Genomic DNA, 115,343 nt, shown 5'->3' with positions numbered 1-115,343 from the left:
GCGAGCCTGGTAGGCGTTCACACGGAACCGCCCGACCCCCGGCAGCGAGTAGGCGAAGTCGGCCTCGTGGGTCGCGGTGAAGCTCCCGTGCAGGTTCGACGGGAGGACCTCGTCGAGCATGCGCTCGGTGTCCTCCGGGGTGAGCGCCGGCACCTGCAGGCGCCGCAGGCGGCCGTCCACGCGCAACCGCGGGGGGGACCCGACCTTGCAGTGCAGGTCCGACGCGTTGGACCCGCCGAGCGCGTGCAGCAGGGGGATCACGGACTGGCTTTTGGTGGTCACACCCCCTTATCGGTCGGCGGCCGCGCCGACCTGAGCGATCCGCGCCATGCGCGCTGCGCCGTCCGGGTGGCGTCGGGACCCGCGCGGCTCGATGCGCACCGCGCCGTGCGGGTGTGGGACGATGTCCGCTTGTGTGCCCGGCCCGTCCGGGAGGCCCCACCCACGAGGAGTCACGATGAGCAAGCGCGGACGCAAGCGCCGGTCCCGCAAGGGCAGCGCCGCCAACCACGGCAACCGACCCAACGCGTGAGACGAGGGCGGCCGGTCCGGACGGACCCGCCGCCCTCTCTCGTCCTCGCCCCGGTCGACCCGTCCCCGCGCGGGCGTGCCGGCGGGCGTCGTGTCAGCGCTCGCGGACCTGGGTCCGGAGCACCGTGAGCTGCTGGCGGATCCGCACGTGCAGCTCCGACGGCGCCGCCTCGGTGCACGAGCGCCGGATGAGCTTCTTGAGGTGGTCCTCGACGTCGTACTCCGCCAGGCAGGGCTCGCAGTCCGCCAGGTGCTGACGGATCCTGTCGCCCTGCGACTCGTCGACCTCCTGGTCCAGGAACTCGAACAGCCGCGACAGCGCCTCCGCGCAGTCCACCGGACCGTCCTCGCCGCCGCCCGCGGTGCCGTGCGGCACGTGGTCCTCGATCACTGGTCCGCCCCTTCCGTGGACGCCGGGACGAGTCCGCGCTCTCGCGCGTAGTCCGTGAGGAGCTCGCGCAGCTGGCGCCGCCCCCGGTGCAGCCGCGACATCACGGTCCCGATCGGCGTGCCCATGATCTCGGCGATCTCCTTGTACGCGAAGCCCTCGACGTCGGCGAGGTAGACCGCGATGCGGAACTCCTCGCCGATGGACTGCAGGGCCTCCTTGACGTCGGAGTCCGGCAGGTGGTCCAGCGCCTCGGCCTCGGCGGAGCGCAGGCCCGCGGACGTGTGCGACGCCGCACGGGCGATCTGCCAGTCCTCGATCTCGTCCGAGCCCGACTGCAGCGGCTCACGCTGCTTCTTGCGGTAGCTGTTGATGAACGTGTTCGTGAGGATCCGGTACAGCCACGCCTTGAGGTTCGTCCCCGGCCGGTACTGGTGGAACGCTGCGAACGCCTTCGCGACCGTCTCCTGGACGAGGTCCTCGGCGTCGGCCGGGTTCCGGGTCATCCGCAGCGCCGCGGAGTACAGCTGGTCGACGTAGACCAGCGCCTCGGTCTCGAAACGCTCGGCGCGTGCGCCGTCGTCCTCCTCGGCCGGTGCCCGGTGCGTGTCCTCGCTCATCGGGATGGAGCCTAGCCGTCCGACGACGACGACGGTGGTCGCGGGTGCACCCGTCGGCGGCGCGGTGTCCACCGCCAGCGTGGAGCAGGCAGTCATGCCAGTCGGAACGCCCGTCGCCCGCCGACGCATTCCCGGCCCGCACGCCGGGCGACCCCGAGCGGGAGCGGCTAGCGTGATCAGCGCACGTCCGTCGCGGAGAAGGAGACGTCCATGCTGGTCCGGCGTATCGCTCGCCCCCTGCTCGCCACCGCGTTCGTCGCCGACGGCGTCGACGCCCTGCGCCACCCGGAGGCGCACGTCGACCGCGCCGAGGAGACCTACCGCCGGCTCTCCGCACGCCTCGACCTCCCGCCCGTCGAGCGCCGGCGCATGACCACCGCGGTCCGGCTGCACGGGGCGACCGTCACCCTCGCCGGCGCCGCGCTCGCCGTCGGACGCGCGCCGCGCACCGCCGCCCTCGCGCTCGCCCTGCTGACGGTGCCCGTGGCAGCCGCGCACGCTCCCTGGCCCCAGCCGGGCTCCACGACGTCGGGGGACCGTCCGGTCGGCCGGCTGTCCCGCCTCACCGCCGCGGGCTCAGGCACCAGTGGCCTCGACCGCTTCCTCCGGGACCTGTCGATGATCGGCGCCACCCTCATCGCGGCCGTGGACCTCGAGGGCCGGCCGGGGCTGGCGTGGCGGGCCGGGCACGCGCGTGTCGACCGGGCGACCACCAAGGAGGCGCGGACCGCGGTCGCCGAGGCCCGGCGCGAGGTGCGCGCCGCGCTCAAGGACGCGCGACGCGCGACGTCCTGATCGGCGGCGCGTCCTGGACGCGCCACGGACGCCAGGGGACACGACCACCTGCGGACGGTCCGCGGGTGGTCCGGGACGCGCGGGTAGCCTCGACCTCATGAGCTCGACGGCCACCGCGTCCCCCGACGGGACCTCGTTCCCGCGATCCGCGCCGGGCACCGTGCAGGCCGACGGCAGCTTCGTGGCGCCGACCGCCGACGTCCCGCTGGACGCCACGGTCGAGGTCCCGGGGTCGAAGTCGCTGACGAACCGCTACCTCGTCCTCGCCGCGCTGGCCGAGGCGCCCGGGGTCGTGCGCGGCGCGCTGACCTCCAGCGACACCCGGCGCATGGCGGAGGCGCTCACGACCCTGGGCGCGCCGGTCGACCCTGACGGCTCCGACTGGTCCGTGACACCCCTGCCGGCGGGCCCCGCCGTCCGGGACGCCGCCGACCGCCCCGCGCTCGAGGTGCACTGCGGGCTGGCCGGCACCGTCATGAGGTTCCTGCCGTCGGTCGCAGCGCTCCTGGCGCGCCCGGTCCGCTTCGACGGCGACCCGCCCGCCCGCTCGCGACCCATGGGTCCGGTCCTGCGGGCGCTTCAGGCGCTGGGCGTCGACGTCGACGACGACGGCCGCGGCACGCTGCCCTTCACCCTCACCGGCACGGGCCGGGTCCGTGGGGGGCACGTGGACGTCGACGCGAGCGGTTCCTCGCAGTTCGTGTCCGGCCTGCTGCTCGCGGCGCCCCGGTTCCAGGACGGTCTCGAGCTGCGCCACACCGGCCGCACGCTCCCGAGCCTGCCGCACATCGAGATGACCGTGGCGGTGCTGCGGGAGGCCGGCGTGGACGTCGACGACTCGCGGCCCGGCATCTGGCGCGTGGCCCCCGGTGCCGTCCGGGCCCGTGACCTGAGGGTCGAGCCGGACCTGTCCAACGCGGCCCCGTTCCTCTGCGCCGCCCTCGTCGCGGGCGGGACCGTCCGCGTCCCCGGCTGGCCGGAGCACAGCACGCAGCCCGGCATGCTCCTGCCGCAGCTGCTCACCGCGATGGGCGGCGTCGTCGAGCGCCGCGGCGACGTGCTGGAGGTGACCGGCACCGGCGCCGTCCACGGCGTCGACGTGGACCTGCACGAGGCCGGCGAGCTGGCCCCGACCGTCGCCGCGCTCGCCACGCTCGCCGACTCCCCCACCCGGCTGCGCGGGATCGCGCACATCCGGGGCCACGAGACGGACCGGCTGCACGCCCTGGCCACGGAGATCACCCGCCTGGGTGGACGTGCCGAGCAGACGTCGGACGGGCTCGTCATCACTCCGGCCCCGATGCGCGGTGCGCGTGTCGAGACGTACCACGACCACCGGATGGCCACGGCCGCCGCGCTCATCGGTCTGCGCGTCCCGGGCGTGGAGGTCGTCGACGTCGCGACGACCGGCAAGACGCTGCCGGACTTCGTCGGGATGTGGCGGGGCATGCTCGGCAGCCAGGACGGCGCCGACGGACACGGCGCGGAGCGCTGAGCAGCGTGGGACGACGGTGACGGCAGGGGCGGACGGCGCGGCGCCCCGCGGCGGGCAGCGGTGAGCCGTCTCGCGGGGCGGTACGACGAGAGCCACGTCCGCAACCGCCCGAACCCCCGGGGCTCGCGTCCGCGGACCAAGCAGCGCCCGAGCCACGAGGACGCCGTCCCGGCGCTGGTCACCGCTGTGGACCGCGGGCGTTACACCCTCCTCGTGGGCGAGGGAGAGCCGACGGAGCGGACCATCACCTCGATGCGGGCGCGCGAGCTCGGCCGGGAGCGCGTGGTCTGCGGCGACCGGGTGGACGTCGTCGGGGACACGTCCGGCGACCCCGGGACGCTGGCCCGCATCGTCCGCGTGGCCGAGCGCGCCACCGTCCTGCGACGGACCGCCGACGACACCGACCCGGTGGAGCGCGTCATCGTCGCCAACGCCGACCAGCTCGTCGTGGTGACGGCGCTGGCGGACCCGGAGCCGCGCACGCGCATGATCGACCGGTGCGTCGCCGCCGCGTACGTCGCCGGCATGGACGTCCTGCTGTGCCTGACCAAGGCCGACCTGGCGTCGCCCGACGAGCTCGTCGCCCTCTACGTGCCGATCGGCGTGGAGGTCGTCGTCACGTCGTTCACGCAGGAGGCCGACGACGCGGACGCCGACCCTGCTCCCTCCGGCAGCACCGGCGGCCGCGAGCGCGGGATCCGCGGGCTCGAGGAGGTGCGGCGGCGGCTCGCCGGCCGCACGTCCGTCCTCGTCGGCCACTCGGGTGTCGGGAAGTCGACCCTCGTCAACGCGCTCGTGCCGGACGCCGCCCGCGCGACGGGCGGCGTCAACGACGTGACCGGGCGCGGCCGGCACACGTCGTCCTCCGCGGTGGTGCTGCGCCTCCCGGGCAGGGACGGCTGGGTCATCGACACGCCCGGCGTGCGCTCCTTCGGCCTCGCCCACGTCAGCCCCGACGACCTGCTGCGGGCGTTCGCCGACCTGTCCGACGTCGCGACCGACCGGTGCCCTCGCGGCTGCTCGCACGCCGCCGACGCGCCGGACTGCGCGCTCGACGAGTGGGTCCAGGAGGGTGCGGAGGACGGGACGCCCCTGGCCCCGGGCAGGACCGAACGGGCGGCGCGCGTGGACTCGTTCCGGAGGCTGCTCGCCGCCCGCACCTCGGCCGCTACGGTGCAGCCATGACGATCCGCTCCGGCTACGACGACGACCTGCGCCTGGCCCACGTGATCGCGGACCAGGTGGACGGGCTGACGACCGGCCGCTTCAAGGCGCTCGACCTCCGGGTGGAGACGAAGCCGGACACCACACCCGTCACCGACGCGGACCGCCAGGCGGAGGAGATCGTCCGGTCCCAGCTGGCGCGGACCCGACCCCGTGACGCCGTCGTCGGCGAGGAGATGCCGGACACCGGTCACGGGCCGCGGCAGTGGGTGATCGACCCCATCGACGGCACGAAGAACTTCGTGCGAGGCGTCCCGGTGTGGGCGACGCTCATCGCGCTCGTCGACGCCGGCCGCCCCGTGCTGGGCGTCGTCAGCGCACCGGCGCTCGGACGGCGGTGGTGGGCCGCCGAGGGCAGCGGCGCGTGGACGGGACGGTCTCTCGCCTCCGCGAGCCGGCTGCACGTCTCGCAGGTCACCCGGCTGGAGGACGCGTCCCTGTCGTACTCGAGCCTGTCCGGCTGGGAGGAGCAGGGGCGACTCGAGGGGTTCCTCGACCTCACGCGGGCGGTGTGGCGGACCCGCGCCTACGGCGACTTCTGGTCCTACGTGCTGGTGGCCGAGGGGGCGGTGGACATCGCCGCCGAGCCGGAGCTCGCGCTGCACGACATGGCGGCGCTCGTGCCGATCGTCACGGAGGCCGGCGGCACGTTCACCTCGCTCACGGGCACGCCGGGCCCGTTCGGCGGCTCGGCCCTGGCGACGAACGGGGCTCTGCACGACCAGGCCCGGGCGTTCCTCGACCCCTTCGGCGAGTAGCCCCGTCAGCGGGCCGTGCCGCCGAGCGTGGCGAGCTCGCTGACGTCGTACCAGAGCAGGTCCCGCTCGGCGAGACGGTCCGCCGCGTCGTCGTCGCCCGCGAGCGTCGCCGTCACGTCGCGCTCCGCTGCGGCCTCGTCGACGTGCGCGCACGCGACGTCGGACCACCCGACACCGCCGACCAGCCGCACCACGCTCGGGGCGTGGGCCTCGCCCTCGACCGGCTCCACGAGGCTCTCGGGCACGTCGGCGGCGACGACGACCCGTCGGCGTGCCGCGGGCGGCAGGGCGTCGAGGAGGTCGAGGCTGTCGTCGGCGGCCAGCAGCTGCGCGGCGTACTCCAGGCCCTCCTCGTCCTCGTCCGGCAGCGCGGACCGCAGCGCCGGCGTCACGGCGTGGACGAGCCGGGCCGACAGCCCGGAGGACGACGCCAGCTCGGGCAGGCTGGCGGGGAGGTAGATGCGCACCGGCTCAGTGTGCCCCCACGGGTGCGACGACGGCGAGCACGTCGTCGGCGAGGCGGGCGACGGCCCGGCGCAGGCTCGAGCCGGGGGCGTGCTCCACGATGCTGCGCCCGGACAGCAGGGCCGCGTCGCAGACCGCCGGTTCGTCCGGCAGGACGTGCACGTCCTCCACGCCGGCGTACCGCCGGAGGGCGTCCCGGACCGCCTCGGCGGGCCGCGGCCCCGCCGTGCCGGGGCGCACGCGGTTGACGACGACGACGCGCCGGCAGGCCGAGGTGGCCGGCGCCTCGGCGAGGTCGGCCAGGCCGCGGACCAGGCGCTGGAGGCCGAGGGGGTCACCGGCACCCACGACCATGACGACGTCCGCAGCGGTCAGGGCCGACAGCGTCGCGGCGTTGCGGCGCGGCGCACGGGTGTCGTAGCTGAGCACCTCGTCCTCCTCGAGGCAGAAGCCGGTGTCGACGACGGTGGTGCGGGCGAGGCGGCGGCAAGCGGGCCACAGGACCTCCAGGCCGGCGTCCGAGATCTCGGGCCAGCGCGCCGCCCGGCTGATGCCGGTGAGCACCCGCAGCCCGTCGTGCACCAGCGGCGTGAGGCCGGCGAGCGTGACCACGTCGAGGTGCCCACCGGTCGCCGCGCGGACCGCCGCGGCGAGCCCGGGGGCCTCGTCGAGCAGGCCGAGGACGGCGCCGACGGCGCCGCCGTAGGTGTCGGCGTCGACGAGCAGCACCTCCTCGCCGGGCACCGGCGACCGCGAGGCGAGCTCCGCGGCGAGCGAGACGGCCGTCGTGGTGCGACCGGGCGCACCGGCCGGGCCCCACACCGCGACGACGGCGCCTGCCGGCAGCAGCGTCGTGGACGCGGCCCCTGGTGCGCCGGGGACCGGGCCGTCGGCGCCGCCGGGACGCGCCTGAGCCGTCACGGGCGCCGTGGAGCCCGTCCCGGCGGGGCCGGTCGCGACGGCAGCCGCGAGGCGGGCGGACCCGGCGACCTCGCCCGGCCGCCGGCCCGTGCGCTCGCCGTCCGCCAGCAGCGCCCGCAGCTGCCCGACGAGGTCGTCGAGCGCGTCGGTGCCCAGCACGAGGTCGGCGCCGAGGGCTGCGGCGTCCGGCTCACCCGGCAACGAGCCGAGGTCGACGAGCACCACGTGCACCTGCGAGCCCTGAAGGTGGCGCACGACCTCCCGGTCGAGACCGGCCAGCGAGGAGGCGACGACGGCGACGCCGCCCACGCCGGCCGCACCGGAGGCCAGCAGCTCGGCGAGGTCCGCGCACCGCCGCGTCACCTCGAGGCCGACGGCGCCGTCGAGATGACGGACCACCGCCGTCTCGACGTCCCCGCGCAGGGCGCACAGGACCCCGACCGTCACGGCGCCCCGCCGGGGACGGGGACGAGCTCGACCGTGCCGGGCCCCCGCACCGCGGACAGCACGGCGGCGAGGTCGGGCAGCGGCACGAGCACGTGCACCGTGACGCCGGAGCCGACGGAGAACGCGGAGCCGCTCTCGTCGACCTCGGCCACCACGAGCGAGCGGGCGAGCTCGCGCGGTGGGGCGGCGTCGTCGTCGGCGGCGCCGGTGACCGGCTCCGGGACGAACCACAGGTCCACGAGGGAGCCCTCGACGACATCGCCGGACAGTCGCCCGCCGGTCGTGACCGCGACCGCCCGGGAGCCCGTGTCGCTCTCCGTGGCGACGGCGGAGGCCGGGACCAGCTCGCCCGCCCTGACGACGCGGGTCACGACGAGGCCCTCCAGGTCCGTGCCGGCCCTCAGGTAGGCGGTCGCCTCGTCCGGGACGCGGACGTCCACCACCCGCAGCGCCTCCGCGCGCACCGGGTCACCCGGCACGAGCGCCTCCACGGCGGCGAGCACGGGCACCGTCCTGGCTGCGCTCGCGACCGCCCAGGACCCGAGCAGCACCGAGAGCCCGACGAGCGCAACCCCGAGCAGCAGCCGCGGGTCGCGCCAGCCGGGGCGGCGCAGTCGTGCTGCACGCGGGGCGGGCAGGGCGCCGGCGGCTCCGTCCGGTCGATCGGGCCGACCCCCCGGGCGCCCCTCCCCGACCCTGCCCGTCAGCTGTCCCATGGTCGTGCTCACGACGCCCCCCTCGCCCGGTCCTGCCCTGCTCGTCCTGCCTGCTCGTCCTGCCTGCTCGTGCTGCATGCCCGCGCCGGCCGTGCCCGGCGCCGGGCAGCATCATGCCGTGAGCACGCGGCGCCGTGCGCGAGTGACGCGGGTCTGTGGACGGCGGCCGCGCCGTCCGGCCCCGTGCCAGACTGCTGCCATGCCCCCTCGGTTCCTCACGCTCGCGGACGTCCAGGAGGTCCTGAACATCTCCGCCGCGCAGGCGTACTCGCTGGTCCGCAGCGGGGAGCTGCCGGCGCTGCAGGTCGGCGGGCGCGGCATCTGGCGGGTCGAGTCGACCGAGCTGGAGGCGTACATCGCGCGAATGTACGAGCAGACCCGGGCCCGCATCACGGCGGGGGACGTGGAGCACGAGGCCTCACCGGCGGCCGCGGAGCACACGACCTCCTGAGCGTGACGGGAATGAGGCGCGCACGCGCGCGGCACGGCGCGCATCCGGCGCTCACCACCGGCTGACGACGCCCACCGCCGGCAGCAGCACCGCCGACCGGGCACCGGTCGGGCGCTGGTCCGCGACGTCCACGAGCCCGACGTCGACGTGGTCCGCCCCCACCGCGTCCAGCCGCCCGACGACCGTGCCGCCCGCCGTGTCCACCCGGACGACGCAGCGGTCGCGGGCCAGGGCACGCAACGCGTGGCCGAGGCCGAGACGTCGCAGGGGCGAGGAGGTCGCCGCCGCCGCGACCGCCGGGATGCCGCCGACCGTGACCAGCGCCGCCGTGGGCACCAGGTGCTCCCGGCGACCGTCCTGGAGCAGCAGCCACGTCCCGCCGACGTCGAGGAGGTCTCCGCCGAGCCGCGCGCCGGTCCGGACCAGCACCTCGACCGGCGAGCCGACGCCTGCCCGGAGCCGGTCGACGAGGTGGACCGACGAGCGCTCGGCACGGGTCAGCTCGGCCACCTGCGCCGTGCGCGCCTCGGCGTCGAGGGCGTCGACCTGCAGCTCCATGTCGGCGAACAACGCGTCCCATCGCACGGCGGCACGCTAACGCAGCAGCCGCCGCCCGAGGCGGGCGTCCTCGCCCGTTGAGGGAGCGATCCCCGTCGGCGTACGGTCGGTGGGGCGGCCGGCCCGTCGTGGTCGCGCGGTCCGCACGGGAGGCACCATGGACGTCGAGCCGTCCCGCCGCAGCACGGCCGCGTGAAGGCCCGCGAGGCCCGCCCCACCGGTGCGGCACGGCGCGTCGAGCGCACCTACCTCGTGCTCGTGCTCGGCAACACCCTCGCGGCCTCGTTCATCTGGGGCATCAACACGCTGTTCCTCCTCGACGCGGGGTTGTCCAACCTCGAGGCGTTCTCCGCCAACGCGTTCTTCACCGTGGGGATCGTCCTCTTCGAGATCCCCACCGGCGTGGTCGCGGACACCTGGGGTCGACGAGCCTCCTACCTCATGGGCACCGTCACGCTGGCTGCCACGACGCTGCTCTACGTCGCCCTGTGGCAGGTCGGTGGGGCGCCGTTCTGGCAGTGGGCCGTCAGCTCGGTCCTGCTCGGGCTCGGCTTCACATTCTTCTCCGGCGCGCTCGAGGCCTGGGTGGTGGACGCCCTCCGGCACGAAGGCTGGCTCGGGGGGCTCGAGGGTGTCTTCTCCCGGGCCCAGGTCGTCACCGGGGCTGCGATGCTGACCGGTTCGGTCGCCGGTGGCCTCGTCGCGCAGGTCACCACCCTCGGCGTCCCCTACGTGCTCCGGGTCGGGATGCTGCTGGTCATGACGGTGGTCGCGTCGGTCTTCATGCGCGACCTCGGTTTCACCCCGGACCGCTCGAGGCCTGCGCGCGCCGTCGTCCGCGACGTCGCGGGGGTCTCCTGGCGCGCAGCCGCCGCGAACCCGCCGGTGCGCCACCTCATGGCCGCGGGTGCCTTCACCTCCGGCGTGCTCTTCTACGCCTTCTACGCCATGCAGCCGTTCCTGCTGGAGCTCTACGGCGAGGGCGGCGCCTACGCCGTCGCGGGGTTGGCAGCGGCCGTCGTCGCGGGCTCCCAGATCGTGGGCGGCCTCGCCGCCCCCCGTCTGCGCCGGGTGGTCCGGCGGCGCACGACGGCGATCCTGGTCGCCGTCGTGCTCGGCGCCGTCGTGCTCGCCCTGCTCGGTCTGACCCGGTCCTTCGCCGTCGCTCTCGTGCTGCTGGTGGTCTTCGGGCTGGCGCAGGCAGCCGTCACACCGATCCGCCAGGCGCTGCTCAACGACCTCGTCCCGTCGGCGCAGCGCGCGACCCTGCTCTCCGCCGACTCCCTGGTGGCCGGCGTCGGCGGGGTCGCCGTCCAGCCCGCTCTCGGCCGCGTCGCGGACGGGTGGGGGTACGGAGGGTCCTACGTCGTGGGGGCAGCCGTGCAGCTGCTCGCCGTGCCGCTCGTGCACCGGGCACGGCGGGGGGCCGGAGCCGCGGACCACCGGTCCGACGGGCCTGTTCCGAGCGCGTGAGGAGCCCGTCGGGCTGAGCACCACGCCGCTCGGACGGTGGTCGCCGGCGGGTCGGCCGACCGGCGGTGCGACGTGTGCCGACGTGCCGGACGTGCGTCGAGTCCTGCATCGCTGTCCACACCCCGCCCGACGGGTTGACAGCATCACCCTCGGTCCAACAGTGTCTTCCTGCATCAAACGACATCAAACCTCGCCGACGCACGACGTCGGAGGGACGGGTCAGGGGGGCTCCATGGGACAGCAGTCACGTCGGGAAGCAGGACGCGCGCTCGGCGCCGCAGCACTGAGCTGCACGATCGCGGTCACCCTCGGCCGCTCCGTACCCGACGTGGTCGGGGCGGCGCTGGCACCGCGCGCCGGGGTCGACACCGTCGTCCTCGCCGGCGTCCTCACGGTCGCCACGCTCGCCGCCGGCATGCTGGCGACGGGGTGCTCCGCTCTCGCGCTCGCCGCGCTCGCCAGGGCCACGGGGCGGCGCGCCGCGGCGCTCGACCGGACCGCGCGGGTCCTGACCCCCGCCGCGCTGCGCCGCGTCGTGGCGGCCGGCCTCGGGGTGGGTCTCGGTCTCGGCGGCGCCCTGACGGCGACAGCGACCGAGGCGGACCTCGGATGGCAGCCGACGGCGGCGAGCACCTCGACCACGGCCGCGGCACCCGGAGCGGCGAGCACCTCGACCGCAGCCGCGGCACCCGTGGCGGCGACACCGCCGGCCCCGCCCGTGGAGCGACCAGCGGGCGACCCCTCGACGACGTCCCCACCCACCACCTCTGCCGCCACCACGGCGGAGTCCGCCGCCGCACCCGTGGCCACGGCGACGACGACACCGGCGGACGCGGCGGTCACCGCCGGCGCGACCGCCACCGTGCGTCCGGGTGACACGTTGTGGAGCCTCGCGGCGGCCCGACTGGTCGAGCCGACGGACGCCGAGATCGCCGCAGCGTGGCCTCGGTGGCACGAGGCGAACCGGGAGGTCGTCGGAGCGGACCCGGACGTCCTCGTGCCCGGCCAGGTCCTCACCGTGCCCGGCGCCGCGGCCGACACCCACGCGACGGGCCACGACACGAACGCGGCTGCCGGGGGCACCCGGTGAGCGCGGCGGCTGCCACGGTGCGATCCGCCGCTGCGGTCCGCGGGGCCGGGCGCGTGCCGCCTGCCCCGCGCCGCGGGGGTCCGGGGGTCGCCGGGCGTGCGCCCGCCCCTGCCTTCCGGCCGCGCCTGCTCCTGCCCCCACCGGTGGACCCGCCGGCACGAGGACCCGAAGGGCTGGGGACCGCCGGGGCGCCGCAGGCCTGGTCCGTCCGATCTCCCCTGACGGAGGTGGCGTGGGCACCGCGTCCCGTCGCCACCGCGGCGCCGGAGCCGTTGACCGATCCGGGCGACCTCGCACGGGCGATCGTGGTGACGGCGGTCGAGGTCCTCGCCGGCGCTCGACCGCTCGGGCAGCTCGTGCGCTGGCTCACCCCCGAGCTGCACGAGCACCTCGCCGACAGGCGGGCGGCGATCGGCCCCGTGGCGGGCACCGTGCGACGCGCGTCGGCGCGACGGGCGACGGTGTGCCGCGTCTCCGACGACGTGGCAGAGGTCACCGTGGTCGTGCACGACGGCCGCGCGGTGCGCGCTGCGGCGGTGCGCCTCGAGGTGCACCGCAGGCGGTGGCGGGCGTCCGTGCTGGAGATCTACTGACCGGCCCCTCGGACTGGTCGACGGGGTGGTCGGACCCTCACGCGGTCATACGGTCGGGACCGCGCTGCTGGTCCGTTCACGTGGGGACGGGCTCGTACGAGACCGCCCCCACGTGGTGGCACGGACGCTCAGGCCTCGTTCTGGCCGTGGCAGACCTTGTACTTCTTGCCCGACCCGCACGGGCACTGCGCGTTGCGAGGGGTGCCCGGGTATGTCTCGCCGTCCTTGTCGGCGGACACCGCCTGCTCGACCCGGCGCACGACGCCCGCGTCACCGTCCACGCTGGGTGCCGAGTACTGCAGGGGAACCCGGCGCTCCGGGCCGTCGAGGCCCTTCGCGAGGATCACCGGCCCCGCCGCAGCAGCCTTCGGCGCAGCCGCCTTCGGCGCAGCGGCCCTCGGCGCAGCGGCCCTCGGCGCAGCGGACGTCGGAGCAGCGGCCGCGGGCGCACCCGGCACGGCCGGGGTGCCCGACGCGACCGGTGCCGACGCGCCGCCCACCGGGGCCGTCCCGGACCGGCCGACAGGCTCACCGTCCGTCGCCTCCGGTGTCGCCCCGGGCGCCGCGGCGCCGTCGGCCGTAGCGGCCTCGGGCGTCTCGGCGACCTTGACCTCGAGGTTGAACAGGAAGGTGACGGACTCCTCCTTGATCGCCTCGGTCATGGCGGCGAAGAGCTGGAAGCCCTCGCGCTGGTACTCGACCAGCGGGTCGCGCTGGGCCATCGCGCGCAGCCCGATGCCCTCCTTGAGGTAGTCCATCTCGTAGAGGTGCTCGCGCCACTTGCGGTCCAGGACCGACAGGACGACCCGACGCTCGAGCTGCCGCATCGTGTCCGCTCCGAGCTGCTCCTCGCGTGCCGCGTACGCGGCCCGGGCGTCCTCGAGCACCGCGTCCAGGACGTCCTGCCGGGACACCCGGGCCTCGCCGCCCGCGGCCTCCACGACCGCGTCCGCCTCGACGGACACGGGGAACACCGCCTTGAGCGAGGTCCACAGGCCGTCGAGGTCCCACGTCTCGGGCGTGCCGGCCGTGGCCGTGTCCACGTAGGCGGTCACGACGTCGGTGAGGAAGTGCTGGATCTGCTCGTGCAGGTCCTCCCCCTCCAGGACGCGACGGCGCTCCGCGTAGATGACGGAGCGCTGCCGCGACAGCACGTCGTCGTACTTGAGGACGTTCTTGCGGATCTCGAAGTTGCGCGCCTCGACCTGGGCCTGCGCGCTCTGGATGCCCCGGGTGACCATCTTGCTCTCGAGGGGCATGTCGTCGGGGAACCCGGCGCGGCTCATCATCGACTCGGCCAGGCCCGCGTTGAACAGGCGCATGAGGTCGTCGGTCATGGACAGGTAAAAACGCGACTCCCCCGGGTCGCCCTGGCGGCCGGATCGTCCGCGGAGCTGGTTGTCGATGCGGCGGGACTCGTGCCGCTCCGTCCCGAGGACGTACAGGCCGCCGAGGGCCACGACCTCCTCGTGCTCCGACGCGACCGCGGACTTCGCCTTCTCCAGCGCGTCCGGCCAGGCGGCCTCGTACTCCTCCGGCTGCTCCGCCGGGTCCAGACCACGCCCCGCGAGGTCGGCGACGGCCATGAACTCGGCGTTGCCGCCGAGCATGATGTCCGTGCCGCGACCGGCCATGTTCGTCGCGACGGTGACGGAGCCCTTGCGCCCGGCCTGCGCGACGATCGCCGCCTCGCGTGCGTGCTGCTTGGCGTTGAGCACCTCGTGCGGGACGCCCTGCTTCTTGAGCATCCGGGAGAGCAGCTCGCTCTTCTCCACGCTCGTGGTACCGACCAGCACGGGCTGCCCCGCGGCGTGCCGCTCGACGATGTCGGCGACGACCGCGGTGAACTTCCCCTCCTCGTTCTTGTAGACGAGGTCCTTCTGATCCATGCGCTGCATCGGCCGGTTCGTCGGGATCGGCACGACGCCCAGGCCGTACGTCGACTGGAACTCCGCGGCCTCCGTCGTGGCGGTGCCCGTCATCCCGCTGATCTTTTCGTAGAGGCGGAAGAAGTTCTGGAGCGTGATCGTGGCGAGCGTCTGGTTCTCCGCCTTGATCGCGACGCCCTCCTTCGCCTCGATCGCCTGGTGCATGCCCTCGTTGTACCGACGGCCCGGCAGCATGCGGCCGGTGTGCTCGTCGACGATGAGCACCTCGCCGTTGATGACGACGTAGTCCTTGTCCCGCTTGAACAGCTCCTTGGCCTTGATGGCGTTGTTGAGGAAGCCGATCAGCGGGGTGTTGAGGGACTCGTAGAGGTTCTCGATGCCGAGGTAGTCCTCCACCTGGGCGATGCCCGGCTCGAGCACGCCGACGGTCCGCTTCTTCTCGTCGACCTCGTAGTCGACCTCGGACCTCAGGCGCAGGGCGAGCTTGGAGAACTCCGCGTACCACTTGTTCGCGTCGCCGGAGGCGGGCCCGGAGATGATGAGCGGCGTCCGCGCCTCGTCGATGAGGATGGAGTCGACCTCGTCGACGATCGCGAAGTGGTGGCCGCGCTGGACGAGCTCCTCCGGGCGCCACGCCATGTTGTCGCGCAGGTAGTCGAAGCCGAACTCGTTGTTCGTGCCGTAGGTGATGTCGGCGGCGTACTGCGCCCGCCGCTCCTCGGGCCGCAGGCCCGACAGGATGCAGCCGGTCGTCATGCCGAGGAAGCGGAACACCCGGCCCATGAGGTCGCTCTGGTAGCCGGCGAGGTAGTCGTTGACCGTGACGACGTGCACGCCCTTGCCCGCGAGCGCGTTGAGGTACGCGGGGGCCGTCGCGACGAGCGTCTTGCCCTCACCGGTCTTCATCTCGGCGATGTTCCCCAGGTGCAGCGCGGCACCGCCCATGAGCTGGACGTCGAAGTGGCGCATGCCCAGGGTGCGGCCGGCCGCCTCACGGACCGAGGCGAAGGCCTCGGGCAGGAGCCGGTCGAGCGCCTCGCCGTCCTCCAGCCGCGCCTTGAAGCGGTCGGTCTCCTCGCGCAGCTCGGCGTCGCTGAGCTGGCGGAACGGCTCCTCCAGGGCGTTCACCTGGTCGGCAACGCCCTCGAGCTTCTTGAGGGTGCGGCCCTCGCCGATGCGCAGGACCTTGTCGAGGATCGACGGCACGCGTTCTCCAGACTCGTCGGCGGCCCCGCGGACGCGGGTTCGCGTGTGGCGCGGCCCCGCCGGCCGTATGCCCCCGGCACAGCGGGACACGCTCGGCGACGAGGTCGACACAGACCAGCGACCATCGTAGGCGAGGTGGCCGCGAGGCGGTCACACCACCACCCGACCGCGGCGCCGCGGCGCGACGACCACCGTCGCCGCCGCGAGGAGCAGACCGCCGACGGCGCCACCGAGCCCCAGCCGCTCCCCGAGGAGCGCGGCTGCCAGCAGCGCGGCGGTGAGCGGCTCGAGCAGGGCGACCAGGGACGCCGTCGTCGCCGGGACCGTACGCAGGCCCGTGAAGTACGCGGCGTAGGCGAGGGCCGTCGGCACGACGCCCAGGTACAGCACCAGCCACCACCCCGTCGGCCCGGTGGGCACGAGCGGCCCGCCGGCGAGCAGCGCCACCGGCACGAGCAGCAGGCCGCCCCCGGTGAAGCCCAGGGCGGTGAGCAGCACGGGGTCGAGTCCGGTGACGGGCGTCCGGTTGACGACCGTGAGCGCCGCGAACGCCGCGGCGGCACCGAGGGCGAGCGCCGCCCCCGCCGCGGGTTCGGCGCCCGCACCGGACAGCCCGACGAGCAGGACCAGTCCGACGACGGCCAGCGCGACGGCCAGCACCGTGCGAGCCGACGGCGCCCGCCGCGCCAGCACCGCGGTCGCGGCCGCCACGAGGACCGGGGCGGCGCCGAGCGCGACGACCGTCGCGAGACTCACCGAGGACCGGCCCACGGCGACGAAGTACGACCCCTGGTACAGCGCCGCGAGGACCGCGGTGACGAGGACGCGGCGCACGAGTACGCGGTGCCACCGCACGTCGCGCAGGCGGCCGAGCGCCAGGAGCGCCAGCACGAGCACCCCGCCGCCGACGAGCAGCCGGGAGGCCGCGACGGTCGCCATCGGCGTGCCCTGAGCCGCGAGGGCGCTGCCGGCCAGCCCACCGGTCCCCCACAGCACGGCTCCCGCCACGACGGCGAGGAAGCCTCGGCGTCCGGACGTGGCGTCGTCCCCGGGCGCGGGTGCGCCCTGCTCGGTGACACCCGGTCGGGGGACCGTCACGGCGCCGTCCCGAGCACGGGGCGCAGGACGCCGGCCAGGTCGCCGCGCGCGCCGTCCGGCACGACCACCGAGTCCAGTCCGAGCCAGCCCGCGAGGAGCCGCAGCTCGGCGACCAGCTCGGCCGGTGCGTGCCCAGGTGCACCGGGCTCCAGGTAGGCACCGGGCACCTCCAGGACGCCCGCCCGGCGGTCCGCCCGGAGGTCGACCCGGGCGGCGATCGCGTCGCCCAGGAGGAGGGGGAGGACGTAGTAGCCGTGGACGCGCTGCGCCGCGGGCACGTAGATCTCGATCCGGTACCGCGTGCCGAACAGCTCCTCCAGTCGCCTCCGCTCGAAGATCAGCGGGTCGAACGGGCTCAGCAGGGCCCGCCCCGTCGCCGCCCGCGGGACGGACGCGTCGCGGTGCAGGTAGACCCGCCGGTCCCATGACCGCACCTGAACGGGCAGCAGCACTCCGTCCTCGACGAGCTCCGCGACCGCCTGCCCGACGCGGGGCCCCCGGAGACGGAAGTAGTCGGCGAAGCACCGGACGGTGCCGATCCCGTGGGCGCGGGCACCGATCTCGACGAGCGCACGGAAGCACTCGGCGTCGTCCGGTTCCGGCCGGGCCAGGACCGGCGCGGGCACGACGCGCTCCGTGAGGTCGTACAACCGCTCGAAGGCACCGTTGCGCGCGGCGACAGCCACCTCTCCGGTGAAGAACAACAGCTCCAGCGCGCGCTTGGTGACGCTCCAGTTCCATCCCCAGTCGTCCCGCGGGCGCGGGTGGTCGTGGGCGAGGGCCGCCTGCGCCTCCCGGGCGCTGACCGGCCCGGCGTCCCTGACGAGGGCACGCACCTCGTCGACGACCTCCGGGTGCTGCCGCGCGACGGACCGGATCGAGCCCCAGGCCTGCTGCGCGTGCTCCCGGCGGCGCCACGCGAGGAACCGGTACGTCTCGGGCGGCACGAAGGACGCCTCGTGGGCCCAGGTCTCGACGAGCCGGCGCGGCGCCCGCGACGTCGCACGGTCCAGGAGGCCGGTGTCGTACGGACCGAGTCGGGAGAAGAGCGGGACCAGGTGCGCCCGCGCGAGCACGTTCACCGAGTCGATCTGCAGGAGTCCCAGGCGGTCGACGACCCGGTGGAGGTCGCCGAGGTGCGGGCGCCCCGCGGGCCAGGCGGGCCGTGGCCGGTCCAGCCCCTGCGCCCGCAGGGCGACGCGCCGCGCCTGGGCGAGGGTCAGCTCGGCGGCCGGAGCAGGGTGCATGCGGGGACGTGCGACGGGGCGCGAGGAGGGCACCGGCCCATCCTCGCGCCCCGCACCGACACCCGTCCTCATCGCCGTGGCACGGGCGCGGGGCGGGCCCTGGTCCCGCCCCAGGACGCGCCCCGGGTCAGACGGCCGCGACCGTCGACCGGACCGGCGCGTCGAGCCGGATGACGCCGTAGCTCCAGCCGCGGCGCCGGTAGGCCACCGACGGCAGGGCCGTCTCGGCGTCGATGAAGAGGTAGAAGTCGTGACCGACCATCTCCATCTCGTACAGGGCGTCGTCGAGCGTCATCGGCTCGGCGCGGTGCAGCTTCTCCCGGATGACCACCGGCGAGTCGCCCCACGGTGCCTCCACCGCGTCGCCGTCGACGGTGGGGACGGGCGCCGGGGCGGTGGGCTCGGACGGCGCCCCGCCGTCGGCGACGGCCTCGGCGGACCGGGGGTCGGGGACGCTCACGCCGTTGTTCTTCCGGTGGTCCTTGTGCCGGTCGCGCGTCCGCCTCAGCCGCTCCATGAGCTTCGTGGCGGCCATGTCCAGGGCGGCGTACTGGTCGTCGGCACTGGCCTCGGCCCGGACGACCGGGCCCTTCCCCCGCACCGTGAGCTCGATCCGCTCCGACACGTCGGACTGCCGGGGGTTGCGCTCGTGCGTCAGCTCGACGTCCACGCGCTGCGCGCGCGGGGAGAGCTGCTGCACCTTCGCGAGCTTGTCCTCGACGTGACGGCGGAAGCGGTCGGGCACATCGGTGTGACGGCCGATGACGACGATCTCCATGGTGACCTCCTGGGATGGGACGGCTCGGACGCCGCCCGACGAAACTGCGGTGCACGCCCTCACGGGGCGATCGGCGGGCACCACCCCCTCCCGGGGAGGTCCGGCTGCTCCGGTGTCGCGCGGTCCGCTCGGGCCCACGTCCCCCTCGACCGGAGGTGGTCGACGACGGGGAACAGCTCCATGCAACGACGTTAGTCCTCCCGGACGGAACGAGGAAGTCACGCGCCGGTGGACAAGATCACCTCGTGACCGGACCGTCCCGGCGTCGGGGTGGCGGCCAGGAGGAGCGCGCCCGCGACGAGGGCGCCCGCTGCGGACAGCACGCCGGCGCAGGCGGACACCGTGCTCCCCGTCGTGATGACGTCGTCCACCAGCAGGCACCACCGCCCGCCCGGCGCGGCGGGAGCCACGCGGAGGCCGAACGTCGCCGCGGTGTTCCGGCCGCGGGCCCGCGCGCCCAGCCCGACCTGGTCCCGGACACCGTGCCGCCGGTGCGCGAGGGCGTGGTCGACACGGGCACGCTGGCCCCCGGCCCGCAGCCCGTCGGCCGCGGCGGACGCGAGGTCGCCGACGAGGTCGGCACCGCGCCGGCGACGCGCAGCGGCCGTGGAGGGGACGGGGACGACGAGCAGCTCCGCTCCCCCGGTGACCTCCTTCAGCGTGGGGACCAGCGCTGCGGCCGCCCTGCGGACCTCGGCGCCGAGGATCGGGCCGAGGTCGGCGCGGCCGCGGTCCTTCCACGCCACGACGGCGGCGCGCACGGGGCCCGTGTACGACGCGACGGCCCAGGCCGGCAGCGCACCGTGCCGGACGTCGTCGAGCCGCGCCGCCGCCTCCTCCACGCGACGTACCTGTCCCTGCAGGTGCCGCAGGCACGGGCCGCAGAGCGCGACGTCCCACGCGCCGCAGCCGGGGCACTGCTCCGGCACGATCACGCGACCGAGCTCGACGAGCGCCTCCCGGACCGGTGACCGCCGCCACGGCGGTCGGCCGGGGCGGTCGCGGACGCCGCGCTGATCCGTCACCCGCCCAGCATCACCCCCCGCACGCGGCCGGACGGCGCCGTCCACAGCCCGGGCGCCGGCCCTCAGCCGGGGAAGGTGACGCCGTCGATGCCCTCGGCGACGACCGCCCAGCTCTGCCCCTGCCGCGCGTGCAGGGCCCCGTCGGCCGACAGGACGTACAGGCCACGCTCGCCGCGACCCGCCGCGAGACCGACGGCGTCGTCCACCAGGGGCAGCGCCGAGGTCCTCCCGCCGACCTCGAGCAGGTGCACGGTCGCCGCCGCCTGGCTCGTCGTCCGGCCGAGCACGCCCAGCGTGACCTCGTCCACCCACGCGACCGCGCCGACCTCGACGAGCGCGGGGGCGAGCGGGAGCGGCTCACCGGACTGCCGGGGCGTGCCGTCCTCCATGCGCGCGATGCCGGCGACGTCGACCGCCGCCCCCTCGGCCCCGGTCGAGGTGATCGCCACGCGTGCCCCGTCGGCCGCGACGTCCAGCGCCACCACGGTACGGCCGGCCAGCCACGGCAGCTCCACGTCCACCGTCGTGCCGTCGGCACGCGCGGCGCGCAGCAGTCCCGCCGAGCTCCGTTCGGCCGTCCACGCCCAGCCGAACCGGTCGACCGAGGGCGCCACGAGCGACGTGCCGGTGAGGAGCGGCACGGGCGCCGTCCCGTCCGAGGGGACCGCGGCGACCTGCGACGATCCGAGCCGGACGACGACGAGACCGTCGCCCGATTGCACGGCGGGGCTGTTCGCCTCGGGTGGCAGCGGCGCGACGCCCTCGGCCGGGACGAGCGTGCCGCGCTCGAGCAGCCCCAGGACGCCGTCGACGAGCACGTACGGGCCTGCACCCGGCGGCGGGTCGACGGCGAGGTCGGGCACCGCCGGCGGGTCGACCGGAACACCCGCGATGAGCATCTGGACGTCGTTGACCAGCACGCCCTGCTGGCGCATCAGGGTCGCGTCCAGCTGCGCCTGCAGGAGGGCGCGCTCCGGCGCCGACGCCAGCCGGGCCTCCACGCTGAGGTCCACGAGGGCGGTCCCGCGCTCGACGGTCACCGCCGTGGTGCTCAGGCGCGCGCCGTCCGGGACGCCCGTGACGACGGCGTCGCGCAGCCACGGCGACGGCCCGGCCAGCAGTGCCTCGACCGCCGCCGTGGCCTGGTTGCGCGTCGGGAACCAGCGCACGTCCGGGACGAGGTACTCCAGGTCGGTGGTCGCGAAGTAGACGGGGGTGCGACGGTAGAACTGCTCGAAGGTCGGTGACGACAGCAGCACGCCGTCCTCCAGGGCGGAGATGCGCCACTGACCCTCCGCGCCCTGCGTCAGCTCGAACGCGACCTCCTCCCGCGTCGACGGGGGCGCCTCCGCGAGCCGGCCGCCGCCGTCGATCGTCGCCGCGACGGGCACGGTGACGAGCACGGTGTCCTCGTCCTGCCGGACGATGTCGGGCCCGCCGCCCTGGTAGACGACCGCCCGCGCCCGCGGGTCCCACCCCGCCGACGCCTGGAACGTGAGGAACTGCCGAGCCGTGGCGAACTCGTCGAAGATCCCCGCGTCGACGGCGCGCAGGAAGCCACCGATGATCTGCTCGGGCGTGGCGTCCGGCTCGGGCTCGATGGCCAGGGGCACCGGCGCGCCGGGCTGCCGCACGACCACCTCCCCGGTGCCGATCGGGCCGTCGGTCGGGATCGCGGCGCAGCCGGCGAGGGCCGTGACCACCGCGAGCAGGACGGCGACGACGACCGACCTGTGCCGGCACGGCGGCGCATCAGCACGCAGGACGGACGGACCGCGCATCACGCCTCCAACCGGTCGAGGTCGGGCAGGGCGGCAGGGTCGAGCTCCCGGGGACGTTCCTCCCGCGGGGCCGGCGGCTGCGCCTGGCGCGACGGCACCGCGGGGTCCGGGACGAGGGGCAGCGGCGAGGAGGTGAGGGTGATGCCGGCACGCCGCGGCACGGTGAGCCGGAAGCACGCGCCGCGCGCGGGTCGCCCCCAGGCCTCGAGCCAGCCGCCGTGCAGGTGCGCGTCCTCGATGGAGATCGCCAGGCCGAGCCCGGTGCCGCCGGTCGTCCGGGCCCGGGCCGGGTCGGCACGCCAGAAGCGGTCGAACACGTGGTCGACCTCCTCCGGCGTCATCCCCACCCCGTGGTCCCGCACGGTGACGGCCACGGCCTGGGCGTCCCCGGCGAGTCGGACCTCCACCGGGTGGCCGTCGGCGTGCTCGACGGCGTTGACGAGGAGGTTCCGCAGGACCCGCTCGATGCGCCGCGGGTCGACGTCGGCCACGGTGGCCTCCTCGGGCAGGTCCACGCTGAGCCAGACGCCGCGGCGCTCCGCCAGCCCCACCACGTGCTCGACGGCGGCCGTGACGACGTCGCGAAGGTCCCGGCGCTCGGCGTCGAGGGTGGCGGCGCCGGCGTCGAACCGGCTGATCTCCAGCAGGTCGGCCAGCAGCGCCTCGAAGCGGTCCAGCTGGGTCGTGAGGAGCTCGGCGGAGCGCCGCGCGGCGGGGTCCAGCTCGTCGCGCGACGCGTGGATCACCTCGGCGGCCATGCGGACCGTGGTCAGCGGCGTGCGGAGCTCGTGGGAGACGTCGGAGACGAAGCGGCGCTGCAGGTGCGAGAGCTCCTCCATACGGACGATCTGGTCCTGCAGGCTCTCGGCCATCTCGTTGAAGGACCGGCCCAGGGTCGCCATCTCGTCGACGCCCTTGACCCGCATGCGCTCCGTGAGGTGCCCGTCGGCGAGCCGCTCGGCGACGCGGGCCGCCGTGCGCACCGGGCGGACCGCCTGGCGCGTCACCAGCCAGGTCATGCCACCGAGCAGCGCCACGAGGCCGACACCCGCGACGCCGAGGACCTGCTGCACGAAGTCGAGCGTCTGCTGCTCGGCCGAGACGTCGTAGAGGTAGTACAGCTCGTAGCGACCGGCGGCCGGCACCTCCACGACGGAGCCCACCAGCACGCCCGGCACGACGCCACCGGTCTCGTCGACCGGGATGGCGACCGGCATCCACTGCTGCGCCTGGGCGTCACGGACGGCCCGGCGCAGCTCCTCGGTGATGAGGTCGCCGAGGTCCGCGCGGCTGACCTCGTTCGTGGTGGAGACGTCGTTCACGAGCAGGGGCGGGATGTCACCGGGTGACCGCCGCAGGAACACCTCGCGCTCGCCCGAGCCACCGAGGGCCAGGGCAGGGACCAGGTCGTAGAAGAGCGTCTGCAGCTCCGGGCCCGTGGACGCCGTCGAGGCGCTGAACGTGGCCTGCGCGGCCTCGGTCGACCGCGCCGTCTCCTCGAGGATCTGCGCCACGCGCTGCTCGTACAGACCGTCCCGGATGCGGTCGGACAGGAACCCGCCGAGGACGGCCACGGCGAGGATGCCGACGACCAGTGTCGAGGTGATCACCCGCACCTGGAGGGACGCCCGGAAGCGGTGCACCACCTCCCGCGCACCCCGACGCACCCGCAGGGCGAGGAGGCGCGACGACCGCCCGCGACGGGCCGTCGGACCGGTCTCCGTCGCCGGTCCGGTCACCGGACCCACCCCGACAGCACCACCGTCACTGACCGCCGGTGCCCGCCTTGTACCCGACACCCCGCACCGTCACGACGATCTCGGGGCGCTCCGGGTCGTGCTCGATCTTGGACCGCAGCCGCTGGACGTGGACGTTCACCAGGCGCGTGTCGGCGGCGTGGCGGTAGCCCCACACGCGCTCCAGCAGGACCTCGCGGGTGAAGACCTGCCACGGCTTGCGCGCGAGGGCCACCAGCAGGTCGAACTCCAGCGGCGTGAGCGGGATGACGACGCCGTCCCGCGTGACACGGTGGCCGGTGACGTCGATCTCGAGGTCGCCGATGCTGAGGTGCTCCGGGGTCGGCTCGTCCGTCCGGCGCAGCCGCGCCCGGACCCGTGCGATGAGCTCCTTGGGCTTGAAGGGCTTGGGGATGTAGTCGTCCGCACCGGACTCCAGGCCCAGGACGACGTCCACCGTGTCGCTCTTGGCGGTCAGCATGACGATCGGCACGCCGGACTCCGCCCGGATGAGGCGGCAGATCTCCGTGCCGTCCTTGCCCGGCAGCATGAGGTCCAGCAGCACGAGGTCCGGCTGCCCGGCACGGAACGCCGCGAGCGCCTCGTCGCCGTGGTCGCAGAACAGCGGCTCGAACCCCTCCGAGCGCAGGACGATGCCGATCATCTCGGCGAGCGCGACGTCGTCGTCGACCACGAGGATGCGTCCCTTCATGCGCCCATCGTGTCACCCCCGCCCGACAGGGCCGTCCCGCGGGCCTCGCGGCGCGCCGCCGCCCCCGTCACGTCCCGGCCCGGTCCACCCGTGCGGAGCAGCGGCGCACCGCCGAACGATGCCGCCGGGCAGCCGTCGGTCGCGGTCGGGCTCGTGCGCCGGAGTCCCAGGTGAGAGGCGGGTGGGGACGCACCCGCTGGTCGGGGCGGTCGTGGCACGATGGGCGCCGCGGCACGAGCGGCCGCCACCGACGAGCAGGGGCACCAGGGGAGGAACCGTGACCGGGACCGGCGACGCCGAGCGGCGCGAGGACGTCCGGCCGGACGACGGCGCCGCCCCACCGCCCCCAGCGCCTCCGACCGGGTGGGGGGAGCCGACGTGGCCGTCGTCGGGAGCCGTCGGCTACGGCCGGACCTCCTGGGTCCCCGAGGAGGGGCAGTCCCCCGGCACGGACCCGGCCGGGGAGCCCGGCACCGGTCCGACGCCGTACGGCTCGGCGCCGCAGTACGGGGCGCCGCAGTACAGGGCGCCGCAGTACGGCAACCCGCAGCACGGGGCCCAGCAGTACGGAGCACCGCAGTACGGAGCGCCCCAGTACGGAGGCCAGCAGTACGGAGCGCCCCAGTACGGAGGCCAGCAGTACGGCGGGCCGTTCCGTCCGCCGCCGGTCCAGCCCGGCATCGTCCCGCTGCGCCCGCTCAACCTCACCGAGATCTACGACGGCGCGTTCCGGGCCATCCGGGTGAACCCGCGCGTCATGTTCGGGTTCTCAGCCGTCGTCGTCCTCGTCATGAGCGTGCTCGGCGGGCTGACCCAGTGGGCGCTGATCCCCTGGGTCGCGCGCGGCGTCGCCGGGACGACCACGGACATCGACCCCACCGGGCAGCTCGGCCTCACGGACTCGTTCGCCGCCTCCCTGGCGACCGTCGGTCTCGTGCCGTGGCTGCTCGTCGGCAACGCCGTGCTCACCGGACTGCTCACCGGCTCGGTCAGCCGGTCGGTCATCGGCCAGCGCGTCACCGTCGCGGAGCTGTGGCACCGGCACTGGCGGCGCACGATGCTGCTCCTCGTCCTGGCGATCCTCCAGGTGGTCGCCCTCGGCATCCTCATCGCCCTCGTCCTCGGCGCGATCACCGGTCTCGCGGTCGCGGACCAGCCCGGTCTCGCGGTCGCCGCCGGCCTCCTGCTGGTGCCCGCCGGCGTGGTCGTGGCCGTCTGGGTGGGCGTGCGGCTGCTGCTGCTCCCGCCCGCTCTCGTGCTCGAGGGCAACGGCGTCGTCGCGACCGTGAAGAGGGCCTGGCGGCTGACCCGAGGCAGCTTCTGGCGCGTCCTCGGCATCTACCTGCTCGCGTCGGTCATCGTGGGACTCGTCGGCCAGGTCCTGTCCGTCCCGGTCAGCGTCATCGCGGCCATCGCCCAGCCGGACGTGACCTCCCCGGGGTTCATCTTCCTCACGACGCTGCTCACCGGCCTCGTCCAGGCCATCTCGACGGTGTTCCTCGCCGCCGTCGTCGCCCTGCTCTACATCGACCTGCGCATCCGGCGGGAGGGCCTGGACGTCGAGCTGGCCCGGGCCGCGGAGGTCGCCGCAGGAGCCGCCGGCGGGACGGGGGCCGGTCGGTCGTGACCGTCCCGACCGTCGCGGGCGTGCTGCGTGACGTCCCGGTCGAGCCCGACGCGGACACGGCCCGCCGCTGGGCGGAGATCGAGCTGAGCGACCCCGTGTACCAGGAGCGGCCCAACCTGCTGCAGACGGTGCTGACCTGGCTCGGTGAGCGGTTCGCGGACCTCCAGGGCACCGCGACCGACGTCGACCCGCGCATCGCGGGGCTGGTCGTCACGGTGGGCGTCGTCGTCGCGCTCGTCGTCGCGCTCGTCGTCGCCGGCCCCGTGCGCGCCGCGCGGCGGGACCGGCGGGCGTCGGTGGACGTCTTCGGTGACGACACCCGCACGGCCGCCGAGCTGCGGGCCGCCGCCGACGGGCTCGCGGCGGCGGGTGACTGGTCCGGCGCCGTCCTGGACCGCTTCCGCGCGATCCTGCGTGCGCTCGAGGAACGGGTCGTGCTCGACGAGCGGCCCGGGCGCACCGCGCACGAGGCCGCCCAGCAGGCCGGCGACCTGCTGCCGGGCTGCGCCGCCGACCTCGTCGCCGCAGGCCGGCTCTTCGACGACGTCTGCTACGGCGACGCCGAGGCCGACGCCGCCGACGACGCGCGCCTGCGCGACCTCGACCGGCGGGTCGCCGCCGAGCGTCCGGTCCGACCGCCGCAGGTGGAGGCGGCGGCATGAGCACGGTCCTCCCCGCGGCACCCGTCCCGCCGGCACGCGGCTCCGGCACGGTCGCGACCGCTCCGTCGTCCACCGGGCCCGGCGGCGTCATGGGCGACGGGACGACGGCGCGCGGCCGGGCGCTCTCACGCTGGAGTCGCGCGCGGTGGCCGCTCGCCGTGCTCGGCCTCACCGCCGGCGCCGCGGGCATCGCGTCCCTGCTGGAGCCCACGTCGGACACGGCACCGTTCTCCCCCGGCAACGCCGGGGACAACGGCTCGCGGGCGGTCGCCCGCATCCTCGAGGACCAGGGCGTCCGCATCGAGACGGCGGAGACCACGGCCGACGTCGCCGCGCTCGCCGGCCCCGGGTCGACCGTGCTGGTCGTCGGGACGCTGCTGCTCACGGACAGCCAGCTCGCGGAGCTCGTCGGCACCGGCGCCGACCTCGTCGTCATCGAGCCGGACGTCTCGTGGCACGTCGAGGAGCTCACCGACGGCGCGCTCACGACCTCCGCGGTCCCGGACGCACCCGACACCCGGCCCCCCGGCTGCGACGACCCCACGGCGCTCGCCGCCGGCCCGCTGGACGTGCAGGGGGACGACGGGGTCGTCGCGCAGGACGACCGCGCCGTCGTCTGCTGGCTCGGTCCGGGGGGCACGGGCGCGTGGGGGACGGCGCCCGCGGCGGACGGCCGGGGCCGCGTCACCGTGCTGGGCGACTCCTCGACGATGACGAACGACCGGCTGGACGAGGGGGGGAACGCCGCGCTCGTGCTGCGGACCCTCGGTGCGGACGAGACGCTCGTCTGGTACACGCCGAGCATCACGGACACCGGTGAGACGGGTCCGGGTACCGGGACCCCGCCGTCCCTGTCGGAGCTGCTGCCCGCCTGGGCCGGTCCGGTCGGCCTCCAGCTGCTCGTGGTGCTGCTCGCCGTCGCCGTGTGGCGTGGGCGCTCCCTCGGGCCGGTGGTCACCGAGCCGCTGCCCGTCGTCGTCCGCGCCGCCGAGACGACCGTCGGACGCGGCCGCCTCTACCGCCGGGCGCGCTCGCGCGGGCACGCCGCCGCGGCCCTGCGCGCGGGTGCGGCACGCCGCTGCGCCGCGCGGCTCGGCCTGCCCCGGTCCGCCGGGGCGCCGCCCCTCGTGGACGCCGTCGCGCGCGCCACCGGACGCCCCGCCCAGCACGTCGCCGACCTGTTGTACGGACCGCCACCGACCGACGACGACGGGCTCCTGCGGCTCGCGCGTCAGCTGGACGAGCTCGAGAGCGAGGTTCACCGCACGTGACCGACCCCACCTGGAACCAGACCCGGCCCGACGGGCGGCCGTCCGAGCACAGGCCCGACGGGCGGCCGTCCGAGCACAGGCCCGACGGGCCGCCGGCGCACCAGCAGACCTCGTACGGGGCGCCGTCCGGCGACCGCCCGGCCGAGCACGCGTCGGGCGCGCACGGCAGCGCCGTCCACTCCCCCGCTCACGGCTTCACGCCGTCCCGGGAGCTGAGGGACGGCCTCGCGGCGCTGCGCACGGAGGTCGCCAAGGCGGTCGTCGGGCAGGACGCGGCCGTCACCGGCCTCGTGATCGCGCTGCTGTGCCGGGGTCACGTGCTCCTCGAGGGCGTGCCCGGCGTGGCGAAGACCCTCCTCGTCCGGACGCTCAGCGCAGCGCTGCAGCTCGACACGAAGCGCGTGCAGTTCACGCCCGATCTCATGCCCGGTGACGTGACGGGCTCGCTCGTGTACGACGCACGCACGGCGCAGTTCTCGTTCCGCGAGGGCCCGGTGTTCACGAACCTCCTCCTCGCGGACGAGATCAACCGCACGCCGCCCAAGACGCAGGCCTCGCTGCTGGAGGCCATGGAGGAGCGGCAGGTGTCGGTCGACGGCCAGCCGCGGCCGCTGCCGGACCCGTTCCTCGTCATCGCCACGCAGAACCCCGTCGAGTACGAGGGCACGTACCCGCTGCCGGAGGCGCAGCTCGACCGCTTCCTGCTCAAGCTCACCCTCCCGCTCCCCGAGCGCGACCAGGAGATCGAGGTGCTGCGCCGGCACGCCGGCGGGTTCGACCCGCGCGACCTGGCCGGCGCCGGCGTGCGGCCGGTGACCGACTCGGCACAGCTGGATCGCGCCCGGGCCGAGGTCGCCCGGGTCCAGGTGGCGCCGGAGGTGCTCGGCTACGCCGTGGACCTCGTGCGCGCGACGCGGCAGTCGCCCTCGCTGTCGCTCGGTGTCTCCCCCCGTGGCGCGACCGCGCTCCTCACGACGGCGCGCGCGTGGGCGTGGCTGTCGGGGCGCGGGTACGTCACGCCCGACGACATCAAGGCGCTCGCCCACCCGACGCTGCGCCACCGGGTGCAGCTCCGCGCGGAGGCGGAGCTGGAGGGCGTCACCGCGGAGAGCGTGCTCGACACGGTGCTCGCGGCCGTCCCGGTCCCGCGCTGACGCATGGCCCTCACCTGGCGCGCGGTCGCCCTGGCCGCCCTCGGCCTCGTCCCGGTCGCCCTCGTCCCGGCGACGGCGACGGCGCTGCTGTGGGCGCTGCTGGTCGTGGTCGTGTGCGTCGTGGACCTGGCGCTGGCCGCCTCGCCGCGCGAGGTGGCGCTCTCCCGCTCCGTCCCGCGGTCCGTGCGCCTCACCGAGGCCACCCGGTCGACCCTGGTGCTGACCAACCGGTCGCGCCGCCGCCTGCGTGCGACGGTCCGTGACGCGTGGCAGCCGTCGGCAGGGGCCGAGGCGAACCGCCACGACGTGGCCGTGCCGCCCGGCGAGTCGCGTCGGGTCGTCACGCCGCTGCGACCGACCCGGCGCGGTGACCGGCTGGCGGACCGGGTCACGGTGCGGTCCTTCGGGCCGCTGCGCGTGGCCGCCCGTCAGGCCTCGATCCCCGTACCGGGCCGGCTCCGCGTCCTGCCCGAGTTCGCGTCCCGCCGTCACCTGCCGAGCCGCCTGGCGCGCCTGCGCGAGATGGACGGGCGCACGGCGGTCCAGGTGCGCGGGGGCGGGACCGAGTTCGACTCGCTGCGCGAGTACGTCATCGGCGACGACGTGCGCTCCATCGACTGGCGCGCCACGGCACGCCGCTCCGAGGTCGTGGTGCGGACGTGGCGCCCCGAGCGGGACCGCCGGGTGCTCATCGTCCTGGACACCTCCCGGACGTCGGCCGCGCGCATCGGGGACCTCCCCCGCATCGACGCCTCGATGGAGGCGGCGCTGCTGCTGTCCGCGCTGGCCTCGCGCGCCGGGGACCGCGTCGACCTCGTCGCGTACGACCGGCGGGTCCGGGCGCAGGTCGCCGGGGCCCACGGCCCGCGCCTGCTGCCGGCGCTGGCGGAGGCGCTCGCGCCGCTCGACCCGTCCCTGGTGGAGGCTGACTGGCCCGGGGTCGTCGGCACCGTGCGGCAGCGCCTGTCGCAGCGGGCCCTCGTGGTCCTGCTGACGTCGCTGGAGCCGGCCGCGGTGGAGAGCGGTGTCCTGCCCGTCGTCGGGCCCCTCGCCCAGGACCACACCGTCGTGCTGGCATCCGTCGCGGACCCGGAGGTCGCCGCGCTGCGCTCCCGCCGCGGGCGGTCGGACGAGGTCTACGACGCGGCGGCCGCGGAACGGACGGAGCTGGAGCGCGCCGCCGTCAGCGTGCGGCTGCGCCAGCGCGGTGTGGAGGTCGTCGACGCCCTGCCCGACGACCTCGCCCCGCGCCTGGCGGACACGTACCTGGCGCTCAAGGCCGCGGGACGGCTCTGACCGACGTGCCGCTCGGCTGTGGCACCCTCGACGCCATGGCAGCACCGCCCCGTCGTCTATCCCCCGCCGAGCGCCGACGTCGGCGCACCCGGACCCTCGCGCTCGTCGTCGCCATCGCGCTGGTCGCGACGCTCGCCGTCCCGCTCGCGGCGCTCGCCGCGCCCGGGCAGACGGCGTCCCAGAGCACGCCGTCGCAGGGGCCGGCGTCGCAGGCCCCTGCTGGGTCCGCACCCCGGACCGCACCGGAGGCGGAGGAGGTGCGCGACGCCCTCGGGACCACGGACGCCCACGAGGTGTGGATGTGGACCACCGCGTTCCTGCGCGGTGAGGCGTCCGCGCTGGACGACCCCCTGGAGAGCGCGGACCAGTGGGTCGCCGCCACCGAGGGCGGCACGCGCACCGCCTGGCGCGACCCCGACGAGGGCCGGGTCGTGCTCGCCGGCTGGGACGACGACGCCGAGCTCGGGCAGGCCCTCCGCGAGCTGGCACCGGAGGACCGCCTCGTCACCGACGAGGGCGAGTGGCTCGTCCTGCGTCCCGACGGGACCGTCAGCGCGGTCCTCCCGGAGCGCGTGGGCGACGCGCCCACGGGACCCGTGACCCTCGAGGAGTTCCAGTCTGAACGGAGCGCCCGCTGGGAGGCCGTGCTGGCTGACGCGCAGGACGGCGACGGGGAGGGCATGGCCGGCGGCGGTGCGGGCGCGTCCGCGGACGAGGACGGCCGGCCCGGCACCCTGCGATCGGTCGTGCCGTGGGCCGTGGGTGCAGCACTCCTGCTCACCGGGACGGCCCTGGCGGTGCGGGCGCGCCGTGAGCACCGGGAGCCCCCGGTCGGCGCCGCCCCGCGGACCGTGCGCCGCTGACGGGCCCGGGTCAGGCCGCCGTCGGCAGCACGTCGCCGCGATCCCCCAGCCCCAGGTCCCCGGTCTCGCCGGCGCGGGCCGCTCGTCGGCCGAGCGTGAGGACGTAGACCCAGAACGCTGCCAGCACGAGGGCACCGATGACGATCTTCAACCACCACGGCAGGACGGTCGACGGCGTCACGAAGCCCTCGACGAGGCCTGAGACCCCCAGGACGACGACGAGACCGAGGGCGACCGTGATGAGCGAGCGCCCCTCCTCGGCGATCGCCCGGGTCCGCGGCCGACCGCCGGGGTCGACGAGCGTCCAGAAGAGCTTCAGCCCCGCCCCGCCGGCGACGAAGATCGCGGTGAGCTCCATGAGGCCGTGCGGGAGGATGAGCTGGAAGAAGACGTCGAGGCCGCCGTGCAGCGCCATGACCCCGCCCGCCGCCCCGACGTTCGCCGCGTTCGCGAGGAGGACGTAGGCCGGCCAGATCCCCGAGATGCCGAAGGCGACGCACTGCGCGGCGATCCACGCGTTGTTCGTCCAGACCTGTGCCGCGAAGCTGCTGCCGTCGTACTGGGTGTAGTACGAGGCGAACTGCTGCTCGGCGTACAGACGCAGCTCGGCCGGTGTCCCGAAGGCCGCCTGCGCCCCGGGGTCGTTGTACATCGTGAACCCCGCCACGGTCGCCACGACGCAGCAGGCCGCCGTCACGGCGAGGGTCCACCAGCGCACCCGGTACAGGGCGGCGGGGAGGGTCACGACGAAGAACCGGGCGACGTCGCTCCAGGACGGGTCGTGCGCACCGGCGATCGCGGCCCGGGACCGGGCGAGCAGGTCCGACAGGTGGGAGACCACGGCCGGGTCCGGTGCGGCCGACCGCACCGCGGACAGGTGCGTCGCGACCTGCTGGTAGAGCGCGACGAGCTCGTCGCTCTCCGCCCCGCTGAGCCGCCGCTGCTTGCTGAGCCGGTCCAGGCGCTGCCAGGACGCCGCATGCACGGCGGAGAAGGCGTCCAGGTCCACGCCCGGTAGCCTGCCACAGTCGCGCGGCGGCCCGGCCGGGCGCACAGGTCCGCCGGAGAGCGGAGGGGTGCGGGGTGTCGGAGGAGATCCTCATCGGCGAGGGCGTCGTGCTCGACGCCCGGCCGGCGTCGTTCGCCACGCGCGCTCTCGGTGCTCTCATCGACGTGGCGGTGCAGGCTCTCGTCGCCCTGGTGCTGGCGCTCGTGGTGCCGGCCGTCGCCGGCGACCTCGACCCCGCGATGCTGGCGGCACTGGGGATCGCGCTCGTCGTCGTCGTGCTCGTGGCGCTGCCGACGGCGGTGGAGACCCTGACGCGCGGGCGCTCCGTCGGCAAGCTGGTGGTCGGCATCCGGATCGTGCGCGACGACGGCGGACCCGTCAGGTTCCGCCACGCCGTCCTCCGGGCGCTCGTCGGCGTCGGGGAGATCTGGCTGACCGCCGGGTCGGTGGCGCTCCTCACCTCGCTGGTCCACCCGCAGGGCAAGCGCGTGGGAGACCTGCTGGCCGGGACGTACGCCGTCCGGGTGCGCGGTGGTCAGCGGGCGCTCCCGCCGGTGCAGATGCCGCCCGAGCTGGCGGCGTGGGCGGCGGGCACGGACATCCGCCGCCTGCCGGACGGTCTGGCGCTGTCGACGCGCCAGTTCCTGGGCCGCGCGATGACGCTCAACCCCGGCTCACGGTCCGCCCTCGGGCTCCGCCTGGCCGCCGAGGTGGAGGGCTACGTCGCGCCCGGCCCGCCTCCCGGCACCCACCCGGAGCGCTTCATCGCCGCGGTGCTCGCCGAGCGTCGTGACCGGGAGTACGCCCGCGCCGTGCAGGCGGCCGAGGCGGCGCGGACCGAGGCGGCGTTGCTGCACCGGTTGCCGCACGCCGTTCCGGACCCGCGCGACTAGGCAGCAGACCGAGCGTGACCGCCGTCGGACGGTCCGGGCGGCGTGGTGGTCAGACCGTCCCGCCGGAGGGGTAGGCCTCGTCCACCAGCAGCACGGGGATGCCGTCCCGGACCGGGTACGCCAGCGCGCACGTCTCGCCGGTGCACACGAGCTCGGGCTCCCCGTCGGGTCGGCGACCGTCCCGCAGCGGCGAGCCGCAGCCGGGGCACCGCAGGATCTCGCGCACCCAGCCCTCCATCGGCTGCTCCTCGGCGCCGCTCACGACGCACCCCCGCCCGCCGCCGCGCGGACGAGTCCGAGCACGTCGTCTCGGACCTTGACCATGACGTCCTCGTCGGCCGCCTCGACGTTGAGACGCAGGAGCGGCTCGGTGTTGGAGGCGCGCAGGTTGAACCACCACCGGGGGTGGGAGTCCCAGTGGGAGACGGTGAGGCCGTCCAGCTCGTCCACGTCGACCGGTCCGGCACCCTGCTGCGTGACGTAGGCCTCGACCACCCGCGCCCGGGCCGCCGCGACGTCCGCCACGCGGGAGTTGATCTCACCGCTGGCGACGTACGGCTGGAAGGCCTCCGCGAGCCCGGACATCGTGGCCGGTGCGGCGTGGGCCCCGCGGGTCTCGCCGAGCGCCGCGAGGACGTGCATCGCCGCGAGCATGCCCGTGTCCGCGAAGAAGAAGTCGCGGAAGTAGTAGTGGGCGCTGTGCTCGCCGCCGAACACCGCGTCGTGCTGCGCCATCTCCGCCTTGATGAAGGAGTGGCCCACCCGTGTCCGCACCGTCCGGGCACCGGCGGAGCGCAGCAGGTCCGGCACCACGGCCGAGGTGATGAGGTTGTGGATCACCGTGGGGGTGCGGCCCGCCTCGAGCTCGCGCGCGACCTCCCGCAGCCCGACGAGCGCGGTCACCGCCGACGGCGAGACCGGCGCACCGTTCTCGTCGACGACGAAGCAGCGGTCGGCGTCGCCGTCGAACGCCAGACCGACGTCCGCCCCGTGCGCGAGGACCGCCGCCTGCAGGTCCCGGAGGTTCTCCGGCTCCAGCGGGTTGGCCTCGTGGTTCGGGAACGAGCCGTCGAGCTCGAAGTACAGCGGAACGATCTCCAGCGGCAGCGCCGGCAGCCCGGCCTCCGTGCCGAGGACGGCCGGCGCGGTGAGCCCCGCCATGCCGTTCCCGGCGTCGACGACGACCTTCAGCGGTCGGACGCCCGACAGGTCCACCAGGCCCCGCAGGAACGCGGCGTACTCGGCCAGCATCTCGCGCTCGGTGACCGCCCCGGGCGTCGCGACAGGCTCGGGCAACCCCTCGCCGAGGTACCGGGCCGCGAGATCGCGGACGTCCGCCAGGCCGGACGACTCCCCCACGGGCCGGGCGCCCGGGTGGCACATCTTGATGCCGTTGTACTCCGCGGGGTTGTGGCTCGCCGTGAACATCGCCCCCGGCAGGTCGAGCACGCCGGAGGCGTGGTAGAGACCGTCGGTGGAGCACAGCCCGATCCGGATGACGTCGACGCCTCGGGCCGTCAGGCCGGCGGCGAAGGCCCCGACGAGCTCGTCCCCCGACGGCCGCATGTCCTGACCGATGACGACCGACCGCCGCTCCGAGCCCGCGACCACGACGTCGGCGAACGCAGCCCCGATCGCCTCGGCGACCTGCGGGCTGAACGGCTCGGGCACCACGCCTCGCACGTCGTAGGCCTTGATCAGGCCCGACAGGTCCGGCAGCGGCGAGGAGGGCGTGGCAGGGGCGGCAGCATCGGGTGACGTCACGTCGGGCAGTCTAGGGAGCCCACGCCGTGCGCGCGGAACCAGCCGTGAGAAGGCGCCTCAGCGGTACTTCGTCGACCGCCGCAGCACCGAGTCGATCGGGATCTGCTCCCAGCCGTGCACGGCGGGCTGGAACCACTCGCGCCGCTCGCAGGAGTGGCACGAGACGAAGACGACCTCGGTGCCGTCCGTGAGCACCATGGGAAGGCGGGTCAGGGCGCCGCCGCGGCAGCCGGTGCAGCTCACCGGACCGTCCGGCATCGCAGCTCCGTCGACGTCGCCGCCGTTGCGTCCCCCTGCTGAAACCATCCTCAGCTCCCCTCACCGCGCAGCACCCGCAGATGCCCCCGTCGAGCCACCTCGGGCTGGGCCGGCTCGGGCAGCGGTGCCACGGGCGGCCGCGGACGGCCGGCCTCGCGCACCGCGTCCGCCAAGGCTACGAGGTCGTCGGGGCTCGGGCCCACCGGGACGAACTCGGGCGTGAGCCGCACGACCTCCCAGCCGCGGGGCGCGGTGAGCCGGCCCGCGTGCTCGCTGCACAGGTCGTACGAGTGGGGCTCCGCGAGCGTGGCGAGGGGACCCAGGACCGCCGTCGAGTCGGAGTAGACGTACGTCAACGTCGCCACGGCCGGGCGCCCGCAGGCGCTCCGGGAGCACTGCCGTCCGGACCTCACCCCGTGAGCGTACTCGGGGTCTCCGACACGACCTGGGCACCACGCCGCCACCCCGCCCGGCGCAGCGCCGCCACCCCGCCCGGCGCAGCGCGCCGTGGGCCGGTGACCTCCTACAGTGGACGGGTGAGCCGCCTGCCCGTCCGCCGCAGCCGTGGGGTCGACGCACCCGCCCCGTCGGTCGGGGCACCGCGGCGTCGGGACCGGCGGGGCCGGGGTCCTCGCGGGCTCCTCGTCCCCCCGGACCTGCCTGCCTACCGCACCCGGTCCGAGCGCTTCGACGACGTCGTCCTGGAGTCCGTCGAGCGGCTCGAGCGCCGCTGGGGCAGCCGCCTGGCCGGCACCGAGTTCGCGGTCGAGGAGGTGCCGCCGTCGCAGCCGGCGCCGTGGGAGCACGGCGGCGTCCCGCTCGGCCGGTACTTCCCGGCCGACGTCGGCGCGCCGGCGCGGGTGGTGGTCTACCGACGTCCGGTCGAGACGCGCGCCGACGGCGACGCCGACCTGGCGGAGCTCGTCCGGGACGTCCTGGTCGAGCAGGTCGCGGCGCTGCTGTCGCTCCCGCCGGAGGACGTCGACCCCGGGTACCGGGACTGACACCGTCGATCGCGTGCGGCGCCTCCCGGTCGCCCCGTTAGGGTGATCGCCGATGAGCATCCCCTCCCTCCACCCGGCGACCCCGGCGCCTCCCCGCGTCCTGGTCGTCTGCGTCGCCTACCACCCGGGTCCCGAGCTGGCGGCCTTCGCGGCGAGCCTCGCCGACGCGACGACGCAGCCCGTCCGCCTCGTCGTCGTCGACAACGGCACGGACCCGACCGTCGTCGACGAGGTGGCCCGCGACCACGGAGCGCAGGTGCTCCGCACCGGCGAGAACCTCGGGTACGGCCGCGCGGCCAACCTGGCCGCCGCCGATGGGGACGAGCCGTGGCTCGTCGTCGCCAACCCCGACGTCGTGTGGCATGCCGGCAGCCTGGACGAGCTCCTCGCGGCCGCGGAGCGGCACCCGCGGTCCGGTGCGCTCGGCCCGGCCGTCCTCAACGTCGACGGCACGGTCTACCCCTCCGCACGCGAGCTGCCGTCGCTGAAGCAGGGCGCCGGTCATGCGCTCCTGGCCCGGGTCTGGGCGGGCAACCCGTGGACGCGGGAGTACCAGGCGCGCCAGGAGCGCACCGGCAGCGGTGAGCGCACGGCGGGGTGGCTCTCGGGCTCCTGCCTGCTGCTGCGGCGCGAGGCCTTCCGGGCCGTGGGCGGCTTCGACGAGCGCTACTTCATGTTCTTCGAGGACCTGGACCTGGGCGAACGGCTGGGCCGCGCGGGATGGAGCAACGTCCACGTGCCGTCCGCGGCGGTCACCCACGTGGGGGGCGCCTCGTGGCGGGAGCGGCCGGCCGCCATGATCAAGGCCCACCACCGCAGTGCGGACCTCTACCTGTCGGCGCGGTACCATCGGTGGTACCACGCACCTCTGCGCGTCGCCATCAGGCTCGGGCTGGCGGCCCGGCAGGCCGTCGAGCTGAGGTCCTCGCACCGCAGGTGAGGAGCTGTCTCGCGCAGCGCGTGCCGCCCCGACGTCACCGCGGCCGGTGCCGAGACGACCGACCGCCGCTCAGCGCAGGTCCAGCCGCTCAGCGCAGGTCCACCCGCAACGCCGCCCGTGCCCGGACGTCGGGAGTCGCGGCGACGACGCTGACGAGGTCGCCGTCGGGCGCAGAGGCCACGAGGACGCCGCCGAGCACCACGGACGCGCTCTCGGTCCGCGACCGCACCGCCGTGACGGCGGCATCCTCCGGCAGACCCGCCCGCTCGGCGAGCTCGGCCAGGTCGAGCCGCAGGGTGGTGCCCCGGTCGAGGGTCACGTCGGCCGTGCCCAGCACCGTGCCGGTGTCGTCCACCAGCTCCAGCGTCGCGGCGGCGGTCGCGCGGACGTCCTGCCCCGCCGGCGGGTCGACGAGCGCCAGCACGACCGTGCGGGACAGGCCCTCGAGCGCGCCGCCCCCTCCGGGCAGGACGACGGTCGCGGACGGCGCCGTGGTCGCGGCAGGCACCCAGGCGCGGTCCAGCGGCGCGGTGCGGCTCTCGGCCGCCGCGCCGACGCCCGTCCCGCTCGTCACCATGGCGCCCGCGACGACCGGGGCCGCCGCGTCCACGACCACCGTCCACGCCCCGGCGGGCAGGGCCGCGAGGGGGACGTCGAGCACGGCGCCGGCGTCGAGGTCGACCTCGGCGAGCCCCGGCAGGTCGACGGGGCCCTCGGGCCCGAGCAGCGCGACCGACGCCGTCGTGGACTCCTCGGGTGCCAGCAGCCGCAGCTGGGCGGTGTCCGCGGTGCCGGCGTCCGTGGCGGGCACGACGACTCCCGTGAGCACCTGCCGCGTCGCGGGCGCGGCCCCGGGGACGACCTGGTCGACGCCCGCGGGGACGACGCCCCGCAGGGCGCTGTCCTGCAGATGTGCGGTGACCAGGCCGCCGGCCGCGGTGACGCGGACGACGACGCGCCGCTCCTCCGCCGCGAGGCCCTCGAGCAGCACGACACGCTCCTGCCCGGGCGGCACGAGGAACTGCGGCGCGCCGGCCAGCTCCACCGGGCCGCCGGGCCCCCACAGGTCCAGGCCCACTGTCACGGCGGTCGCCCCGGGGTTCTGCAGGACCAGGCGCGCGCTGGACCCCAGCGTCGTGCTCCCACCGGCGAGCCAGAGCTCCGCAGCCGGGCGGGTGCACCCGGCGGCCGCGAGCCCGCGCAGGTCGCCGGACGACGTGAGCGTGACGACGCCGGCCGCCACCTGGGGCGCGGCGACGGCGTCGTCGTCGGTGGCCGTCCCGGGGATCGCCGTCACCACGGCGCCCGCCGCCAGGTCGGCGGCCGCGACGGCGAGCCCGCCGCCCGACGTCGTCGCGCCCTCCCCCAGGGTGCGCAGCTCGACGCCGGCGGTCTCCTCGGCCACGGCGGAGAGCCTCGTCGCGGAGTCCTCGGGGGACGGGTCGAACTGGGGGTCGTAGGTCAGGTCGCCCCCCGGTTCCGGCTCGGTGGGCAGGCGCAGCGGGCCCGGGCAGACGACCGTCGCCGGCGCCGGGGGCACGGCGAGGTCTGCGGCCGCCGCCGGGACGGGTGCCGGCCGGGGCAGGACGTCGTCGGCGAGGACGGCGGCGGCGACGAGGGCGAGCGCCGCGACGGCCGTGGCGACCCGGGTCAGGACGCGGCGCACCGACCCGGCCCGGCGCAGTCCCTCGGCCGGGACAGCGGTGGGGACGGCGGCCGGGTCGTCGGCCGGGACGTCGGCCACGGCGCTGGGACCGGCTGCGGGCTGCGTCGGCTCGTCCGTGGGGTCCTCGGTCATCGCGCACCTCCTCGGCGTCGTCGGACGGGCACCGCGAGGAGCAGGGTCACCACGAGCACGAAGCCCTGGACCGCTGCCCAGACACCGCGTGCCGGGGCGTCGTGGTCGACGACGAGACGTCCTCCCTCGGGGCCCAGCTCGAAGGCCTGCTGCCACCCGCTCTGCACCGACCGCAGCGGGCGGCCGTCGAGGCTCGCGCGCCACCCCGGGTCGGCGCGCTCGGCGAGCACGAGCACCCGGCCCGTGACGCCGTCGGCGGCGGCGTCGACCCGGGTGCGGACGGTGGCGTCGTCCGCCGGGACCGGTACCGCCGCGCCACCCTGCGTGTCGAGGAGCCGGGCCCACGCCGTGGTGGTCCCCCGGTCGTCCACCGCGACGCGCCAGATGACCCCGGAGGCGGTCTCCGTCACGCGCTCCAGCCCTACGGTCCCGTCGAGCTGGGCGACGAGGGCCGAGCGCGCCCGGACGGCGGACGGCGGGGCGTCGTCGGCGGCGGGCGGGAGCAGGACCGCCCCGACGGCCAGCCCGGCGAGGTCCGCGGCGACGTCGTCGTCGGCGCCCGCGACGAGGCGGGCGACGTCCTGCGCCAGCTGCTCGTCCGCCGCGTCGGGCGCGGCGGGTGCCGCCTCGCCCCAGCCGCCGACGACGTCGCGGGCGGTCACGGCGCGCGAGATGCCGGTGAGCTGGCGCCCGTCGTGGCGCAGCAGGGTGGCGTCGACGGCGTCGTCGTCGACCGGTTCGAGGAGGAGGACGCGGACGTCCTCGGGCGAGCGCTGCAGCTGCGTGCCGGCGGCCGGGACCACGGGGACGTCCGTGGTCCGCAGCGCCAGCACGGACCGTCCGTCGGGGCCGACGGCGTCCAGCGCCGCCCAGACCCACGCCGTGCCGAGCGCGACGGGACCGGCGACGGCGAGGACCGCCAGCACGCCGGCGGTCGTCTGGCGCCAGCCGAACGCGTGGCTCGCGAGGGCCTCCCGCAGGCCGTCCGCCGCGGGCACGGCGGCGACGAGCAGCCCCGCCACGACGAGCGTGGCGGCCGGGCCCGCCCAGGCGGTGACGAGCACGTCGTCGGCGCCTGCCACCTCCACGCGGGCGAGCAGGGTCGCCGCGAGCACGCCGAGCGCGGCGAGGACCCAGCCGACGCGAGCCGGCGCCGCGGCGCGCGCCACGGCGAGACCGGCGAGCGCGACGAGGGCCAGGACCCCGGACGCCACGAGGAGCGCGACGGGCAGCCAGGCACCGAGGAGGTCCACCAGGGTCTGGGGCGCCGCGGCCGCCCCGGCCGCCTCGGGTGCGGCACCGGGCGGGACGGGCCAGCCGAGGAGCACCTGCCACGCGGGCGCCGTGGTGGAGGACAGCGGCTCGCCGGGGTCGGTCAGCAGGGCGCGCCAGCCGCCGTCGGCCCACCGCTCGGCGGCGGCGACGACCGTGGGACCGTGCAGCGCCAGCGCGGGCACCGGCAGCCACAGGAGGCGGCCGCGCACGGGCACGGCGGGCAGCAGGGCCGGCACCGCGACGACGGCGACGAGGAGCAGGACGGGTGCGCCGGCGGTCGCCGCGGCGAGCGCGAGCGAGGCGGCCGCCGTGGCGGCGAGGGACGCCGGCGCGCGCCGGACGGCGGGCACGGTCGCCGCGTCGCCCCGCGGCAGGCCGGGGCTCACCCCGTCGACGCGGGCCACGCCCGTGCCGCGGGCGACGCCCAGCACCACCCACGGCAGCAGCACGTGCGCGAGCACCGCGCCCCACCGTCCGGAGCCGAGGCCGAGGGTGAGGGCCGGTGTGACGGCCCAGACGACGGCGGCCCAGGCCCGCAGGCCGACCGAGCGCGTCGCCACGCCGGCCGCGTACCAGGCGCCGACGGCGGCCAGCACCGGGGCGGCCAGCAGCACCACGGCCGCCGCGCCGCCCACCGAGCCGGTGAGGGCGGTGAGGGGCAGGAGCGCGATGAGCGCCGGGTCCGTCGGCGCGGCGTGGCCCAGGCCCGCGGGCAGGCGACCGGACAGGACGAGGTCCCACACCTTGGCGGCGCCCGCGTCCCCGGGGAGGAGCGCGCCGCCGGTCAGCCGCTCCCCCGCCACGACGCGCGTGACCAGACGTCCGACGGTGGCCGTCGTGATCGCGACGGCGAGCAGGACGACGACGGCCAGCCCGACGCGCCGACGGCGCCGCAGCGCAGCCAGCTCGCGCAGCTCCAGCTCGCTCGGGGCCTCCTGGCGGCGGCGGGCCTCCGCGGCGGTGAGGCGCCGGTCCCGGGCCTGGCGGAAGACCTCGCGCCAGCCCACCTGCAGCGGGCGCAGGGAGCGGCGCGGCAGACGCCGGGTGCGGGCGGCGGCGCGGCGCGCGCGGGCGATGCGGCCCGGTCGCAGCAGGACGCGGCCCGGGGCCGTGAGCTCGGCGGTGACCAGGTGCGGCTCCTTGACGAGGAGCCGGCCGAGGGCGCGCACGACGCCGCTGACGACCGCGAGCACGGCGACGACCGGGACCAGCAGGAGCGGGACGCCGGTCAGCTGGGCGTGCAGGTACGCCTCGCGCCGGGCGCGGACGGAGCGCCGCAGGTCCCAGCCGGGGCGGTGCAGCACGGCACCGGAGTGCGGCTCGGACAGCGACGCCCGGGCGTGGTGCACGACCGCCTCGGGGACGGCGACGACGCGGTGCCCCGCCAGCCGGGCGCGCCGGCACAGGTCCAGGCCGTCGCCGTAGGGCCCGAGCGCGGGGTCCGGTCCGCCGAGCTGGTCCCACACGTCGCGACGCACGAGCGCGCCCGCCAGGCCGACGGCGAGGACGTCCTCCCGGGCGTCGTGCTGGCCCTGGTCCATCTCGGGCTCGTCGAGGCCGGTCATGCGCCGCCCGAACCGCGAGGTCCAGACCCCGACCTCCAGGACGCGGGGCGGGTCGGACCACGTGCGCTGCTTGCACCCGGCGACGGCGACCGAGGGCGCGAGCTCGACGGCGTGCAGGAGGGCGGCGAGGGCGCCGGCGTCGGGGGCGCTGTCGTCGTGCAGGAGCCAGAGCCACTGCCGGTCGGCGAGCGTGTCGGGGTCGGTCGGGGCCCGCGGCGGCTGCGGGGCGTGGCCGTCGGTCCGCGCGCGCGCGTCGTCGTCGTCGACGACGTGGGCGCCGGCGGCGAGCGCGCCACGGACCGCGTCACCGAAGGTGCGTGCGCGGGGCACGTGGAGGTGGACGACGGGCAGTCGTCCGGCGGGGGTGCCCTCCGGTCCGGGCGGGGACACAGGTGCGGGCGCAGGAGCGGAGACCCCCTGCGACGCTCCGACCAGCGCCCGGAGCGTGGGTGCCGGCTCGTGGCCGACGTCGACGACGAGGAGCCGGTCCGGTCGGCGCGCCTGGGCGTGGACCGCCTCGAGGGTCCGCTCGACGTACTCGGTGTCACCGCGGGTCACGACGACCGCTGTGACGTGGCGTCGCGACACCAGGGGTCGCCGAGCAGGCGTGCTGGGGGGAGGACCTGCGTCGGTCATGTGTCCCGTCGGCCGCGCGGGGCGGTCAGACGACGCGCTTCTTCAGCTTGCGACGCTCGCGCTCCGACAGCCCACCCCAGATGCCGAACCGCTCGTCGTTGGCGAGGGCGTACTCGAGGCACTCCGCGCGCACCTCGCACCCCGTGCAGACGCGCTTCGCCTCACGCGTGGAGCCGCCCTTCTCGGGGAAGAACGCCTCGGGGTCGGTCTGGGCGCACAGCGCGCGCTCCTGCCACCCCATGGCGCCCTCGTCGTCGGAGGCCGTCCCGAAGAGCGGCAGGACGGTCGCGCCGTCCTGCTGGGTCTCCGGTCGGTCGAGGAACGATGCGTCGTCGTCGAGCAAGTTCCACATGTCAGAGCCTTCCGTGCCGCCTGGTCCCCGCAGGGCGTGCGTCCTGCTGTCCGGCTGCCGCCCGCTGTCGTCCCTACGTCGACGGCGAATCGAACCGCATGAGGAGAATTACACGCGTGTCATGCGCTGGGGTCAAGCGGAACCTGTGCTAGATCACCCGGTCGGCGCCCGACGAGGCGCGAAACGCAGACCCTACGCTGTGCTGCGTGACCGATCGCACGGGTTCCGCCTTCGCCCCACGCCCTGCCGGGCCGCTCCTCCCGACGCTGCTCGAGGGGCTCACACGCGACCCGGGACGGCCGCGGGTCACCTGGTACGGGCCGGGCGGCGAGCGCGTCGAGCTGTCCGGTCACGTGCTCGACAACTGGGTGACGAAGAGCACGAACCTGCTCGTCGAGGAGTTCGAGGTCGGGCCCGGCTCGGCGGTCGTCCTCGACCTGCCGCCGCACTGGCGAGCCGTCGTGTGGGCGTTCGCCGTGTGGCGCGCCGGCGCCTGCGTCCTGCCCGTCGTGCGCTCCGGCGACGGCGCGTCGGCGGGTGCGGGCGGTGGGCTCGCGGCCGATCGGGCGGTGGTGGTGACGGACCGACCGGACGCGTGGTCGTCGTCGCACGACGTCGTCGCGGTGTCCCTGGGCGCCCCGGCCCGCCGTTTCGAGGGGACGCTGCCCGCCGGGGCGATGGACGCCGCGTCGGCGGTCATGACCTACGGGGACGTGCTGACGTTCGTCCAGGAGCACGACCCGGGTGCGGACGCCGTCGAGGTGGAGGGGGCGGTCGTACCGCACGGCGAGCTCGGCACGTGGGCCGCCGAGTGGGCCGGGCACCTGGTGCCCGGGGCGGTGTCCGCCCCCGGCCGCGTCCTCCTCGAACCGGCCGACGGCGACGCCGTCGCCGTGCTGGCCGCCGCCGTCACCGTCCTCGCGGCAGCCGGCTCCGTGGTGCTGTGCGACCCGCAGGTGTCGCGGGAGCTGGCCGCGGACCAGGAGCGGCGCGAGCGGCTGGTCGCGACGGAGAGGGTGTCCGGCGCCAGCTGAGGACCGCCCGCCCTCACGAGTCCGTCTGCGCGCCTGCGCTCAGGGCACGTCCGCCTGGACGACCGTGCCGTGGCCCCGCGCGACGAGGGCGCCGTCGCTCGCCGGCACGAACGCCGACTGCCCGCGGTGCAGCGTGAGCTCGCCGTCGCCCGCCGAGGCGACCGTCACCTCGCCGTCCAGGCACAGCAGGATGCGCGGCCCGCGGCCCGGGAGCGGGTGGACGAGGTCGTCGTCCAGCGTCGTGACGGAGAGCTCGAAGTCGTCGACGGGCGCGTAGAAGACCTTCGTGGAGCCGTGGAACACCTCGGGGGCGATGCGGATCGGCGGGGCCGCGACGTAGTCGACGTTCGCGAGGAGCTCGGGGATGTCGACGTGCTTGGCCGTCAGGCCGGCGCGGAGGACGTTGTCGGAGCTGGCCATCACCTCGATCGCCACCCCGGAGAGGTACGCGTGGACGCCGCCGGCGGGCACGAACATCGCGTCGCCCGGCTGGAGCGTCACCGGGTTGAGCAGGAGGGAGGTGACGACCCCGGGGTCGCAGGGGTACTGCTCCTGCAGGAGCGTCACGGTGCGGTCCGCCCGGGGAGACGGGGACCCGGCCTCCAGGCGCCGGCGGCAGGCGTCCGCGACCTGGGCCACCTCCTCCGCCGAGGGTCGGGTGCCCGGGTCGAGCAGGCGGCGGAACGCGACCCTGATCCCGCCGGCCGACGGATCGGACCGGAGGTCGTCCGCGAGCGCCCTGGCCAGCGGTGCGTCGAGGCCCACCAGGAGCTCTGCGGCGCGTCGCGGCGCCCGGAAGCCGGACATCGCGCGGAACGTGGTGAGCGCGAAGACGAGCTCGGGCTTGTGGTTGGCGTCCTTGTAGTTGCGGCGCGAGTCCGCCAGGGGGACCCCCGCCCGGTCCTCGGCGTCGAACCCGGCACCCGCGCGCTCCTTGGACGGGTGCACCTGGAGCGAGAGCGGTCGCTCGGCGGCGATGACCTTCAGCAGGTACGGGAGAGCCGCCCCGAAGCGCGCCACCACGTCGTCGCCCAGCGCTGCCGCGGGGTCGGTGGCCACCAGGTCGTCGAGGGTGCGGCCGTCCACGTCGCCGTCGACCACGGACGGTGCGCTGGGGTGCGAGCCGAGCCACAGCTCGGCGACGGGCGTGCCCTCGGCGGCGACGCCGAGCAGGTCGGGGATGGCGGTGGGCGAGCCCCAGGCGTAGTCACGCACGGGGTTGGTGAGTCGGAGCACGTCGACCTCGGGTTGGGGGCAGGAGCAGCCGTCATGCTATCGGGGACGCCGCCGGCAGCTCCCGGGACCGCGCCGCGTGCCGGCGTCTGCGCGCGACCGGTCGTGTACGGCACACTGATGCCTCATGCGAGGAATCATCCTGGCCGGTGGGTCCGGCACGCGTCTGCACCCGATCACCCTGGGCGTGAGCAAGCAGCTCGTCCCGGTCTACGACAAGCCGATGATCTACTACCCGCTGTCGACCTTGATCCTCGCCGGCATCAGGGACGTCCTCGTCATCACGACCCCGCACGACGCGGAGCAGTTCCACAGGCTGCTCGGTGACGGGTCGCAGTTCGGGATCTCCATCACCTACACCGTCCAGGCGGAGCCCAACGGTCTCGCTCAGGCCTTCGTCCTCGGTGCTGACTTCATCGGCGGCGAGTCGTCGGCCCTCGTCCTCGGCGACAACATCTTCTACGGCGCCGGTCTGGGCTCGCAGCTCTCCCGCTTCTCGGACATCGACGGCGGGGCCGTGTTCGCGTACCGGGTCGCGGACCCGACGGCCTACGGGGTCGTCGAGTTCGACGACGAGGGGCGGGCTCTCTCCCTCGAGGAGAAGCCGGCCCGGCCGAAGAGCAGCTACGCCGTCCCAGGGCTCTACTTCTACGACAACGACGTCGTGGAGATCGCCCGCGACCTCGAGCCGTCCGCGCGCGGCGAGTACGAGATCACCGACGTGAACCGCACCTACCTGGAAGCGGGCCGCCTGCAGGTCGAGGTCCTCCCCCGCGGCACCGCCTGGCTGGACACGGGGACGTTCGACTCGCTCCTCGAGGCGTCGGACTACGTCCGCACGATCGAGCACCGTCAGGGGATGAAGATCGGTTGCCCCGAGGAGGTCGCCTGGCGCCGCGGCTTCCTCAGCGACGACGAGCTCGCCGACCGGGCGCACGCCCTGCTGAAGTCCGGCTACGGGCGGTACCTCCAGGGGCTGCTCGAGCACGAGCGCCGGTGAGCCGTCCGGCGCGCGGCCACGGGAGCAGCGGAGCCGGCGCCAGGGCCGTCGGAGCGGCGACGGTGGTCGCCGCGGCAGCGGGCTATCTCGTCCTCGTCGTGGCCGCCCGCACCCTCAGTCCGGCGGAGAACGCCCAGTTCCTCGTGTTCTGGTCGACGCTCTTCGGTCTCTTCGGCGTCCTCGGCGGCGTCCAGCAGGAGTCGACGCGGGCGGTCGGCAGCACGGCCGTCGCGGTCGGCTCCCCGCCCGGCGCCCGGGTGCTGCCGGTCAGCCTGGGTATCGGCGTCGGCCTCGCGGCCCTCGTGGCGGCGAGCGCACCCCTGTGGGCCACGGCCCTGCTCGACACCCATGCCGTCGCGCTGACCGCGAGCCTCGCCGTCGCCGTCGTCGCGTACGCCGGCCACTCGGGGGTGCTCGGTGCTCTCGCCGGGCTCCGTTCGTGGCCGACCACCGCGTGGTTGCTGGCGTCGGAGTCCCTGGTGCGACTCCTCGGGGTCGCCGTCGCAGCGGCCGTCGTGGGAGTCGCCCTCGGGCTCCAGGTCGCCAGCGCCGCCGCCGCGGTGACGTGGCTCGTCGTCGTCGCCGTGCTGCCGCTGGCCAGGCGGGCCGCCGGCGCGCGGGGTGAGGGGACGGCACCCCTCCAGGCACGCCGCATGCTCACGGCCATGATCGCCTCGTCAGCCAGCGCCGCCCTCGTCGTGGGCTACCCGACGATCCTCCGGGCGTCCACGTCACCCGAGGTCTGGGCGACCGCGGCACCGTTGGTGCTCGCGATCAGCATGACGCGCGCACCGCTCCTCATGCCGCTCACCGCGTTCCAGGGTTTCGCCATCTCGCACTTCCTCGAGCAGCGGCACCGCGGCATGGCCGCGCTCCTGCCCGTCCTGGGCGGGATCGCCGCCGTCGCCTCCGTGGGGGCGCTCGCGGCGGCTCTCGTCGGCCCGTGGCTCATGACCGCGATCTTCGGTCCGGCGTACGAGGTCTCGTCGGCGCTGCTGGCGGTGCTGACGCTGGCCGGCGGCTCGCTGGCACTCCTCACGATCAGCGGGTCCGCGGTGATCGCCGTCGGGCGGCACAGCTGGTACGCCGCGGGATGGGTGCTCGCCGCCGTCGGGGCCGGGGCGCTCCTGCTCCTCGACCTGCCGCTCGCGGTGCGCACCGCACTGAGCCTCGCGATCGGTCCGGTGCCCGGGATCGCCCTGCACCTGTGGGCCCTGCGACCGGCACGAGAACGAGCCTCCTGAGGAGAGCGCGAGCCGCTCCTCACCTCGCCGGGTCGGTCGTCGCGGGCCTCGGTGCCCTTCCGTCAGACCCGTACGTCCGCCAGGTGCGCCCGGTACCACTCGACGGTGGAACGGATGCCCTCCTCGAGGGTGACGCGAGGGCTCCATCCCGACCCCCGCAGCAGGCTGACGTCCAGGAGCTTCCGCGGGGTCCCGTCCGGCTTCGTGGTGTCCCACTCGATCCGGCCGTCGTACCCGACCGCCTCGGCGACGGTCTCCGCCAGCTCCCGGATCGTGACGTCCTCCCCCGTGCCCACGTTGACGTGGGAGTCCCCGTCGTAGCTCTCCAGCAGGTGCAGGCAGGCGGCCGCCATGTCGTCGACGTGCAGGAACTCCCGCCGCGGGGAGCCCGACCCCCAGTTCGTCACCGACGCGGCGCCACCGAGCCGGGCCTCCTCGTACCGCCGGATCAGGGCGGGCATGACGTGGGAGCCCGTCGGGGAGAAGTTGTCACCCGGACCGTAGAGGTTGGTGGGCATCGCGGAGATCCACGGCAGCCCGTACTGGCGACGGACCGCCTGCACGTGGAGGATGCCGGCGATCTTCGCGATCGCGTACGCGTCGTTGGTCGGCTCGAGGTGGCCGGTGAGGAGGTACTCCTCCTTGATCGGCTGCGGGGCCAACTTCGGGTAGATGCACGACGAGCCGAGGAAGAGGAGGCGCTCCACGCCCGCCTCCACCGCAGCGTCCATGACGTTCAGCTGGATCTGGAGGTTCGCGGAGAGGAAGTCCACGGGATACGTGCTGTTCGCCATGATCCCGCCCACCTTGGCCGCCGCGAGCACGACGTACCGGGGACGCTCCTCCTGGAAGAAGCGCTGGACCGCGGCGCGATCCGTCAGGTCGAGCTCCGCCCGTGACCGTCCGACGAGCCGCGTGAATCCCTCACGCTCGAGGTGTCGCCACACGGCTGAGCCGACGAGGCCACGGTGCCCCGCGACGAACAGACCCGCGTCGCGGTCCAGGGGCCCGGGTGTGTGAACCATGCAGTCGCCGCCTCTCCGACCGGCCACGCCGGTCGTCCCAACCCAGTCCGGCGCTCGCAGCAGAGCCCCGGAACCTACGCCCCGCGGAGGTGACCTCCGGCGGACCTCGGAACATTACCCTCTGGGGAGCAGCACCTCATCCCCGGTGCAGCGGACCCCGGTCGTGCGACGTCCGCCACGACGGAGGACGGCGCACCTCTCAGGACGCGCGGGCGACCCGCTGGCTGAGCCGTCTGCTCGCCACGGTCGCAGCGGCCTGCACCGGCACCTCCCAGAGGGCGCTCACGGGACGGGCCCACGCGGGCAGGTACTTGTACTTGACCCGCCGCGCCTCGGCACCGGACGCACGGCGGTCGGACACGGTCGTCGAGCCGGGGTGCCAGCGGAACGCCGAGACGCGCTGACGAGTCGCCAGGAACGGGCCACGGCGCCGCAGCGCGAGCAGCAGGTCCAGGTCCATGGCGTAGCGCAGGCTCGTGTCGATCATGCCGACGGCCCGGAGGTGCTCGAGCCGGAACATGGAACCGGGATGGGGGATGAGGTTCGGGCCCCAGGGCAGGATCCACTGCGCGGCCCTGCCGGCAGCGGATGTCCCGAGCACGCGGCCGTCCGGCCCGATGTAGTCGCACGCACCGTAGGCGAGCACGGCGTCGGGGTGACCCAGCAGCATCGACCGCAGCAGCTTCAGCGCACCGGGGCGGAAGAGGTCGTCGTCCCCGATCCAGGCGTAGAACTCCTCGTCCGTGGCCGCCGCGATGCCGCGGTTCATGGCCTCGGAGATCCCCTGCTTGGGGTCCTCCACCAGCACGGCGCCGTGGCGTGACGCGAGTGCCCGAGCCGCCTCCGCCGTGGCGGGGAGCACCACGACCAGGGTGAGCTCGACGTCCTCGCGCTGCTCGTCGACCGTCGCGAGGGTCTGGGCGAGCTCCTCCAGACGGTCGCCCAGCGTCGGCAGGACGACGAGGACCTTTCCGGCGGTCACCGTGCGACGACGCTGTCGATCCACGGCTTGCCCTCGACCTCGAGGGCAGCGCGGTCCGCGTCGACCATGAGCCGGGCGAGGTCGGGCGTCAGCGTCCTGGCCTCCCAGCCGAGCACCTCGCGCGCCCGGCTCGCGTCGCCGATCAGGGCGTCGACCTCCGTGGGGCGCAGGTAGCGCTCGTCGAACCGGACGTACTTCTCCCAGTCCAGACCGGCGTGCTCGAAGGAGATCTGCAGGAAGTCACGCACCGTGTAGGCGGTACCCGTGGCGACCACGTAGTCGTTCGGCTCGTCGTGCTGCAGCATCCGCCACATCGCCTCGACGTACTCCGGGGCGTAGCCCCAGTCCCGCACCGCGTCCAGGTTGCCCATGTACAGCAGGTCCTGCTCGCCTGCCGCGATCCGCGCGACGGCACGGGTGATCTTCCGTGTCACGAACGTCGCTCCGCGCCGCGGTGACTCGTGGTTGAAGAGGATGCCGTTGACCGCGAACATGCCGTAGCCCTCGCGGTAGTTCCGCGTGACCCAGTACGAGTAGACCTTGGCCGCACCGTACGGCGACCGCGGGTAGAACGGCGTCTCCTCGTGCTGCGGCGGCGGCGTCGCGCCGAACATCTCGGAGCTCGACGCCTGGTAGAAGCGGCAGTCGAGACCCACCATGCGGATGGACTCGAGCAGCCGTGTCGTGCCCAGCCCGGTCGAGTCGCCCGTGTACTCCGGCTCGTCGAAGCTCACCCGGACGTGCGACTGCGCGGCGAGGTTGTACACCTCGTGCGGCTGGATCTGGTCCAGCAGCATGGCGAGGCGCGAGCCGTCCGAGAGGTCGCCGTAGTGGAGGAAGAGGCGGACGCCCTGCTCGTGGAGATCCGTGAAGAGGTGCTCGATCCGGCTCGTGTTGAAGGTCGACGCCCGCCGGATGACCCCGTGGACCTCGTACCCCTTCGAGAGCAGCAGCTCTGCCAGGTAGCTCCCGTCCTGACCGGTGATCCCGGTGATGAACGCACGCCTTGCCGTCGTCTCGGCCACAGATAGCCAACTCTCGTACTCGGGTTCTGGATCGATGCCGCCGGCCGTCAGCCGGTCAGCCGCCGATGATACCTCGCGGGCACGGTCAGCGGACGGCGGCCAGCACCGTCGGCGCGGCCTGCGCCCAGCGCTCGTCCCACCCGCTCACAGGGGCCACTCCCGCGCGCCGCAGCGCCTCGTGACCGAGCACCGAGTACCCCGGTCGAGGTGCCGGCCGGGGGAACCGGTCGCTGGTGGTGGGGAGCACACGGTCCGGGTCGTTGCCGTCCGCCGCGACGACGAGCCGCGCGAAGTCGAACCACGTGGTGCTGCCCGACGCCGACCCGTGATAGGTGCCCGCCGGCGCTCCGGCGTCCACGAGCCTGACGACGAGGTCGGCCAGGTCCCGCGTCCACGTCGGCTGCCCGCGCTGGTCGCGGACCACCTCGAGCGACGGTCGTTCCCGTGCGAGCCGGGCGATCGTGCGGGGGAAGCAGCTGCCGTGCGCCCCGTAGAGCCAGGACGTGCGGACGAGCAGGTGGTCCGGGGCCTCGGCCCGCACCGCCCACTCCCCCGCACCCTTCGTCCGTCCGTACGCCGAGCGAGGGTTGAGCGGGGCGTCCTCCGCGTACGGGCTCGTGGCCTCACCGTCGAAGACGTAGTCCGTGGAGATGTGGACGAGCCGCGCCCCGGCGTCGCGCGCCGCGCGGGCCACCGCAGCCGCACCCACCGCGTTGACCCGGAACGCCTCCGCCTCGGCGGTCTCCGCCTCGTCGACCGCGGTCCATGCGGCGCAGTTCACGACGACGTCGTGGCCGCCCACCGCGCCACGCACCGCGTCCAGGTCCGTCACGTCGAGGGTGTCCCGGCCGTGCGCCGTCACCTCCTGCCCGCCGTCGCGCAGGAGGGCGACCAGGTCCTGCCCGAGCATGCCCCCGGCCCCCGTGACCATCCAGCGCACCGCGTGCTCCCTCGTCTCGACCGCCACGTACGCCGCGAGACTACCGAGCCGGCGGACGTCGTCGACTCGTTAGGCTGGCATCCCCCAGCACCCAGGAGGTCGGTTCGTGGAGCATCGCGAGCTCGCAGTCGCCGGAGCCCTCGAGCTCACCCCCCGCCAGTTCACCGATCCCCGCGGCACGTTCCTGGAGTGGTTCCGGTCGACGACCTTCGAGGGTGCCGTCGGGCACCCGCTGGACCTGCAGCAGGCCAACATGTCGGTCTCCGCGTCGGGCGTGGTCCGGGGCGTGCACTTCGCCGACGTGCCTCCGGGCCAGGCGAAGTACGTCACCTGCGTGCGAGGTGCGGTGCTCGACGTCGTGGTCGACATCCGCGTCGGCTCCCCCACCTTCGGCCGGTGGGACTCCGTGCTGCTCGACGACGTGGACCGCCGCGCGATCTACGTCCCCGAGGGTCTCGGTCACGCCTTCATGTCGCTCGAGGACGGGTCCACGGTGGCCTACCTGTGCTCGTCGGGGTACGCCCCCGAGCGGGAGCACGGCATCCACCCCCTCGATCCGGCTCTCGGCATCCGGTGGCCGGAGGTCGACAGGGCCGGTCGCCCCGTGACCCCCGCGCTGTCGGACAAGGACGCGGACGCGCCGACGCTCGACTCGGCCCTCCGCGAGGGACTCCTCCCCCGGTACGACGACGTCGTGGCGTACCTGTCGTCCCTCGGCCGGGCCACGGACGGCTGAGGCCGGGCAGCCCGACGTCATCGCCTCGCAGCGGCCGCCTCGTAGGCCGCGACGTGGACACGAGCGGACCGCTCCCACGTGAAGGTCGCGGCCCTGGCGACGGCGTCCGCCGAGAGGGCGGCGCGACGCGCCTCGTCGCCCAGCAGGGCGCGGAGCGCGTCGGCGATCTCGCGCGCCGACGTCCCGCAGTAGGCGACCGCGTCCCCTCCCACCTCCGGCAGTGACGTCTCCCGCGTGGTCAGCACCGTCGCGCCGCACGCCATCGCCTCGAGGACGGGCAGCCCGAAGCCCTCGGCCACGCTCGGGTAGGCGACGACGACGGCGCCGCCCAGGAAGGGCGCCAGGTCGTCGAGGGGCAGGTAGCCGGGCCGGAGGACGGTGAGATGGCCGGGCACCTCCGCCACCGCGGGGTCGACGCCCTGGTCCCACCCGCGACCACCCGCGAGGACGAGTGCCGGCGGCTCGGGCAGGTCGTGGACGGCGTCGACCCACCCCCGGACCAGTGCAGGCACGTTCTTGCGGGGCTCGAGGGTGCCGAGGAACGCCACGTAGGGACGGCCCTCGAGCCCGAGTCGCGCGGCGCAGCGCGCCAGCACGGCCGGGTCCTGCGGGCGGAAGCGTTCCAGGTCGACACCGTGCGGAGCGACGTGCACCGAACCCGCGGGTCTCCCGACGTACCGCTCGACCTCCTCGGCGGTCGCGCGCGACGGGACCACGACGGCGTCCGCCCGACGGGCGGCGACCCGGATCGCCCGACGGAAGAACTGGCGCTTCACGGCCGAGTGGTGGTCGGGGTGGCTGAAGAACGTCGCGTCGTGCAGGGTGACGGCGACCGGTGTCCGCCCCGCCGCCGGCAGCGTGTAGTGCGGGCTGTGCAGGACGTCAGGACGGGTCGAGCGCTGCAGCGCCGGCAGGGCGACCTGCTCCCAGGCGAGCCGAGCCGCGCGCCCCCTGTGACGCACCGCCACGATCTCCGCCGTCGGCACGGTCTCCGCGAACCCGGCCGCGTCGCGCTCCTGGCACGCCACCACGACGTCCACCCCGGCTCGTGCGACCTCCGGGAGGAGCGCGTCGACGTAGCGACCGACGCCGCCGCGGTCCGCCGGGATCGCCGTGGCGTCGACGAGGACCCGCATGGCCGCCTCCTTGCCTGATCGACGACGGGACGGGGCCCATGAGACCACACCGCGTCCGGACGTCACCGGGGGCGACGGCGATACGCTCTGCCGATGCCCGATCCCGAGACGTCGCCGGTGCGGACGCCCGCTGTCGAGGGTCCGGTCCCGGCGATCGACGTCGTCGTGGTCAACTGGAACGGCGGGGATCTGCTGGCGCAGTGCCTCGAGTCCCTCCGGGCCGACATGGACGGCCTGCCGACCGCCAGGTGCCACGTGTGGCTCGTGGACAACGCGTCGACGGACGGGTCCGCCGACCGTGCCCAGGAGCGGTTCGGTGACATGACGGTGATCCGTCTGGACCGCAACACGGGCTTCGCGGGCGGTGCCGCCGCCGGGATCCGGGCCTCCTCGGGGGACGTCGTCGTCCTCGTCAACAACGACGCCGTCGTCACGCCCGGCTTCCTCCGGTCCGTCGTCGGACCGATCGAGGCGGACCCCCGGGTCGGTGCGACCACGGGGCGCGTCCTGCTCGCCGGCGAGTTCGTCCCCTCCCGACCGGGCGCTGTCCCCGAGCTCGTCGGGCACGACGGCCGAGGATGGCGGAGGTCGCTCCCGGGCGAGACCGGGACGACGCTCCTCAACTCCACGGGGAACGAGGTCACCCGGTCCGGGAACGGCCGTGACCGCGACTGGTTGGCGTCCGCCTCGACCACGGCCCTCCCGGAGGTGTTCGGGTTCAACGGTGGGTGTGCGGCACTGCGGCGTCGGGCGCTGGACCACGTCGGGAGCTTCGACGAGTCGCTCTTCCTGTACTACGAGGACACCGAGCTCTCCTGGCGACTGCGGCGTGGGGGCTGGCGCGTCGTCCACGTCCCGGACGCCGTGACGGTCCATGTCCACGCCGCGTCGTCGGGGACGACGTCCGAGCTCTTCGAGGTGAGCAACGCGCGGAACCGCCTCCTCGTCGCCCTGCTCCACGCGCCGTGGGCCGTCGTCGTCCGAGCGTGCGCGAGGACGCTCGTGCGGACGGTCAGGGGACCCCGCCGTCGTCGCTGGGTGAGCGCCCTCACCCAGGTGGTGGTCAGGACCCCCCGGACCCTCGCGCGACGGCGTGCCCTGGACCGCACGGCCGTGGTGCCGCGGCGGTCCGTCGCCGCACTGCTCGTGGACGACGGTCCGGGGCGGAGCGGGCGGGCGGGCGGTGGTCCCCGTGCTTGACGTGACCATGGTGGTCGAGCAGTGCTGGCAGCCCGTACCCGGGGGCTCGGGCACGTACGTGGTCGAGCTGACCCGCGCGCTCGCTGCCCGCGACGACGTCGAGGTACGGGGGCTCGCCGCCTGGCACCGCGGCGAGCCGCCCTCCGACGTCCGGCCGGAGCTGGCCGTCGTCCACGCGCCGCTGCCACGACGCGCCCTGTACGACGCGTGGAACCGCACCGGCCTGCTCCGCGTCGAGCACCTCGTACGACCGGCCCCCGACGTGGTGCACGCACCGACCTGGGCCGTGCCGCGCTCCTCGCGGCCCGTGGTGGTCACCGTCCACGACCTCGCCTTCCTCCGCGACCCGTCGCACTTCACGGAGCGGGGCGTCCGGTACTTCCGACGATCGCTCCAGCGCGTGCGGGACGAGGCGGCGCTCGTCCTGGTCCCGTCCGAGGCGACGGCCCAGGACTGCGTGGCCGCCGGCATCGAGGCGGAGCGGGTCGTGACCATCCCGCACGGCGTCCGGGTGGCGCGCTCGTCGCCCGCCGACGTCGAGGCCTTCCGCCGGCGGACGCACCTGGACCGCCCGTACGTGCTGTGGACGGGCACGCGTGAGCCCCGGAAGAACCTGGGCGCGCTCGTCACGGCGTTCGACGCGCTGTCCCCGCGGCTGCCGGACGTCGACCTCGTCCTCGTCGGGCCGGACGGCTGGGGCGCCGTCCCGGTGCCCACCGCGAGCGCGCGGGTCCGTTTCCTCGGCCGCCTCTCCTGGGAGGACCTCCAGCACGCCTACGCGGGTGCTGCGGCCTTCTGCTACCCCTCGATCTGGGAGGGGTTCGGCATGCCGGTCCTCGAGGCCATGGCCCACGGGGTGCCCGTCGTGACGTCGTCGGGGACGTCGACCGCCGAGGTGGGCGGCGACGCCGTCCTCGCCGTCGACCCGGACGACACCGACGCGATCGCGGCAGCGCTCAAGGCCGCGCTCGGCGCTCGGGGTCGGGACCTCGCGCAGCGCGGCCTCGATCGTGCCGCCCTCTTCACCTGGTCCGAGGCGGCCTCACGGACGGTCGACGCCTACCGGTCGGTGTCCCGCTGACCCGCGCGGTCGACGACCTGTCGTGTTGTGGACGGAGGTCCTTCGGCCTCGGCCCGCGACGTGGCACCATGCGAGGAGGGGGCTGAGAGAGGGCGGACGGGACATGGCTGCACGGGGGCACTGGTACGCGGCCGCGACAGGGTTCACCGTCGCGCTCGCGACGCTGACCGGCTGCGCCCTGGGCGACGGGCCGACCGCCGCCGACCCGCCGACGGCCACGCCGACGGCGACGGCGACGGCGACGGAGCGGACGACGCCCCCTGCCACGCCGGCCCCGGCGCCCTCGGACGACCCGGCCACACCGCCGACGGCAGAACCCCCGGCGGACGGCGACCCGACGGAGCCCGCCCCGCCGTCGAGCGCACCCGCCTCCGCGTCGCCGCCGTCGATCGTCCAGGCGGCCCGTCTCGACGACGGGACGGTCGAGGTGACGGGTGTCGTCACCGGCGTCGTCGAGGAGGGCGGCACCTGCACGGCTGTCGTGACCGTGGCCGGCACGGACCATCGTGCGTCCGCACCGGCGTTCCCGGACGTGACGACGACCGTGTGCTCGGGGCTGCGCCTCCCGGTGCCGCCGGGGGAGGCGACCGCACGCCTGGAGTACGCCGACCCGGAGGGTGGCGTCGCCGTCTCCGAGCCGATGGAGGTCACGTCATGAGGCTCCGTCGCCTGCGACGGCTGGCCACGGGGTTGCTCGCCGCGGTCGTCGCCGTCGCGACGGTCGGCGCCGGTACCGCTGCGACGCCGACCGCGGCCGCCGCGACGGCGAGCCCACGCGAGGCTGCGCTCACCGCGGCTCCCGCGGCACCGGTGGCGGCCGCGCTCACCGGTGCGCTGTTCGACGCGGGCAACCTCATCAGCGACGCCGTCTTCTGGAACTCGAGCACGATGGACGCCCCCGCGGTCCAGCGGTTCCTCGACGCCCAGCAGCGCACCTGCGCCTCGGCCCGGGGCAACCCGTGCCTGGCCCGGTACAGCACGACGACCACGGCGAAGCCCGCCGAGCCGGGTCTCTGCGCCGGCTACACCGGCGGTCGCGTCGAGACGGCCGCCCAGATCATCGCCGGCGTGAGCGCGAGCTGCGGGATCAACCCGCGGGTCCTCCTCGTCCTGCTCGAGAAGGAGCAGAGCCTCGTCACGGCCAGCTCTCCGACGGACACCCAGTACCGGTCGGCCACCGGCTTCGGCTGCCCCGACGGTGCCCCGTGCGACGCCCAGTACTACGGCTTCTTCAACCAGGTGTACTCGGCCGCCCGGCAGTTCAACTGGTACGCGCTCAACCCCACGCGGTACGCGCACCGGGCGCGGCAGCTCAACTCGATCCGCTACCACCCGGACATCGCCTGCGGCAGCGGACCCGTCTACATCCAGAACCAGGCGACCGCCGGCCTGTACAACTACACGCCCTACCAGCCGAACGCCGCCGCGCTCGCCAACCTCTACGGGACCGGTGACGCCTGCAGCGCCTACGGCAACCGGAACTTCTGGCGCATCTTCACCGACTGGTTCGGGTCGACGCAGACGCTCGGCGGGTACCTGCTGCGCACCGCCACGGACCCGACCGTCTACGTCGTCACGACGCAGAACAAGTACCCCGTGAAGGACGCTGCGACGCTCGCCATGCTCAGCGCCCTCGGGCCGGTGGGCGTCGTCTCCCAGGTGTACCTCGACATGAGGCCCACCGGCGGCGTGATGCACAAGCTCATCCGCGGCCGGGACACGATGGTCTATCTGGTCGACGGCCCTCACAAGTACCCGTTCGACAGCTGCACGATGGTGGCGCGTTACGGGTACGACTGCACCCAGTCCCAGCTCCTCGACGACGCGCAGATCGCGGCCTTCTACACGGGACCGACCCTGACGAACGGGGTGAGGACGAACTCCGGGCGGTTCTACGCCGTGGAGTGGGGCTCCGTGCTCGAGGCGCCCGACGCAGCGACACTCGGCGCGGCCGGGTACGCACCCGCTCCGATCTCGGTCACCGACCAGGCGCTCAACCACCTGAGACTCGGCGCGCCGCTGGTCCGTCCGGACACCGTCGTCCAGTCGAGGTCCTCGGGCGCGCGGTTCCTGGTCGGGAGCGGCCAGCTGCTGCCGCTGGCCCCCGGCGCCTACGAGACGACGCCGCTGCGGACCCTCCCGATCGGCCCGCTCGACTCCGCGAGCCTCCTCGCGATGCCCTGGGCGAGCCCGAGCCTCGGCCTCTTCGCCCGGTCCACGGAGTCCGGCTCGACCTACCTGCTCAACGGCTCCTCGAGGACGCAGGTGCTCGACGCGGCGGCCGCCGGCACCGCCGCGGCCACGCCCGTCTCCCCCACCGTGCTGAACCTCTTCGCCGATGCCGGCTCCGTCGGCGCCCCGGTGCTCCTCAAGAGCGCCGACAGCCCGGCGGTCTACCGCATCGAGGAGGGACGCCGGCGGTCGTTGCCCTCGTGGGACGACGCCCTGCGGGTGAGTGCCGCGTCCGGTGGCCCACGCATCACGACCGTCGACCGCCGGGTCCTCGGAGCGCTCCCCGCCGGTCCGGACCAGCTGGGCCCGGGCACGCTGGCGTACTCGACGGCCTCAGCCTCGGTGTACCTCATCGACGGCTTCGGCACGAAGCACCACATCGGCAGCTGGGACCGGATGGCCAACCTCGGGACGGGCCCGCTCGTCCTGCGGCGCGAGGCGGACCTCGCCGCCTACACCACCGCACCGGGGACCCCGCAGAACGTCGTCGTGTGCTCCGGGACCAGCTACCTCGCGACCGGCGGTCGCCTCCACCCCGTGGCACCGACCGTCGCATCCCACTGGGCGACCGTGCCACGCACCACGCTCGACGCGACCACCTGCGCGAACCTGGTGAGGTCCGGGGTCGCCGTCGGCCGCTTCCTGCGGATGCCCACCGGCGCCATCTGGTACGTCGAGAACGGCACCCGCCGCAACATCACCAGCTACGCCACCTACCGCGCGCTCGGAGGCAACGACCTCGACTGGGTCGCCGTCAACACCGACGCGATCGCCACCATCCCCGTCGGACCCGACATCTGAGCCGCGCTCGGCGGGTCGTCGAGCCAGGTCGGACGTGCACCCTCCCGGGGTCGTGACGCCCGGGACGTGACCCTGCGCACATGACCGCGCGCGAATCACCGCGAACGCGCACAGAACAGGACAGCGCTCGCGTGCCCGGACCGAGGAGCGGGCGATATCGCGGGTGAAATCCTCAGCATCACGCCATCAGGGCCGACCAGAGGAGGTCAGACCCGACCCGCGCTGGGTCCATCCCGGATGGTGATCATGCGTACGCAGTGGCTCTCTGGCCGTCGCGCTCGGCGGCTCGTCGCGCCGTCGACCGGTCTTCTCCTCGTGGCTCTCGTGGCGGGCACCGCGCCTGCCGCCGGCACGCCTCAGCCGCCCACCACCCCGGCGTCGACCGCACCGGAGGACGTGCTGGTCGCGGACGGGACGCTCGTGCAGGTCGTCACCGACGACCACGACGCTCCTGCCGACGCGGGGATGGTGGTGGACACGCTGGTCGAGGTGGACGGTGCCCTCCTCGAGGTGGCGGACGACGTCGAGCTCCCCTCCGGCCCCACCGGCACGCCGGTCGAGGTCACCATCGTGCCCGGCGAGGCCGCCACGGTCGCCGAGGCCGTCGAGGCGCTCGAGCAGGCACCCGAGGCCCAGGCGACCGACACCCGCATCGCCGAGGTCACGACCGATGCCACGCCGTCCGCGGATCAGGTGGCGGCTGCCGAAGACGCTGCGCCGACGCTCGCGGCCGCGACGACGCGCACGCTCCTGGTCCTGCCCGTCCACTGGACCGCCCCGGACACGACCGCGGCGAACCTGCTCACCCGCGCCAGGGAGACGGCGTCCTACTGGAGCGAGCAGAGCGGTGGCCGCCTCGCGGTCACCGCATCGGCCCGGGACTGGAGGTCGATCCCCGACCCCGGCAGCTGCGACCGCAACAAGATCTTCCAGGCGGCCCTGCAGGCCCACGGCGTGGCCGCACCGTCGGGCACCACGCACGTGCTCGTGTACTTCCCCACGTACGCGCCGTGCGGCGGCTGGGCGGGGATGGCCACGATCGGTGGCGGCATGATCTGGGTGAACGGCTACCCGCTCATGGACGTCTTCGCGCACGAGCTCGGGCACAACCTCGGCCTCGGGCACGCCAACGCCGCGCAGAGCTGCCGCAGCGACGGGGTCGAGGTGTCGCTCGCCGACCTGTCCTCCTGCGACGTGCGTGCCTACGGCGACCAGGCGGACGTCATGGGCATCGCGACCCAGCGACCGTCAGGGAGCCTCAACGCAGCGATGGCCGACCACCTGCAGTTCGCCAAGGTGTCGTGGGTCCGGCCCGGGACCTCCACGACCGTCGACCTGCACCCGATGAGCTCGATCGGCGAGATGCGGTCGGTAGCGGTCCCGGTGGCGCAGGGAGTGCTCTTCGCGGAGTTCCGCCCAGCCACGGGCCGGGACACCCGCGTGCCGGCGTGGGCAGGTGTCCAGGTCCGCCTCCGGACGACGGAGGCCTCCGGCTACCCGGTGACCTACCTGCTCGACATGAAGCCTGAGACCACCACGCCGCTGAGCTCGCCGTCGATGGCCGTCGGCCGGTCGTGGGACATCCCCGCGGTGGGCATGAGGATGACGGTCGTGAGCCAGGGGACGGTCGCCCGCGTCACGGTCACGCCCACGGGCGCGCCGCCCGCGCTGGCCCGCACCACTCAGGACCCCACGGTGTACCTCGTCACGTCCAAGGCCAAGCACCCGGTGCCGAACGCGTCCACGCTGAGGCGTCTGAGCGCCCTGGGCACGGTGGGCACCACGGTGCCGACGGTGCTCGACCCGGTGCCCACCGGCGCCCCGCTGGCGCCCATCGTCAAGGGGCAGGACGGCACCGTGTACCTGGTCGACGGGCCCCACCGCTACCCCTTCCCCAGCTGCGACATGGTGGCCACCTTCGGCCTCTCCTGCACGCAGGCGCAGGTGCTGGACGACGCCCAGATCGCCGCGTTCTACCCCGGCCCGACCCTGACCAACGGGGTCCGGACGCGAAGCGGCCGGCTCTACGGCATCGAGGCCGGTCTCCTGCGGGAGGCCCCCGACACCGCCTCGCTGACCGCGAACGGCTTCGCCGCCGCCCCGATCGAGGTGACGGACGAGGCCCTGGACCACCTGCGCACCGGCGCGCCCGCCCTGCGGCCGGACATGGTGGTGCGCTCCCGGTCGACGGGATCCGCCTTCCTGACCACCGCCGACTCGCTCGTGCCGCTCGCCCGCGGGGTGCACGAGACGACGCCGATGAAGGCGCTGCCCAGCGGCTGGCTCGACTCCGCCGGCCTCCTCGCCGCCTCGTGGAAGCCGACCCTGAACGTCTTCGCCCGGTCCTCCGACGGCGTGACCACGTGGCTCGTCAACGGGTCGACGAAGTCCCAGGTCACGGCACCGGAGGCCGTGGGCGAGGCGCCGGTCCTGTCGGCGGCCGTCCTGAGCCGCTTCACCACGCTGCCGTCGACGCCGGCGCCGGTCCTCGTCAAGAGCCCGGACTCCCCGGCCGTCTACCGGATGGACGAGGGAACCCGACGCTCGATCCCCTCGTGGGACGACGCCGTCCGCCTGGCGGCGATCAGCGGCGGACCCAGGATCTCGACGGTGGACGCCCGTGTCGTCGGGAGCATCCCGCAGGGCGCGGACCAGCTCGGTCCCGCGTCCCTCGTGTACTCCCCCTCGTCACCGGCGGTGTTCCTCGTCGACGGCTACGGCATCAAGCACCGGATCGGGACGTGGGGCCGGATGGCCAACCTGGGGACCGGACCGCTCAACCTACGTCGTGACGTCGACCTCGCCGCCTACCCGACGGCGGCGGGCGCCCCGAAGAACGTCGTCGTCTGCGAGGGCCGCCCGCACCTGGCCTCCGGTGGCGTCCTGTACCCCGTGGCCGCGGACGCCTCCGTGCACTGGGCAGCGGTGCCGTCGACCCCGCTGCAGGACGAGACGTGCGCCAACCTCCGCACGGCCGCGAAGACCGTCGGGCGCTTCCTGCGGCTCCCCGACGGGAACATCTGGTACGTCGACCAGGGTGTCCGGCGTCAGGTGAGCAGCTACAGCCGCTACCTTCAGCTCGGTGGCAACAACCGGGACTGGGTACCCGTGGACAACGACGCCCTAGCCACCATCCCGATCGGTCCGTCCGTCTGATCACGGACACCTCACGGACAGCCGGCGGTCACGCGGCGTCCCTGTCGACAGAGGTCACACCCATGCGTCTCCAGGCCGTTCTTCTCGGCGCCCTCCTCCTGGCGGGACCCGCCGCACCGGCTGCGCCGGCGGCCGCGACGCCGGCGCAGCCGGCAGCGACGAGCCTGCCCGCGTCGTCCACCGGTAGTGCCGTCCCGTCGACGCTCGGTGCCGCCTCCGCCGCCGGACCCGAGGACGGCGTGACGATCCGGGAGCTGCCGATCGCGGTGTCCCAGGTGGAGCCGCTGACGGGCCGGACCCTGCTGCCCCAGGTCGAGGCCGGGACGGTGGTCGCCGAGACGACGGTGCGCGACCGCGTCATGACGCCGGTGATCGACACGGGCGACGTGCAGACGATCGGTCTCACGTGGTCGGCCGCGTCGGACGGCGCTCGTCTCCTCCCGCAGGCCCGGTACCGCACGGGCGGGGACTGGTCGCCGTGGCACCCCCTGGACGCGGGCACCGCTCCCGACGCCGGTACCCCGGACGCCACGACCGGGCTGCGCGGTGGCACGGAACCCCTGTGGATCGGCGAGGCCACCGAGGTCCAGCTCTCCTTCGCCTCCGCGGCGGGAACCGCGCCCGACGACCTCGAGCTCGCGCTCGTCGGCACGCCCGAGGAGACCTCCTCGCAGCCTGTCGAAGCCGCCCTGGCCGCCGGGTCCCGCCGGGTGATCCCCCGGTCCGAGTGGGGCGCGCCCGCGCAGACCTGCACCCCTGACACCGCGGCCGCCCTCAAGGGTGCCGTCGTGCACCACACCGCCGGGTCGAACGCCTACTCCACGGTCGCCGAGGCCATGCAGCAGCTGCGCAACGACGCGCTGTACCACATCCGCACCCGCGGCTGGTGCGACATCGGGTACAACTTCGTCGTCGACAAGTGGGGGAACATCTACGAGGGCCGTGCGCGGAGCCTCGACCTCCCGGTGATCGGCGTCCACGCCGGAGGCTTCAACACCGGGTTCCTCGGCGTCTCCATGCTGGGCACCTACGACGCCGCTCCCCCCCGGGCCGTCCTGGACTCGGTGGGCTACATCATCGGACTGCGCCTCGGGTACTACGGGGTCGACCCCCGCCAGAGCGCGCAGTTCTACACCGCCGGCGGGGAGAACTCGAAGTTCTCCGACCAGACGGTGACCCTGCCGCGCGTGTTCGGGCACCGGGACGTGGCGTACACCGCGTGCCCCGGGAACGGGGGCTACTCCGCCCTGCCGGCGATCCGTGACATCGCTCATTGGACCGCCGCCACGGTGGACCCGCCGGACCTCGTGAGGGAGACCGCGGCGGGACCGACCTACCTGGTCACGTCGACGCACAAGTACCCCGTCAAGGACGCGGACACCCTGCGCATGTTCGGTGCGCTCGGACCCGTGGGCTACGTGTCCAAGGCGTTCCTGGACTCGAAGACCACGGGGGACGTCCTCAGTCGGCTCATCCTGGCCCGGGACACGATGGTGTACCTCGTGGACGGGGTCAACAAGTACCCGTTCGGCAGCTGCGACATGGTCTGGCGATGGGGCTTCTCGTGCTCGCAGGCCAGGCTTCTGGACGACGCGCAGATCGCGGAGTTCACCACCGGGCCCATGATGACCACGGGGGTCCGTGTACCGAGCGGGCGCCACTGGGGGATCGACGCCGGGAAGCGCCGGGAGGCCCCCGATCTCCAGTCGCTCGCGTGGGCGGGCTTCGACGGCGCGCCCATCACGGTGACGGACGACGCCGTGTCGCACCTCGCGGTCGGGCAGCCCGCCGTCCGTCCTGACACGGTCGTGGTGTCGCGGACCTCCGGTCGGCCGTTCCTCGTCGGAGCGGGTCAGCTGGTCCCTATGGCGGACGGGGTGCTCCCGTCCACACCGATCGGGCGCCTCCCGTCCGGGCACCTCGACTCGGCCAGCCTGCTGGCGATGCCGTGGTCGGACGAGCCGCTCGCGCTGTTCGCGGGCTCCGCCACGGGGACCGCGACATGGCTGCTCAACGGGGCGACGAAGTCCCAGATCGCCGACGCCGCGGCGACCGGGAGCCCGCCGCGGCTGTCCACGGCAGTCCTCGACCTCTTCACGACGTCGTCCTCGACGTCCGCTCCCGTCCTCGTCAAGACGCCGGACTCGCCGGCCGTCTACCGCATGGAGCGCAACGTGCGCCGCTCCATCCCGTCGTGGGACGACGCGCTGCGGATCACTGCCGGGAGCGGGGGTCCACGGATCGCCACGGTCGACAGCCGCGTCGTCCGGAGCCTGCCCCAGGGTGCCGACCAGCTGGGCCCGGGCACGCTGGCGTACTCGACGGCGTCAGCCTCGGTGTACCTCATCGACGGCTTCGGCACGAAGCACCACATCGGGAGCTGGGACCGGATGGCCAACCTCGGTACGGGCCCGCTCGTCCTGCGGCGCGAGGCGGACCTCGCCGCCTACACCACCGCACCGGGGACCCCGCAGAACCTCGTCGTGTGCTCCGGGACCAGCTACCTCGCGACCGGCGGTCGCCTCCACCCCGTGGCGGCGTCCGTCGCATCCCACTGGGCGACCGTGCCACGCACCACGCTCGACGCGACCACCTGCGCGAACCTGGTGAGGTCCGGGGTCGCCGTCGGCCGCTTCCTGCGGATGCCCACCGGCGCCATCTGGTACGTGGAGAACGGCACCCGCCGCAACATCACCAGCTACGCCACCTACCGCGCGCTCGGAGGCAACGACCGCGACTGGGTCGCCGTCAACACCGACGCGATCGCCACCATCCCCGTCGGACCGGAGATCTAGTCGCGTCCGTGCAGCACCCGGTCCCACCGCTGCCCCGGCCGCCGGCCGTGTCGGTCCTCTCGGACCGCCGGCACCGTGGAGGATGGAGGGCGGATCAAGGGAGGGGTGCGACCGACGATGCTGCCGCGTGCACAGCTCCGGCCGCTGCTGCGGCGATCGACCTCCGGCGCGCAGGGATGGCCGGTCCTCACGGCTGAGGCTCTCGCCGCGCTGGGTGTCGCGGCGTTCCTCCTTGCGGCTGGTGCCGCACTCCGGCTGGACCCGCTGACCCGGATCGCCCAGGTGAGCATCCTCGCTCGCCTCCAGCTCTCGACCCTCGTCGTCGTCGGTGTGCTGATGGTCCTCCTCCTCGCCGCACGTCGATGGCCTCTCGCGAGCGGCGTGCTCACACGGACGGCGTGGGCCGGGACCTCCGGAGTGGTCTCGGGCGTCGTGGCAGGCGGCCTGGCCGCGGGTCTGCACGGCGCGACCCTGCCGCTGAACGGTCTCCGCGGCGACAGCGGGCAGCTGGTCGGCTGGGCACAGGCCGCCCTCGACGGCGGGTCGACGGTGCCGCCGTCCTACGCGCCTGGCCCCGTGTGGGCGATCACGGCGCTGTCCCGGCTGCTCGACCTCGCGCCGGCCGAGAGCCTGGGCGACCTCCAGGTCCTGGTCACAGCGGTGGTCGGCCCGCTGGCGTACCTCGCCTGGCGGACGGTCGTCTCCTCGCCCGCCGCGGCCGCGATCAGCCTCACCGCGACCGCACCGTTCCTCGACCCCTACAAGCCCTTCACGTCTGTGAGCCTGGTCGTCGCGGTGCCTCTCTTCGTCCGCGTCGTCCGCATGGTCCGGGACGGGCCCGGGGGGTCGTGGTGGCGACAGGCGCTCTGCGCCCTGGCGCTCGGCGCCCTGCTGGGGCTCGTGTTCCTGGTCTACTCCGGCTGGTTCCTCTGGTACGCACCCGGGCTCGCCGTAACCGCCGCCCACGCGTGGTGGAGCGGCCCGCGGGGGCACCGTCCGGTGCTCGTCCTCGCCGGGGTCGCCGTCGGGTTCCTCGGCGTGACGTGGAGCTATCTCTCCGGCGCCCTCGCTGCCGGGCCCGTCGCCGACGACTACCAGTACCAGGACACCCGGAGCGACCCCGCGGTGTTCGCGACGTGGTTCGGTGACTCCCCGGTCGAGCCGCCGCAGACGGTGCAGACCTTCGGCGTGCTCGCGGGCGTGGACGTGGCCACGGTCCTCGTCCTGGTCGGCGCGGGGCTCGCGGTCGCGTGCTGCTGGACGAGCTGGGTGGTCAGGACCCTGATGTGGTGCCTCGCAGGCGCCTGGGTGCTGCGCCTGTGGTACGCGGGGCAGATGGTCGAGACCGGCCTGGTGCAGCTCTACCCGCGGACGAGCACGGTCCTCCTGCACGCCTCGATCGTCATGTCGACGCTGGTCGCCCTCCATCTCCTGCGCGCCGTGCTCCGGTGGGCGCGCACGCGGGGCCACTCCGACAGCAGCGCACTCGCGCGGTACGTCGCCGTCGGCGTCGTCGTGACGGCGCTGCTCTCGGGGTTCCTCGGGTCAGCGACCGCCGACCGCTACCTCCCTCGCGACGACCTCTCGGTCGCCCGGATGGCGTGGCGGGCCCACACCGACTAGGGCCACCGCACAAGCCACGACGTCACCACGTCTCGTAGCCGGTGACCGTCACGACGTAGAAGACGACGGCGACGCCCAGGAGCAGCCAGCCGACCCAGGCACGTCTCGCCGCCACGGCCGTCGCCGCGAGCATCGCCGGGAAGAGCACGAGCCCGTACCGCACCGGCATCCCGAAGTTCGCCCCGTCCACGGCGTACAGCGCCACCCGCAGCGCCGGGCCGGCCAGGAGGAAGGACAGCAGGCCCGCCCGGGCGAACGAGGACTGCAGCGCCGGGACCCCGGAGGCGAACAGGGCGAGGGCGACCAGCCCGCCGACGAGGATCCAGGAGACGGTCTCACCGTGGATCGTCAGCGGGCTCCCTGCGCTCCAGGCGGGCGGGTACGTCGCGTTCGGACCCACCACGACGCCGCGGATGAACGCCGTGCTGTCGTACAGCACGGCGTAGACACCGAGCGGGGGTGCCTCGAGGCCCTGACCGGGTGCCGGACCCAGTGCGGTCGCGGCCCTGAGCGCCATCCAGACCACCTGGGGCACGATCCCCGCGAACAGGGCACCGACGGCCCAGGCCACCGCCTGCACGGGCTTGCGGGAACGGTCCCCGTCGCGCCGACGCCTCAGCGCCACGATGAGCAGCAGCAGGACGACGAGACCACCGGTCAGGGCGTTCTGCGCCTTCACGCTCCCGACGACGAGCGCAGCCGCCACCATCCACGCAGGATGCAGTCGCTCACGCACCACCTGGACAGCGACGAGCATGACCACTGCTCCCGCCAGGATGTTGAGCGCGTCGGGCGTGACGAAGGTCGCCACCCATCGCGTGTGCGGCGCCACCAGTCCGAGGACCGCGACCGCGGCCGCGGCGACCCGCGAGGCCCCGAGCGTGCGGCAGAGCGCGACCACGGCGGTCAGGCCGAGGCCGACCCACGCCGCGCTGGTGACCCGCGCGGCGGACAGGAGGTCGTCGACCGGCGTCAGGACCTGCACGGCGCGGGTGAGGCTGGCCGTGACGAAGTAGTAGGTCGGCGGGTGGATGTCCGCACTCGTCCGGCCCCCTTCCCAGGGGACGTTCTCCCGCGAGTAGGGACCACCGCAGGGCGATCCCATGAGCGCCCCTTCGACGCCCCGGCAGCTGAGCACCTCGAGGGCGTACTGGTCGACCAGCTCGCCTCGCTGCGCGACGTTCCCGCGCGTCGCCTTGTCGACCGCGTCGATGTAGACGTACTCGTCCGCCCTCGACATCGTCGTGGTGTCCGCGATGTACGGCGCGGCGAGCCCGGCGGAGGCGCCGACGAGGAGCACGGCCGTCACGAGCCACCGCACCCAGGCGGGCCAGCGCTCGACGACGTGCCCCAGCGGCCCGGTTGCGGGTCGGCGCCTGGCGCCCCGACCCTTGGCACCCTCGGCGCCGCGGTGCGGTCTCTCGGTGATGCCCGGGGCCACAGCCGGATCTGTGTGCATGTCCTCGTCCCTCTCAGCGCGCTGACCGGCGGACGCCAGGTCCGAGGCGAGCGGCGCGACCGCCCGACCTGCCGTCCCCTGCCGGCGGCGACCGTGACGGCGCCGCGCCGGAACGCCCCGGGCGCACGACTGAGCGCCCGACGGCGCCTGTAGTATGCCAGCGATGAACGACGAGACCGTGGGGCCCGCGCGAGCCCCCGAGGCGAACCGCGACGCGTGGCTCGTCGTCCCCCTCTACAACGAGGCGACGGTCATCCGGGACGTCGTCAGTCAGGCGCGGGCGACCTTCCCCAACGTGGTGTGCGTGGACGACGGCTCCGGTGATCGCTCGGCTGCCGAGGCCGCCGCGGCCGGTGCGGTCGTCGTCAGCCACCCGATCAACCTCGGTCAGGGTGCGGCGATCCAGACCGGCCTCACGTACGCCCTCGCGCAGCCCGGCGCCGAGTACTTCGTGACCTTCGACTCCGACGGGCAGCACCAGGTCGAGGACGCCCTCGCGATGGTCGAGCGGCTGCGTGCGGGCGAGGCCGACGTGATCTTCGGCTCCCGCTTCCTCGACGCACGGACACGGCCCGGGGCGATCAAGCGGGTCGTGCTGCGGCTCGCCGTCCTCTTCTCGAACCTCACCTCCGGCGTCCGCCTCACCGACGCCCACAACGGCCTGCGTGCCTTCAACCGGACGGCGGCGGCCTCCCTGCGCATCCGGCAGAACCGCATGGCGCACGCCTCGGAGATCGTCGAGCAGGTCGGCCGTGCCCGGCTGTCGTACGCAGAGCACCCCGTGCACATCCTCTACACCGACTACTCGCGCTCGAAGGGCCAGTCGGTCCTCAACTCGGTCAACATCCTGACCGAGATGATGTACCGGTGACACAGTCATGATCAAAATTGTTCTGCTCATCGGTATCGGCCTGGTCGGCCTGCTGAGCCTGCGGATCCCTCGCGGGTCTCGCCACCAGGCCCTGCGGCGGGTCGCTCTCCTCGGCTTCATCGCCTTCGCAGCGGCATCCGTGCTCTTCCCCGACGTCTGGAACGCGCTGGCGAGGATCGTCGGGGTGGGTCGCGGGACCGACCTGCTCCTCTACGTCCTCATCATCGCGTTCCTCGGGTACATGGCGACGTCCTACCTGCGGTTCCGGGAGATGGAGAGCCAGGTCACGCAGCTCGCTCGTCGCATCGCCCTGGACGAGGCAGGGTGGAAGGTCGAGGGCGTCCGCCCCGCCGTGTCGCCCGGCGATGCGGCAGCGCGCGATGAGTGACGCAGTGGCGCCGGCCGACGCCATGGCGCCGGGGCTCTCCCCCGCTCGCGACCCGGAGCGGCAGCGGCAGGCGCGCCTGGCCGCTCTGGCGGACCAGCCGCTGAAGCCCGTCGGTCCCCCGCGCGGTGCCCTCGCCGGTGCCGTCGCCTCGGTCCGGTCGGTCTGGCAGTACCGCGAGCTCCTTCAGCTCCTCGTCCGTCGAGAGGTCCGGGCGAGGTACAAGAACAGCACGCTGGGCTTCGCGTGGAGCCTGCTCAAGCCCATCGCCCAGCTGGCGGTCTACTTCCTCATCGTCGGCGAGGTGCTGGGCGTCGCCCGCGGGATCCCCGACTTCGGGATCTTCGTCTTCAGCGGCCTGGTCCTCTGGGGGTTGTTCAACGAGATCGTCAGCGGTGGCACCGGGTCGGTGGTCGCGAACTCGGGGCTGGTCAAGAAGGTCTACTTCCCGCGCGAGATCTTCCCGCTCAGCACGGTCGGCTCGGCGCTGGTGAACTTCGGCATCCAGGTCGTGGTCCTGTTCATCGGCACGGTCCTCGTCGGGGCGGTCCCGTTCACGCCGACGGTGCTCTACGTCGTCCCGGCCGTTCTCCTCGTCGTGGTCCTCGGGCTCGCGCTGGCCACCCTCCTGGGGGCGCTCAACGTCTATCTCCGGGACATCCAGCACCTGGTCGAGATCGTCATCCTGCTGCTCTTCTGGGCCTCACCGATCGTGTACTCGTACAGCTACGTGAACGAGTACCTCGGCGGTGGCTGGATCGAGCAGGTCTACCTCTCCAACCCCGTCACCATCGCCATCATGGCGTTCCAGAAGGGCGTCTGGCTGGCGGGCGCGGACCAGCCGTTCCCCGCCGACCTGCCCCTGCGGCTCGGTATCGCCCTCCTCGCGTCGCTCGTGCTCCTGTGGGTCGCTCAGCGCCTCTTCGCCCGACTGGAGGGCAACTTTGCCCAGGAGCTCTGACGCCGGCTCGCCCCCGATCGTGGTGGTCGACTCGGTGAGCAAGCGGTTCACGCTGCACAAGGACAAGTCGCTCAAGGAGCGGATGGTGAGCAGCGTCCGGCGCACCCGCGTCACGGACGACTTCTGGGCGCTGCAGGACGTCGACGTCACCATCGACGCAGGGACCACGGTGGGCCTGATCGGGGCCAACGGCTCGGGCAAGAGCACGCTGCTCAAGGTCATGGGGGCGATCCTGCAGCCGACGACCGGCACCGTGCAGCGCCGGGGCCGCCTCGCGGCCCTGCTCGAGCTCGGCGCCGGTTTCCACCCCGACCTCACCGGGCGCGAGAACGTCTACCTCAACGCGGCCATCCTCGGCATGACGCGCGCGGAGACCGCCCGGCACATCGACGCGATCATCGACTTCTCCGGCATCGAGAAGTTCATCGACACCCAGGTGAAGTTCTACTCGTCCGGCATGTACGTGCGCCTCGCGTTCGCCGTCGCCATCCACGTCGACCCCGACCTGCTTCTCGTGGACGAGGTGCTGGCCGTCGGCGACGAGCCGTTCCAGCGCAAGTGCATGGACAAGATCCGCAGCTTCCAGGCGGAGGGGCGGACGATCGTGCTCGTGTCCCACTCCGCCGACCAGGTCGGCGACCTCTGCGATCGGGCCGTGCTGCTGCAGCACGGTCGGGTCGCCTTCGACGGCGCACCCGCCCAGGCCCTCCGCGCCCTCCGGGACGGCTTCGAGGAGGCGCGCGTCGAGGAGGAGGTCGAGCACCACGTCCCGGAGGCCACGGCGCACATCACCTCGGCGGTCCTCCTGGATGCCGCCGGCCGGGCGACCGACCGGATCCGCACGGGGGACGCGGTCACGATCCGGCTCCATGTCGAGCCGCGCGTGCCCGTGGTCGACTGGCTGGCCGCGGTCTCGATCGAGACGACGCTGGGCCACTCCATCTTCCGGTTCAACTCCAGGACGGCGGACGTCGAGCTGGGTGAGCTCCGTGAGGCGCGGACCGTCGACTTCACCTTCCCCAGCCTCCCGCTGGGCGAGGGCCAGTACGTCGTCAACGTCGGCATCGGCGAGCCGTCCGGGGCGACGCTCCACCGCATCCCGCACGCGATCACCCTCAGCGTCGACGGCCCGCACGTCGGGACCGGCGTCCTCGGGGTCGAGCCGGCCGTCGTCACCGCCTCAGCCTGATCCTGCGGCTGCCGGCCGCCCCGACGGACCGACGGACGTCTCAGCCCGGCGCACCGCCGCCACGGGCGTGCCGCCATGCCGTCACGGCGCTCTCGAGCGTCCGGTCGAGCTCGGCCTCGGACCGCCATCCGAGGACGTCACCGATGCGCCCGGCCGCGGCCACGACCGCCGCCGGGTCGCCCGGACGCCGCGGCCGGACGACCGGCGCCTGGTCGCTGCCGGCGAGTCGCGTCAGCGTCGTCACGACCTCGAGGACGCTGGCACCCCGTCCGGTCCCCACGTTGAGGACGTCGAACCCGGAGACGGTCTCGTCCGCCAGGTGGTCGAGAGCGGCGACGTGAGCGCGGGCCAGGTCGAGGACGTGCACGAAGTCACGCACGCACGAGCCGTCGGCCGTGGGGTAGTCGGTCCCGAAGACGAGCGGTGGTCGGCCCTCCTCCAGTCGCTCGAGCACCATGGTGACGAGGTTGAGGACCGCCGGGTCGCCGAGGTCGTCCCACCCGGCGCCGGCGACGTTGAAGTACCGGAGCGCCAGCGCACCGCGGAGCACGCCGGCGACGACGGCGTCCCGGACGAGCCACTCACCGACGAGCTTCGTCGTCCCGTAGGGGTTGACGGGCAGTGCGGGGGCGGACTCCGGGACCAGTCCGTCCGCGGGCTCGCCGTACACGGCGGCCGAGGAGGAGAACACGAGGCGATCCGCGCCGGAGCGCTCCATCGCCATCACCACGTTCGCCAGGCCGCTGACGTTCTGCTGGTAGTACCAGGCCGGGCGCATCACGGACTCGTCGACGCGCTTCTTCGCTGCGAAGTGGATGACGGCACGGATGCCGTGCGACGACATCGTCTCGGCGAGCTCAGGGACCGCATCGCTCTGCGCGACGTCGAGCCGGAGCAGCGCGGCCCCGTCGACCCGCGCGGCGTCACCGGTCGACAGGTCGTCGACGACGACGCAGGGCGTGCCGCGCTCGGCGAGCAGTCGGACGACGTGCGACCCGATGTAGCCCGCGCCCCCGGTGACCAGGACCGTCATCCGACGGTTCCCGGCGATCCGGGCTGGTCGGCGGGAACGGCCGCTGCCGCTTCGAGCTCGGCCACGCGCGCCGCCAACCTGTCCGCCTCGTCGTGCCACACGCGCTCGCCACGCTCGGCGGTGAGCACCCGCAGGTACAGCTGGTGCAGCACGGAGTCCCGGTTGTGGATGACGCCCTCCCGCTGGCTCGACGTCAGCCTCTCCGACTGGAGCTCCGACGACACCGGTGCCGACCTCGGCACCGACCGGTGTCCTGCGCGATGGCGGATGGCCGCCGCGTAGTCCGCGTAGGCGGCTCGGACGGCGGCCTTGTCCGCGGCGACGAGCCCGGCCAGGTCCACCTCACCCGCCTCGATCTCCTCCAGCGCGGCCCGCAGCTCGGCGCAGGAGCGGAAGACCAGCCGCTGCAGACCCCGGTCCGAGAAGTAGTTCCAGACCTTCTCCTGGTGGACGGTGGCGAACGGCACGCTCTGGGAGTACGCGAACAACGACGCGTGCAGGGACGACGTCACCACGTACGTCAGGCCGCCGATCGCCCCGTGCAGCTCGAGCGGCGACAGCCTCGGCAGGAAGGTCGCGTTCGTCCGGTCGAACGGGACGGCGCGCATGAAGCTGTCGTCGTAGTTGTAGTGCGTGAAGGGGATGAAGACCTTCTTGTGAGGGATGGCGTCGATCAGCTCCACGAGGTCCGGGCACAGCGCGAGCGTGTGCGGGACCACGTGGACGCCCACCACGGGCTCCCCGTCCTCGACGCCGGGGATCCGGTACGGAGCGCTCTCCATGGTCGTGGTGGTGTCGGGCACCACCCGGACGTCGTCGACGTACCGGGACAGGACCTCCGCCTCGACGCTCGACCTCGCGCTCACCACCGCGTAGTCCTTGAACAGCTCCAGGCCCTCGGCGGCCTGCCAGACCCCGGCGGAGTTCAGCACCGTGCCCCCGGCGAGGCGGAAGACGTCGTAGAACGCGTCACCGATCGGTCGGATCAGCTCGCCGCCGCCCACCACGACGGCATCGACCGAGTCGGTGGCGGGCGCGAAGGGGTCCAGGACGGTGACGTCCGCCAGTCCGTGGCGCGCGAGCTCCTGGGCGCCGGCGATCCCGATCGCGATGTCGCCGGTGTTCGCGCTGACGGAGTCGTAGAGCAGCCCCACCCGGGGGACCGCCGTGCCAGGGGCGTCTTCGCTCATGATCGTTCACCGTTCTGCGCAGTGGCCGTGGGTGCCTGCTCCGCGCCGACGGATCGCGGTGGCGCCGGGGCGAGAGCTCCCCTGCGGACGCCGCGCCACTTCTGCAGATGGAAGAGCGGGTTCACGACGAGGTAGTAGGCCTTGCGACGCGGCGAGAACCCCCGGTCCCGCACCAGCCGTGCTGTGTCCCTCACCACGCCACGCAGAATCATACGAGCGACCACGCCGTACGACGGCACCGCGACGTCGATGCCGACCTCCCGCAGCCCCTGCGTCTCCTCGAACATCCGGTCGTCGTACTCGCGCAGCGTCAGGTCGTTCGAGTGGACGACCACGGCGCGCGGCGCGTAGGCCTTCAGGTAGCCGGCTCGGACGACGTCCCGACCGAGGAGCTGGTCCTCGGCGTAGGAGACGTCGCGGTAGGGGATCTCACCGGTCAGGAGGTCGCGTCGCGCCGCCGAGCACACGTCGGAGTAGAACGCGACGGCGTTCGCGACGGCCTCGGACGTCACGAAGTCGTCGTGGTAGAAGAGGCTCGTGCCGAAGTCGGGGCCGAACCCCTCGAAGACGCTCTGGATCTCGTACTTCAGCAAGGGGAAGCACCCCGGGCGCGCGACCTGCTTCCCCATGACGGCCGCGACGCGCTCGTTGAGCTCGAACGGCTTGAGCATCTCGTAGAGCCACCGGTCGTGCGCGGGCACCGCGTCGTGCGTCAGGTAGACCACCACCCGCCCCCGCGCGAGATGGGCCGCCAGGTTCCGCGTGCGGCCGTGACCGAACTCGTGGTTCGGGAGGCTGTGCACCCGCACGGACGGATGCCGGGCGACGATGTCCAGGGTGGCGTCGGTGGAGCCGGAGTCGACGACCAGGACCTCGAAGGGCTCCTCGAGACGTTGGCAGGAGAGGGCGTCGAGGATGTCGCCGATGTAGCGCTCCCCGTTGTACGTGAGGATCACCACCGTCGCGGCCGGCGCGTCCTGCGTCGGCCGGGCATCAGGGGACAGCTCGGTGGCCTCGCTCACGCGGAGTCACCCGCGATCTCGGCCCAGGTGCGGCGCATGCCGTCCTCCAGGGATGTCAGGGGCCGGGTCCCGAACTCGGCGGCGAACCGGCTCGTGTCGAGCACCACGTGGTCCACGAACGTCGACGGGACAGGGGTCGTCTCCACCAGCGGCTGCCGGCCCGTCACGGAGGTCACCAGCCGGACGACCTCTCGCAGCGAGGTGCCGAGCCCGCTGCCGAGGTTGTACAGCTCGTGCTGCGTGCCGTCGCTCACGGCGTGAGCCACCATCTCCGCCATGTCCTCCACGTAGAGGTAGTCACGGATCATGGAGCCGTCGCCGTAGACGCGGAGCGGGCGGCCCAGGGCCACGTTGCGCAGGAAGATCGGGATGACGCCCTGGCGCTTGGCGGGGTTCTGCCGAGGTCCGTAGGGGTTGGAGATCCTGAAGCTCGTCGAGTCGAGCCCGTGCTTCCTGCGGAAGTAGCGGAGGTACCCCTCGATGGTCTGCTTGCCGATCGAGTACGGGGAGACCGGGACGGTCACGTCCTCCTCACGGAAGGTCGTCCGCTCCTGGTCGCCGTAGATCGCGCCACCGGTCGAGGCGAAGTAGACCTTGCCGACCCCGGCCTCCACGCACGCGGCGAACAGCTCCACGCTGGCCAGCACGTTGGTCCGGATGTCGAGGGTGGGGTCGTCCTCGGCGGACGCGGGGTCCGTGGTGGAGAGGAAGTGCAGCACGACGTCGCGACCGGCCACCGCTCCGCGGACGTCGGCGGCGTTGAGGAAGTCACCGGGGATGACGTCCACGCCCTCCTCCGAGAACTGCACGGGTTGCACGCCGAACCGGTCGAACGCGGCGACGTGGTGGCCCCGGCGACGCAGCGAGTCGACGACGTGGGACCCCAGGAACCCGTTGCCTCCGATGACCAGGCAGTCAGCCACGGGCCACGGCCTCCAGCGCGTCGAGGAACTGCCGACCGGACGCGCCCCATCCCGATCCGACGACGCTCTGCGACGCGGCGGCGGAGTGCTCGGCCAGGTCCTGCCGGTCGAGGACCTCGGCCATCTTCCGCGCGAGGGCGGCCGGAGAGGCCTGGGCGTACTCGATGAACGGGTTGTCCGTCACCAGGCGGTTGTTCTCGCCCTCGTTCATCACGGGGATCACCCCGGCCGCCAGCAGCTCGAGCGGCATGAGGGAGAGGTTCGTCAGCGAGAGGACGAGACCGACGCCGCACCGGTTGTAGAGGTCGTTGAGCTGCGAGACCGGCATCGCACCGTGGTCCACGTGGGGGAAGGACAGGCGGTAGCTCGACACGTCCCATCCCGCCAGGTGGATCGTGAGGTCCGGCCGCAGGCGCGCCAGGTGCTCCAGCGTGAGGACGCCGAGCTCGAAGCCGCGTCGCGTCGTCACCGGTCGGGCGTAGAAGAACACGTCCTGACGACGGTCCCGGTTCGTCAGGTGGTACGTGCTGGTGTCCGCGGCGAAGTCGAAGTGGGCGGTCGGCATGCCGTAGTCACGAGCGAGCTTCGCGGCGAGCCACCGACCGGCCGTGATGCCGTGGAAGCCGAACCGGTAGGTGTTCTCCGCGAGGGTGTGCTCGGTGCCGACCGGGTAGAACGCCGGCTCGAAGTCCTGGACGAAGTACGCGCGGCGAGCGGTCGACGGGTCGAGGAAGGCCGGGTAGGCCGTCTCCCACCCTGTCGCCAGGATGATGTCCGTGTCCTGCGCCACCTGCTGCTTGTCATAGGCGACGAACCGCGCGTCGACGTCCGGGTACGAGCTGCTCCGCCGGATGATCTCCCGGAGGTACGGCGCGTCGATGTCGTGCGCCGCCGAGTGGTAGAGGTACACGGTCGCGCGGTGCCCCGCGTCCTCGAGGAACTTGATGAAGCGGAAGATGTTCTGGTGCCCTCCGCTGGACTCCCCCGGCGGGTGCATGAGCCACGCGGTCGAGAGCTTCTCGCTCACGACGGCCCTGGGCGTCGCGCGCCAGGCAGGGTCCTGGGTCCAGTCCACCGACGCGGCGTCCTCGTAGCGCACCAGCATCCGGATCTCGTCCGCGCAGTCGACAGCAGGTTCCGGGAACCTCCGCTGGAGAACGGTGAGGACCTTGGAGATCAGGGCCCTCGGACCCTGCTCCCTGAGGAGGCGGAGTCCACGTGCCAAGCGGTGGATCATGCAGGACCTCTCGTCGTCTCGGTGCCCGATGCGGCTGGGCCGGCGCAGCGACCAGGCAACCACAGTACCTGCGGGGCACCCGGGACCCGCCTGTGCCCACGCCGGGCCCTTCGACCACCACGACCTCGGTACCCTCGTGCCCAGACACCCGCAGATCCCCCACGCAACGAGGAGATCCACCGTGCGCCTGCTCGTCACCGGCGGAGCCGGATTCATCGGCTCCAACTTCGTCCACCAGACCGTCCGTGAGCGCCCGGACGTCGACGTGACGGTCCTGGACGCCCTCACGTACGCCGGTGACCGTGCCAGCCTGGCCCCCGTCGCCGAGGAGGTCACGCTCGTCGAGGGCGACGTCGCCGACGCCGAGACGGTCGACCGCCTCGTCGCCGACGCCGACGTCGTCGTCCACTTCGCGGCGGAGTCGCACAACGACAACTCGCTGTCGAACCCGTGGCCGTTCGTCCGGACGAACGTCGTCGGGACCTACACCCTGCTCGAGGCCGTCCGGCGGCACGAGAAGCGGTACCACCACATCTCGACCGACGAGGTGTACGGCGACCTCGAGCTCGACGACCCGGCGAAGTTCACGCCCGAGACGCCGTACAACCCCTCGAGCCCGTACTCCTCCACGAAGGCGGCGAGCGACCTGCTGGTGCGCGCCTGGGTCCGCTCGTTCGGCGTGCAGGCCACGATCTCCAACTGCTCGAACAACTACGGGCCGTACCAGCACGTCGAGAAGTTCATCCCGCGCCAGATCACGAACGTCGTCGACGGCATCCGGCCGAAGCTCTACGGCACCGGCGAGAACGTCCGGGACTGGATCCACGTCGAGGACCACAACACCGCGGTGTGGGCGATCGTCGAGCGCGGGCGCATCGGCGAGACGTACCTCATCGGCGCCGACGGCGAGGTCGACAACAAGACCGTCGTGGAGCTCATCCTCGAGCTGATGGGCCAGTCGCCGGACGCGTACGACCACGTCAACGACCGCCCCGGCCACGACATGCGCTACGCGATCGACGCCACCAAGCTCCGCGACGAGCTCGGCTGGACGCCCCGCTACGGGAGCTTCCGCGACGGCCTAGCCGCGACCATCGAGTGGTACCGGGCGAACGAGGCGTGGTGGCGGCCCCAGAAGGACGCCACCGAGGCGAAGTACGCCCAGCTCGGCCGCTGACCGGCCCGCCGCGGACGTGCAGCTCCTCCTCCATCACTTCTCCACCATGTCGCCGCACGTCACGCCCCGGACGGTGCTCGCGCTTCTCTATGCTGGTCATCTGTGAGTCCTCGTCATGTCGCGCCCCGGCGTGCGCGCAGCGCCCGGCACGCCCGGACCCTCCGCGGCCACCCGCTGGCGCGCGGCACGGCGCTGGTCGCCGCGGCTGCGGTCTCGTTCGGCGCGACGGGCGCCGCCACCGCCTATGTGCGCATCGAGGGCAACATCGCCACGGCCGACGTCACCGAGCTCCTCGGTGAGCGGCCCGTCCAGATGGAGCCGGTCGACCCGGACGACCCGAACGCCGGTCAGCCCCTCAACATCCTGATCATGGGTTCGGACGTCCGCGACGGCGAGAACGCCGAGATCGGCGGCTCCGTCGAGGGCATGCGGTCCGACACGACGATCCTCCTGCACATCTCCGCCGACCGGGAGCGCGTGGAGATGATCTCCATCCCGCGCGACTCCCACGTCGAGATCCCGTCGTGCGACCGGTCCGACGGCACGTCCTCCGACCCCGGCGAGACGCGGTTCAACGAGGCGTTCTCCATCGGCTCGGCGAGCGGCGAGGTCTCCGACGCGGCCGCCTGCACCATCCGGACCGTCGAGGCGCTCACAGGCGTCTACGTCCACGGCTGGCTCGTCGTGGACTTCGCGGGCTTCATCAACATGGTGGACGCCCTCGGCGGCATCCCCATGTGCATCGAGCAGCCGCTGCGCTCGGAGAAGGCCGGGCTGAACCTCGGTGCCGGCCAGCAGACGCTGGACGGTCCGACCGCGCTCGCCTACGCCCGGGCGCGGACCGGGGAGGGCCTCGGCGACGGCTCCGACATCGGGCGGCTCGGCCGGCAGCAGCGCCTGCTCGCCGCGACGGCCTCCGAGGTCCTGTCGAAGAACATCCTCACGGACTCCGCCGCCCTGTACCGGTTCCTCACGGCGGCCACGCAGTCGATCACCACGGACCCGACCCTCGGCAACATCCCGAACCTCGCGGGCCTCGCCTTCAGCCTCCGCGGCATCCCGGCGGGCAACATCACCTTCATGACGGTGCCCATCGCGCCCTACCAGGCCGACCCGAACCAGGTCGTCTGGACCGACGAGGCCGACGTCGTCTTCGACGCCATCGCGGAGGACCGCTCCGTGGTCGAGGCGCTCGCCCCGCCCCCCGCACCCCCGGCCGAGGGTGAGCCCGCGGAGCCGGCTGAACCGGCCGACCCCGCGGCGCCGGCCGAGCCGGCCCCCGCACCCACCGAGGAGCCGACGCCCGGCGTGGACCCCTTCAGCCCCGCCGACATCGACCCCGCGGTCTGCGGCTGACGTGGCACCGGAGAAGAACGGCGGCGACCGCACGCCGCCGCCCCGCCGGAGCATCCGGCCCGAGGACCAGGCGACGCCCCGGCCCCGCAGCGGCGCCACACCGCCGTCGTTCGCACCGCGCGCTGCCCGGTCCCCGCGCAGCGACGCCGGCGACCCGATCGTCGTCGGCGACGGCGCTCCGACGAGCGCAGGCCGATCGCCCGCCTCCCGACCGGCAGCACCCCGCCCGTCCACGCCCCCGGCCGCCACCGCCCGACCGGCCGGGGCTGCGCAGCAGGCCCCGGGCGGCAGGGCCTCCCGCCGACCGTCGCACCCGGGTCCCGACCGCAGCCACGTGCGGCGAGCGGTGCACGGCCTGTGGCCGGAGGTGCGGCCGGCGCCCGCCCCGCCGGTCCGACGACGCCGCGCGGTCCAGCCGGTACCGCCGTGCCCGCGGGACCACCCCCGCGCCGACGGCGACGTCGTCGTCCGTTCGCCGCCGTGGTCGCGATCGTCGTCGTCCTGCTCCTGGCCTGGCCGATCGGGCTGGCCCTCTGGGCCGACGGACGGATCGCCCACGTCGAGGCGCTCTCCGGCGCCCCGGACACGCCGGGGGTCACGTACCTGCTGGCCGGGTCGGACTCGCGGGCCGATGCGGGCATCGAGGACGGCACCGAGGGTGCCCGCACGGACACGATCATGCTGCTGCACGACCCGGCGTCCGGTCCCGCGGCCCTCATCAGCCTGCCGCGTGACGCCTACGTCGAGATCCCGGACAACGGGGCGAACAAGCTCAACGCGGCCTTCTCGTGGGGCGGTCCCGCGCTGCTGGTGCGCACCGTCGAGCAGATGACCGGCCTGACGGTGGACCACTACGTCGAGGTCGGGTTCACGGGTGTCGAGGGGGTCGTGGACGCGGTCGGCGGCGTGGAGCTGTGCCTGGACTACCCGGTCTACGACGAGCTGAGCGGCCTGGTCTGGGAGCAGCCGGGTTGCCAGGTCGTGGACGGCAGCACCGCGCTGGCCTTCTCGCGCATGCGCTACGCCGACCCCAACGGCGACATCGGACGGACCCAGCGGCAGCAGCAGGTCATCGGCGCGATCACGGGCGCGGTCACCGACCCCGGCGTGCTCGTCTCACCGGGCAAGCAGGTCTCCCTCGTCCGCGCGGGCACCGACGCGCTGACCACGTCCGAGGGCACCGGGATCGTCGACCTCGGCCGCCTCGCGCTCGCCTTCCGCAGCGCCACGGGGCCGGAGGGCATCACCGGGACGCCGTGGTTGCTGAGCCTGGACTACCGGCCCGGCGGCGTGGGCTCGGCGGTTCAGCTCGACGACGCGCGCAACGCGGAGCTCTGGGCCGGGATCCGGGACGGGTCGCTGCCGCCCGGCGTCGTCGGCGGGGTGCCGGGCGCCTGACCCGCCGCGCGGGCCGCGGCCCACGCAGTCAGCGTCCGCTCGAGCCACCGCCGGACCCGCGGCGTCGTGGGCTTCTCGATCGCGTGGTGCAGCGCCGCCGCGAGCGCGACGACGAGCGTGATCGCGACGCCCAGCACGACCCACGGCGGCAGCACCGGGGACAGCCGGTCGATCGCCCACCAGCCCCAGAACTCGTGCACGAGGTACAGCGGGTACGTCAGCGCGCCGAGTGCCGCCAGCGGCGCCCACGAGATCCGCTTGAGGCGCGTCAGCGCGACCGCCCCGACCGCGACGAAGCACCCGACGGTCACGGCGGCGAGGATCCACGGGTTCGGCTCGAACACGGTGTTCTTGCTCAGCGAGCGCATCTGCGCCGGGACGACGGTGTGCACCGCGAGGACGACGTTGCCGGCCAGGAGCACCCACGGCAGCCGCGCGTGCCCGTCGCGGTACAGGAGGTACAGGAGCATCCCGCCGGCGAAGAGCGGCGCGTACTGGCTGATGAGCAGCGTGTCGAGCACGGGGACGTCGGCCCAGCCCACCAGCACGGCGGCGGCCGGCCACAGCCCGGCGAACGCCAGCACGCGGTTGCGGGTCAGGCCGATCGCGACGAGCAGCACGATGAGCAGGTAGAACCGGAGCTCGACCCACAGCGTCCAGTACACGCCGTCGACGTGCCGCACGCCGAGGACCTCCTGCAGCAGCGTCGCGTTGACCGCGACCTCGCCCCACGAGATCTGCTTGCCGTCCCGCCACAGGAACATGAGCAGCCCGCTCGTCAGCGCGAGCGCCGCCCAGTACGCCGGGTAGATGCGGGCCAGGCGGGACGCCGCGACCGCGGGGACGGACCGGCCCCACGCGGTCCAGAGGATCACGAACCCCGAGACCACGAAGAACAGCTCCGGCGCCAGCGCGAAGTAGGTCGCCACGTGCCCCAGCACGGGGAAGACCTCACCGGGCGCCTCGCCCCAGCCCCGGTGCCACCGTGCGGTGAAGTGGTACAGCACGACCCCGGCGGCGGCCGCGAAGCGGAGCCCGTCCAGGGCGTACATCCGGTCGCGCGCGCCCGTCCCGCCCGTGCCCCCGCTCGTCCCGCCGGCCGACGACGGCGCCGCGGTGCTCCGCCCGTCCGTGGGTGTGCGGGTGTCGGCGGGCCGGACCTTCCCGGCGCCCTGGGCGGTCCGCCCGGGCGCGCCGAGAGCAGAGGGGCGCGTCGTTACCATTCCGTGACCATAAGCGAGGAGCGATGATCACGCCCGCCCAGCGCCCGGCCCCGGCGGCCGGCCACGGCTCACCGCAGAGGCGTCCTCCCGAGCAGGGGTGGACCTCTCAGACGCTGAAGCCCGTGCCCGTCCCGCGACGCCGCGCCCGCAGCCGCTCCCCCTTCGCCTGGGCCTGGGCGCGCAGGTCCTCCTGGAACCGGACCATGTCGGCGCGCAGCCGCTCGCCGAGCGCGGCGTCGGAGGCCGCGAGGATGCGCACGGCGAGCAGGCCGGCGTTGCGCGCCCCGCCGACGGACACCGTGGCGACCGGCACGCCGGCGGGCATCTGGACGATGGACAGCAGGGAGTCCATGCCGTCCAGGTGCGCGAGCGGCACGGGCACGCCGATGACGGGCAGCGGCGTCACGGCCGCGAGCATCCCCGGCAGGTGCGCGGCACCCCCGGCGCCGGCGACGAGCACCCGCAGGCCGCGGGAGACGGCGGTGCGCCCGTAGTCGACCATGTCCTGCGGCATCCGGTGCGCGGAGACGACGTCCACCTCGTGCGGCACGGCGAACTCCTCCAGGGCCTGGGCCGCGGCCTCCATGACGGGCCAGTCGGAGTCCGACCCCATCACCACCCCGACCAGCGGCTGCTCCGTCATCGTCGCGTCCTCTCCACGGGCTCCGGCAGGCCGCCGGGGCGTCGGTCACTCACCGCGCAGCCGCGCGGCCGCGGCGGTCGCCCGCGCGCGCACGTCCTCCAGGTCCTCACCGCTGACCGTGACGTGGCCGAGCTTGCGTCCCGGCCGCACGCCCTTGCCGTACAGGTGCACCTTGGCCGCCGGGTCCGACCCGAGCACCTCCGGCAGGGCGTCGGTGAGCCGCTCCAGGGAGCTGCCCAGCACGTTCGCCATGACCGTCCAGGACTCGCGCGCCGCGGTCTCACCCAGCGGCAGGTCCAGGACCGCGCGCAGGTGCTGCTCGAACTGGCTCGTCACCGAGCCGTCGATCGTCCAGTGCCCGGAGTTGTGGGGGCGCATCGCGAGCTCGTTGACGACGACGCGCGGCTCGCCGTCGTCCGTCGGCGCGACCTCGAACATCTCCACGGCGAGCACGCCCGTGACGTCGACGCCCTCGGCGACACGCAGCGCGGCGGCGACGGCCGCCTCCTCCACCGCCGGGTCCAGCCCGGGCGCCGGGGCCACGACCTCGGCGCACACGCCGTCCCGCTGCACCGTCTCCACGACCGGCCACGTCCGGCACTCCCCCGACGGGCGGCGCGCCAGGAGCACGGCCAGCTCGCGCACGAACGGCACCTTCTCCTCCGCGAGCAGCGCCGGGCCGCCGTCGGCCGCGGCCTCGAACCAGTCCGCGACGTCGTCGGCGGAGCGGACCACCCTGACGCCCTTGCCGTCGTAGCCGCCGCGGGCCGTCTTGACGACCGCCTCGCCCCCCAGCTCGGCGAGGAACGCCTCGAGCGCGGCTCGGTCGGGCAGCTCGGCCCAGCGTGGGCACGGCACCCCGAGCGCGGTCAGCCGACGGCGCATGGCGATCTTGTCCTGGGCGTGGAGCAGCGCCTCGGCCGAGGGACGCACCGGCACGCCCAGCGCCTCCACCCGCGCGAGGACGTCGGCGGGGACGTGCTCGTGCTCGAAGGTGAGGACCGCGGCGGTCGGCGGACCGGTGACGAGGTCGAGGACCGGCGATCCCTCCGCAGGGTGACCGACGGGCGCGTCGACGACGACCTGCGCCGCCGCCGTGCCGGCATCCTCCACGAGCACCCGGAGGCCGACGCCGAGCGCCGTCGCCGCGGGGCTCATCATGCGGGCGAGCTGCCCACCGCCGATCACTGCCACCACGGGTGCCGTCACGAGCGCCGAGCGTAACAACGCCCGCCCCCGCCCACCGGCCGCGTCCGCCGCCCGCTCTCACCACCCGCTCCCGGTCCGCTCGCACGCTCGCACCGTCCCGAGCATCGCCGTCTTCGACATTTCTGCGACGTGGAACGCCGAGAGGTCGATAACGGCGACGGCGGTGCCGCAGCGAGGGCCGCTGGGGCGCGGACGCGAGGGCGGGGTGCCGGGAGTGGGGGTGGCGGGGCTACGCAGGCGGGCGCGGCGGTCTCAGGATCAGCGGGGGCGGGCGTGGCGGTGCCTGGGGTGCGGCGGGCATCTACGGTGTCGGCATGAGGAACCGCGCCCTGGAGCTGGCACGCTTCGGCTCGGTGGGTGCCGTGGCGTTCGTCGTCGACGTCGGCCTCTTCAACCTCCTGCGCTACGGCCCGGGCCAGCTCCTCGAGGACCGGCCGATCACCGCCAAGGTGCTGTCCGTGGCGGTCGCGACCGTGGTGGCCTGGCTCGGCAACCGCTACTGGACGTTCTCAGCACGCCGCACGAAGTCCCCGCGGCGCGAGCTCGTGGTGTTCGCCGTCGTCAACGTCGGCGGGATGCTCGTGGCGGTGAGCTGCCTCGCGTTCTCGCACTACGTCCTCGGTCTGACCTCGCCCCTGGCGGACAACATCGCGGCGAACGTCGTCGGGCTCGCCCTCGGCACGGCGTTCCGGTACGTCGCGTACCGGCGCCTCGTCTTCACGGGCGTCACCGCGGCGCCGGTGCCGCACGACCTACCCGCGGCAGCGGCTGACGGCGACCCCGCGCGCGCCTGATCGGCCACTGTCAACGGTTGCGGTCACGGCGGCGACGGCGTCGGCCGCGTGAGCCGCTCGGCACCAGCGCACCGCGCGGGAGCACGACGTTCGGGTCGAGCGTCCGCGGCACCGCGGACAGGAAGATCGCGAACACCGGCGGACGGCGCTGCGCGAGCTCGAGCCGGCCGCCGTCGGCCGCGACCAGGTCCCGCGCGACGTCCAGCCCCAACCCGGTGCCGCGGCCGGACGTCACCTCGCGCTCGAAGATGCGCGGGGCGATCTCGTCCGGCACCCCGGGGCCCTCGTCGGCGACCTCGATGACGACGGCGCCCTGCGTGTTCGCGGGCCGCGCCCGGACGGTCGTCGTCCCGTCGCCGTGCACGAGGGAGTTCTCCAGGAGCGTCGCGAGCACCTGCGCGAGCGCGCCGGGGGTCGCGAGCACCGCGACGTCGTCGGGCACCTCCACGACGAGGCGACGCCGGGCGGTGCGGAACGGCCGCTCCCACTCCTCCTCCTGCTGGCGCACGACGTCGAGGAGGTGCACCGCCTCGGTCGTGCCGCCCTGCGCCCGCCGGGAGCGCGTGAGGAGGTCGTCGACGACCGTGACGAGCCGCTCGACCTGCTCGAGCGAGATGCGCGCCTCCTCCCGGATCTCCTCCTTCTCGGTCGCCAGCGAGATCTCCTCGAGGCGCATCGACAGGGCGGTGAGCGGGGTGCGGAGCTGGTGCGAGGCGTCGGACGCGAACTGCCGCTCCGCCGCGAGGCGCCCGGCCATGCGGTCCGCGGAGCGGGCGAGCTCGGCGGCGACGAGGTCGATCTCCTCCACGCCAGAGGGCTCCAGCCGCGGGCGGACCTGGCCGGCGCCCAGCTGCTCGGCGCTCGCCGCGAGGTAGACCAGCGGCGCCGCGAGCCGGCGCGCCTGCCAGAGCGCGACCGAGACCCCCGCCGCGACGGCGATCACCGACGCGACGACGACGAGGGCCACCGCGCGCGCGGTGCGCCAGAACACGTCCCAGTAGGACAGGGAGAGGAGCACGACGGCGCCGGACTCGGTGTACTCGACCTCCGGGTACGCGCGGCCCTCGATCGGCTCGCCGGCGCGGAACCGCTCGCCCGACGGCGTCACGACGGACACCGACGCGGGAAGACTCCCCCGCTCCCCGCCGCCGACGTAGAACTCCAGCAGGTCGTCGGTGATCTCCCGGTCCGCAGTCAGGCGGTTCTCCACCCCGCGCGCGAGGTTGACGGCCCGCTGCTCGAGGTCCCGCAGCTCGCCGTCCCGCACCAGCTGGGCGCTGAAGAAGGCGAGCGGGATGCCGAGGAGGACGACCGCCACGGTGACGGCGGCGACGGTCGCCTGGACGACGCGACGGCGCACCTCAGGCCGCCGTCAGCCGCGGGCTGTCTCGAACCGGAAGCCCATGCCCCGCACCGTGGAGATGTACCGCGGCGCGTTGGCGTCGTCGCCGAGCTTGCGGCGCAGCCACGACACGTGCATGTCGAGGGTCTTGGTCGAGCCGGTCGGGTCCGAGTCCCAGACCTGGCGCATGAGGGTGTCGCGCCCGACGACCGACCCGGCCTCCTTGACCAGGACCCGCAGGAGGTCGAACTCCTTGGCCGTCAGGTGCAGCTCGCGGTCGCCCTGGAAGGCGCGGTGCGCGGCCAGGTCCATGCGGACGTCCTGCGCGACGAGCTCCTCGTCCTCGGTGCCGTCGGCGTTGGTCCGGCGCAGCAGCGCCCGGACGCGGGCGAGCAGCTCCGCGAGGCGGAACGGCTTGGTCACGTAGTCGTCCGCGCCCGCGTCGAGGCCGACGACGAGGTCGACCTCGTCCGCCCGCGCGGTGAGGACGAGCACGGGGGTGCTCAGACCCTGGCTGCGGATCCACCGCGCGACGTCGAGACCGTCCATGTCCGGCAGCCCGAGGTCCAGGATGACGACGTCCGCCTGCGGCGCCGCGTCGATCGCCCCTTGACCCGTGCCTTGCACGACGACGTCGTAGCCCTCGCGGCCCAGCGCCCGGGCCAAGGGCTCGGCAATGGCCGGGTCATCCTCGGCCAAGAGAACGTGCGTCATGGCGCACATGCTGCCACAGCGCGCCGCCGGCGAGGAGGACGTGGCCGGGCGGATACGACGACGGGGCAGCGGCTCCGTCCACCGTCGCACCCGCGACGGTCCCGACTCCGCCCCCGGGCTGACGTCGCGGTGACGCGTGCGGCCTACTCTGGCGACCATGCGCTGGTGGGAACGCGTCTCCGCGTGGGACGAGGAGCACCGCCTCGCGGTCGACGCCCTCACCGCCGTCGGGCTCCTGCTGGTCGTGGTCCCCGCGTCCGCGGGCCTCCTCGGCGTCCTCGACAACCGCCCCGTCGCCATCGCCGCCGCCGTCGTCATGAGCATCGCCGTCGTGTGGCGGCGCGTCCGCCCCGCGCTCTCAGCCGCCGTGGTGTTCTCCGCGGCCCTCGTGCACCTGCTGCTGGGCGTCGTCGTCGTCTTCCCGGCGGACCTGCTCGTCCTGCTCGCCCTGTACTCGGTCACCGTGCACGGCCCCGTCTGGGCGTACCGGACGGCGTTCGGCGGCACGCTCGTCGGCGCGGGGCTCGTGGGGGTCCTGCTCGTCTCGGACCTCGGCCCGTTCGTCCAGGACATCACCGCCGCGGCGATCGTCTCCTTCCTCGTGCTGCTCACCTCCTCGACGGTCTTCGCGTACGGCCTCGTCCGCCGCGCCCGCCGGGAGCGCATCGACGCCCTGGTCGACCGCGCCGCCCGGCTGGAGGTCGAGCGCGACCAGCAGGCGCAGATCGCCACGGCCGCGGAGCGCGCACGCATCGCGCGGGAGATGCACGACATCGTCGCGCACTCGCTGTCCGTGATCATCGCGCAGGCCGACGGTGGCAGGTACGCGGCCGAGCACGACCCCGGCGCGGCGCAGCGCTCCCTCGCGACCATCGCCGAGACGGGCCGGGCAGCGCTCGGCGACATGCGGCGTCTCCTGGGCGTTCTGCGCACCGGCGCGGACGCCGGCACGCCGGCCACAGGCGCCCCGGTCGTGGCGGGCGCCCGTGCCGGGCTCGCACCGCAGCCCGGCGTCGAGGACATCGCGGCCCTGGTCCAGCAGGTCCGCGGGAGCGGGACCGACGTGTCGCTGGCGCGGCTCGGCACGCCCCGGCCGCTGCCGCCCGGGACGGGCCTGACCGTGTACCGGATCGCGCAGGAGTCCCTCACCAACGTCCTCAAGCACGCGGGGCCTGACGTCACGGTCACCGTCCTGCTCCAGTGGCGCGAGGAGTCGCTCGTGCTGGAGGTCACCGACGACGGCCGCGGAGCCGCCGTCGTGCCCGACGGTGGCGGGCAGGGCGTCGTCGGCATGCGGGAGCGCGCCGTGATGCTGTCCGGGACCCTTGCCGTCGGCCCGCGCCCCGGTGGCGGCTACCGTGTCCGCGCCGAGATCCCCGTGCCGGCCCGCCAGGAGGCGATCACGTGACCACCCCGCCCACCCCCAGCGGCCAGGTCGGCGCCACACCCGAGGCGCCCGCGAGCGGTCCGGTGCGCGTGGCGCTCGTCGACGACCAGCAGCTCGTCCGTGCGGGCTTCCGCATGGTCATCGACTCGCAGCCGGACCTCGAGGTCGTCGTCGAGGCGGGCGACGGCGCGGAGGCGCTGCGGCGCCTGGCCGTGGTGCCCGTGGACGTGGTCCTCATGGACGTGCGCATGCCGCACGTCGACGGCCTCGAGGCGACGGCGCGCCTGACCGCGGGCGACGTCACGCCCGCCCCCGTCCGTGTCATCGTCCTGACGACCTTCGACCTGGACGAGTACGTCCTGTCCGCCATCCGCGCCGGCGCGAGCGGGTTCCTCCTCAAGGACGCCCCGCCGGAGGAGATGCTCGCGGCGATCCGGACCGTCCACGCCGGGGACGCCGTCATCGCGCCGTCGTCGACGCGCCGCCTGCTGGAGCACCTCGTCACCGCGTTGCCCGCCGACGACGCCCCGCCGCACCCCGGTCTCGACGACCTCACCGACCGCGAGCGCGAGGTGCTCGTGCTCATGGCGCGCGGTCGGTCCAACACCGAGATCGGTCGTGACCTCTTCGTCGCCGAGGCGACCGTGAAGACGCACGTCGGGCGCGTGCTGGCGAAGCTGGGCGTGCGGGACCGGGTGCAGGCCGTCGTGGCCGCGTACGAGAGCGGCCTGGTACGCCCCGGCGCCTGACCGGCCCTCCGACCGACGACGCCCCTCGCTCGTCCTGTCGCCACGAGGCATCCTCGTGGCTCCCGCGTGCTCGTCCGTGACTCGTCCTGGACCGAAGACAGCGGGAGCTCCGGTAGATCTGCGGCTACTGCCCGAGGAGGGGTGCGGAGAAAGCCGCCAGGAGTGCGAAGGCCGTCAGTGCCCACCGCCACAGCCGGCTCTCGGCCAGGTGGAGCACCGCGATCGTCAGGGGCCAGGGGTAGGAGCGACATCCAATATCGCGACGGAAGGGGGAAGTAGATGCCTTCAGCCAGATGGGTCGCTATGGCGACGGCTGGACCCATCGTGGTGGCCGCGACGAGGACGCCTAGGGCGAGGGCGCGCGAAGGACGTCGCGAAGCGTCCGCTGAGTGGGCCAGCACGCCGGCGAGGACCACGATGCCACCGGTCACCGCAAGGAACGCACTGATGCCGTTCATGTGCTCCGGCCCGATCGAGCCGTCCATGAGTCGCGTGAGTGGCCGGACGGCCTCGTCGCTGAGGGCGCGGAGTGTCAAGGGATCACTCGGAGACGGGTTCGACGGACCTACAGGTTCGATGCTCGAGCGGACCAGCATCCAGATCACCTGCGTCGCCAGCGCGGCGAGAAGCATGGCCGAAGGGAGTGCCCCATCCTTGGCCACGCGGCGGGCGATCGCGGCTGGCGATGAGGTCGGCGGGGCCGGCAGCGCTCGCAGGCGTCGGGCGATCAGGAGTCCGGCGGCTACGGCGAGGACCACGAACGCGTTCTGGAACTTCAGCGCGACGCCCAGCGAACTCAGGATCACGAGCGTCCGTCCGGAGCCCACACCCTGGAGAAACCTCAGGGCGCCGAGCGCAAGCGCCGCTCCGCTGACGAGCAGTGCGGCGTCGGTCGAGATGAAGGTCGTGGACCACCAGGCGGGGAGCGAGAAGATCATCAGGACAGGCGGTATGAGGGCGACGACGGGCGACGCTGTCAGGCGACGGGCCGCGAGATAGGTCAGGCCGCCCGCTGTCGCAAGCCACAGGGCGCCGGCCATCCGCGCCGCAGTGAGCAGGTCGAGGCCCATCCATCGGAAGGGCTGTGCAGCCATCCAGGTCAGGACGAAGTAGGCGGGGCTGTAGATGTCCACGCCGCTGAGGCCGTTCCGCGGGTAGGAGGCGGGTTCGCCGACCGTTTCCGCGCCGCAGCGCTCAGGATCGGCAGCTCGGCTGAAGATGAACCCGCGGCAGTCGATCTGGCGCTTGGTGTAGTCGCCGATCGGCTCGCCGCGCCGGACCACGATCTGCTCGGGCAGCTTCTCCAGGTAGTCGAGATACACGTGTTCGTCCACCGGCGACAGCGGACGGTGCTGTGCCACGTGGTAGGTGACGAAGAGGACGGACAGCGTTGCGACGAGGACGAGGGGCCAGCTCCTGCGCCAGAGAGGGGTCAACGACTCCAGCCCCCTGGCTGGGAGTACGGCGGAGCCCGAACGAGGGCCCGCTCCCCAGCGCATCGAGTTCCTGTCGTCAGCCACGCTTTCCTCGCGGGGCCGCAGGACGTCGTCCGTGGTTCCCACGACGTGCGCGGCCGGCTCGTCTCCGACCCCTCGTGGACGCGGCGTGCGACCCGGTGGCTCCGTTCCCCGTCCTGTCTCGCTGCGGGGAGATCGGCCTTCTCTCACGAGGCTCAGACGCCTGTGAGCTGCTCGATGGTGCGACGCGGGTGGTGCAGCTCCTCCGACAGGTCATCCTGGGAGCCTCCGACGAGCGGACCGTGATCGTCCACACGCTCCGCCGGGTCATCCTCGGCCAGGAGAACGCGCGTCATGGCGCACATGCTGCCACAGGGCATTTCACGACCCCGGACGTGCGGCGGGCGACCTCGCACCTCCGCCCGACGCGGCACCTTCGTCGCCGAGGCGACCGTCAAGGCGCACCTCGGGCGCGTGCTCGCGAGGCTGGGCGTGCGGGACCGGGTGCAGGCCGTCGTCGCCGCGCACGAGGGCGGCCTGGTACGCCCCGGCGCCTGACCGGCCCTCCGACCGACGACGTCCCTCGCTCGTCCCCCGGGGTCGCGGACGGCGCCGACCGGTCCACCCCAGGGCGGAGGCCCGCGCCCCGCGGACCATGCCCCTGCCGGACGCGACCGCGGTCGGCCGGTCCCTAGCGTCGGGGTGTACCGCCACGACCGAGGAGCGACCGTGACCCACCCGCCCAGCACCGCCACGAGCAGCCGGACCGGCAGCCCGACAGGCACCCCCGCCGACGCCGACCGGACCGCCGTCCGGGCCCGCGCCCTGACCAAGGTCTACGGCCAGGGCGAGGCCGCCGTGCGCGCGCTCGATGCCGTCGACGTCGACGTGGAGCGCGGCGCCTTCACGGCGATCATGGGACCGTCGGGGTCCGGCAAGTCCACGCTCATGCACCTGCTCGCCGGACTGGACACGGCGGCGTCCGGCACGGTGCACCTCGGGCTCACCGAGCTGACCGGCCTCGACGACCGCTCCCTGACGCACCTGCGGCGGGACCGGGTGGGGTTCGTCTTCCAGTCCTTCAACCTGCTGCCGATGTTCACGGCGGAGCAGAACGTCCTCCTCCCGCTGGAGCTGGCCGGCGCCCCCGTGGACCACGCCTGGGTCGACACCCTCGTCGACGTCCTGGGGCTGCGGGACCGGCTGAGCCACCGTCCGGCCGAGCTGTCCGGCGGCCAGCAGCAGCGCGTCGCCATCGCCCGCGCCCTCGTGCACCGGCCGGAGGTCGTCTTCGCGGACGAGCCGACCGGCAACCTGGACTCCCGTGCGGGGGCCCAGGTGCTGAGCTTCCTGCGCCGCTCCGTCCGTGAGCTCGGCAGCACCGTGATCATGGTCACGCACGACCCGACGGCGGCCGCGTACGCCGACCGCGTCCTGCTCCTGGCCGACGGCCGGATCGCCGGGGACATCTCCGACCCGACGCCCGACGCCGTCCTGACGAGCCTCGACGCCCTGCGGCCGCTCGACGACGCGGCGGTGCGCTGATGCTGCGCCTGACCCTGGCGCAGATGCGCCTCAGCCTCGGCCGCCTCACCGCGGCCGGCATCGCCATCGTCATCGGCACCGCGTTCGTCGCCGCGACGCTCGTCGCGGGTGCGGTCATGACCCGGACCACCTACGACGCCGTCTCCGCCTCCTACGCCGACGCCGACCTCGTCGTCAGCGCCGAGGGTGAGCAGCTGTCGGAGGACGACGTCGCGCGACTGGCCGAGATCACCGGCGTCGAGGCCCTCGACGGCCGCGCACCGCTGTGGGTGCAGCTCAGCAGCGCGGCGGCGGACGTGTACCCGGAGGCGACCGTCCGCGCGTCGCACCCGCGCCTGGAGGTCCAGGAGCTCGTCGAGGGCGACCTGCCCGACGCGCCCGGGGGCGTGGCGCTGCCCGCGCCGCTCGCCGAGCGCCTGCAGGTGGGCGTCGGCGACACCGTGACGCTCGCACGCGAGGTGTGGACGCCGACGAACGCGCCCGCCGCCCCGGACGACGGCGGCACGGCGGATGGCGACGCCGGATCGTGGACGACCTTTACCCAGGAGATCGCCGTCACCGGCCTCACCGAGGACCCGACGGGAGGCTTCACGGGGTCCTCAGGCGCCGTCGTCGTCCACCCGGAGGACGCACGCGGATGGCTCGCCGAGGAGGCGGACGCGGTCGGCCAGGAGCCCGGGTACCGCAGCGCCGTCGTCGTCGTGGAGGCCGGGAGCGACCCGACCGCGGTCGCGACCGACCTCGCCGACGCGGCGCCGGGGGTCGTCGTGCGCACGAAGCAGGAGCAGGCGGCGCTGACGGTGAACGAGCTGACCGGCGGCGAGGACGCGCTGACCGCCGTCGTCCTCGCCTTCGCGGCGGTGGCCCTGCTCGTCGCGGCGCTCGTCATCGCGAACACCTTTCAGGTGCTCGTCGCGCAGCGGACGCGGACCCTGGCGCTGCTCCGCTGCGTCGGGGCAGACCGTGGCCAGGTGCGCCGCTCCGTCCTCGTCGAGGCGGCGATCCTCGGGCTGACCGCGTCGGTCGTCGGCGTGCTCGTGGGCCTGGGGCTGACGCAGGTGACCCTGTCGGTGGTGGGCGCCGCCGGGCTCGACGTACCCCTGCCCGACGTCATCACGGTGACCCCCGCGGCGGTGCTCGTGCCGGTGCTCGTGGGGACCGCGGTGACGCTCGCGGCGGCCCTGGCGCCCGCCCGCGCCGCCACCCGGGTCGCCCCCCTCGCCGCCCTGCGTCCGGTCGACCCCGTCGAGGGCCGCCGGGCCGGTCGTGCCCGCCTGGCGCTCGCGACGCTGCTCGCCGTCGGCGGCGGTCTGCTGCTGACCGGTGCCGCCCTCGCGGCTGCGGAGATCGGTCCCGTGGTCGCCCTCGCCGCGGGTGTGCTCGGCGGTGCCGTGTCGTTCGTCGGCGTGCTCGTCGGCGCGGCCGTGTGGGCGCCGGCGGTGGCACGGGGCGCCGGACGCCTCCTGGGCCGCGCGGGACCGACCGCCCGGCTCGCCGCGGCGAACACCGTGCGCAACCCGCGCCGGACCGCCGCGACGAGCTCGGCGCTGCTCATCGGGGTGACGCTCGTCGCGATGATGAGCACGGGGGCCGCCAGTGCCCGGACGTCGCTCGCGGCCGAGCTCGACGCGCAGTACCCCGTCGACCTCGCCGTGGCCGCGGGGTCGTCGACGCAGGGTGCGCTCGACCCGCGCGTGCTCACCACGGTCGGGGCCGTGGACGGCGTCGACGCCGTCGCAGCGGTCTCCCACGGGGGCGTCGAGCTGCGCGACACCGAGGGCGCGTCGGTGCTCGGGTGGCAGGCGACAGCCGTCGAGCCGACGGCGCTGACGGCCGTGCTGAGGGCGTCCGAGGAGGCATCCGGGCTCACCGACGACACCGTGATCATCGGGTCGGGTCTCGCGGCGTCGGTCGGGATCTCCGACGGCGACGAGCTGCGGCTGGCGCCCGAGGCGGCGGCGCAGGTCGGAGCGGCGGCGGACGCGGAGGGCGCGTCTCCGGCGGCCGACGACGTCGTCGTGGCGCGCGCCGTCGTGGTGGACCTCCCGGAGGTCGTCCTCCTCACCCCGGCGACGCTCGAGGCGGTCGCCGGGGTCGCCGCCCCGACGGAGGCGTGGGTCCGGTTCGCCGACGACGCCCCGCCGGCCCGCGTGGTCGCGGACGTCCAGGACGCCCTGTCGGACACCCCGGTGATCGTCTCCGGTGCCGCGCTCGAGCGCGTGCGGTACGAGCAGGTCGTCGACGCGTTCCTCGCCGTCGTCGTCGGGCTGCTCGGCGCCGCGGTCGTGATCGCGGTGATCGGCGTGGCGAACACCCTGTCCCTGTCGGTCCTCGAGCGGCGGCGCGAGTCCGCGACGCTGCGTTCGCTGGGCCTCACCCGGGGCAGGCTGCGCGGGTCCCTGGCCGTCGAGGGCGTGCTCATCGCGGCGATCGGCGCGACCGTCGGCGCGGTGCTGGGTCTCCTGTACGGGTGGGCCGGTGCGGCCACGGTGCTGGGGAGCGTCGGGCCGGTGACGTACGAGGTCCCCTGGCTGCACCTGGGTCTTGTCCTCGTGTCGGCGGTCGTCGCGGGCCTCCTGGCGTCGGTGCTGCCGGGTCGGGCCGCGGCCCGCACGTCGCCGGTCCGGGCGCTCGCCGTGGAGTGAGCCGCAGGTCTCCCGGTGCCGTCGGGCCCGTCACGCGTCCACAGGCGCGGCGGGCCCGTCGCCGTGAGCGGGCGCCGCCGGCCGGAGGCTGCGCCGGTGCGCTTCACCCTGGACCCCGGCGGGGACGTCGTCGTACCCGACGGCGTCACGCTCGGGCACTGCCGGGACGGGCTGGCACGCCTCGCCGGCCGGCCGGACCTGCGCGCCGCCGCCCTCACGGTGGACGGGCGGGTCCTGCCGGACGACCACGTAGCCGGGGCTCCGCCGTGGGTGGCGGGCGCCGTCCTCAGCCGGACCGCCGGGGCGGACGCCGTGACGACCGCCCCCCGCCACGTCGACAGCTGCGAGGCGGCGGCGCGGGCACCGTGGCACCTCGCCGTCGTGGCGGGACCCACCACCGGGGAGGTGCACGCACCCGGCACGACGGGCGCGACCGTCGACCTGCGCGCGGTCGCGGCCTCCGGTCCGGTGGTCACCCACCGGGCAGCCGGACGCGTGCGGGGGCGTCGGTGGTGGGTCCGGACCGGCACCGGCCGACCGCGCCGGCTCCGGCCGGGTGACCGGGTCCCGCTCGGGCCGTCCACCCTCGAGCTGCGCCTCGGGTCGGACGAGCCGACGCCCAGTTCGACGTGGCGACGACGCCTCGGTGGACGCCGTCGGAGCGCCGCCCGCGGTGATGGCGCGCCGGGACCGGTGCTCGCGGCCCGCGGCCGGGCCCTGCGGACCGCGGTGCTCCAGCCGGGCGTCGTCGTCCCGCTCGTCGGGTCCGTCGTCCTGGCCGTGGTGCTGCGCAGCCCCGCCTTCCTCGTCATGGGCCTCGTCGGTCCACTCGCCGTGCTCCTCCAGCGCCGCGAGGACGACGGCGCGCGGGCCCGCGGGGCGGGTGCGGCCGGCGCGACGGATCGACCCCCGGCCGACCGGGTGCGGTCCGCCGGACCCGTGGGCCCTCCGGCGCCCGGGAGCGCCCTCACCGATCCGGCGGCCGCAGCCGTCCGCGCCGCGCGGGAGCGGATCGTCCTCGGCACGAGCACGGGCACGGACACGGGGACGTCCACGGGCACGTCAACGGGCACGGACGCCGCTGATCGGTACCTCGTCGACGGGACGCTCTCCGGCACCCGGAGGACCGGGCGGCCCGTGGAGCGGGCGCCGTGGTGGCCCTTCGCGGCGGACGGCGGGCTCGCGGTCGTGGGGCCGGCGGACCACGTCGCGGGCGTGGTCCGGGCGCTGCTCGCCGACGCCGTGGCGGACCGCTCGCTGCCGCTGGCCGCCCTCCTGCCGCCCGGGCCCGGGTGGGCCTGGCTGCGCTGGGCCGGCGCCCGCTTGTCCGGAGGCCCGGGTGCACGGGTGGCGCGCACGGCCGCGCAGACGACGGCGGTCCTGGCGGGGTGCGAGGGGCGCGTCCTGGTGCTCGACGCGTACGGCACGGCGAGGCGCCCCGCACTGCACCGCTGGTGGGTCGACCGCCGTGCACCGCGCGCCGCCCTGCTCCTCGTGGAGGAGCACGCGTCGGACCTGCCCGCGTGGTGCCCGTGGGTGCTCGAGGTCTCCCGCGGCGGGGACGATGCCGTGCTGCGCGGATCTGACGGCGCTGCGGTGACGGTGCAGGTCGGCCACGTCGGTGAGGACTGGGCCGAGCGTCACGCACGACGCTGTGCCGCGGGACCGTGCTACCCCGCGGACGGCTCGGCGACGGCCGCCCCCGGCCCGGGCCGCGTGCGCGCGGTCACCGCGGACGATGAGCTGCCGGCCCTGGTCGGCCTCGCCGACATCGGCCTGCCGACGGACCGGGCTGCCGTGGGACGGGCCTGGACCATGCCGCGGCCGCGGCGAGCGCTCGCCCTGCCGGTGGGCGCGGACGGGCGCGGGACCGTCCACGTCGACCTCGTCCGCGACGGCCCCCACCTGCTCATCGCGGGCACCACCGGGGCGGGCAAGTCCGAGCTCCTGCAGTCGCTGCTCCTGTCCCTCGCCCTCACGCACCCACCCGACGAGGTCGCGATGGTGCTGCTCGACTACAAGGGCGGCGCAGGGTTCGGGCGGACGCGGGACCTGCCGCACGTCGCGGGGATGGTCACGGACCTCGAGCCGGCGGCGGCGGCCCGCGCCCTCGAGGGACTGCGCACCGAGCTCCGGCGCCGCGAAGAGCTCCTCGCCGCGGCCGACGTCACGGACCTCGCGGAGCTCCCGCGACCGCCCGCCCGCCTCCTGGTGGTCGTCGACGAGTTCCGTGCGCTCGTCGAGGACCTCCCCGAGTTCGTCCCGGCGCTGGTGCGGCTCGCCACGCAGGGGCGCTCCCTCGGCGTCCACCTCGTGCTGGCCACCCAGCGGCCGTCCGGTGTCGTCGACGCGCAGCTGCGCGCCAACCTCCCGTTACGGGTGTGCCTTCGTGTCACCGACCCCGCCGACTCCCTCGACGTCGTGGAGGTGCCGGACGCCGCCGCCATCACGGCAGCGACACCCGGGCGCGCGGTGCTCAGCCGACCGGGCGCCGGCACCGACCTCGTCCAGACGGCCTGGGCGGCCCTGCCCCCGCTCCCCGACGCGCTGCCGGCCGGCCCCGTGCGCGCGGCGGACCCGTTCTCGACCTGGTCGCCCTGGCGCCGGCCCGATGCGCCCGTGCGGGGTCCGCGGCACGGCGAGCCGTCGGCCGAGGTGGTGGACGCCCTCGTCGGGGAGGTGGCGGCGGCCCATCGCGCCGCGGGCGGCCACCGGGCGGCACCACCGTGGCTCCCGCCGCTGCCTGCCGTGGTGGGTCACGACGAGCTCCACGACCTCGAAGGCCTCGGCCCTGTGCCCGGGAGCGACGCCGCCCTACCGCTCGTGGTGCGTGACCTGCCGGACCGGCGCGCACGGGACGTCGTCGGCTGGGACCGCCGCGGGCACCTCGCCGTCGTGGGCGGAGCCCGGTCCGGGCGGACGACGACGCTGCGCGCTGTGGCGGCGGGTGCTCTGGCGGGCGGCTCGGCGGTCCACGTCGTCACGGCGGGGTCGGCGGAGGTCTGGAGGACGCTGGCTGGGCACCCGGGTCTGGGCACGGTGGTCGGGCCGGACGACCCGGCGCGGGTGCTCACCCTCCTCACGACCCTCCTCCGGCCGGTCGTTCCCGCCGCGTCGGGGGCCGGCGACGCAGACCTCGGCGCGGACGGGGGGCGACGGACCATCGAGGGGTCGGCGACGGTGCTGTGCATCGACGACGCGGCCGGCGTGGTCAGGTCCCTCGACCTCCTGCCGCGGGCCCCCGGAGCCGAGCTGCTGGACCGGGTCCTGCGGGACGCCCGGGCGTGCGGCGTGGCCGTCGCCGTGAGCGCGCTGCCCGGCGAGGCGCACGGGCTGCTCCGCCACGTCACCGAGCGGCTCGTGCTGCGCGTGGACGACGTGCACGACGCCCTCGCGCTGGGGGTGCCGCGGACCCTCTGGTCCGCGGGCGGCCCACCGGGGCGCGGCGTGCACCTTCCGCCGGCGGGCGGCGCCGCGCACCCACCGCGCCTCTGCCAGGTCGTGCTGCCGGCACGTCCGCCCCACCCGGCGCGTCCGGACCCCTGTCGACCCGAGGCCCTGCGGATCGTCCCTCTGCCGCCGGTCGTGCGGCTCGCGGACGTGGCCTCCCCTTCCGGGGTGCCGCCGTCGCTCGTCACCGCGCAGGCACCGCCGCCGCTCGGCGCGGCCCCGCGCGACCACGTCGCCCTCGGACCGCTCCTGGGCGTCGGCGGTGACGACGCCCGCCCGGTGCGGCTCCCCCTGCAGCCCGCGGTCGTCGTCGTGGGCCCGCCGTCCTCCGGTCGGAGCACCACCCTGCGGACCGTCGTCCAGGGCCTGCGCCGCGCCGGTCACCCGGTGCACGACGACCCCGCCGACGTGCTCGCGGTGATCGGCGCGCACGGGCACGCCGGCACCGCCCCACCCCTCGATGCTGCGCGCGTCCGGGCGCCCGCGGTCGTCGTGGTCGACGACGTGGAGCTCCTGCTGCGCCGCCGCCCGGCCGTCGAGGAGGTGCTGACCTCGTGGGTCGAGGCCGCGGAGGAGGGCAGGCCCGGCGTGCCGTGCGTCGTCGTCGCGGCGCGGACCGACCGCGTCGCGTCGGCCTACCGGGGCCTCCTGGCCCTGCTGCGCGCGAGCGCGACCCTGGTCGTCCTGGCCCCCGGCTCAGCCGGGTCCGCCGACGTCGCCGGCTGCGACCTCGCCCCGGCTCTCTACCCTCTGCACCCGCGCCGGCCGGGGCGCGGCGCGCTCGTCGTCGCGGGGCAGGTGACGCGGGTGCAGGTGGCACTCGCGTGACGCGACGCCGCCGGTGACCGTCAGCGGTCGACCGTGTACGCCACGACCGGACGCGTGAGCAGCAGGACGAACACCACGACGGAGAGCACCAGCACCGCCCATGCCGCCGGCGCCGAGGTGGCCTGGAGCACCGCGAGCGCCGTCGCGCCCTGGAGCAGCTGCCACGTGGCGACGGGGGCTCGACCCGTCCGCCGGCCCTCCCACAGCGCCCGCGCCGAGCCGACGAGCGTCGCGGCGACCGCAAGGCCGAAGAGGACGAGGAACAGGACGACACCCACGGCGGTCTGCTGCCCCGTCACGAGCTGCACGACACCCCACCCCGACAGGACCACGATCGCCACCGCCTCCACGACGGCGACGACCACGACGACGCGCAGGCTCGGCGGTGGCGCCGCGGGGGCCGGCGGGCGGTCTCGCGTGCTGCTGCTCACTCCCCGACCCTATGCGTCCGGCATCGTCGGTTCTGTGGCACGATGTCGCATCCGGTGATGTGATCTACGCCTCATGACACCCTCGGGAAACCTCGGCGTAACCCCTTGTGTGCTCGGCGCCGTCGTGTGAGGCTTGGAGCAGACATAGGACGTTCTGCACGAGATCCCATCTGAAGCCGCCCCCACCGGGTCCGGCTCTCCGCGTGCCCGAGGAGTAATTCCATGGATTGGCGCCACCGCGCTGCCTGCCTCGACGAGGACCCCGAGCTCTTCTTCCCGATCGGCAACACCGGTCCGGCTCTGGTCCAGATCGAGGAGGCGAAGGCCGTCTGCCGTCGTTGCCCCGTCGTCGACACCTGCCTGAAGTGGGCCCTCGAGTCCGGTCAGGACGCGGGCGTCTGGGGCGGGCTGTCCGAGGACGAGCGCCGCGCCCTCAAGCGCCGCACCGCCCGGGCCCGCCGCGCCGGCTGAGGCTCGCGCCCGACGACCCACGACCCCGGTCCTCCGCGGAGGGCCGGGGTCGCGTCATGTCCCGTCCCGTCCGTCAGACCGGCGGTCGACGGTCGCGCAGGTCCAGGTCCAGGATCACCTGCGTCCCGCCGCCCTCGCGAGGCGACCAGTCGATGGTGCCGCGCAGCTCGTTGCGCACGAGCGTCCCGACGATCTGCGTGCCGAGCCCGGACATCGGGCTCTTGGGCCCGGTCGGGTGCGGGCTCATGCCGACGCCGTCGTCCGCGACCACGGCACGCAGGTGCTCCCCGCTGCGCTCGGCCACGATCTCGACGGTGCCGCGCTCCCTGCCGACGAACCCGTGCTCGACCGCGTTCGTCACCAGCTCGGTGAGGATGAGCGCGAGGGCGGTCGCGTCCTCGGCGGGCACCATCCCGAACGTGCCGATCCGCAGGGTGCGGACGCTCGCCTCCGCCGAGGCGACGTCGGCCGCCAGGCGCAGGCTGCGGTCCACCAGCGCGTCGAAGTCGACGGTCTCGTCGAGCGTCTGCGACAGGGTCTCGTGCACGAGCGAGATGGTCGTGACGCGGCGCATCGCCTCCTCCAGCGCTGCGCGCGCCTCGGGTGACTCCATCCGCCGTGCCTGGAGCCGCAGCAGCGCCGCGACGGTCTGCAGGTTGTTCTTCACCCGGTGGTGGATCTCGCGGATCGTCGCGTCCTTGGTGATGAGCTCCCGCTCGCGGCGACGCAGCTCGGACACGTCGCGGCACACGAGCACCGCCCCGACCCGCTGGCCGTGCTCCGTGAGGGGCACGGCCCGCAGCGACAGGCACACGCCGCGCGACTCCAGGTCGGTGCGCCAGGGCGCGCGCCCCATGACGACGACCGGCAGCGACTCGTCCGCGGAGGACTGGTCCTCCAGCAGCTCGGTGGTGACCTCCGCCAGGGAGCGCCCGACCAGCGAGCCGATGACCCCGAAGCGGTGGAACGCCGACAGCGCGTTGGGGCTGGCGTACAGGACCTCGCCCTCGGAGTTGAGGCGGATGAGCCCGTCGCCGACGCGCGGCGCTCCCCGCCGCGGTCCCGTCGGGGCGTTCGGCGACGGGAACTCCCCGCGGGAGATCATGCCGACGAGGTCGTCGGCGGCCTCGACGTAGTTGAGCTCCAGCCGGCTGGGCGTGCGCGCACCGCCGAGGTTGGTCTGGCGAGCGACGACGGCGATCGGCCGCCGGTCGTGCACGACCGGCACCGCCTCCTCGCGCACGGCGTAGGTGCCGAACCACCGCGGCTCGCGGGACCGCTGGATGGCCATCTCGGTCAGGGCCTTCTCGAGCTGGGTCCGCTGCCCCTCCGGCGGGGCGCTGCCCACGATGTCGTCGTAGTGGACCGTGGCGCCCGTGGACGGGCGCGCCTGGGCGATGGCGACCCAGCTTCCCTCGCGGGTGGGCAGCCAGAGCACCAGGTCGGCGAACGCGAGGTCGGAGATGAGCTGCCAGTCGCCGACGAGCAGGTGCAGCCACTCGATGTCGGCGGGCGACAGGTCGGCGTGGCGCGGGACGAGGTCGCTCAGGGTGGACACGCCCTGCAGCCTAGGAGACCGGGTGGCGACGAGCGGGTCGAGCGCCCCGGGCGGCCCGCTGGTCCTGCCCACGGGCCCCTCCCCTGTTGTTAGCCTCAGCAGACGCCCAGCCCACGGAGGAACCGGTGCACCTGACCGCCCAGGTCCGTTACGACGCCGACGTCGCCCGCGTCGGCGCGCTGCTCGCCGACGAGGCGTTCGTCCAGGCGAAGGTCCGGGCCACGGGCGCGCTGAGCCACCAGGTCGACGTCGTGGGCAGGTCCGGCGAGGCGTTCACGGTCACCACCCGCCGGCAGATGCCGACCGACGCCGTCCCCGCGCAGTTCCGCTCGCTGCTCGGCGCCGGGCTCGAGGTCCGTCAGGTCGAGGCCTGGGAGGCGCCCGAGCCGGACGGCCGGCACGGCACCGTCGTCGTCGAGATCACGGGCGTGCCGGTGCGCCTCAGCGGCACGACGCGCCTCCTCGCGAACGACGACGGCACGACGACGCAGCTGTACGACGGCGAGCTGCGCGCCTCGATCCCGCTCTTCGGCGGTGCGGTCGAGGAGGCGACGGCCCGAGCGATCCGGTCGGCGATCGACGCCGAGGAGCGCACGGCGGCCGCCTGGCTCGCCCCCCAGCAGGGCTGAGGCGTGCCCGACGACGACGCCAGGCCCACCCGCACGACCCCGACGCCCGCACCCACGCTGGAGGACGTCGCCGCGCGCGCCGGCGTCTCGAGGTCCACGGCCTCCCGGGCGATCAACGGGGGGCTCAAGGTGAGCCCCGACGCGCAGGCCGCGGTCGACACGGCCGTCGCCGACCTCGGCTACACGCCCAACCGCGCCGCACGCTCGCTCGTGACGCGCCGCACCGACGCCGTCGCCCTCGTGGTCCCCGAGCCGGACCAGCTCGTCCTCACCGACCCGTACTTCGCCGCCACGCTGCAGGGCCTCAGCGCCGCGCTCGAGCCGACCGACATCCAGCTCGTGCTCCTCATCGCCCGGCGCGGCGGGGACGACGGGCGCACGATGCGCTACCTGCGGAACCGCAACGTCGACGGCGCGGTCGTCGTGTCGCACCACCGGGACGACGCCATCGGACCGCTCCTCGCGGACGCCGGGCTGCCGTGCGTCTTCGTCGGACGGCCCTTCAGCAGCGCGGAGGGCCTGCCGTTCGTCGACGTGGACAACCGCGAGGGCGGCCGCCGGGCGACCGAGCACCTCCTGGCGACGGGGTGCCGGCGCATCGGCACCGTCGCCGGCCCGGCCGACATGGCCGCGGGGCTCGACCGGCTCGAGGGCTGGAAGGACGCCCTGCGGGCGGCCGGGCTGCCCCCGGTCGCCGTCGAGCACGGCGACTTCACCGCCGCCGGCGGCGCGGAGGCGACGGAGCGGCTGCTGCGCGAGCACCCCGACCTCGACGGGCTCTTCGTCGCGTCCGACCTCATGGCCACCGGGGCGCTGCGGGTCCTGGAGCGCACCGGCCGGACGGTGCCGGGTGACGTCCGGGTCGTCGGCTTCGACGACCTCGGGGTGGCCGGGTCGGCCGAGCCGCCGCTGACCACCGTCGCGAGCCCGGTCGTCGAGATGAGCCGCGTCGCCGGGGAGCTCCTGCTGTCCCGGATCGGCGCCCTGCCCGCGCGCCGGGAGCCGCAGGAGCGCGTGTTCGGCACGCACCTGGTCGTCCGGGCCTCGGCCTGAGCGCCACGGCCGGCGCTGGACGACGGTCGCGGTGAGCACCCCGCTCCCCCACGGCGACGAGCCCGGCGGTCTCCCGACCTCGCCGGGGCTGGTCCGCCGCCTCGGGCTCCTGGACGCGACCACGGTCGGGCTGGGCGCGATGCTCGGTGCGGGCGTCTTCGTGGCGTTCGGCCCCGCCGCCGCGGCCGCCGGCGCGACGCTCCCCCTCGCCCTCGTCCTCGCCGGTCTCGTGGCCTGGGCCAACGCGGACTCGTCCGCCCGCCTGGCCGCCGTGCTGCCCACGTCCGGCGGGGCGTACGCGTACGGCCGCGCCCGGCTGGGGACGCCGTGGGGGGTGCTCGCCGGTGCGGCGTTCCTGCTCGGCAAGACGCTCAGCACGGGCGCGATCACGTGGACCGTCGGGACCTACCTGTGGCCGGACGCCGCCCGGTCCGTGGCTGTCGCCGCGGTCCTGCTGCTCACCGGGCTCGCCGCAGCCGGTCTGCAGCGCGGCGTCGTCGCGACCCGCGCCGTCGTCGTGGTCGTGCTGGTGACCCTGCTGGCGACGGTGGTCGGTGCGGCGGCAGCCCTGCTCCGCGGGTCGGTGCCGGCGGCGGACCTGCCCGCCGCCGCCGACGTCGCCGCGGCGCTCACCACGGCGCCCGGCGTGCCCGGGCTCCTCCAGGGGGCGGGGGTGCTCTTCTTCGCCTTCGCCGGCTACGCGCGGGTGGCCACGCTCGGCGAGGAGGTCCGCGATCCCCGACGCACGCTGCCCCGCGCGATCGCCGCCGCCCTCGCCACGGTCCTCGTCGTGTACGCGGCGGTCGGCGCGACCCTGATGGCCGTGCTGGGCCCGGAGCGACTCGCGGCGTCGCAGCGCCCCGTCGCCGACGCCGTGGAGCAGCTCGCCGGTCCCGGCTGGGCGGGGGGCGTCGTCGTCGTCGCGGCTCTCGCGGCCCTCGCCTCGGCGCTGGGCGTCCTGCTCGGGCTCTCCCGCACCACGCTGGCGATGGCGCGCGACGGCGTGCTGCCGCGGGCCTGGGCGCGGCTGACCGGTGGGGCGGCGGACCCGCGGCCGGTGCGCGCGCAGCTGGTGGTGGGCGGCGCCGTCGTCGTGGGTCTGCTCGTCCTGGACCTGCCGCGGGCGATCGCCGCGTCGTCGGTCGCGGTCCTCGTCTACTACGCGGTCGCGCACGCCGCGGCGCTCACCCTGCCCGGCCGGGCACGGCGGGTCGTGCCGGTGCTGGGCCTGGCGGGCTGCGTCGTCGTGGCAGCCGCTCTGGCGGTGGGCCTCGCGGGGGGTTGAGACCCCGGCAGGTCAGCCGGCGACGTGCAGGTGCTGGTGGTGCTCGAGGTGCAGCTCCTCGGCGATCCCGCCGGCCCAGTCACGGATCTCCGGCCAGCAGCGGTAGTCACCCTCCGGTGCCTGCAGCAGGGCGACGACGGCGCGCTCCGCGAGCGCGAGGCGGCTCTTGTCCAGCGCCCCGCCGAACGTGCGGTGCGCGCGGGCGCCCAGGCGCGTCATGAGGGACGGGACCTCCTCCGGGTCGCCCGCGGGCGCCGGCGGGTCGCCGAGCGGGCCGGAGGAGAACAGCCAGACGGGGCGGGCGGCGAGCTCGCCGGCGAGGCGGTCCACCATCGACCGCGCCGACGCGTTCCAGCGCCCCACGTAGACGGAGGAGCCGAGGACGACGGCGTCGTACGGCTCGACCGACTCGACGTCGTCGGGCTCGGCCACGGTGACGTCCAGCCCGTCCGCGACGAGGACCTCGGCGATCGCGTCGGCGATCCCACGGGTCGAGCCGTGACGGGACGCCACTGCCACGAGGACCTTCATGGGAGCACCACCTCTCGCTTCGCGGACCGGAGGGGGTCCGCTGCCAGGATCCGATGCGGATGCTCGCCGGACCTGGGCCGGAGGTCCCCTGCCTCCTCGACGCGCGCAGCGGGGCGACGCCTGCGCAGACTGGCGCGATGAGCGCCCCTCCCCCGATCCCCACCGTCGACCTGCGCACGCCCGCCGGCGAGGTCCGCATGCCCCTGCTGGGCCTGGGCACGTGGCAGTCCGAGGGCGACGACGCCGCCCGCGCCGTCCGCCACGCCCTCGAGGTCGGCTACCGGCACGTCGACACAGCCACCGGCTACGGCAACGAGGACCAGGTCGGCCGCGGCCTCACCGAGTCCGGCGTGCCGCGCGACCAGGTCTTCCTCACCACCAAGCTCCCGCCGGACGCCGCGGGCCGCGAGCGCGAGACGCTCGAGGAGAGCCTTCGGCTGCTCGGCACCGACCACGTGGACCTGTGGCTCGTCCACTGGCCGCCGAACGGGGAGGCGACGCCGCGCACGTGGCAGGCGTTCCGGGAGCTGCGCGACGAGGGTCTGGCCCGCGCGATCGGCGTGAGCAACTACTCGGTCGCGCAGATCGACGAGCTGGTCGAGGCGACCGGCGAGGCCCCCGCGGTGAACCAGATCCCGTGGAGCCCCGCGGACTACGACCTGGAGACCGTCACGGCGCACGCGCAGCGCGGCGTCGTCATCGAGGGCTACAGCCCCTTCAAGCGGACCGACCTCGACGCCCCGGTCCTGCGTGAGCTCGCCGACGCCAAGGGCGTCACCGTCGAGCAGGTGGTCCTGGCGTGGCACCTGCGCCACCGCGTCGTCGTCATCCCCAAGTCCGTGACGCCGGAGCGGATCGAGCGCAACCTCGACGTGCTCGACGTGCACCTGTCGGACGAGGACGTCGCGCAGATCGACGCCCTGGGCTCCCCCGCCTGACCCGACGCCGCCCGCCCGGCACCCGTCGCGTTCGGCTCGGGCGCGCGACGTGTCAAGAATCGCGGTTCTGCGGCTGTGCCGCGTCGCGCCGCCGGGCGTCGGTGATGACAGACTCCAGGGTGGGGACGACGACGACCTCGCCGGCCCCTGCCTGCACCCAGACCCAGGAGGCCCAGCGCGATGACCACCACCGAGGACTCTCGGACCGGCACGATCGAGACGATCGACGCGGTCCCCGAGATCGCCCCGGAAGCCGCCCACCCGTCCCACCCGGGACCGCTCGAGACCGCGCAGGTGCAGCTCGCCCGCGCGGTCGAGCAGCTGGGCATCGACAAGGGCATGCACGCGATGCTCGCGACGCCACGGCGGGAGATGAACGTCGCGATCCCGCTGCGCCGGGACGACGGCAGCACCGAGCTCTTCCACGGCTACCGCGTGCAGCACAACATCACGCGCGGCCCCGGCAAGGGCGGCCTCCGCTACAGCCCGAGCGTCGACATCGACGAGGTGCGCGCGCTGGCGATGTGGATGACCTGGAAGTGCGCCATCGTCGAGCTGCCGTACGGCGGGGCCAAGGGCGGCGTCTCCATCGACCCGCGGCACTACTCCACCGGCGAGCTCGAGCGCGTCACGCGCCGGTACACCAGCGAGATCATGCCGATGATCGGCCCGGAGCGGGACATCATGGCGCCCGACGTCGGCACGGACGACCGCACGATGGCCTGGATCATGGACACGTACTCGGTCAACAAGGGCTACACGATCCCGGCCGTGGTCACCGGCAAGCCCATCGACGTGGGCGGCTCGCTGGGCCGGGCGACGGCGACGTCGCGCGGCGTGGTGCACTCCGCGCGCGCCGCGCTGCGGGAGATCGGCCAGGACCTGCCCGACGTCAGCGTGGCCGTCCAGGGCTTCGGCAAGGTCGGCTCGCACGCGTCGGCGTTCTTCGCGGAGGGCGGCGCGCGCGTCGAGGCCGTCAGCGACCAGTACGGCGGCGTCTACCGCCGCGGCGGGCTGGACCTACCCCGCCTGCTGGACCACGTCCACCGGACGGGCTCGGTGGTCGACTTCTCCGAGTCCGAGCCCATCGACAACGACGCGCTGCTCACGCTCGACGTCGACGTCCTCGTCCCGGCAGCCGTGGAGGGCGTCCTCACCGGGGACAACGCCGAGCACGTCCGGGCGCGTCTCGTCGTCGAGGGCGCCAACGGCCCGACGACGGCCGCCGCCGACCGGGTCCTCACCCGCCGGGGCGTCACGATCGTGCCGGACATCCTCGCCAACGCCGGGGGCGTCGTCGTCTCGTACTTCGAGTGGGTGCAGGCGCAGCAGGCCTACTGGTGGACCGAGGCGGAGATCGAGCAGCGCCTCGAGCAGCGGATGCTCCAGGCGTACGGCTCGGTCGCCGAGATGGCGCGCCGCGAGGACGTCACCCTGCGGGACGCGGCCATGCTCATCGGCGTGAAGCGCGTCGCGACCGCGCACCGCACGCGCGGCCTGTACCCCTGATCGGCAGCGCACCGCGCAGCGGGAGGGTCGGCGGACGACGCCGCACCGGCCCTCCCGCATGCCCGCGGCGGCAGCCCTCTAGGCTGCCCTCGTGAGCACCGACGCCCTCAGCGCCCCGCGCCGGACGACGTACGTCCTCGTCGACGGCGAGAACATCGACGCGACGCTCGGGGGGTCGATCCTCGGGTCCAGGCCGTCCCCGGAGCAGCGCCCGCGCTGGGAGCGCGTCCTCGACTTCGGCAAGCAGGCGTGGGACGCCCAGGAGGTCAAGGGCCTGTTCTTCCTCAACGCCTCGAACGGCACCATGCCGATGGGCTTCATCCAGGCGCTGCTCGCGATCGGGTTCCAGCCCATCCCGCTCGCCGGGGAGTCCTACGAGAAGGTCGTCGACATCGGCATCCAGCGCACGCTGGACGCGCTGGTCGACCGCCCGGGGGACGTGCTCCTCGCGAGCCACGACGGCGACTTCGCGCCGCAGCTCGGGCAGCTGCTCGGGCCGGGGCGCCGCGTGGGGCTGCTGGCGTTCAAGGAGTTCACGAGCACGCAGCTGCAGCACCTCAGCGAGGGCGGTCTCGAGATCTTCGACCTCGAGAGCGAGGTCAAGGCGTTCAACGTCCAGCTGCCGCGCCTGCGGATCATCTCCCTCGACGAGTTCGACCCGCTGCGCTACCTCTGAGGGGGCCGGCCCGGCCCGGCCGGTCGCGGGCACGTCCGGGTCATGGGCGCCGTGCCGCCTCGCGGCGGGCCCGGAGCGCCACCGTGGCCACGACGACGACGGCGGCTGCGACGCCGGCCGCGACGGCCGTCACCGTGGACCGAGGATCGTCGGTCGCCCGCGCGACGGCGATCCACGCCAGCCCCCAGGCGAGCGCCGCGCCGATGGCCAGCCGGCCACGTCCGTGCACCGCCAGCCCCACCCCGACGCCGGCCGCCACCGCGAGGACGAGGACGGCCCACACCTCGCCGCCCAGTCCGAGCTCGGTGTAGCCCGCAGCGGTGAGGACCGCCGCCGTGTTGGCGACCGTGGCCACGCTCACCCAGCCGAGGTAGAGGCCGAGCGTCCCGTCGAGGACGACCGCCTCCACCGTCCCGCGGGGGCGCGAGCGCACGAGGCGGACGTGGACGACCGCCAGCACGACGAGCAGCACCACGATGACGGGGACGCTGAGCGCCAGCAGGTCGGCCTGCACGACGCCGATCCACGCCGCGTTGAGCAGCATGGAAGCCAGCACCAGCCATCCGACGCGCCGCTGGCGCGGGTCGGCGCGGCGGCTCGGCAGCGCCTGCCAGATCGCGTACGCGAGCAGGCCCGTGTAGATGACGGACCAGATGCCGAACGCCGGCTGCCCCGGAGCCACCAGCGTGGCGTCCGCGGCGAGCGCGCCGTCGCCGACCTCGGTCTGGTCCTCCCCACCGGCGGCGCCGGACCCGACGAACGCCCCCGCGATGGCGACGAGCGAGCCGACGAGCACGACCACCTGGCGCCCGACGTCACCGCGACGGGCGGGGCCGTCGTCGGCCTCGGCGACGCCGTCGGAGGGGTGGGCAGGGGCGGTTCGATGATCCGTCACACGACCATCATGACCGTCGATCGTGACGGCGCGCACGGCCGTCCACGACGGATTTCGTCGTTCCCGTGCCCACCGGTCGCGCGCGAGGCCGATCCGGTCTACCGTCGTAAGCACTCTCCCTGCCACCGCGAGAGCAGTGGCCGGCCTCCGGGTCGAGGCGAGTCCGTGACGCCCTGTGCAGGCGAGACGGCCGTCACCGCCCCCGCTCGCGGAGTCGCGAGCGGGGGCGAAACCATGTCCGGCCCGTCGACCCGGTGCCGTCGTCTGCGGCGGGACGGATCCCGCAGCCCGCCGCGTCGCGGACCGTGATCGAATCGGTCCGGCGCCACCCCCGCGCACCGGGCGACGACGATATCCGCAGCCGGCCCGGAGCCGCAGACCGGTCCGGCTCCGCGCCACGACCCGGACGTCCCGTCACCGCGCGGACCGGGGCCGGTGTGCGTCACACTTCCCCCGTCCGCCCGGCGTGGTGCCGGGTGGGGGTGCCGCGCCACCTCGCGGCCGACTCCCCGGAGGAACCGTGACGCCCGCCGGCAACAACGACGTCCCCGTCGGCCCCGACGGTCGCCGCGAGACGGCGACGGAGCGGCTGGACCGGAACTGGAACGAGATCCTGCAGGAGCTGCGGGTCACGCAGACCGGCATCCAGATCCTCACCGGGTTCCTGCTCACCGTCCCGTTCTCCGCGCGGTTCGAGGACCTCGACGCCAACCACCGCACGATCTATCTCGGGCTCGTCATCCTGGCCGCGACGACGACGGCGCTCCTCGTCGCCCCGGTGAGCCTGCACCGGCAGCTGTTCCGCCGCCGCGCCAAGTCGGCCCTGGTCACGGCGGCGGACCGGCTCATGCGCGTCGGGCTGGTGTTCCTCGCGCTGACGGTGAGCGGCGTCGTGCTGCTCGTCTTCGACGTCGTCGTCGACCTGCCGTTCGCGATCGCCGCCGCGGGCGCCATCCTCACGCTGCTCGTGCTGGCGTGGTTCGTCCTGCCGATCGCCATGGGGCGGCGTCCGCGGGAGGACGCTCCCGTCCGGTGACGGGACGGGTCCGGGTCCACCCGTCGTGGACCCGGACCGGCACCCGGCCGTCAGCCTCGCGCGGTGACCAGCCGCTCGCGCAGCGACGCGAGCTCGCCCCGCACCTCTGCCGGCACCCGGTCCCCGAAGACGTCGAGGAACTCCTCGGTGAGGTCGCACTCGTCGAGCCACGCCTGCGGGTCGACACGGAACAGCTCCGTGAGGTCCTCCGCCGGCACGTCGAGGCCCTCTAGGGCCAGCGCGCCGGGCGCGGGGACGAGGCCGATGGGCGTCTCGACCGCCTCCGCCGACCCCTCGACCCGGCGGAGCAGCCACTCCAGGACGCGGGAGTTCTCCCCGAAGCCGGGCCACAGGAAGCGCCCGTCCTCCCCCTTGCGGAACCAGTTGACCTGGAACAGGCGCGGGGCGCCGTCGCCGAGGCGCTCGCCCATGCGCAGCCAGTGCGCCCAGTGGTCTGCCATGTTGTAGCCGCAGAACGGCAGCATGGCGAAGGGGTCGCGGCGCAGGGTCCCCACCGTGCCCTCCGCGGCGGCGGTCTGCTCCGACGCGATCGTGGCACCGAGGAACACGCCGTGCGCCCAGTCGCGGGCCTCGACGACGAGCGGCACGTTGGACGCCCTACGCCCGCCGAACAGGATCGCGTCGATGGGCACGCCCGCCGGGTCCTCCCAGCTGTCGCTGATGCTCGGGCAGCGGTCGGCGCGGACCGTGAAGCGCGAGTTGGGGTGCGCGGCGGGCCGGCCGGCGTCCGGGGTCCAGTCCTGCCCCTGCCAGTCCACGAGGTGCGCGGGAGCCTCCTCCGTCAGCCCCTCCCACCACACGTCGCCGTCGTCGGTCAGCGCGACGTTGGTGAAGATCGTGTCCGAGCGCGTCATCTCCACGGCGGTGGGGTTCGACGTCTCCCCGGTGCCCGGTGCGACGCCGAAGAAGCCCGCCTCCGGGTTGATCGCGCGCAGTCGACCGTCCGGACCGGGCCGCATCCAGGCGATGTCGTCGCCGATCGTCTCCGCCGTCCAGCCGGGGACGGTCGGGCGGACCATGGCGAGGTTCGTCTTGCCGCACGCCGACGGGAACGCCGCCGCGACGTGGAACTGCCGCCCCTGCGGCGAGGTGAGGCGCAGCACCAGCATGTGCTCCGCGAGCCAGCCTGCGTCCCGGGCCATGACCGACGCGATGCGCAGCGCGAAGCACTTCTTGCCGAGCAGCGCGTTGCCGCCGTAGCCGGAGCCGTAGGACCAGATCTCCCGGGTCTCGGGGAAGTGGACGATGTACTTCGTCTCGTTGCACGGCCACGGCACGTCCTCACGGCGGCGTCCGGTCGCGTCGACGAGCGGCATGCCGACGCTGTGGACGGCGGGGACGAAGTCGCCGTCGTCGCCGAGCTGGTCCAGCACGGCGGTCCCCACGCGCGTCATGAGGTGCATGCTGACGACGACGTACGGCGAGTCCGTGACCTCCACGCCGTACTCCGCGAGCGGCGAGCCGACCGGGCCCATGGCGAACGGGATGACGTACATCGTGCGACCGCGCATCGAGCCGGCAAAGACGCTCTGCAGCTCGGTCCGCATGGCGCCGGGGGCGCGCCAGTTGTTCGTCGGGCCTGCGTCCTCGGGCCGCCGGGAGCAGATGAACGTCCGGCTCTCGACGCGGGCGACGTCGTCGGGCGCGGAGCGGGCCAGGAAGGACCGGGGGCGCTTCCGCGGGTCCAGCGGGATGAACGTGCCGTCGTCGACCAGCTGCTCGCACGTCCGCGCGTACTCCTCGGCGGAGCCGTCGCACCACACCACGCGGTCCGGACGGGTCAGCTCCGCGACCGACGCCACCCAGGCGCGCAGGCGGCGGTGACGGACCGGTGCCGTCGCGCCCTGTCCCGGCTCGGTCCCGGGCCGGTCGACCGGCATGACGTCGGGGCGGTCCTCGAGCGTGGTCATGGGTTCCCTTCCTGTCGGGCGCGCCGGAAGCGGCGTCTGTTGACAGCCTGGTGCAGAAATCATCGCACCCCCAACCGCTAGAGCCGGTAAGAACATCGAATCTTTCGTTACTGTCAGGACATGGCCGAAGACCCGCAGCAGGATGCGACCACGTCGACGACGAGCCAAGGCCCTCGCGGCCGCCCTGTCATCACGATCGCCGACGATCCGCAGTCCCGCCCGTCGCCGGCGACGGGGCTGCTCACCCTCGGCCGCCGCATCCGCCACCTGCGCACCGCCCGGGGGATGACGCTGGACCAGCTGGGCGGGGTCGTCGGCACCACGGCGAGCCAGCTCTCCCTCGTCGAGAACGGACGCCGCGAGCCGCGGATCTCCCTGCTGCAGAGCCTCGCGGACGCGCTGGGGACCACCCCGACCGACCTCCTCGCCCCCGAGCCGCCGTCGCGGCGCGCCGCCCTGGAGATCGAGCTGGAGCGGGTGCAGGCGACGTCCCTGTACGGAGCGCTGGGACTGCCGCAGGTGCGACCGGGCAAGAGCCTCCCGACCGAGGCTCTCGAGGCCCTCGTCGGGCTGCACACGGAGCTCGCCCGCCGCGCCGACGCGGCGATCGCCACACCGGAGGAGGCCCGCCGCGCCATCACGGCCCTGCGGCTGTGGATGCGCGAGCGGGACAACTACCTGCCCGAGATCGAGGAGGCCGCGGCGGAGGCCCTGCGCCACGGCGGGTACACCTCGGGCGCCCTCACGCACCGCGCCGTCGCGCGCATGGCGCGACAGCTCGGCTTCACGCTGCTGCACGTCGACGACCTGCCGCACTCCACGCGCACGGTCACGGACCTGGCGAACGGGCGGATCTACCTCCCGCCGGCGTCCATCCCGGGCGGCCACGGCCTGCGGTCCCTCGCGCTCCAGGCCATCGCGCACCGTGTCCTCGGCCACGTCCAGCCGCACAGCTACGCGGACTTCCTGCGCCAGCGCGTGGAGATCACCTACTTCGCGGCCGCGTGCCTCCTGCCGCGGGAGGCCGCCGTCGGCTTCCTCAGCGAGGCGAAGCGGAACAAGGACCTGGCGGTGGAGGACTTCCGCGACGCGTTCGGCGTCACGCACGAGACGGCGGCCCAGCGGATGACCAACCTCCTGACGTCGCACCTGGACGTCCGCCTGCACTTCCTGCGCGTGGGTGACGACGGCGCGCTGTACAAGGGCTACGAGAACGACGGCGTCCACTTCCCCACGGACCCGACCGGCGCGATCGAGGGCCAGCTCGTGTGCCGGCACTGGGCCGCACGGTCCGCCTTCGAGCGGCGGGACCGCACGACCGAGTACTACCAGTACACGGACACCCCCGAGGGCACGTACTGGTGCACGACGCAGACCGGCTCCACCGAGCACGGGCAGTTCTCGATCACGGTCGGGGTCCCGTTCGGCTCGGCGAAGTGGTTCCGCGGACGGGACACGACGACCCGGCACCGCTCGACCTGCCCCGACCCGGCGTGCTGCCGACGGCCCGAGCCCACCCTGGCGGACCGGTGGTCGGCGCACGCGTGGCCGAGCGCCGCGCTCCACGCCCAGATCCTCGCCCCCCTGCCGTCCGGCACGTTCCCCGGGGTGGACGACTCGGAGGTCTACGCGTTCCTCGAGCGGCACGCCGGGCCGCGCGCGGGCGCGTCCTGAAGGGAGGCTGCGACCGCTGCGCGGCCCGAGCCTTGCCCTTCCCGGGGCCCGGGCCGATCCTGATCTGAGCCTTCGGTCCCACGCGCCGCGCGTGTGCCCCGTCGTACGGTCGGCAGGCCCGGGGTCCGCGACGCCTCGGCAGACGGGGGAACGAGCATGGGGAGCACCGGGAGACGACGGCGCCCGCCGACGGCCGCACGACCGGCCGCCGCGCCGCCACCGCCGCCCGGTGCGGTGCGCGTGCGGGGTGACGGGACCGTCGACCTCGCGGTGGTCGGCATGACGTGCCGCGCGTGCGAGGTGCGCGTGGGCAAGGCGCTGCGCGGCGTGCCCGGGGTGCGGCACGTGGACGTGTCGTCCGCGCGCGGCCGGGCCCGGGTCCGGACGGACGCCGACGTGCCCGCCGAGCGCTGGGCCACCGCGGTCCGCCGTGCCGGGTACGAGCTGGGCGTCCAGCGCCGCCCGTGGCTGACGCGGGACGGGCGGGTCTGGCGTGACGTGGCGCTGGCGGTGGGCGCCGTCGCCGTCGTCGCGGTGGCGGCGGGCCTGCTCGGCGTGCAGGAGGCCTCGGCGGGCTGGGGCGCGTCGGCGATGGGCGGCAGCCTCGTGCTCGTGGTGCTCCTCGGGCTCGCGGCGGGCGTGTCGACCTGCATGGCGCTCGTGGGCGGCCTCGTGCTCGCCGTGTCGGCCCGGCACGCGCAGGTGCGCGCCGCGGCGACGACCGCCGGCTCCGGCCGTGGCGCCACGACGTGGCACCGGCTGCGCCCGCACGTCGCGTTCAACGCGGGGCGGGTCGTGGGCTTCGGCGTGCTCGGGGCCGCCCTGGGTGCGGTGGGCTCCGCCGTCCGGCTCAGCGGCGGCGCGGTGGCCCTTGTGACCGTCGTGGTGTCCCTGGCCATGATCGCCGTGGGCGTCCAGCTCACCGCCGTGTCGCCGCGGCTCGCCGGCCGCATCGTGGCGCTGCCCGAGGGCCTGTCCCGGCGGCTGCGCCTGGACGAGCGCGCCGACGGCGGCTATCGGGACTCGCGGACCGCCGCGCTCGGGGCGGCGACGTTCCTGCTCCCGTGCGGCTTCACGCAGGCCGTGCAGCTCTATGCGATCTCGACCGGCAGCCCCGTGCGGGCCGGCGTCGTCATGGCGCTCTTCGCGCTGGGGACCGTTCCCGGGCTCCTGGCGATCGGCGGGCTCACCGCGCTCGTCCCGTCCCGCCGTCCGACGACGGCGCCGCGGTTCCTGCGGTTCGCGGGCGTCGCCGTCGTCGCCTTCGCGGTGGTGAACCTGTCCGGCGCGGCCACCGTGCTGGCACCGGGTCTCTTCGGCGGACTCGGCCCGGCGGCGGTGTCCGGGACCGCGGCGGTCTCCGAGAACGTCACCCTCGAGGGCGGCGTCCAGGTCATGCGGACGACGCAGGTCGTCGACGGGTACGAGCCGCAGCTCGCCACCGTGGTCGCCGGGACGCCGGTGCGATGGGAGATCGACTCGGTCGCAGCGAGCTGTGCGAGCGCCCTGTACGCGCCGGACCTGGGCGGCGGCTCTGCGCCCGTGCTGCTGCCGCCGGGGGTGACGACGCTGGAGTTCACCCCGGAGCGGCCGGGGCGCCTGTACTACTCGTGCGCGATGGGGATGTACACCGGCGCCGTCGACGTGATCGCGCCGTAGGGCGCCGTCCGCGCCGCCCCTCCGGCGGATCGTGGTGAGATCGCCGCGGTCGACGCGGGCGATCGTCCACGATCCCGGGCGGGGGCGCCGGGTCGCCGGCACGCGCCGGGATGCGCCCGAGTGCCCCGCAGGCGACGCTCGGGACCATGACCGCCGACGCCACGACCCTGCTGACGTTCGGGCACGGGACCGCCGACGAGGGGCTCATCAGCCGCGTGCTGACCGACGCGGGGGTCCAGACGCTGGTCGACGTGCGGCGCTTCCCCGGCAGCCGGCGCCATCCCCACGTGGCGCGGGACGAGCTCGCCCGGTGGCTCCCGGAGGCCGGCGTGGCGTACCGGTGGGAGCCCCGGCTCGGCGGCCGGCGACGGGTCCCCGCCGGCGACGACGACGCCGCGGACGGCACCGCACCGGACCCGTGGTGGCAGGTGGAGGCGTTCCGCGCGTACGCCGCGCACACGCGCACGGCGGAGTTCCGGGCCGCGCTGGGCGACCTGCTGGAGCAGGCGGCCCGCGAGCGCACCGTCGTCATGTGCAGCGAGACGGTCTGGTGGCGGTGCCACCGGCGGCTCGTGGCGGACGTCGCGACGCTCCTGCACGGCGTCGACGTCCAGCACCTGGGCCACGACGGCCGCCTGTCCGCGCACCCGCCGGCGGCCGGCGCGCGGGTCACCGCGGACGGGCTCGTCTACGACCGCACCGACGTCTGAGCCGCGCGGCTCTCAGCGCGCCCCGGCAGGCAGCCCCGCGGCCACCGCGGCGGGCACGACCGTCGACCGCTCGCGCAGCCGGACCTCGCAGCCGGAGCCGACGCGCAGGATCCGGTCGACGGTCAGCGGACCCTCGTGCCGCGCGAGCATGCCGCGCGTGAGGCCGAGGTGCACGCGGCAGACGACGTCGCCGTTCTCGTCGCGCAGGTCCGCGAACGGGCAGTGCAGCAGGCGCAGCGTGAGGCCGTCGGTGCCGGGGGCCGGCTCGAAGCCGAGCGCCCGGAAGTGGTCGTGCAGCGCGGTGAGCTGCGACGCCCGCGTGCCCTCGTCGCGGCCCGCCGTGTCGCACGGGTAGTGGGCGGCCCACGCCTCCCCCGCCTGCTCGGCGCGGACCCGGGCGTCGTCGGGGTGCGGGTACCCGGACAGCAGGGCCTTCATGAGCTGGTCCCGGACGCGCTGGTCGAGCTCGGTCGAGGCGTCGGCGGCGGTCGACCGGTACAGCATGCGCGGCCGGCCACGGGTGCGACGGATCTCCGGCGCGCGGTCGGCGAACCCGGCCACGA

General features: G+C 74.7%; 100 protein-coding genes and 1 pseudogene (2 of these 101 only partly in view). 54 read left to right on the top strand and 47 right to left on the bottom strand.

The window, feature by feature from the left end; translation table 11 throughout:
• Positions 1–282, bottom strand: partial view of a type IV pilus twitching motility protein PilT gene (locus LG379_RS06100; RefSeq protein WP_225753694.1) — the beginning only. 807 nt of this gene lie to the left of the window's left edge; 282 of the gene's 1,089 nt are visible here — the first part of the coding sequence; its start codon is at positions 280–282; its stop codon lies off the left edge, out of view.
• A 175-nt stretch (positions 283–457) separates the two neighbouring features.
• On the opposite strand from LG379_RS06100, the gene LG379_RS17070 reads away from it, so the two are divergent.
• On the top strand, positions 458–532 hold the full coding sequence (locus LG379_RS17070) for a 50S ribosomal protein bL37 (protein ID WP_155859599.1): 75 nt from the start codon (positions 458–460) through the stop codon (positions 530–532).
• 93 nt (positions 533–625) lie between these two features.
• Here the strand turns inward: LG379_RS17070 and rsrA are convergent, their stop codons facing one another.
• Positions 626–922, bottom strand: coding sequence for a mycothiol system anti-sigma-R factor (rsrA, locus tag LG379_RS06095; RefSeq protein WP_225753693.1), 297 nt, complete (start codon positions 920–922; stop codon positions 626–628).
• On the bottom strand, positions 919–1,668 hold the full coding sequence (locus tag LG379_RS06090; protein ID WP_370634447.1) for a sigma-70 family RNA polymerase sigma factor: 750 nt from the start codon (positions 1,666–1,668) through the stop codon (positions 919–921). The genes rsrA and LG379_RS06090 overlap by 4 nt, the downstream gene beginning before the upstream one ends.
• 81 nt (positions 1,669–1,749) lie before the next feature.
• On the opposite strand from LG379_RS06090, the gene LG379_RS06085 reads away from it, so the two are divergent.
• The 4 genes from LG379_RS06085 to hisN all read left to right on the top strand — a co-directional run bounded on the left by LG379_RS06085 (position 1,750) and on the right by hisN (position 5,811).
• Positions 1,750–2,334: a DoxX family membrane protein gene (locus LG379_RS06085; protein WP_225753691.1), complete on the top strand. Its 585-nt coding sequence runs from the start codon at positions 1,750–1,752 to the stop codon at positions 2,332–2,334.
• A gap of 97 nt (positions 2,335–2,431) precedes the next feature.
• Entirely contained in the window at positions 2,432–3,829 is a 1,398-nt protein-coding gene (gene aroA, locus LG379_RS06080) for a 3-phosphoshikimate 1-carboxyvinyltransferase (protein WP_225753690.1), read from the top strand.
• 60 nt (positions 3,830–3,889) lie between these two features.
• Positions 3,890–5,014 carry a ribosome small subunit-dependent GTPase A gene (locus LG379_RS06075; protein ID WP_225753689.1) on the top strand — a complete coding sequence of 375 codons (1,125 nt, stop codon included), beginning with the start codon at positions 3,890–3,892 and terminating at the stop codon, positions 5,012–5,014.
• Entirely contained in the window at positions 5,011–5,811 is an 801-nt protein-coding gene (gene hisN, locus LG379_RS06070; protein ID WP_225753688.1) for a histidinol-phosphatase, read from the top strand. Before LG379_RS06075 ends, hisN begins: the two co-directional genes overlap by 4 nt.
• A 5-nt stretch (positions 5,812–5,816) precedes the next feature.
• Here the strand turns inward: hisN and LG379_RS06065 are convergent, their stop codons facing one another.
• The 3 genes from LG379_RS06065 to LG379_RS06055 are packed head-to-tail and all read right to left on the bottom strand — an operon-like array spanning position 5,817 to position 8,372.
• Positions 5,817–6,278, bottom strand: coding sequence for a hypothetical protein (locus LG379_RS06065; protein WP_225753687.1), 462 nt, complete (start codon positions 6,276–6,278; stop codon positions 5,817–5,819).
• A 4-nt stretch (positions 6,279–6,282) separates the two neighbouring features.
• Complete coding sequence (locus LG379_RS06060; protein WP_225753686.1) at positions 6,283–7,644, bottom strand: hypothetical protein; 1,362 nt, start codon at positions 7,642–7,644, stop codon at positions 6,283–6,285.
• The gene (locus tag LG379_RS06055; RefSeq protein ID WP_225753685.1) at positions 7,641–8,372 is read right to left on the bottom strand and encodes a hypothetical protein; all 732 of its coding nucleotides are present in this window, start codon (positions 8,370–8,372) and stop codon (positions 7,641–7,643) included. Before LG379_RS06055 ends, LG379_RS06060 begins: the two co-directional genes overlap by 4 nt.
• A 187-nt stretch (positions 8,373–8,559) precedes the next feature.
• Here LG379_RS06055 and LG379_RS06050 point away from each other — a divergent pair, with 187 nt between their 5' ends.
• Complete coding sequence (locus LG379_RS06050) at positions 8,560–8,811, top strand: helix-turn-helix domain-containing protein (protein ID WP_225753684.1); 252 nt, start codon at positions 8,560–8,562, stop codon at positions 8,809–8,811.
• Positions 8,812–8,862: 51 nt separating this feature from the next.
• Here the strand turns inward: LG379_RS06050 and LG379_RS06045 are convergent, their stop codons facing one another.
• Entirely contained in the window at positions 8,863–9,396 is a 534-nt protein-coding gene (locus tag LG379_RS06045) for a hypothetical protein (protein WP_225753683.1), read from the bottom strand.
• 165 nt (positions 9,397–9,561) lie between these two features.
• Here LG379_RS06045 and LG379_RS06040 point away from each other — a divergent pair, with 165 nt between their 5' ends.
• The 3 genes from LG379_RS06040 to LG379_RS06030 all read left to right on the top strand — a co-directional run bounded on the left by LG379_RS06040 (position 9,562) and on the right by LG379_RS06030 (position 12,525).
• The gene (locus LG379_RS06040; protein WP_225753682.1) at positions 9,562–10,842 is read left to right on the top strand and encodes an MFS transporter; all 1,281 of its coding nucleotides are present in this window, start codon (positions 9,562–9,564) and stop codon (positions 10,840–10,842) included.
• Positions 10,843–11,074: 232 nt separating this feature from the next.
• On the top strand, positions 11,075–11,932 hold the full coding sequence (locus LG379_RS06035) for a LysM peptidoglycan-binding domain-containing protein (protein WP_225753681.1): 858 nt from the start codon (positions 11,075–11,077) through the stop codon (positions 11,930–11,932).
• Positions 11,933–12,159: 227 nt separating this feature from the next.
• Positions 12,160–12,525, top strand: a complete 366-nt coding sequence (locus LG379_RS06030; RefSeq protein ID WP_370634446.1) for an Rv3235 family protein — start codon at positions 12,160–12,162, stop codon at positions 12,523–12,525.
• Positions 12,526–12,653: 128 nt separating this feature from the next.
• Here the strand turns inward: LG379_RS06030 and secA are convergent, their stop codons facing one another.
• From secA to mtrA, 8 genes are all read right to left on the bottom strand, one after another.
• Entirely contained in the window at positions 12,654–15,620 is a 2,967-nt protein-coding gene (gene secA, locus LG379_RS06025) for a preprotein translocase subunit SecA (RefSeq protein ID WP_225753680.1), read from the bottom strand.
• 150 nt (positions 15,621–15,770) lie between these two features.
• On the bottom strand, positions 15,771–16,718 hold the full coding sequence (locus LG379_RS06020) for an EamA family transporter (RefSeq protein ID WP_225753679.1): 948 nt from the start codon (positions 16,716–16,718) through the stop codon (positions 15,771–15,773).
• Positions 16,715–17,965: a winged helix-turn-helix domain-containing protein gene (locus tag LG379_RS06015; protein WP_225753678.1), complete on the bottom strand. Its 1,251-nt coding sequence runs from the start codon at positions 17,963–17,965 to the stop codon at positions 16,715–16,717. The genes LG379_RS06020 and LG379_RS06015 overlap by 4 nt, the downstream gene beginning before the upstream one ends.
• 127 nt (positions 17,966–18,092) lie before the next feature.
• Positions 18,093–18,743: a ribosome hibernation-promoting factor, HPF/YfiA family gene (hpf, locus tag LG379_RS06010; protein WP_225753677.1), complete on the bottom strand. Its 651-nt coding sequence runs from the start codon at positions 18,741–18,743 to the stop codon at positions 18,093–18,095.
• Positions 18,744–18,961: 218 nt separating this feature from the next.
• On the bottom strand, positions 18,962–19,768 hold the full coding sequence (locus LG379_RS06005) for a ComF family protein (RefSeq protein WP_225753676.1): 807 nt from the start codon (positions 19,766–19,768) through the stop codon (positions 18,962–18,964).
• Between the two features lie 62 nt (positions 19,769–19,830).
• The gene (locus tag LG379_RS06000; protein WP_225753675.1) at positions 19,831–21,549 is read right to left on the bottom strand and encodes an LpqB family beta-propeller domain-containing protein; all 1,719 of its coding nucleotides are present in this window, start codon (positions 21,547–21,549) and stop codon (positions 19,831–19,833) included.
• Positions 21,549–23,288: an MtrAB system histidine kinase MtrB gene (gene mtrB / locus LG379_RS05995; RefSeq protein WP_370634445.1), complete on the bottom strand. Its 1,740-nt coding sequence runs from the start codon at positions 23,286–23,288 to the stop codon at positions 21,549–21,551. The genes LG379_RS06000 and mtrB overlap by 1 nt, the downstream gene beginning before the upstream one ends.
• Positions 23,289–23,313: 25 nt before the next feature.
• A complete protein-coding gene (gene mtrA / locus LG379_RS05990) occupies positions 23,314–23,997 on the bottom strand; it encodes an MtrAB system response regulator MtrA (protein WP_225753674.1) in 684 nt (227 codons plus the stop codon).
• A 277-nt stretch (positions 23,998–24,274) separates the two neighbouring features.
• Here mtrA and LG379_RS05985 point away from each other — a divergent pair, with 277 nt between their 5' ends.
• From LG379_RS05985 to LG379_RS05960, 6 genes are read left to right on the top strand one after another with little or no spacing between them, the layout of a single operon-like run.
• A complete protein-coding gene (locus LG379_RS05985) occupies positions 24,275–25,624 on the top strand; it encodes a proline-rich domain-containing protein (protein WP_225753673.1) in 1,350 nt (449 codons plus the stop codon).
• Positions 25,621–26,286, top strand: a complete 666-nt coding sequence (locus tag LG379_RS05980) for a DUF4129 domain-containing protein (RefSeq protein ID WP_225753672.1) — start codon at positions 25,621–25,623, stop codon at positions 26,284–26,286. The genes LG379_RS05985 and LG379_RS05980 overlap by 4 nt, the downstream gene beginning before the upstream one ends.
• Complete coding sequence (locus LG379_RS05975; protein ID WP_225753671.1) at positions 26,283–27,557, top strand: DUF4350 domain-containing protein; 1,275 nt, start codon at positions 26,283–26,285, stop codon at positions 27,555–27,557. Before LG379_RS05980 ends, LG379_RS05975 begins: the two co-directional genes overlap by 4 nt.
• A complete protein-coding gene (locus LG379_RS05970) occupies positions 27,554–28,711 on the top strand; it encodes a MoxR family ATPase (protein ID WP_255632891.1) in 1,158 nt (385 codons plus the stop codon). Before LG379_RS05975 ends, LG379_RS05970 begins: the two co-directional genes overlap by 4 nt.
• A 3-nt stretch (positions 28,712–28,714) precedes the next feature.
• Positions 28,715–30,007 (top strand): DUF58 domain-containing protein, encoded by a 1,293-nt coding sequence (locus LG379_RS05965; protein WP_225753670.1) that lies wholly within the window; start codon positions 28,715–28,717, stop codon positions 30,005–30,007.
• Between the two features lie 35 nt (positions 30,008–30,042).
• A complete protein-coding gene (locus LG379_RS05960) occupies positions 30,043–30,870 on the top strand; it encodes a hypothetical protein (RefSeq protein WP_225753669.1) in 828 nt (275 codons plus the stop codon).
• Between the two features lie 10 nt (positions 30,871–30,880).
• Here the strand turns inward: LG379_RS05960 and LG379_RS05955 are convergent, their stop codons facing one another.
• Entirely contained in the window at positions 30,881–31,879 is a 999-nt protein-coding gene (locus tag LG379_RS05955) for a stage II sporulation protein M (RefSeq protein ID WP_225753668.1), read from the bottom strand.
• Positions 31,880–31,953: 74 nt separating this feature from the next.
• Between LG379_RS05955 and LG379_RS05950 the strand changes: the two genes are divergently transcribed.
• Positions 31,954–32,772 (top strand): RDD family protein, encoded by an 819-nt coding sequence (locus tag LG379_RS05950; RefSeq protein ID WP_225753667.1) that lies wholly within the window; start codon positions 31,954–31,956, stop codon positions 32,770–32,772.
• Between the two features lie 49 nt (positions 32,773–32,821).
• Here LG379_RS05950 and LG379_RS05945 read toward each other — a convergent pair whose 3' ends face one another.
• The 4 genes from LG379_RS05945 to LG379_RS05930 are packed head-to-tail and all read right to left on the bottom strand — an operon-like array spanning position 32,822 to position 35,207.
• Complete coding sequence (locus LG379_RS05945; RefSeq protein WP_225753805.1) at positions 32,822–33,010, bottom strand: Trm112 family protein; 189 nt, start codon at positions 33,008–33,010, stop codon at positions 32,822–32,824.
• 20 nt (positions 33,011–33,030) lie between these two features.
• Positions 33,031–34,536 carry a phosphomannomutase/phosphoglucomutase gene (locus LG379_RS05940; RefSeq protein WP_225753666.1) on the bottom strand — a complete coding sequence of 502 codons (1,506 nt, stop codon included), beginning with the start codon at positions 34,534–34,536 and terminating at the stop codon, positions 33,031–33,033.
• Between the two features lie 57 nt (positions 34,537–34,593).
• Positions 34,594–34,842 carry a hypothetical protein gene (locus LG379_RS05935; protein ID WP_225753665.1) on the bottom strand — a complete coding sequence of 83 codons (249 nt, stop codon included), beginning with the start codon at positions 34,840–34,842 and terminating at the stop codon, positions 34,594–34,596.
• Between the two features lie 2 nt (positions 34,843–34,844).
• On the bottom strand, positions 34,845–35,207 hold the full coding sequence (locus tag LG379_RS05930) for a DUF3499 domain-containing protein (RefSeq protein WP_225753664.1): 363 nt from the start codon (positions 35,205–35,207) through the stop codon (positions 34,845–34,847).
• Between the two features lie 123 nt (positions 35,208–35,330).
• Here LG379_RS05930 and LG379_RS05925 point away from each other — a divergent pair, with 123 nt between their 5' ends.
• Positions 35,331–35,798, top strand: a complete 468-nt coding sequence (locus LG379_RS05925) for a metallopeptidase family protein (RefSeq protein ID WP_370634442.1) — start codon at positions 35,331–35,333, stop codon at positions 35,796–35,798.
• A gap of 52 nt (positions 35,799–35,850) precedes the next feature.
• Positions 35,851–36,738: a glycosyltransferase family 2 protein gene (locus tag LG379_RS05920; protein WP_225753663.1), complete on the top strand. Its 888-nt coding sequence runs from the start codon at positions 35,851–35,853 to the stop codon at positions 36,736–36,738.
• 88 nt (positions 36,739–36,826) lie between these two features.
• Here LG379_RS05920 and LG379_RS05915 read toward each other — a convergent pair whose 3' ends face one another.
• Genes LG379_RS05915 through LG379_RS05905 form a run of 3 tightly spaced genes read right to left on the bottom strand, consistent with a single transcriptional unit; the run spans position 36,827 to position 42,364 of the window.
• A complete protein-coding gene (locus LG379_RS05915; protein ID WP_225753662.1) occupies positions 36,827–38,536 on the bottom strand; it encodes a DUF5719 family protein in 1,710 nt (569 codons plus the stop codon).
• Positions 38,533–42,012 carry a glycosyltransferase gene (locus LG379_RS05910; protein WP_225753661.1) on the bottom strand — a complete coding sequence of 1,160 codons (3,480 nt, stop codon included), beginning with the start codon at positions 42,010–42,012 and terminating at the stop codon, positions 38,533–38,535. The genes LG379_RS05915 and LG379_RS05910 overlap by 4 nt, the downstream gene beginning before the upstream one ends.
• 25 nt (positions 42,013–42,037) lie before the next feature.
• Positions 42,038–42,364 carry a WhiB family transcriptional regulator gene (locus LG379_RS05905; RefSeq protein WP_225753660.1) on the bottom strand — a complete coding sequence of 109 codons (327 nt, stop codon included), beginning with the start codon at positions 42,362–42,364 and terminating at the stop codon, positions 42,038–42,040.
• Between the two features lie 206 nt (positions 42,365–42,570).
• Between LG379_RS05905 and LG379_RS05900 the strand changes: the two genes are divergently transcribed.
• Entirely contained in the window at positions 42,571–43,398 is an 828-nt protein-coding gene (locus tag LG379_RS05900) for a TIGR03089 family protein (RefSeq protein WP_225753659.1), read from the top strand.
• Between the two features lie 39 nt (positions 43,399–43,437).
• Here LG379_RS05900 and manA read toward each other — a convergent pair whose 3' ends face one another.
• On the bottom strand, positions 43,438–44,634 hold the full coding sequence (manA, locus tag LG379_RS05895; protein WP_225753658.1) for a mannose-6-phosphate isomerase, class I: 1,197 nt from the start codon (positions 44,632–44,634) through the stop codon (positions 43,438–43,440).
• Positions 44,635–44,758: 124 nt separating this feature from the next.
• Here manA and rfbA point away from each other — a divergent pair, with 124 nt between their 5' ends.
• Together rfbA and LG379_RS05885 are read left to right on the top strand one after the other, a co-directional pair.
• Entirely contained in the window at positions 44,759–45,631 is an 873-nt protein-coding gene (gene rfbA / locus LG379_RS05890; RefSeq protein WP_225753657.1) for a glucose-1-phosphate thymidylyltransferase RfbA, read from the top strand.
• Positions 45,628–46,875, top strand: coding sequence for a hypothetical protein (locus LG379_RS05885; protein WP_225753656.1), 1,248 nt, complete (start codon positions 45,628–45,630; stop codon positions 46,873–46,875). The genes rfbA and LG379_RS05885 overlap by 4 nt, the downstream gene beginning before the upstream one ends.
• Before the next feature lie 62 nt (positions 46,876–46,937).
• On the opposite strand, the gene LG379_RS05880 is transcribed toward LG379_RS05885, so the two are convergent.
• The 4 genes from LG379_RS05880 to rfbD form a co-directional block, all read right to left on the bottom strand.
• On the bottom strand, positions 46,938–47,900 hold the full coding sequence (locus tag LG379_RS05880; RefSeq protein ID WP_225753655.1) for a GDP-L-fucose synthase: 963 nt from the start codon (positions 47,898–47,900) through the stop codon (positions 46,938–46,940).
• A gap of 199 nt (positions 47,901–48,099) precedes the next feature.
• Positions 48,100–48,882, bottom strand: coding sequence for a glycosyltransferase family 2 protein (locus tag LG379_RS05875; protein ID WP_225753654.1), 783 nt, complete (start codon positions 48,880–48,882; stop codon positions 48,100–48,102).
• Positions 48,879–49,907: a GDP-mannose 4,6-dehydratase gene (gmd, locus tag LG379_RS05870; RefSeq protein ID WP_225753653.1), complete on the bottom strand. Its 1,029-nt coding sequence runs from the start codon at positions 49,905–49,907 to the stop codon at positions 48,879–48,881. The genes LG379_RS05875 and gmd overlap by 4 nt, the downstream gene beginning before the upstream one ends.
• Before the next feature lie 85 nt (positions 49,908–49,992).
• Positions 49,993–50,847 (bottom strand): dTDP-4-dehydrorhamnose reductase, encoded by an 855-nt coding sequence (rfbD, locus tag LG379_RS05865; RefSeq protein WP_225753803.1) that lies wholly within the window; start codon positions 50,845–50,847, stop codon positions 49,993–49,995.
• Positions 50,848–50,953: 106 nt separating this feature from the next.
• Between rfbD and LG379_RS05860 the strand changes: the two genes are divergently transcribed.
• A complete protein-coding gene (locus LG379_RS05860) occupies positions 50,954–51,583 on the top strand; it encodes a dTDP-4-dehydrorhamnose 3,5-epimerase family protein (protein ID WP_225753652.1) in 630 nt (209 codons plus the stop codon).
• 17 nt (positions 51,584–51,600) lie between these two features.
• Here the strand turns inward: LG379_RS05860 and LG379_RS05855 are convergent, their stop codons facing one another.
• Entirely contained in the window at positions 51,601–52,719 is a 1,119-nt protein-coding gene (locus LG379_RS05855; RefSeq protein WP_225753651.1) for a glycosyltransferase family 1 protein, read from the bottom strand.
• Between the two features lie 93 nt (positions 52,720–52,812).
• On the opposite strand from LG379_RS05855, the gene LG379_RS05850 reads away from it, so the two are divergent.
• From LG379_RS05850 to LG379_RS05820, 7 genes are all read left to right on the top strand, one after another.
• The gene (locus LG379_RS05850; RefSeq protein WP_225753650.1) at positions 52,813–53,919 is read left to right on the top strand and encodes a glycosyltransferase family 2 protein; all 1,107 of its coding nucleotides are present in this window, start codon (positions 52,813–52,815) and stop codon (positions 53,917–53,919) included.
• Entirely contained in the window at positions 53,912–55,000 is a 1,089-nt protein-coding gene (locus tag LG379_RS05845) for a glycosyltransferase family 1 protein (protein WP_225753649.1), read from the top strand. Before LG379_RS05850 ends, LG379_RS05845 begins: the two co-directional genes overlap by 8 nt.
• Positions 55,001–55,103: 103 nt before the next feature.
• On the top strand, positions 55,104–55,658 hold the full coding sequence (locus tag LG379_RS05840; RefSeq protein ID WP_225753648.1) for a hypothetical protein: 555 nt from the start codon (positions 55,104–55,106) through the stop codon (positions 55,656–55,658).
• Entirely contained in the window at positions 55,655–58,033 is a 2,379-nt protein-coding gene (locus LG379_RS05835; RefSeq protein ID WP_225753647.1) for a hypothetical protein, read from the top strand. The genes LG379_RS05840 and LG379_RS05835 overlap by 4 nt, the downstream gene beginning before the upstream one ends.
• 246 nt (positions 58,034–58,279) lie before the next feature.
• A complete protein-coding gene (locus LG379_RS05830) occupies positions 58,280–61,189 on the top strand; it encodes a M66 family metalloprotease (RefSeq protein WP_225753646.1) in 2,910 nt (969 codons plus the stop codon).
• Between the two features lie 62 nt (positions 61,190–61,251).
• Positions 61,252–63,984: an N-acetylmuramoyl-L-alanine amidase gene (locus LG379_RS05825; protein WP_225753645.1), complete on the top strand. Its 2,733-nt coding sequence runs from the start codon at positions 61,252–61,254 to the stop codon at positions 63,982–63,984.
• 117 nt (positions 63,985–64,101) lie between these two features.
• A complete protein-coding gene (locus LG379_RS05820) occupies positions 64,102–65,607 on the top strand; it encodes a hypothetical protein (RefSeq protein ID WP_225753644.1) in 1,506 nt (501 codons plus the stop codon).
• Between the two features lie 22 nt (positions 65,608–65,629).
• Here LG379_RS05820 and LG379_RS05815 read toward each other — a convergent pair whose 3' ends face one another.
• A complete protein-coding gene (locus LG379_RS05815; RefSeq protein WP_225753643.1) occupies positions 65,630–67,066 on the bottom strand; it encodes a hypothetical protein in 1,437 nt (478 codons plus the stop codon).
• A 163-nt stretch (positions 67,067–67,229) separates the two neighbouring features.
• Here LG379_RS05815 and LG379_RS05810 point away from each other — a divergent pair, with 163 nt between their 5' ends.
• Genes LG379_RS05810 through LG379_RS05795 form a run of 4 tightly spaced genes read left to right on the top strand, consistent with a single transcriptional unit; the run spans position 67,230 to position 70,472 of the window.
• The gene (locus LG379_RS05810) at positions 67,230–67,937 is read left to right on the top strand and encodes a glycosyltransferase family 2 protein (protein WP_225753642.1); all 708 of its coding nucleotides are present in this window, start codon (positions 67,230–67,232) and stop codon (positions 67,935–67,937) included.
• A gap of 7 nt (positions 67,938–67,944) precedes the next feature.
• Positions 67,945–68,325 (top strand): DUF2304 domain-containing protein, encoded by a 381-nt coding sequence (locus tag LG379_RS05805; protein ID WP_225753641.1) that lies wholly within the window; start codon positions 67,945–67,947, stop codon positions 68,323–68,325.
• Positions 68,318–69,283, top strand: coding sequence for an ABC transporter permease (locus LG379_RS05800; RefSeq protein WP_225753640.1), 966 nt, complete (start codon positions 68,318–68,320; stop codon positions 69,281–69,283). Before LG379_RS05805 ends, LG379_RS05800 begins: the two co-directional genes overlap by 8 nt.
• A 34-nt stretch (positions 69,284–69,317) precedes the next feature.
• A complete protein-coding gene (locus LG379_RS05795; protein ID WP_225753639.1) occupies positions 69,318–70,472 on the top strand; it encodes an ABC transporter ATP-binding protein in 1,155 nt (384 codons plus the stop codon).
• Positions 70,473–70,512: 40 nt separating this feature from the next.
• On the opposite strand, the gene galE is transcribed toward LG379_RS05795, so the two are convergent.
• The 5 genes from galE to LG379_RS05770 are packed head-to-tail and all read right to left on the bottom strand — an operon-like array spanning position 70,513 to position 75,745.
• Positions 70,513–71,505: a UDP-glucose 4-epimerase GalE gene (gene galE, locus LG379_RS05790; protein WP_225753638.1), complete on the bottom strand. Its 993-nt coding sequence runs from the start codon at positions 71,503–71,505 to the stop codon at positions 70,513–70,515.
• A complete protein-coding gene (locus LG379_RS05785; protein ID WP_225753637.1) occupies positions 71,502–72,695 on the bottom strand; it encodes a polysaccharide pyruvyl transferase family protein in 1,194 nt (397 codons plus the stop codon). Before LG379_RS05785 ends, galE begins: the two co-directional genes overlap by 4 nt.
• Positions 72,692–73,717, bottom strand: coding sequence for a glycosyltransferase family A protein (locus tag LG379_RS05780; protein ID WP_225753636.1), 1,026 nt, complete (start codon positions 73,715–73,717; stop codon positions 72,692–72,694). The genes LG379_RS05785 and LG379_RS05780 overlap by 4 nt, the downstream gene beginning before the upstream one ends.
• The gene (locus LG379_RS05775) at positions 73,714–74,640 is read right to left on the bottom strand and encodes an NAD-dependent epimerase/dehydratase family protein (protein ID WP_225753635.1); all 927 of its coding nucleotides are present in this window, start codon (positions 74,638–74,640) and stop codon (positions 73,714–73,716) included. The genes LG379_RS05780 and LG379_RS05775 overlap by 4 nt, the downstream gene beginning before the upstream one ends.
• Positions 74,633–75,745, bottom strand: coding sequence for a glycosyltransferase family 1 protein (locus LG379_RS05770; protein WP_225753634.1), 1,113 nt, complete (start codon positions 75,743–75,745; stop codon positions 74,633–74,635). The genes LG379_RS05775 and LG379_RS05770 overlap by 8 nt, the downstream gene beginning before the upstream one ends.
• Before the next feature lie 313 nt (positions 75,746–76,058).
• Between LG379_RS05770 and rfbB the strand changes: the two genes are divergently transcribed.
• From rfbB to LG379_RS05755, 3 genes are all read left to right on the top strand, one after another.
• Positions 76,059–77,054 carry a dTDP-glucose 4,6-dehydratase gene (rfbB, locus tag LG379_RS05765; RefSeq protein ID WP_225753633.1) on the top strand — a complete coding sequence of 332 codons (996 nt, stop codon included), beginning with the start codon at positions 76,059–76,061 and terminating at the stop codon, positions 77,052–77,054.
• A gap of 102 nt (positions 77,055–77,156) precedes the next feature.
• Positions 77,157–78,410: an LCP family protein gene (locus LG379_RS05760; protein WP_225753632.1), complete on the top strand. Its 1,254-nt coding sequence runs from the start codon at positions 77,157–77,159 to the stop codon at positions 78,408–78,410.
• Positions 78,411–78,836: 426 nt separating this feature from the next.
• On the top strand, positions 78,837–79,808 hold the full coding sequence (locus tag LG379_RS05755) for an LCP family protein (RefSeq protein WP_225753631.1): 972 nt from the start codon (positions 78,837–78,839) through the stop codon (positions 79,806–79,808).
• Here LG379_RS05755 and LG379_RS05750 read toward each other — a convergent pair.
• The 3 genes from LG379_RS05750 to LG379_RS05740 form a co-directional block, all read right to left on the bottom strand.
• Positions 79,715–81,031, bottom strand: coding sequence for an acyltransferase (locus LG379_RS05750; RefSeq protein WP_225753630.1), 1,317 nt, complete (start codon positions 81,029–81,031; stop codon positions 79,715–79,717). The genes LG379_RS05755 and LG379_RS05750 overlap by 94 nt on opposite strands.
• A 106-nt stretch (positions 81,032–81,137) precedes the next feature.
• Positions 81,138–81,674: a 5-(carboxyamino)imidazole ribonucleotide mutase gene (gene purE / locus LG379_RS05745; protein WP_225753629.1), complete on the bottom strand. Its 537-nt coding sequence runs from the start codon at positions 81,672–81,674 to the stop codon at positions 81,138–81,140.
• Between the two features lie 45 nt (positions 81,675–81,719).
• Positions 81,720–82,883: a 5-(carboxyamino)imidazole ribonucleotide synthase gene (locus LG379_RS05740; RefSeq protein ID WP_225753628.1), complete on the bottom strand. Its 1,164-nt coding sequence runs from the start codon at positions 82,881–82,883 to the stop codon at positions 81,720–81,722.
• Between the two features lie 314 nt (positions 82,884–83,197).
• On the opposite strand from LG379_RS05740, the gene LG379_RS05735 reads away from it, so the two are divergent.
• Positions 83,198–83,677, top strand: a complete 480-nt coding sequence (locus LG379_RS05735) for a GtrA family protein (RefSeq protein WP_225753627.1) — start codon at positions 83,198–83,200, stop codon at positions 83,675–83,677.
• A 10-nt stretch (positions 83,678–83,687) separates the two neighbouring features.
• On the opposite strand, the gene LG379_RS05730 is transcribed toward LG379_RS05735, so the two are convergent.
• The gene (locus LG379_RS05730; protein WP_225753626.1) at positions 83,688–85,037 is read right to left on the bottom strand and encodes an ATP-binding protein; all 1,350 of its coding nucleotides are present in this window, start codon (positions 85,035–85,037) and stop codon (positions 83,688–83,690) included.
• Positions 85,038–85,049: 12 nt separating this feature from the next.
• Positions 85,050–85,733: a response regulator transcription factor gene (locus LG379_RS05725; RefSeq protein WP_225753625.1), complete on the bottom strand. Its 684-nt coding sequence runs from the start codon at positions 85,731–85,733 to the stop codon at positions 85,050–85,052.
• Between the two features lie 157 nt (positions 85,734–85,890).
• Between LG379_RS05725 and LG379_RS05720 the strand changes: the two genes are divergently transcribed.
• Both LG379_RS05720 and LG379_RS05715 read left to right on the top strand, forming a co-directional pair.
• The gene (locus LG379_RS05720; RefSeq protein ID WP_225753624.1) at positions 85,891–87,141 is read left to right on the top strand and encodes a sensor histidine kinase; all 1,251 of its coding nucleotides are present in this window, start codon (positions 85,891–85,893) and stop codon (positions 87,139–87,141) included.
• Entirely contained in the window at positions 87,138–87,869 is a 732-nt protein-coding gene (locus LG379_RS05715) for a response regulator (RefSeq protein ID WP_370634440.1), read from the top strand. Before LG379_RS05720 ends, LG379_RS05715 begins: the two co-directional genes overlap by 4 nt.
• 1,672 nt (positions 87,870–89,541) lie before the next feature.
• Here the strand turns inward: LG379_RS05715 and LG379_RS05710 are convergent.
• A complete protein-coding gene (locus LG379_RS05710) occupies positions 89,542–89,682 on the bottom strand; it encodes a hypothetical protein (RefSeq protein ID WP_225753623.1) in 141 nt (46 codons plus the stop codon).
• Positions 89,683–89,758: 76 nt separating this feature from the next.
• Here LG379_RS05710 and LG379_RS05705 point away from each other — a divergent pair.
• The 4 genes and pseudogenes from LG379_RS05705 to LG379_RS05690 form a co-directional block, all read left to right on the top strand.
• A pseudogene (locus LG379_RS05705) lies at positions 89,759–89,884 on the top strand (LuxR C-terminal-related transcriptional regulator); the annotation flags it as partial.
• A gap of 171 nt (positions 89,885–90,055) precedes the next feature.
• Positions 90,056–90,871, top strand: a complete 816-nt coding sequence (locus LG379_RS05700; RefSeq protein ID WP_370634439.1) for an ABC transporter ATP-binding protein — start codon at positions 90,056–90,058, stop codon at positions 90,869–90,871.
• Positions 90,871–93,516 carry an ABC transporter permease gene (locus LG379_RS05695; RefSeq protein WP_225753622.1) on the top strand — a complete coding sequence of 882 codons (2,646 nt, stop codon included), beginning with the start codon at positions 90,871–90,873 and terminating at the stop codon, positions 93,514–93,516. The genes LG379_RS05700 and LG379_RS05695 overlap by 1 nt, the downstream gene beginning before the upstream one ends.
• 96 nt (positions 93,517–93,612) lie before the next feature.
• Positions 93,613–97,794 carry an FtsK/SpoIIIE domain-containing protein gene (locus LG379_RS05690; protein ID WP_225753621.1) on the top strand — a complete coding sequence of 1,394 codons (4,182 nt, stop codon included), beginning with the start codon at positions 93,613–93,615 and terminating at the stop codon, positions 97,792–97,794.
• A 20-nt stretch (positions 97,795–97,814) separates the two neighbouring features.
• Here the strand turns inward: LG379_RS05690 and LG379_RS05685 are convergent, their stop codons facing one another.
• Positions 97,815–98,225 carry a hypothetical protein gene (locus LG379_RS05685; RefSeq protein WP_225753620.1) on the bottom strand — a complete coding sequence of 137 codons (411 nt, stop codon included), beginning with the start codon at positions 98,223–98,225 and terminating at the stop codon, positions 97,815–97,817.
• Between the two features lie 222 nt (positions 98,226–98,447).
• Here LG379_RS05685 and LG379_RS05680 point away from each other — a divergent pair, with 222 nt between their 5' ends.
• Complete coding sequence (locus LG379_RS05680) at positions 98,448–98,696, top strand: WhiB family transcriptional regulator (protein WP_034227434.1); 249 nt, start codon at positions 98,448–98,450, stop codon at positions 98,694–98,696.
• A gap of 73 nt (positions 98,697–98,769) precedes the next feature.
• Here the strand turns inward: LG379_RS05680 and LG379_RS05675 are convergent, their stop codons facing one another.
• A complete protein-coding gene (locus LG379_RS05675) occupies positions 98,770–100,254 on the bottom strand; it encodes a sensor histidine kinase (RefSeq protein WP_225753619.1) in 1,485 nt (494 codons plus the stop codon).
• Between the two features lie 125 nt (positions 100,255–100,379).
• Here LG379_RS05675 and LG379_RS05670 point away from each other — a divergent pair, with 125 nt between their 5' ends.
• The 3 genes from LG379_RS05670 to LG379_RS05660 are packed head-to-tail and all read left to right on the top strand — an operon-like array spanning position 100,380 to position 103,221.
• Positions 100,380–100,883 carry a DUF2505 domain-containing protein gene (locus tag LG379_RS05670; RefSeq protein ID WP_225753618.1) on the top strand — a complete coding sequence of 168 codons (504 nt, stop codon included), beginning with the start codon at positions 100,380–100,382 and terminating at the stop codon, positions 100,881–100,883.
• Between the two features lie 3 nt (positions 100,884–100,886).
• Entirely contained in the window at positions 100,887–101,936 is a 1,050-nt protein-coding gene (locus LG379_RS05665) for a LacI family DNA-binding transcriptional regulator (RefSeq protein ID WP_225753617.1), read from the top strand.
• A gap of 31 nt (positions 101,937–101,967) precedes the next feature.
• On the top strand, positions 101,968–103,221 hold the full coding sequence (locus tag LG379_RS05660; RefSeq protein ID WP_225753616.1) for an APC family permease: 1,254 nt from the start codon (positions 101,968–101,970) through the stop codon (positions 103,219–103,221).
• 12 nt (positions 103,222–103,233) lie between these two features.
• On the opposite strand, the gene LG379_RS05655 is transcribed toward LG379_RS05660, so the two are convergent.
• Entirely contained in the window at positions 103,234–103,752 is a 519-nt protein-coding gene (locus LG379_RS05655; protein ID WP_225753615.1) for a flavodoxin domain-containing protein, read from the bottom strand.
• A gap of 137 nt (positions 103,753–103,889) precedes the next feature.
• Here LG379_RS05655 and LG379_RS05650 point away from each other — a divergent pair, with 137 nt between their 5' ends.
• The 3 genes from LG379_RS05650 to LG379_RS05640 all read left to right on the top strand — a co-directional run bounded on the left by LG379_RS05650 (position 103,890) and on the right by LG379_RS05640 (position 106,875).
• On the top strand, positions 103,890–104,690 hold the full coding sequence (locus LG379_RS05650; RefSeq protein ID WP_225753614.1) for an aldo/keto reductase: 801 nt from the start codon (positions 103,890–103,892) through the stop codon (positions 104,688–104,690).
• A 180-nt stretch (positions 104,691–104,870) separates the two neighbouring features.
• Positions 104,871–106,199: a Glu/Leu/Phe/Val dehydrogenase gene (locus LG379_RS05645; RefSeq protein WP_225753613.1), complete on the top strand. Its 1,329-nt coding sequence runs from the start codon at positions 104,871–104,873 to the stop codon at positions 106,197–106,199.
• Between the two features lie 91 nt (positions 106,200–106,290).
• Positions 106,291–106,875 carry an NYN domain-containing protein gene (locus tag LG379_RS05640; protein WP_225753612.1) on the top strand — a complete coding sequence of 195 codons (585 nt, stop codon included), beginning with the start codon at positions 106,291–106,293 and terminating at the stop codon, positions 106,873–106,875.
• A 40-nt stretch (positions 106,876–106,915) separates the two neighbouring features.
• Here LG379_RS05640 and LG379_RS05635 read toward each other — a convergent pair whose 3' ends face one another.
• Positions 106,916–107,770 carry a tryptophan-rich sensory protein gene (locus LG379_RS05635; protein WP_225753611.1) on the bottom strand — a complete coding sequence of 285 codons (855 nt, stop codon included), beginning with the start codon at positions 107,768–107,770 and terminating at the stop codon, positions 106,916–106,918.
• Positions 107,771–108,290: 520 nt separating this feature from the next.
• On the opposite strand from LG379_RS05635, the gene LG379_RS05630 reads away from it, so the two are divergent.
• Positions 108,291–108,806: a DUF6328 family protein gene (locus LG379_RS05630; RefSeq protein WP_225753610.1), complete on the top strand. Its 516-nt coding sequence runs from the start codon at positions 108,291–108,293 to the stop codon at positions 108,804–108,806.
• Between the two features lie 50 nt (positions 108,807–108,856).
• On the opposite strand, the gene LG379_RS05625 is transcribed toward LG379_RS05630, so the two are convergent.
• Complete coding sequence (locus LG379_RS05625; protein ID WP_225753609.1) at positions 108,857–110,737, bottom strand: phosphoenolpyruvate carboxykinase (GTP); 1,881 nt, start codon at positions 110,735–110,737, stop codon at positions 108,857–108,859.
• Between the two features lie 120 nt (positions 110,738–110,857).
• On the opposite strand from LG379_RS05625, the gene LG379_RS05620 reads away from it, so the two are divergent.
• The 3 genes from LG379_RS05620 to LG379_RS05610 all read left to right on the top strand — a co-directional run bounded on the left by LG379_RS05620 (position 110,858) and on the right by LG379_RS05610 (position 114,780).
• On the top strand, positions 110,858–112,411 hold the full coding sequence (locus LG379_RS05620) for a helix-turn-helix domain-containing protein (protein ID WP_225753608.1): 1,554 nt from the start codon (positions 110,858–110,860) through the stop codon (positions 112,409–112,411).
• A 240-nt stretch (positions 112,412–112,651) separates the two neighbouring features.
• A complete protein-coding gene (locus LG379_RS05615) occupies positions 112,652–114,070 on the top strand; it encodes a sulfite exporter TauE/SafE family protein (protein ID WP_225753607.1) in 1,419 nt (472 codons plus the stop codon).
• Positions 114,071–114,216: 146 nt separating this feature from the next.
• Complete coding sequence (locus LG379_RS05610) at positions 114,217–114,780, top strand: DUF488 family protein (protein ID WP_225753606.1); 564 nt, start codon at positions 114,217–114,219, stop codon at positions 114,778–114,780.
• A gap of 12 nt (positions 114,781–114,792) precedes the next feature.
• Here the strand turns inward: LG379_RS05610 and LG379_RS05605 are convergent, their stop codons facing one another.
• Positions 114,793–115,343 carry the 3' portion of a metalloregulator ArsR/SmtB family transcription factor gene (locus LG379_RS05605; protein ID WP_225753605.1) on the bottom strand. It continues 163 nt past the right edge of the window, so only the last 551 of its 714 coding nucleotides appear in the window; its start codon lies off the right edge, out of view — the gene reads right to left on this strand; it ends in the stop codon at positions 114,793–114,795.

The organism is Actinotalea sp. Marseille-Q4924 (assembly GCF_916618755.1).
Taxonomy (GTDB): Bacteria; Actinomycetota; Actinomycetes; order Actinomycetales; family Cellulomonadaceae; genus Actinotalea.
The sequence above is the reverse complement of the archived record's forward strand: the minus strand, read 5'-3'. Positions and strand labels throughout refer to the sequence as shown.

Bases quoted from the DNA above. Each gene is read 5' to 3' on its own strand.
- LG379_RS05720 (WP_225753624.1), top strand. From the start codon at position 85,891: ATGCGCTGGTGGGAACGCGTCTCCGCGTGGGACGAGGAGCACCGCCTC.
- hpf (WP_225753677.1), bottom strand. From the start codon at position 18,743: ATGGAGATCGTCGTCATCGGCCGTCACACCGATGTGCCCGACCGCTTC.
- LG379_RS05655 (WP_225753615.1), bottom strand. From the start codon at position 103,752: ATGAAGGTCCTCGTGGCAGTGGCGTCCCGTCACGGCTCGACCCGTGGG.
- LG379_RS05830 (WP_225753646.1), top strand. From the start codon at position 58,280: ATGCGTACGCAGTGGCTCTCTGGCCGTCGCGCTCGGCGGCTCGTCGCG.
- LG379_RS05920 (WP_225753663.1), top strand. From the start codon at position 35,851: ATGAGCATCCCCTCCCTCCACCCGGCGACCCCGGCGCCTCCCCGCGTC.
- LG379_RS05820 (WP_225753644.1), top strand. From the start codon at position 64,102: ATGCTGCCGCGTGCACAGCTCCGGCCGCTGCTGCGGCGATCGACCTCC.
- LG379_RS05710 (WP_225753623.1), bottom strand. From the start codon at position 89,682: ATGACGCGCGTTCTCCTGGCCGAGGATGACCCGGCGGAGCGTGTGGAC.
- LG379_RS05815 (WP_225753643.1), bottom strand. From the start codon at position 67,066: ATGCACACAGATCCGGCTGTGGCCCCGGGCATCACCGAGAGACCGCAC.
- LG379_RS05880 (WP_225753655.1), bottom strand. From the start codon at position 47,900: ATGGTTCACACACCCGGGCCCCTGGACCGCGACGCGGGTCTGTTCGTC.
- LG379_RS05960 (WP_225753669.1), top strand. From the start codon at position 30,043: ATGGCAGCACCGCCCCGTCGTCTATCCCCCGCCGAGCGCCGACGTCGG.
- LG379_RS05785 (WP_225753637.1), bottom strand. From the start codon at position 72,695: ATGAGCGAAGACGCCCCTGGCACGGCGGTCCCCCGGGTGGGGCTGCTC.
- LG379_RS05915 (WP_225753662.1), bottom strand. From the start codon at position 38,536: ATGACCGAGGACCCCACGGACGAGCCGACGCAGCCCGCAGCCGGTCCC.
- LG379_RS06035 (WP_225753681.1), top strand. From the start codon at position 11,075: ATGGGACAGCAGTCACGTCGGGAAGCAGGACGCGCGCTCGGCGCCGCA.
- purE (WP_225753629.1), bottom strand. From the start codon at position 81,674: ATGACGGAGCAGCCGCTGGTCGGGGTGGTGATGGGGTCGGACTCCGAC.
- aroA (WP_225753690.1), top strand. From the start codon at position 2,432: ATGAGCTCGACGGCCACCGCGTCCCCCGACGGGACCTCGTTCCCGCGA.
- LG379_RS05750 (WP_225753630.1), bottom strand. From the start codon at position 81,031: ATGGTAACGACGCGCCCCTCTGCTCTCGGCGCGCCCGGGCGGACCGCC.
- LG379_RS05840 (WP_225753648.1), top strand. From the start codon at position 55,104: ATGGCTGCACGGGGGCACTGGTACGCGGCCGCGACAGGGTTCACCGTC.
- LG379_RS05650 (WP_225753614.1), top strand. From the start codon at position 103,890: ATGAGCGCCCCTCCCCCGATCCCCACCGTCGACCTGCGCACGCCCGCC.
- LG379_RS05975 (WP_225753671.1), top strand. From the start codon at position 26,283: ATGAGCACGGTCCTCCCCGCGGCACCCGTCCCGCCGGCACGCGGCTCC.
- LG379_RS05625 (WP_225753609.1), bottom strand. From the start codon at position 110,737: ATGACCACGCTCGAGGACCGCCCCGACGTCATGCCGGTCGACCGGCCC.
- LG379_RS05965 (WP_225753670.1), top strand. From the start codon at position 28,715: ATGGCCCTCACCTGGCGCGCGGTCGCCCTGGCCGCCCTCGGCCTCGTC.
- LG379_RS05855 (WP_225753651.1), bottom strand. From the start codon at position 52,719: ATGCGGGTCCTCGTCGACGCCACGGCGATCCCGGCGGACCGCGGCGGC.
- LG379_RS05695 (WP_225753622.1), top strand. From the start codon at position 90,871: ATGCTGCGCCTGACCCTGGCGCAGATGCGCCTCAGCCTCGGCCGCCTC.
- LG379_RS05810 (WP_225753642.1), top strand. From the start codon at position 67,230: ATGAACGACGAGACCGTGGGGCCCGCGCGAGCCCCCGAGGCGAACCGC.
- LG379_RS05945 (WP_225753805.1), bottom strand. From the start codon at position 33,010: ATGGAGGGCTGGGTGCGCGAGATCCTGCGGTGCCCCGGCTGCGGCTCG.
- LG379_RS05645 (WP_225753613.1), top strand. From the start codon at position 104,871: ATGACCACCACCGAGGACTCTCGGACCGGCACGATCGAGACGATCGAC.
- LG379_RS05610 (WP_225753606.1), top strand. From the start codon at position 114,217: ATGACCGCCGACGCCACGACCCTGCTGACGTTCGGGCACGGGACCGCC.
- LG379_RS05620 (WP_225753608.1), top strand. From the start codon at position 110,858: ATGGCCGAAGACCCGCAGCAGGATGCGACCACGTCGACGACGAGCCAA.
- hisN (WP_225753688.1), top strand. From the start codon at position 5,011: ATGACGATCCGCTCCGGCTACGACGACGACCTGCGCCTGGCCCACGTG.
- LG379_RS06090 (WP_370634447.1), bottom strand. From the start codon at position 1,668: ATGCGTCGGCGGGCGACGGGCGTTCCGACTGGCATGACTGCCTGCTCC.
- LG379_RS05805 (WP_225753641.1), top strand. From the start codon at position 67,945: ATGATCAAAATTGTTCTGCTCATCGGTATCGGCCTGGTCGGCCTGCTG.
- LG379_RS06050 (WP_225753684.1), top strand. From the start codon at position 8,560: ATGCCCCCTCGGTTCCTCACGCTCGCGGACGTCCAGGAGGTCCTGAAC.
- LG379_RS05735 (WP_225753627.1), top strand. From the start codon at position 83,198: ATGAGGAACCGCGCCCTGGAGCTGGCACGCTTCGGCTCGGTGGGTGCC.
- LG379_RS05910 (WP_225753661.1), bottom strand. From the start codon at position 42,012: ATGACCGACGCAGGTCCTCCCCCCAGCACGCCTGCTCGGCGACCCCTG.
- LG379_RS05935 (WP_225753665.1), bottom strand. From the start codon at position 34,842: ATGGTTTCAGCAGGGGGACGCAACGGCGGCGACGTCGACGGAGCTGCG.
- LG379_RS05680 (WP_034227434.1), top strand. From the start codon at position 98,448: ATGGATTGGCGCCACCGCGCTGCCTGCCTCGACGAGGACCCCGAGCTC.
- LG379_RS05725 (WP_225753625.1), bottom strand. From the start codon at position 85,733: ATGACGCACGTTCTCTTGGCCGAGGATGACCCGGCCATTGCCGAGCCC.
- mtrA (WP_225753674.1), bottom strand. From the start codon at position 23,997: ATGAAGGGACGCATCCTCGTGGTCGACGACGACGTCGCGCTCGCCGAG.
- LG379_RS05835 (WP_225753647.1), top strand. From the start codon at position 55,655: ATGAGGCTCCGTCGCCTGCGACGGCTGGCCACGGGGTTGCTCGCCGCG.
- LG379_RS06015 (WP_225753678.1), bottom strand. From the start codon at position 17,965: ATGCACCCTGCTCCGGCCGCCGAGCTGACCCTCGCCCAGGCGCGGCGC.
- LG379_RS05825 (WP_225753645.1), top strand. From the start codon at position 61,252: ATGCGTCTCCAGGCCGTTCTTCTCGGCGCCCTCCTCCTGGCGGGACCC.
- LG379_RS05905 (WP_225753660.1), bottom strand. From the start codon at position 42,364: ATGTGGAACTTGCTCGACGACGACGCATCGTTCCTCGACCGACCGGAG.
- LG379_RS06000 (WP_225753675.1), bottom strand. From the start codon at position 21,549: ATGCGCGGTCCGTCCGTCCTGCGTGCTGATGCGCCGCCGTGCCGGCAC.
- LG379_RS05850 (WP_225753650.1), top strand. From the start codon at position 52,813: ATGCCCGATCCCGAGACGTCGCCGGTGCGGACGCCCGCTGTCGAGGGT.
- galE (WP_225753638.1), bottom strand. From the start codon at position 71,505: ATGACGGTCCTGGTCACCGGGGGCGCGGGCTACATCGGGTCGCACGTC.
- LG379_RS06085 (WP_225753691.1), top strand. From the start codon at position 1,750: ATGCTGGTCCGGCGTATCGCTCGCCCCCTGCTCGCCACCGCGTTCGTC.
- LG379_RS05770 (WP_225753634.1), bottom strand. From the start codon at position 75,745: ATGCTGGTGCGCTACGAGGACGCCGCGTCGGTGGACTGGACCCAGGAC.
- LG379_RS05800 (WP_225753640.1), top strand. From the start codon at position 68,318: ATGAGTGACGCAGTGGCGCCGGCCGACGCCATGGCGCCGGGGCTCTCC.
- rfbA (WP_225753657.1), top strand. From the start codon at position 44,759: ATGCGAGGAATCATCCTGGCCGGTGGGTCCGGCACGCGTCTGCACCCG.